Source organism: Micromonospora sp. WMMC250 (genome assembly GCF_027460215.1).
In the GTDB taxonomy this organism is placed as follows: Bacteria; Actinomycetota; Actinomycetes; order Mycobacteriales; family Micromonosporaceae; genus Micromonospora; species Micromonospora taraxaci.
In genome coordinates this window covers 6,123,909-6,236,772 of sequence record NZ_JAPZBJ010000002.1, presented here as the reverse complement: position 1 = coordinate 6,236,772, position 112,864 = coordinate 6,123,909, and the positions used below count along the sequence as shown (strand labels likewise).

Sequence of the window (112,864 nt, the reverse complement as noted above, 5' to 3'; positions counted from 1 at the left end):
GGCGGACGGTCAGTTGTTCGGATCGTCGGCGCTGATGTCCGCGAGCACCGACTGCGGTTCGCGTTCGACCGCGAGGTCACCCATCGAGACCAGACCGACCAGACGCCCGTCGTCGATGACCGGCAGTCGGCGTACGGCGTACGTACGCATCAGGTCCGCGGCGGCCACCGCGTCGTCGTACTGGCTCACCGTGATCACGTCACGGGTGGTGATCTGGTTCAGCCGGGTCGAGCCCGCGTCCATGTTCTCCGCGACACCCCGGACCGTGATGTCCCGGTCCGTGACGATGCCGACCACGCTGTCTCCGTCGGTCACCACCACGTCACCGATCGCGCTGTCGCGCATCTCCTGCGCGGCCGCGGTGAGCGTGTCGTTGCCGTCCATCGTCACCAACCGGGTCGTCATGAACTCTCCGACCGTTGTCATGGTGCTCCCCTCTCGGTGTCGGCACGGCCCGTCTACCCGCCGCCCGGGAGGGGGTAACGCGTACTGCTCGCCGGGCTGTCCGTGCGGGTGTCGCAGCCGTCGCGGCGCCCATCGCGTACCCCGTCCCGGCTGGCCCGCGCGGCGAAGCAGGCACGGGAGGGCGGCATGCCCGTCGGCCACCGCGGCACCCGGCCGAAGCGGACGCGGGTCGGCGTCGGCCGGGTGGGGTGCACCAACCGGGTGGCGGGCGCGTCAGCCCCGGGGCGGCATCCCGTAGACGCGCTCCACGTGCAGACGCAGCACCAGCCGCCCCTCGTCGACCATGGCCTGCCGGTATTCGGCCCAGTCGGGGTGTTCGCCGCGCAGTGCCCGGTAGAGACCCACCAGTTCCTCGACACTGGCATCGCCGGGCTCGGTGGCGGGCGGGGTCAGCTCGGCGCGCCCCTCGACCACCGCGTACGCCCAGCCGTCCTCGCTGCTCACGTGGAAGCTGGCCCGCGGGTCCCGGCGCAGGTTGGCGGTCTTGGCCCGGCCCTCGGTGACGGAAACTCGGATCAGCCCGGCGTCGGAGTCGAACGAGTAGACCACTGTGGACATCTGTGGCCGCCCGTCCCGCTTGATCGTCGCCAGCACGCCCATCGAGCGGCCGGCGATCAGGTCGGTCAACGCCTGCTGGTTGCGGTCGTCCGGCACGGTTTCCTCCAGGTGGACGTCGGCTTGGTCCATCCAAGCATGCCCGGTCGGCCACCGCCCGGAACGCGACCGAGCCCCCGCCGGCGACCGGCGAGGGCTCGGGGTGACGCGACGGTCAGCGGCGCTCGGCGGCGACCAGCTCGGCGAGCTGCACCGCGTTCAGTGCGGCGCCCTTGCGCAGGTTGTCGTTGGAGCAGAACAGGGCGAGCCCGTACTCAACGGTCTCGTCGGCGCGGATCCGCCCGACGTAGGTCGGGTCCTGCCCGGCTGCCTGCAACGGCGTCGGCACGTCGGTCAGTGCCACGCCGGGCGCGTCGGCCAGCAGCTCGTGCGCGCGTTGCGGGGTGAGCGGCCGGGCGAACCGGGCATTGATCTGCAGTGAGTGGCCGGTGAAGACCGGCACCCGGACGCACGTCCCGGACACCTTCAGGTCGGGGATCTCCAAGATCTTGCGGCTCTCGTTGCGGAGCTTCTGCTCCTCGTCGGTCTCGAACGAACCGTCGTCGACTATCGAACCGGCCAGCGGGAGGACGTTGAAGGCGATCGGCTCGGCGAACGACCGCGGCGCGGGGAACTCCACCGCCGACCCGTCGAACGCCAGCCCAGCGGCGTGCTCGGCGACCTTGCGGACCTGCTCGTCCAGCTCGGCGACGCCGGCCAGCCCGGCGCCGGAGACCGCCTGGTAGGTGGAGACGACAAGGCTCACCAGGCCCGCCTCGGCGTGCAGCGGACGCAACACCGGCATCGCGGCCATCGTGGTGCAGTTCGGGTTGGCGATGATGCCCTTCGGGCGGTCGAGGGCGGCGTGCGGGTTGACCTCGGCGACCACGAGCGGCACCTGCGGGTCCATGCGGAACGCCGACGAGTTGTCGATCACCACGGCGCCGGCCTCGGCGACCCGGGGAGCCAACTCCCGTGCCGTGCCCTTACCGGCCGAGAAGAGCACGATGTCCAGTCCGGAGTAGTCCGCTGTCGCGGCGTCCTCCACGGTCACTTCGCCGTCGCGCCACGGCAGCGTACGCCCGGCGGACCGCGCCGAGGCGAACAACCGCACCTGCTCCGCCGGGAACTCCCGCTCCGCCAGCACCTGCCGCATCACGCCACCGACCTGGCCGGTGGACCCCACAATGCCGATCCTCATGCCCGGAGGCTACCCAGCCCACCCCGGAAACCGTGAGCCCTTTCCCACCCCCCGGGTCCCGCATCACACCCACCGGAGCCGCCCTCCCCCGTTGATCATGATGTTGTCGCCGCGACATCTCGTGGCGGGTGACGACAACCTCATGATCGACGGAGGCGAGCACAGCGGGGGGTCAGGCGATCAGGTCGCCCAGGTTCGCTGCCGTCAGTTCGTCGCGGATGACGGCGGCGTCACCTTCGATGACCAGGGTCAACGCTTCCGGGTGCAGGTGGTTGGCCGCCGCTGCGGAGACCTGGTCGACGTCCGCGGCCAGCAGCGACTCCCGCAGCCGGGCGTGATAGTCGTCCGGCAGATCGTGCACGACGAGCGTGGTCAACGCGGAGGCGATCGCCCGGGGGCTCTGCAACTCGACGGAGAGCTGCCCCGCCCGCCAGGACCGGGCCACCTCCAGCTCGTCCTCGGTGACCCCGGTGGCCTGGGTACGGGTGATCTCACCCACCGCCTCCACCAGGGCCGGCGCGGTGACCGCCGTCTGCACGCCGGAGCTGACGGCGAACCGCCCGAACCGCCGGGACGACGCGAACTCACCCCGGATGCCGTACGTGTAGCCGTGCACCTCGCGGAGCAGATGGTTGAGCCGCGACGTGAACGCCCCGCCGAGCACCGTGCCGGCGAGCGACATGGGCACGTGGTCGGGGTGCGCCCGGTACGGCGCCGGGTGGCCGAGTCGCAGCGTGGACTGCACCGAACCGGGACGGTCCACCAGGATGATCCGCCGACCGGTGTGCAGAGGCACCTCGATCGGGCCGCCCCGCTCGGCCGGCCCTCCCCCCGTGCCGGCGAACGCCGCGGCGGCCAACGCGTCCAGGTCGATCCGGTCCAGGTCCCCGGCGACGACCAGGGTGCCGGGGCGCAGGAACCACTCGGAGTGGAAGACCGTGACGTCCTCCACGTCCAACCCGGCAACCGATTCCGGGTCGCCGTGCATGGGACGTCCCCAGCGGTTCTCCGCGCCGAACAGGTCGGCGCGCAGCGCCGCGTCGGCGCGCGGTCCCGGGTTGGCCCAGTCCATCCGCAACGCGGTCGCCTCGTCGTCGCGGACCCGGCGCACGTCGGCGGGGTCCAGTCGGGGCGTCCGGACGGCCTCGGCGAGCAGTTCCACGGCCGCGCTGAGCCGGTCCACCGGGATCACCACGCTGGCCTGGAACGAGTCCCAGTCCAGTCCGGTCGTCAACGCGGTGCCGAGCCCTTCGACAGCGAGCGCGTACGCGGCGGCATCCCGCTGCGCGGTCCCCTCTTCGAGGGCCTTGGCCAGCACACCGGACAGGCCCTCCTTGCCGACCGGCTCCCGGCCCGCACCCACGTCGAGCAGCAGCAGGGCCACGGCGAGGTTCTGCCCCGGCAGGTGCGCGGCGACGACCTGACCACCGGCCACGGAGCGGCGGACCACCGCCGGGAACCGGTACGGGCGGGCGGCGCCCGGGCCGGGACGGTCGGCGATCAACGTCATGAGGTCTCCTCGGGCAGGTAGGTCAGGATGACCCGGTCGGTGGCGAGCACCTCGGCGGCGGCCTCGGCGATCTGCTCGGCGGTCACCGCGAGCAGGCCCGGCAACTGGTCGGCGACGCGGGCCGGGTCACCGAACTGGGTGGCGTACCGGCCGAGCAGGTCCGCCCGGCCGTCCACCGTGGACAGCTGACGCCACCACCCGGTGCTCAGCAGCGCCTTGGCCCGGTCGAGTTCGGCGGCGGTGACCGGCACGGTGGCCAGTTCGTCGACGACCTCGGCCAGCCCTTCGGCGAGCCGCTCGCCACTCACCCCGGGTCGGGCGGTCGCGGTGGCGATCAGCGGTGCCGGGGCGTGCGCGAGGTCCACCCCGTACGCCCCGACCAGGTCCGGCTGGGCGATCCGCTCACCGTCGGCGAGCCGCTGGTAGAGCCGGCTGCCCCGGCCGCTGCCGAGGACGGTGGCGAGCACGGTGATCACGTTGTACTCCGCGCTGCCGAACGGGTAGCTGCGGTGGGCGATGTACACCCGGGGCGCCGGCACGTCCGCGCTCACCGACTCGACCGCCGTCTGCCCGGTGGCCGGGACACTGCGCCCGTCCGGGGCCGGCGGGATGTCGTCGCGCGGGGGCAGCGCCCCGAAGTACTTGTCGGCCAACGCGAACACGTCCGAGGCGGTGGCGTCGCCGACCACTGTGAGCACCGCGTTGTTGGGCGCGTAGTAGGTCTGGTGGAACGCCTGGAAGGTGGCGAGGTCGGCGGCGTTCAGGTCGGCCATCGAGCCGATCGTCGCGTGATGGTAGGGGTGCCCCGGCGGGTAGAGCAGCGGCAGCAACCGCAGCCAGGCGTCCCCGTACGGGACGTTCTCGTAGCGTTGCCGGCGCTCGTTCTTGACCACGTCGCGCTGGTTGTCCAGCGTCTCCTGGGTGAGCGCCGGGACCAGGCCGCCCATCCGGTCGGCCTCCAACCAGAGCGCCAACTCCAGGTGCTCGGCCGGGACCGTCTCGAAGTAGTTCGTCCGGTCCGGGTTGGTGGTGGCGTTGAGCGAGCCGCCGGAGCCCTGGATCAACTTCATGTGCTCGGTCTTCGCCACGTTGACCGAGCCCTCGAACATCAGGTGCTCGAAGAGGTGGGCGAAGCCGGTCTGCCCGGCCGGCTCGTGCCGGGAGCCGACGTCGTACCAGAGGTTGACGGCCACGGCCGGCGCGGTGCGGTCCTCACTCACCACCACGCGCAGGCCGTTGTCCAGTCGGGACGTCTCAATGGGCCAGGGGTAACCGCTGTCGGGCATGCCCCGACGCTATCCGATCTCCCGGGCGGAAAGGTGACGTGCGGCCCGTCGGCGAGCCGACCCGCCGCATCAGGGAGGCCGCCCGGGGTATCGGAGGGCAATGACCGTCACCCCGCCCCCGTCCCGGCTCGCCACCGCCGTCGAACGCGCCAGCGCCGCGCTCGGCCGACGCCGCGGCCGGTTGCTGCATCCGGCCGGTCGCTCCTTCACCGGCGAACTGATGATCTGGGGTACGCCCGGACCACCCACCGGGGCCGGTCTGCTCGACGACCCGGGCCGGTACCGGGCGACCGTCCGGCTCTCCAAGGGCACACCGACGCCCGGCGGTTGGCCGGACGTGCTCGGCCTCGCGGTACGCCTGCACCGCGAGGACGGCCATCCGTTCGACCTGCTGGTCAGTTCCAGTGGCGCGGCCCCGCTGCTGCGTAACCTGCCGCTGCCCCGGCGCGACTTCACCGGGACGTACACCTCGATCATGTGTTTCCGCGTGGGTCCCCGCCGGATCTGGCTGGCCGCGCTGGCCGACCCCGACTCGGTCGGCCTCGGACGCAGCCTGAACGCGGCGGCCGCCGCGACCCGGACGGACAAGCCGCGACTGGTGCTCGCTGTCGCGTCCGCCGTGGGGCCGTGGCGGCCGGTGGGGCAGATCAGCATCGGCGCCCAACTCGACGCCGAGGAGGATGCCGCGCTCGCGTTCGACCCGGTGCGCAACCTGCCACCCGACCTGCGGGTGGCAGGTCCTCTGGCCTGGCTGCGGGAGCAGACCTACCGGGGGTCACGCCGGGCTCGCGGGGCGGACGCTCAGTCGGGGGGTTCGACCGCGACCACCGTCTGATCCGAGGTACGTCGTTCCAGCACCGTGTCCGGTGCCGCGTTCTGGTCCTCCTCGCGGATGTCCGACTCGGCGAGGATGGCCTCCGCCTGTGCCTCCGGGTCGTCGCTGCCCACGGCCTTCTCCTCGGGCAGGAGGTGGTGGGCTCGGGACTCCACCCGGTCGTGATCGCTCTGCTCGTCAGTCATGGCACCCCTGTTACCCCGCCGTGGACCGTGACACGCGATGTTCACTCCGCATCTTGGGACGACCCGGTGGGCTTCCGCATCGGGTCGGGTACGCTGGGCGACGTGACGCGTTCGTATCGATGGTTTAGGCAGCCGGCTCGCACGCCGGTGACTTCACCATGATCTGACGTCACCGCAGACCGAGCCGGCTGGGCAGGAGCTTTCGTTCCTGCCCTTTTGTGTACGAGCAGCCGGCTCGACCCGGGCACCGGCCCCGGGCGCGGTCGGCGGAAGGATTCCCCACCGTGACGACCCCGGAGACCGATCGGGTCAGCGATCAGCGGATCGACCGCGTCGTGCCGCTGACCACGCCCGCCCTGCTGCATCACGAGTTACCCCTGGACGAATCGCTCGCCGCAGCCGTGCTGAACGGCCGGCGCGCCGTGGGTCGAGTGCTCGACCGCGAGGACGACCGCCTGCTGGTGGTGGTCGGCCCCTGCTCGGTACACGACCCGGCCGCCGCCCTCGAGTACGCCGAGCGCCTGCGCGGCACCGCCGATCGGCTGGCCGACGACCTCCTGATCGTCATGCGGGTCTACTTCGAGAAGCCCCGTTCCACTGTCGGCTGGAAGGGCCTGATCAACGACCCGGGCCTGGACGGCAGCGGGGACGTCAACACCGGCCTGCGGCTGGCCCGGGCGCTGCTTCTGGACGTGCTGCGCCTCGGCCTGCCGGTGGGTTGCGAGTTCCTGGACCCGATCACCCCGCAGTACATCGCGGACACGGTGGCCTGGGGCGCGATCGGCGCCCGCACCGTGGAGAGCCAGGTGCACAGGCAGCTCGCGTCCGGCCTGTCCATGCCGATCGGCATGAAGAACCGGCCCGACGGCAGCATCGGCACCGCCGTGGACGCGATCCGCGCGGCCGGCGTACCGCACGTCTTCCCCGGCATCGACTTCTCCGGCACCCCGGCGATCATGCACACCCGGGGCAACACGGACGGGCACCTGGTGCTGCGCGGCGGGGGCGGGCGGCCCAACTACGACGCGGAGTCGGTCGCCGGCGCGATCGACCTGCTCCGTGCGGCGGGGCTGCCGGAGCGCCTGGTGATCGACGCCAGTCACGCCAACAGCGGCAAGGACCACCGCAACCAGCCGCTGGTCGCCGCGGACGTGGCCGCCCAGATGGCCGCCGGGCAGCGTGGGATCACCGGCGTGATGTTGGAGTCGTTCCTGCTGCCCGGCCGGCAGGACCTCGACCCGACCCGGGAGCTGGAGTACGGCCGTTCGGTCACCGATGCCTGCCTCGGTTGGGACGACACGGCCGAGGTGCTCGATCACCTGGCCTCGGCCGTGCGGGCGCGGCGGGCCACCCTTCCGACGACGGTGTGACGGCTGACACCAGAAGGCGCGGAACACGAGTGGGGGTCGGCTCGTTGACCGAGGTGTCGGTGTGCCCAGTGTCCCCGGGCCTCACCTAAATAGCCTTCGCGGAATACCGTCCGGCTGGAGCCGCGTAGCGCCACTCGCCGAGAGGCGACCTGCACACCGACACCAGCGCCGCCCCCGGCCCACAAGGCCGGGGGCGGCGCTGTCTGTGCCCCCGAACCCCACCAGATTGAGCAGCCGAGACTGCCGCGACGGCCCAGGCAGACACGACGCCGCCAGCGACCGCAGCGGGCCGGCCCGCCGCGACGAGCGCGACGAAGTATCCGCCGCCGCCTTTGCTCTGCACCCACCGATGCGACGCACACCGTCCGTAACTGGTGCACGGATGGGTGCAGAGCAAAGGCGGCGCAGGAGGTCATCGGTCGGCGGCGCAGGCGGCCCGCTGGCGTGACGTTTGACCGATTCCGGCCCGGGTAGCTGATCGAGGTGACCGACGACGCATCAGTGTCCGGCGAGCCGGACACCCGGGCCCTCGACGACCTGCTCGACGATGTCTTCCGGGCGCAGGAGCGGGTCGACCAGGGCGAGATCTACCGCCGGGCGGTGGCTGCCGAGCTTCCGGCGGACCTCCTCGCCCGAGTCGACGCACTGCCCGAGGGCGAGTACTCGGTGGACGAGGCCAGCGACCTGCTCGGCGGCTCCGTCGCGTGAGCGACCTCACCGGCTCCGTCGCGTGAGCCACCGTAGAAGGGACACCGACATGAACCACCACGAGGACCACGACGAGAAGGTTCCGGCGCTCGGTCAACCGCCGAAGGGCATGGACACCACCCCCGAGCCGGACTTCGCCAACGAGCACGACAAGACGGCGGTGGACCGGGACATCATCACCGGCGCGGACGAGGACGAGCGGGAGCCGGAGTCGCCGCACGGCTGGTCCGGCATGCAGCGCTGACACTCAAGTACGACAGAAGGGGCCGGCAGCAGCGCCGGCCCCTTCCGTTTGTGCTCGTCAGTCGTCGTCGTGCCCGCCCTCGGCGGCCTGCTGCGCCGTCGCGTACGCCATCTGGAGGAAGTCGGACGCGGCGACCGCGGTCAGCGCGGTGGCCACCAGCCGGGTCAGCCGGGGCGCGAGCACCAGGCCGCCGGTCAGCCCGGTGGCCACCCAGACCGCCAGGCAGAACGGGCAGCTCAGCAACTCGCCGATGGCGTGCCGGGTGGGGCTGCCCGAGTCACGGACCTGCTCCATCACCTCGCCGCTGCCGATCGGGCGGTCATAACGGGTGAACGGCGCCCGCAGAGGGCTCGTCACCGCGTCCTTGGACAGCAGCCGACTCAACTTGTGGGTGGCGATGGAGAGCAGCACCACGTCGGACGGCGCGGGACGCTCCGGCACCGGTCGACCGGTCACCTTGACCAGACCGGCGAGTGCGCCGGTCACCCCGGCGTAGGCGCCCATTGCCACCAGGTAGCCGCCGAGCGGCCGGTGTTCGTGCGGCGCGTACGCCCGCCGCAACCGCGCCGCCTTGTCGCGCAGGCCGGTGTCGCTCACCCGTTCTCCTCCCATGTCGTGGTGGTGCGGGACCGGGCGTCCCGCGTGCCCGCTCAGCCGGCCTGGAGGTTGTCGGCAACCTCGCGTGCCAGGTTGGTGAGTGCCTCGTCGGCCAGCTGGTCCGGGCCGGGGTCGCCCGACCCGTCGGCCAGGTCGAGCTGGATCCGGGCGCCGCCGGCATCGGCCGGCTCCACCCGGATCTCGGCGGACCAGTCGTCGCCGTCGCCCCAGCGTGCGCGCAGTTCCGCGCCGTCGATCTCGGAGGCGGGGCTTCCGTCGCCGCGCAGCGGCTCCGGCAGCCAGGCCGAGGCGCGGTTCGGGTCGGTGGCCGTGTTGAAGACCACCTCGGGTGGCGCGGACATGCCGCGCACGGCGCGCGCCGGCATCAGGCGTCCCGCAGGCGGCTGGGGTCGACCTCCCGGCCCGGGTGGCGGGCCAGGTATTCGGTCTCGAGTTCCGCGGTACGCCGCAGGTGGTTGGCGAGCGCGGAGTCCGCCGCGTGCCGCAGGGTGTCGAGGCGGGTGCGGTGCAGGCTGTGCATCTCGCGGATCAGATCCTCGTCGGTCAACTCCGTCGGGTCGACGCCGGGCAGATCGCCGTCGAGGCCCGCGGTGCCGGCCCGGTCGGCCAGGTCGTCGCCGCCCCACTCGGGCACCCGCTGCTCCGGGCTCATCTCGGTGTTGCCGTTGGACGCGAAGCCGTCCTCACGTACCGATCCGGTCATGATCGCCCCCCTTGATCTCGTTTGGGCTGGCGTCTAGACGATTGCCCAGGCGTCGTGCGGCCAAACCACGGCCGCGACGCGACAACTACGACACGGTGTCGGAGATCGGAGCCGCCCCCGGTACCCTCGATGCCATGAGGCGGCTCTGGACCCCGGCGTGGATCGTGCGCCACGTGGCCATGGTCGTGCTGACCGCGGGCTTCCTGGGGCTGGGCTGGTGGCAGGTCAGCCGGGCCGCGGCCGGCAACAGCCTGAGCTGGGGGTACGCGGTCGAGTGGCCGATCTTCGCCGGCTTCGTGGTCTACGTCTGGTGGCGCGAGGTGAAGCTCGCCCGCCGCCGGGGGGCGGAGGCCGAAGCGCCGTCGCCGGACCCGGCCGTCGAGCCGACGCCGACGGTCGACGCCGGCTCCCGACCGGCGGTCCGCCGACCGGTGCGGGTGTCCCGGGCACCGGCCACCGGCGGCGACGCGGTCGAGGACACCGACCTGGCCGCCTACAACCGCTACCTGTCATGGTTGAACGCCAATCCGGGCGCCCGGCCCGGTGACTATCCCGGCTGAGCCGGGCTCGGAAGGACGGACGAAGGTGGGCGCTGCCCTAACCCGGTACCGCGTGATCGCCTGGATCGTGGGCGTGGTCCTGATCCTGCTGGTCGTGATCGGCATGCCGCTCAAGTACGCGTTCGACAACCCGGTCGTGGTCGAGACGATCGGCCCGGCGCACGGCTTCCTCTACATGATCTACCTGGTGGCCGCGTTCGACCTGAGCCGCCGTGCCGACTGGCCGCTGAAGCGGATGCTGCTGGTGATGCTGGCGGGCACCGTGCCGTTCGTCTCCTTCTACGCCGAGCGCCGGGTCAGCGCCTGGGTGGCCGCGCCGCAGGAGCAGCGGGCACCGGAGCCGGTTTCCAGCTGAGCGGCCGGTGGGCCGACGCCGGGTCGGCGCCGGCCCACCGTCGGGTCAACGGTTCGGCCGCCACGGTTCGGCCGAGGCGAGGGGGTCGACCCACCCGCCGTACCGGTTGACCTCCCGGGCCCGCAGCAGGGCTCGCGTGACCTGGCCGAACTGCCGCTCGTCGTCGGCGCTGAACAGCAGCACCTCGGCTCCCCGGTACCACCCCCACAGCTCGTAGGGCGGTGGACGCCAACGATCTCCGACCATCGCCAGCACGGCCGGTAGCAGGAAGACCGCACCGAGAATGAGGTACGCCCCGGCGGTCAGGCGGTGCAGACCACCGGTGAAGCCGAGGAGCAGCCCGACACCGCCGAGCATGGTGGTGGTGACGACGACGGCCCGGACGGCGATCCGGTCGTGCGGGCCTCGGGTGGTACGCAGGTGGGTCAGGTCGGCCACCTGGTAGCTGGTTCGACCGGCGGTGAACCGGTCGACGGTCACGATGATGCCGGGCCGCGCGTACAGCAGGGTCGACCGGGTGCCCGGCGCCGTTCGCGGCGGCCGCGTTCCTGCGCCTTCACGTTCCACGGTTCCTCCCGCGGGAGACGGTTTGGCCGAGGTGGGCCCGAACAGGCATCGCTACCTGTCGACGGGATTCCCGGCTCCGTTCATTGTGTTGCGGCGCCGCCAGCTGACCTGTGTATTTGTCGACTCTCGACCGTTCCCCCAACCGGTGACATCGCCGAGAAACAGCATCCATTTCAGGTTTTATCGGTTATGGCGACCAGATATCCGGCGGCATACGCCCGGAACGACGAAAGTCGTATATCCGTCAATACCTCGCTCAACGGACCGTTCGCCCCTCTTTTCAGGCGTCATCAGTCACGATGACGCCACCCGACGCAGTGCTACGCCCGGCCACTTCGCCAACATTCGCCCCTGCTTCAACTGCGAGCGACAGCCGTCCCGGGTTAGGTTGGGCGAGCCGGTCCGGCCCAGTGCCGTCCGCCCGGGTGGCCCCGGCCGGTGTCGCCGAGGGCGTCAGCAGCCCCGGCGGCCGTGGGAGAGGGGCCTTCCGCTCTTGTCATCCCTGAAAAACCTGCTGCGCACCATGGCGCTCGCCGGCATGTCGGCCGCGCTGATCGCCCCGACGGCGGTGGCCTACGCCGAGCCGTCCCCCGCCGACCTGACCCGCCGGATCGAGGCGTCCTCGACCGAGTTGGAGCGGGTCGTCGAGTCGTACAACAAATTGCGTGAGGAGATCAAGACAAACGAAGCCGCAGTGGCCCGATTACAGGCCCGCATCGGCCCGCTGGAACAGCAGGCCAAGCAGAGCCAGGCTGATGTGGCCGAGTTGGCCAGCACCGCGTACAAGAGCGGCGGTCTGCGGACCGCCGACGCCCTGCTGGGTTCCGAGGGCGCCACAGCCCTGCTGGACCGCCTCGGCACACTGGACCAGCTGACCCGCCAGCGGCAGGAGCGCATCTCCGGCTACACGGCCGACCAGCGACGGCTGCTGGACGAGAAGGCCCGGCTGGACGCCACACTGACCAAGCAGGCCGCGCAGGCCCGCCAGCTCGCGACGGCCAAGAAGCAGATCGAGCAGGATCTGACCAAGCTGTACGAGATGCGTCGGCAGGCGTACGGGGCGGCCACCGAGCGACCCGAACCCAAGGCCCCGGCAGCCGAGGCCAAGAACGTGCCAGCGGTGGCCGGTGACGCTGGCGCCGCGGTGCGCTACGCGTTCGGCGCGCTGGGCAAGCCGTACGTGTGGGCCGGCGACGGGCCGAACGGCTACGACTGTTCCGGGCTCACCTCGGCGGCCTGGCGGGCGGCCGGTCGGTCGCTGCCGCACAACACGCGGATGCAGTGGAGCGCGGTCGCCCACATCGGTCGAAGTGACCTACGGCCGGGTGACCTGGTGTTCTACAGCGGGCTGGGGCACGTCGCCCTGTACGTGGGCGACGGTCAGGTGATCGACGCGCCGAGCGCCGGCCGCAACGTGCTCAAGCGGGGCATGAACATGATGCCCATCCAGGGCTACGGTCGGGTCCGCTAGACGCCCGAAGACGGTGAACGGCCGGCGTCCCCCTATCGGACGCCGGCCGTTCGCCGTCATTACTACCAGGTCAGGCCGCCTGTAGCCCCTCTGCCCGGGCCAGCTCACGCAGCCGGCCGAGCGCCTGGATCTCCAGCTGTCGGATCCGCTCGCGGGACAACGAGAACCGTGAGGCGACCTCGGTGAGCGAGTGCTCCCGGCCGTCCTCCAGCCCGTAGCGGGCCCGCATGATGCCGGCGGACCGGTCGTCGAGGTGGTTGAGCAGCCCCTCGATGCGCTGCCGCTCCAGACCGCTGAGGACGATGTCCTCCGGCGACGGGGCGTCACTGTCGGCGACCAGGTCACCGAGGTTGGTGTCGCCGTCGTCGCCCACCGGGGTGTCCAGCGAGACGGTGTCCTGCGACCAGCGGCGCAACTCGTTGACCCGCTCGACGGTGACGCCGAGCGCTGCCGCGATCTGCTCCGGCTCCGGGTCGCTGCCCAACTCACGGGTCAGCTGCCGGGCCACGTTGCGCATCCGGTTGACGTCCTCCACCAGGTGCACCGGCAGACGGACGGTGCGCTCCTGCTGGGCGATCGCCCGGCTGATCGCCTGGCGGATCCACCACGTCGCGTAGGTGGAGAACTTGTAGCCGCGCTCGTAGTCGAACTTCTCGACCGCCCGGACCAGGCCGGTGTTGCCCTCCTGGATCAGGTCCAGCATGGGCATGCCCGAACGCACGTAACGGCGGGCGATCGACACGACCAGTCGCAGGTTGGCGCGGATGAAGAGGTCCTTCGCGCGCTCCCCCTCGACGACCAGCCATTCCAGGTCGGCCCGGTCGACACCGGCGGGAACGGCATCCTCACCGAGCAGGTGCTCGGCGTAGAGGCCGGCCTCGATCGCCTTGGAGAGATCGACCTCCTTGGCGGCGTCCAGCAGTGGCGTCCGGGAGATCTCGTGCAGGTAGACGCCGACCAGGTCGCGCTCCTCGGCAACCTCGTCGGTTCGCATGCCGATGTTCTTGTCCACGTTGCCCACGGTCCCCTCGCTCGCGCCGGTTGCCCGGTTCCTTGCCATTCCCCACGTCCGTCAACCCCTGGTAACTTCTGCTGTGCCCAGCGGTGCTGACACCTACACAACAGATGAGACGTGTCGGGGATTCCGTCTCGTGAGTCGAAAGTGTCACGAATGCCTGAGTACTAGCTGAGAGCACGGTCCATATTTGCTGTCAGCACCCCGTCGGGCGGCTCTCCGTTGGGCACCACGCACGGGTCACCGCACCATGGCAACACCGCCAGCCGTGGGGGCACAGCGACCCGGGTCACCACCACGCTGCGATCCTGGTCACTGGCAGATACGCAGCGGCGGACCGGTCGGTTCATCCATCGGGAGTGTTATTACCCCCCGGCCAGATGAACAATCCGAGGGGCCTTTCGCTTCCCGTTCCCGGGAGCGGGCGTCAGCGGGCGAGCAGGGCGAGGGCGCCGCGTACCTGGTGGGCGGAGCGGGCGAGCGCGGCCCGGGCGGCGTCGACCTCGGCTCCGGAGACCAGGGAGACGAGCGCCGTCTTCAGGTCACCGCCGGCCTCGGCGAGGGCTTTCTGGGAGACCTGCTCGGAGCAGCCGGTGGCCTCGACCAGAATCGAGATCAATCGTCCGCGGAGCTTCGCGTTGGTGGCGACCATATCGATCATGAGGTTCGAGTAGACCCGCCCCAGTCGCACCATGACGGCTGTCGAGAACGCGTTGAGCACCAACTTCTGCGCCGTGCCCGCCTTCATCCGGGTCGACCCGGTGACCACCTCGGGTCCGGTGTCCACCCCGATGAACACGTCGACCGACCGGGCGGCCTCCGCCTCCGGATTGGCGCAGAGCAGCATCGTCGAAGCACCCTTGGCGCGGGCCGCGGCGAGCGCCCCGAGGACGTACGGGGTGCGTCCGCTGGCCGCCAGGCCGACAGCGAGGTCACCGGCGCGTACGCAACTGGCGGCCTCGACCGCTCCGCCCCGGTCGTCGTCCTCGGCGTCCTCGACGGCCCGCCACATGGCGTCGGGGCCACCGGCGAGGTGGGCGCAGAACCAGTGCCGGGGCGAGTTGAAGGTGGGGGCCAGTTCGGCGGCGTCGAGCACACCGAGGCGGCCGGAGGTGCCGGCCCCGAAGTAGTGCACCCGGTGACCGCCGCGCAGGGCCTCGACTGCCAGGTCGACGGTGGCGGCGATCTCGTCGAGGACCGCGGCGACCGCCGCCGGCACCCGCCGGTCCGCCTCGTTGATCACGGTGAGGACGTCGCGGGTCGACATCAGGTCGAGGTCGACGCTGAGGGGGTTGCGCCGCTCGGTGGGGGCGCCCACCCGGACGGCGGGGCGGGCGGATGGCGCTGGCATGTCCTTGTCCGGCTCCACCGCGCCGGCCGTCATGCCCGCCTCCGGTTGGCACCCACCCGGTGCGACTGGACCGCCTCGGCGGTGGCCTCGAGTGCCTTACGGGCCCGGGCTCGGTTGCGGGCCGCCACGCCGACGAAGAGGCAGTCGACCACCGTGAGCTGGGCCAGTCGGCTGGCTGTCGCGCCGGAGCGGTAGGTGGTCTCGCGGGCCGCCGTGGTCAACACGAAGTCCGCCACCTCGGTGATCGGTGACCGGGGGAAGTTGGTCAGCGCCACTGTGACGGCTCCCCGCGTACGGGCCTGCTCCAGCACCTCGATCACGTCGGAGGTGGTGCCGGTGTGCGAGATGCCGATCGCCACGTCTCCCCGGCCGAGGAGGGCCGCGGAGGTCAGCGCGGTGTGCACGTCCGGGAAGTAGAAGGCGATCCGGCCGATGCGGTGCAGTTTCTGCTGGAAGTCCGAGGCGACGAACCCACTGGCGCCGGCGCCGTAGATGTCGATCCGGCCGGCGCCACTGATCGCCTCGACCACCTGCTCGCAGACGGCGGGGTCGAGTTGCTCGGCGGTCTCCTCGACCGCTCGGGCGTCGTTGAACGCGATGGTGGCGATGATCTGGGCGAGGTCGGCACCGGGCGGGATGTCACCGCCGACCACCCGGGCGTCCGGCGGCTCGATCCGGCGGGCGGCCTCGGCGGCGAGGCGGATGCGCAGTTGGGGGTAACCATCCATGCCGACGGAACGGCAGAACCGGATGACTGTCGCCTCGGATGTCTCCGCTGCGGTGGCGAGGTCGGTGATGGTCCGCCGCGCGGCGGCAGCCGGGTCGGACACGACCAGCCGGGCAACCCGCTGCTCGGCGGGCGACAGCGACGGCAACAGCCCGCTGATGTGGACGATAAGCCCACCGGGCTCCTGACTCGCAGAAATCTTCGGACTCTTCGCCACGGATGAAACTTACTTTCACCAGGCGTGAGCGTCAACTATGACTGTCCGGGTGGGGGAAAGTGTCGACAGCCGGGATCACCGGTCCCGCACAGCCTGCCACTCCCGCAGCACCACCGCCTCATCCGCCGGGTCGAGACCACTCTGCCGTACGGCGTCCGGCTGTGCTGCCATCCAGGATGCGGTCGCCCGAACGGTGTCGGACAACGGACGGACCGCCAACCCCGCCGCCAGAGCCGGTCGAGCGTCGCGGGCCATCAGGCCACCGGACTCCGGCAGTCGCACCCAGAGCGGCAGAGCCCGCTCCCCCGACCACTCGCGTACGTCGTGGGAGGCCAGGAAGTCCTGATCGACCCAGGTCAGGGCGGGGTCGGCCACGTCCAGCCCGGCGGCCACCCCGGCCAGGAAATCGGCCCGGGTCATCGCCGGCCCGATGCCGTCGTACGTGCCGGCGAGGCGGGTGCTGGCGGCGTGCAGTAGCCAGCTCGCCAGATCGGCGACGTCCACGAACTGCACACTGTCGGTCGGGCGTCCGGGCGCGAGGATCTCGCCACCGGCCGCCAGCCGCCGCACCCAGTACGGGAAGCGGTCGCTCGGGTCCTCGACGCCGACGATCAGCCCCGCCCGGCAGATGAACGACCGGTCGACGCCCACCCGCTGCCCAACCGCCTGCTCGATGCTGACCTTGCACTCGCCGTACCAGCGGTGGTCCGGGCCGACCGGTCCGTCCACCTCCGGCGGGGCCGCCGGAAGCACCGGCGCATCGACAGCGGCCTGGCCCGGGGTGGTGTTGTCGGCGTACACCGAGATCGTCGAGACGAACGACCAGTGGCCGACGTGGTCGGCGAGCGCGGCGAGCGCGTGCCGCGCGTGGCTGACCTGGCGGGCCACGTCGACCACGGCGTCGAAGCCGTCGCCGGCGAGCGGCACCAGCGCGTCCGGGTCGTCCCGGTCGACCGGCACCAACCTGGCCCCGGCCGGAACGGCGCCGGACACACCACGAGCGGCGCACGTGACGTCGTGCCCCTGCGCGACGGCGAGCTGCGCCACCGCCCGACCGAGGAACCGGGTGCCACCGAGAATCAGAATCCGCATCCGCCGATCCTGCGCCCCCAACCGCCCGGCAAGCCAACCAGTCTGCCCACGGCAGACGATCATGACGTTGTCACCACCCAGGTCGGCGGGTCACGGCGACAACGTCATGATCGACGGGGCGGGGTGGGTGGGAGAGGGGCGGGTGGGGGCGCCGGGGTGGGGTGAGGGTTAGCGTGGGCGCATGGTGGGGCGGAGTGTTCTGGTTACCGGCGGGAGCGGCGGGCTCGGCGGGGCGGTCGTCACCGCGTTCGTCGAGGCGGGCTGGCGGGTGGTCGTACCGAAGCGGGATGCCCGGCCCGGGTCGGAGCCGGCGGCCGGTGTGGTCCGGCTGGTCGCGGACCTGAGCGATCCGGTGGATGTGACGCGGGCGGTCCATGTCGCCGCCGGTGAACCCACGGCGCCGCTGCGGGCCGTGGTCAACCTCGTCGGCGGGTACGCCAGCGGTGGCCTGGTGCACGAGACGCCGATCGACGTCTTCGAGCGGATGCTCACCGTCAACCTGCGGCCGACCTACCTGGTCACCCAGGCCGCGCTGCCGCACCTGATGTCGAGCGGTGCGGGCGCGGTGGTCTGCGTCTCGGCCCGCGCGGCGGTCGCGCCGTTCCCCGGCGCGGCCGGCTACGTGACGGCCAAGGCGGCGGTGCTGGCCTTCGCCAACGCGGTGGCGGTGGAGTACCGGCACCGTGGGGTGCGCTGCAACACAGTGCTGCCCAGCGTCATCGACACCCCGGCCAACCGGGCCGCGCAGCCCGACGCCGACCACTCGCGCTGGGTGACGCCGGCGGAGATCGCCCCGGTGATCCGTTTCCTCGCCTCGGCGGAGTCCGCCCCGACCAGCGGCGCCACGGTGCCGGTCTACGGGCGGGCCTGAGTCGCCAGCGGGCCCACGTCGCGCGGCTGGTCGGAGGAGAGCGGCAGCCAGGTCTCCAGGTGCGCCTGGATCTGCTCGCTCACCTCCTCGGCGGGGCGGCCCGCGTCCACGAGCACGAAACTCGGATATTCGGGGAGGGTCCGGTAGGCGGTGTCGGCGGCGGTCAGCCAGCCCATCGTCTCGTGGTCGGTGCCGCGTTCCTCGATCCGCCGGTACGCCTCCGCCGGGTCGACGGCGAGCAGGAAGGTCACCTGCGGCGTCGGGAACAGCCGGTAACCGGCCCGCGCCAGCCGCTCCCAGCGTTGCCCGCCGTGCGCGCGGATGCTCGCGTACTGGCAGGCCGAGTAGCGGTCCATCACCGCTGTCCGGCCGGTGAGCAGGCAGCTGATCAGAGCGACGGCGATCGCGAGCCAGCGCAGCACGGACTCCACCGCCAGTACGCCGTCGCGCCCGACGAGCCGCTGGGCGTCGGGACGTCCGAGGCGGTTGGCGAGCCGGCCGAGCCATCGCCGTCCGCTGGCGTTGCGCCGGTAGGTCGCCGGGCGGCCGGCCGCGGTCAGCGCGTCGGCCAGTCGGTGCGCCTGGGTGGTCTTGCCGGAGCCGTCGATCCCGATCAGGGCGACGGTGCGCAACCGGGCCCTGCGTCGACGCATCCCCGATGATCTGGCCACCTTCCACAGGTTATCCGACCCACGCACCGTCGCCGCGACGTTTGTAACGGTTCATCCCTGTTGACGCCTGACCGCGACGCCAGCAGGTGTGGCCGACCGGAATGCCGGGTACCGGAGTTCGAAATCCAACCGCCGGTCCACCTACACGACGACGGGAGAACCAGATGGCTGAGCGCGGGGACGAGAGTCTGGTGCACACCCTGAAAAAGGTCGCCGCCGTGCTCAAGCAGTCCGAGATTCCGTTCGCCCTGGGCGGCAGCTTCGCCGTCTACGCCCACGGAGGTCACTCAAGCGATCACGACGTCGACTTCCTGATCCGGGAGACCGACGTGGAACAGGCGTTGGACGCCCTGGTGGCCGCCGGGTTCGTGGCCGAGCGCCCGCCGGAGGACTGGTTGGTCAAGGTCTTCGACGACGGCCGCATGGTGGACCTGATCCACCGGCCGATCGAGACGCCGGTGACCGAGGAGACGTTCGCCGACACGGTCATCCGGCCGGTGGACGCGATCCACATGCCGGTCCTGTCCGCCACCCAACTGATGGTGCACAAGCTGCTCAGCTTCTCCCAGCACTACTGCGACTTCGCCCGTGGCCTGCCGCTGGCCCGGTCGCTGCGGGAGCAGATCGACTGGGAACGGGTACGCAAGGAGACGCAGCACTCGCCGTACGCCGAGGCGTTCCTCGTGCTGCTGGACCGGCTGGAGGTGGTGCCGGACACCGGCACCACGACCGGAGAGGGGACATCGTGACCCACCATCGCGACATCGACGCCGGGCCACCGGACGAGTACGTCGAAGCGGAGATCCAACGGCTCCTCGCCGAGGACCCCGCCGTCGCCGAACAAGGGATCACCGTGGTCCGCCGGGAACGCGCCATCGTGCTGAACGGCGAGGTGGAGAGCCCGCACCGGCGGGAGGAGATCCTGCGCCGGGTGTCCGAGCGTTTCCCGGACGTGCCGATCACCAGCGACATCGGGGTGATCCGAACGCACGCGCCCACGGAGATCGAGCAACTGCCCTGAGGGAGGTTCCATGGTGATCCGGATCGCCGCCGTGGGCGACGTACATCTGGACGAGGACGTGGTCGGACGGTTCCGCCCCGCGCTGGAGGAGCTGCCGGACTGCGCCGACGTGCTGCTGCTGGCCGGTGACCTGACCCGGCACGGCACCGAGGCCGAGGCGCGCTGCGTGGCGGAGGAGTTCGGCGGCCTGGCCGTGCCGGTGGTGACAGTGCTCGGCAACCACGACCACCAGTGCGACCAGGTGCCGCAGGTGGTCAAGGTGCTGGAGGACGCGGGCATCACAGTGCTGGAGGGCAACGGCGTCGTGCTGGACTGCGCCGGCGGCCGGCTCGGCATCGCCGGCGTGAAGGGCTTCGGCGGCGGGTTCGCCGGGCGCTGCGCGAGCGACTTCGGTGAGCCGGAGATGAAGGCGTTCGTCCGGACCACCAACGAGAGCGCCGAGAGCCTCGGCACGGCGCTCCGTTCACTGGACTGCGACATGCTCGTCGCGCTCACCCACTACTCACCGGTACCGGACACGTTGGTCGGCGAACCGCTGGAGATCTACCCGTTCCTGGGGTCGTACCAGTTGGGGCAGGCGATCGACTCGGCCCCCACGGCGTTGGCCCTGCACGGGCACGCGCACGCCGGCACCGAGCGCGGCACGACCCCCGGTGGCGTACGCGTCCGCAACGTCGCGCACCCGGTGATCAAGCAGGCGTACAGCGTCTTCCACGTCGGCGATCAACTTGATACCGACCAGGTTTCCCCGATCGGCCAGTCGGGTAGTCAGAGGTCATGGAGCTGATTCTCTGGATTCTCGCAGTCGTACTCGTGGTCGCCGGCATCCTCGCGCTGTTCCGCCGGCAGATCCTGTGGGGCATCGTCCTCATCGTTGTCGGGCTGTTGGTCGGCCCGGGTGGTGTCAGCATCTTCAATTGACGCGCTTACTTCCTAACACCGGGACCCGCCGGGGTCGCCGCGACCGGAGCTCCGTCCTCCCGACAGGAGCACCGGTTGCGGCGATCCCGGCGCTTTCTTGTCCGGGCGGTTTGATCCGGCGCGGTGCGGAAACATCTTGACTATGGAGACATCTCGGGACGCTCCGACGGCCTCGGGCCGGCGACAGTGGTGGGCCCTGGTCGGCTTCGCGGCGGCCGTCTTCGTGGCGGCGGCGATCGGCGGGCTGGGCGTGCAGGGCACCACCGACGAGTACACGAGCCTGCGGCAGCCCGGCTGGGCGCCGCCCTCGTGGCTGTTCGGCCCGGTCTGGTCTCTGCTGTACGCCCTGATCGCGGTTGCCGGTTGGCTGGTGTGGCGGCGGGTGGGCTTCTCCCCCGCCCTCTGGGCGTGGACCGCCCAGCTGGTGCTCAACGCCATCTGGACGCCGCTGTTCTTCGGCGCGGGGCAGTACGGGCTGGCGTTCGCCGAGATCGTGCTGATGTGGTTGGCGATCGGCCTCACCGTGGTGCTGTTCGCCCGGGTGTCCCGGGTCGCCACCGCGCTGCTGCTGCCCTACTGGGCCTGGGTCACCTTCGCCGCCGCGTTGAACCTGTCGATCTGGCGGCTGAACGGCTGACCCGGGGGTCTCCGACGGGCGCCGCGCCCGCCGGAGGCCGTCATCCGGTCATCCTCAGCAGCGTGGGATGCCAGGGATGTAGCCGTCGTACCCGGTGTACACGTACGCGTCGGCGATGAACCGGCCGGAGCCGATCCGGTCCCAGATCGAGCTGGTGCCGTACGTGCCGGTGACAGTGGTGCCGCTGGTCTGGCAGGCGATCGTCACCCGGGTGCCGTCGGCGACGGTGCCCACCGAGGCGTACCCGGTGCCGGGGCCGGAGCGGACGGTCAGCGGGGTGCCGCTGGTGTCGACGGTGGCGTTGCCGCTGCCTGAGGAGCACCCGTTGCCACTGGTGTAGCTCTTGGTGCCCCAGTACAGGGCCAGGGTGCCGTTGAACCGCACCTGGATGTCGGCACCGTTGAGGCGCTGCTCGTAGTGCAGGTGCGGGCCGGTCGAGCCACCGGTGCTGCCGACCCAGCCGATCACCTTGCCGTAGCCGACGGTCTGGCCGACCGAGACGTTGAAGCCGCTGAGGTGCGCGTAGTACGTGCTGTAACCGCCCCCGTGGTTGATTCGGACATATTTGCCATAACTGGTGCCGCCGAGGTCGGTCACCCGGTCGACGGTGCCGGGGGCGCTGGCGACCACCGGGTCGCCCTGGTCGTCGGTGCGGTTGAAGTCGACGGCGTACGCCGGGCTGTGGTCCGACCGGGTCTGCCCGGACCAGGACTGGCCGCACGGGAACGGCACCCGGAAGGTCGGTGCGGCCAGCGCCGGGCTCGCCGGCGTCAGCACGCCTCCGACGAGCAGACCCGTCACCAGCAGGCTCATCCACCGCTTACGCATACAGCTCCTCCTATGTCGAAAACCTTCGATGAGGTGGCCATAGCCTGACAGATATCGTCAATCTTCGAAAGAGCCCGAGATCCATGCCGGGAGCGCGCCCACCAGGCAGCCCGCAGGTTTCCGGATTGTTACTCGCTCGTGTCTGACAGGGGGTGGACCGCGCCGGATGCAAGCGCTTACATGTGTGCACGCCCAATCGGACCGGCGACGGGTCACCAGCACGACCGCGCCGGCTAGGAAGGAGGACGGCATGGCGGTCTTTACCAGACCACGCCAGGCCTTCGTGATCGCCGGCGTACTCGGGCTGGCGCTCAGCGCCACCGCCTGCGGCACCGGCGACGACAAGAAGAGCAGCAACGCGGGCTCCGCGGAGTGCGCGGCATACGAGAAGTACGAGGGCCACGACGGCAAGAAGGTCTCGATCTACGCGTCCATCCGCGACGCCGAGGCCGACCTGCTGGAGCGCTCCTGGTCGCAGTTCACCGACTGCACCGGCATCGAGATCGCGTACGAGGGCAGCGGCGAGTTCGAAGCGCAGCTCCCCGTCCGGGTCGACGGTGGCAACGCCCCCGACATCGCCTTCGTGCCGCAGCCCGGCCTCGTGAAGCGGTTCGCGGACGCCGGCAAGCTGAAGTCCCTGAGCGCCGACACCAAGGCCCTCGCCGAGCAGAACATGCCGGCCGACTGGCTGAAGTACGGCACCGTCAACGGAACGCTCTACGGCGTGCCGCTCGGCGCCAACGTGAAGTCCTTCGTCTGGTACTCGCCGAAGACGTTCAAGGAGAAGGGCTGGGAGGTTCCGACCACCTGGGACCAGCTCATCGCCCTGAGCGACAAGATCGCCGGAAGCGGCATGAAGCCGTGGTGCGTGGGCGTCGAGTCCGGTGACGCCACCGGCTGGCCGGCCACCGACTGGATCGAGGACGTGATCCTGCGGACGCAGGGCCCCGAGGTCTACGACCAGTGGACCACCCACGGCATCCCGTTCAACGACCCGAAGATCGTCGACGCGGTCGACCGCGCCGGCAGCATCCTCAAGAACGAGAAGTACGTCAACGGCGGCTTCGGCGGCGTCAAGAGCATCACCACCACCTCCTTCCAGGAGGCGGGCGTGCCGGTGACCACCGGCAAGTGCGCGATGCACCGCCAGGCGTCGTTCTACGCCAACCAGTTCCCCGAGGGCACCAAGGTGGCCGAGGACGGCGACGCGTTCGCCTTCTACTTCCCGGCCATCGACCCGGCCAAGGGCAAGCCGGTGCTGGGCGCTGGCGAGTTCGTCGTCGCGTACGCCGACCGTCCCGAGGTCCAGGCGGTGCAGACCTACCTCGCCTCCGCCGAGTACGTCAACAGCCGGGCGAAGCTCGGCAACTGGGTCACGGCGAACAACAAGCTGGACATCGCCAACGTGGCCAGCCCGATCGACAAGCTCTCCGTGCAGATCCTGCAGGACAAGACCGGCACCTTCCGCTTCGACGGATCCGACCTGATGCCGGCCGCCGTCGGCGCGGGAACGTTCTGGAAGGGCATGGTCGAGTGGCTGAACGGCAAGCAGACCGCCCCGGTGCTCCAGGGCATCGAAAGCAGCTGGCCTAAGTGATCCCGGCGGTGGCCCGGCCCGCGTTCGCGGGCCGGGCCACCGGCCGAGGTGGACCCGAGAGGGAGGGTTGATGGGGTTCGACTTCGCCGATGAGCAGCCGAAGCTCCTCATGCTGATGTACGGGCTGGTCGCCTTCGTGGTGGTGGTGGGCGGTCTGCTCCTGCTGCTCGACGTCGTGCCGGCCTGGTTCGCCCGGAGACGGGAGGCGCAGCTCGTCGCCGCCTCGGCGAGTGGGGCTCCGCTCCCCCGCCGGACCAAGCCGCGGGAGGGCCTCTTCGCCCTCTTCTTCCTGCTGCCGACGCTGTTGCTGCTCCTCATCGGCCTGGTCGTGCCGGCCATCCGCACCATGCTGCTCTCCCTGATGGACGGGAGCAGCACCAACTGGGTGGGGCTGCGCAACTACGGCTGGATGTTCTCCGACGACTCGATCGTCCGAGTCCTGATCAACACCCTGGTCTGGGTGCTCCTCGTTCCCCTGGTCGCGACCGGCTTCGGCCTGCTCTACGCCGTGATGGTGGACAAGGCCCGGTTCGAGGCGGTGGCCAAGTCACTGATCTTCCTGCCGATGGCCATCTCCTTCGTCGGCGCCAGCATCATCTGGAAGTTCGTCTACGCCTACCGCGGCGAGGGCGACCAGATCGGTCTGCTCAACCAGATCGTGGTCAGCCTCGGTGGTGAGCCGAAGCAGTGGCTCCTCGAATCACCACTGAACACGATCCTGCTCATCGTCATCATGGTCTGGATCCAGGCCGGTTTCGCCATGGTGGTGCTCTCCGCGGCGATCAAGGCGATCCCCGGCGACATCGTGGAGGCCGCCCGCCTCGACGGGGTCAGCCCCTGGCAGATGTTCTGGCAGATCACCATGCCGAGCATCCGGCCGGCGCTGATCGTCGTGGTGGTGACCCTCACGATCGCCACGCTCAAGGTCTTCGACATCGTCCGGACCTCGACCAACGGCAACTACGACACCAGCGTGATCGCCAGCGAGATGTACAACCAGGCCTTCCGGTACGGCCAGAACGGGCAGGGTTCCGCGCTGGCGGTCTTCCTGTTCATCCTGGTCATCCCGGTCGTGATCTACCAGATCCGCAACCTCCGTCAGCAGCGGGAGGGCTGAGATGACCACCGCAACGCCCACCGTCGCCGCCGGCACACAGAAGACCGCCGGCACCCCGTCCACCACGGCCGGCCGGGTCCGCAAGCGGCTCAACAGCCGCACCGCGACGCTCGTCTCGATCGTCATCGCGGTGGTCTGGACCGTCCCCACCTTCGGGCTGTTCATCTCCTCCCTCCGGCCCGAGGACGAGATCAAGACGACCGGCTGGTGGACCGCGTTCACCAACCCGCAGTTCACTCTGGAGAACTACGAGCAGGTCCTGTTCGGACGGTCGTCGTCCTCCGGGCAGCTCGCCAGCTACTTCATCAACTCACTGGCCATCACCATCCCGTCGGTGCTCTTCCCGCTCGCGTTCGCGGCCCTCGCCGCGTACGCGCTGGCATGGATCAACTTCCGCGGCCGGGACTGGCTCTACATCGCGATCTTCGCCTTGCAGATCGTCCCGTTGCAGATGGCCCTGGTGCCGCTGCTGAAGTTCTTCTCCACCGGCGTCAGCCTCGGCGGCGTCACACTGATGCCGGCCTGGGACCTGGTCGACGAACAGAAGTTCGCCCAGGTGTGGTTCGCGCACACCTGCTTCGCGCTCCCGTTCGCCGTCTTCCTGCTGCACAACTTCGTCTCGCAACTGCCCGGGGACCTGATGGAGGCGGCCCGCGTCGACGGCGCCACCCACCCGAAGATCTTCCGGACCATCGTGCTGCCGCTGATCACCCCGGCGCTGGCGGCGTTCGGCATCTTCCAGTTCCTCTGGGTCTGGAACGACCTGCTGGTGGCGCTGATCTTCGCCGGTGGCGGCAACGAGACCGCCCCGCTCACCGTCCGGCTGGCCGAGATGGCCGGAACCCGGGGCAACGAGTGGCAGCGACTCACCGCCGGCGCGTTCGTCTCCATCGTCGTACCGCTCATCGTTTTCCTGTCCCTGCAGCGCTTCTTCGTGCGAGGTCTGCTCGCCGGCAGCGTCAAGGGCTGACCCGCTTGCCCGCCGCCGCCTGGCCCCTCGGGCGGCGGCGGGCGCGCCGGGCACCGAGCGGGGGAAACCGTGACGAAGATTGATGATGTGGCCCGGCTGGCCGGCGTGTCCACGGCCACCGTCTCGCGGGCCCTGCGTGGGCTGCCGACGGTCTCGGCCGCCACCCGACGCCGGGTGCTCGCCGCCGCCGAGCAGCTCGACTACGAGGTGTCACCGAGCGCGTCGCGGCTCGCCGGTGGCCGGACCGGCACCGTCGCCGTGGTGGTACCCCGGATCACCCGCTGGTTCTTCAGCACCATCGTGGAGGCGGTCGAGGAGTACCTCCACCAGTCCGGCTACGACCTGCTGCTCTACAACCTGGGTGGTCGGGAACAGGTCCGCCAGCGGGTCCTGCGGACCGCCAACCTGCACAAGCGGGTGGACGCCATCATGCTGGTCGCCACCCCACTGCGGCCGGCCGACCTGACCGCGCTGGCCGCCCTGGAACTGCCCGGCGTGACCATCAGCTCGGGAAGCAGGGTGCCCAACTGGCCGTGCGTACGCATCGACGACGTGGCCGCCGCGCGGGCTGCCACCCGACACCTGATCGACCTCGGCCACCACCGGATCGCGCACATCTCCGGTGACCCGGACGACGAGTTGGCGTTCACCACCCACCTCGACCGACGCCGGGGCTACCAGGCGGAGTTGCGGGCCGCCGGCCTGCGGCCCGATCCGAGCCTCGACGTCGAGTCCACCTTCACGATCGACGGCGGCACCCGGGCCACCGTCGAGTTGCTGGCCCGCGGTGAGCCGCCGACCGCCATCGTCGCCGCCTGCGACGAGATGGCGATGGGCGCGATGACAGCGCTGCGCGACGCCGGACTGCGGGTGCCACAGGACGTCAGCGTCATCGGCATCGACGACCATGACCTGGCCGGCATGCTCGGGCTCAGCACCATCGCCCAGCCCGCCGCCGAGCAGGGCCGACTGGCCGCCCGGATGCTGCTCGACCCGCTCGAAGCCCGGCCCCCGGGACCCATCCCGGGTCAGCAGAACGCCGACTGCGAGACATCGGTGATCCTGCCCACTCGACTGGTGGTCCGGGAGTCGACGGCACCACCCCGGGCACACTGAAAACCTAACCACAGCGCGACACGGGAGAAGACCCTGAACACCGATCCGACGCAGCAGACCCCCTCCGGTCACCCGGTCACCGGCTGGTGGACCGAGGCGACCATCTACCAGATCTATCCCCGCTCGTTCGCCGACTCCGACGGCGACGGCATCGGTGACCTTCCCGGCATCACGGCCCGCCTCGACCACCTGGTCGAGCTGGGCGTGGACGCGGTGTGGCTCTCCCCGTTCTACCCGTCGCCACAGGCCGACGCCGGCTACGACGTGGCCGACTACCGCGACGTCGACCCGCTGTTCGGGAGCCTCGCCGACGCGGACAAGCTGATCGCCGAGGCCCGGTCCCGCGGCCTGCGGGTGATCGTGGACCTGGTGCCGAACCACACCTCCTCGGCGCACCGCTGGTTCCAGGAGGCCCTGCCCACCCCGCCCGGCAGCCCGGAACGGTCCCGGTACATCTTCCGCGACGGTCTCGGCCCCGACGGTGAGCAGCCGCCGAACGACTGGCAGAGCGTCTTCGGCGGCCCCGCCTGGACCCGCACGGTGGACCCGGACGGGCAGCCCGGCCAGTGGTACCTGCACCTGTTCGACACCGGTCAGCCGGACCTCAACTGGGACAACCCGGAGGTGCACGCGGAGTTCCTGGACGTGCTGCGGTTCTGGTTGGACCGTGGGGTGGACGGCTTCCGGGTCGACGTGGCGCACGGCCTGGTCAAGCAGGCCGACCTGGCCGACTGGCAGGAACCGCAGGAGATCCTCTCCGGCAACGAGATCGACAAGCCGCGTCCGCCGATGTGGGACCAGGAGGGTGTGCACGAGATCTACCGGCAGTGGCGGCAGGTCCTGGACAGCTACCCGGGCGAGCGGGTGCTGGTCGCCGAGGCGTGGGTGGAACCGGCCGAGCGGCTGGCCCGCTACGTGCGGTCGGACGAGATGCACCAGGCGTTCAACTTCGAGTACCTGCTCGCCGCGTGGACCGCACCGGCCCAGTACGCGGTGATCACCCGCTCGTTGGAGGCGACCGACTCGGTCGGCGCGCCGACCACCTGGGTGCTGTCCAACCACGACGTGGTGCGGCACGCGTCCCGTCTCGGCCTGGCGATCGGCGGTGGCCGCCCCAACGGCATCGGCATCGGCGACCCGCAGCCGGACGCCGCGCTCGGCCTGCGCCGGGCCCGGGCGGCCACGCTGCTGATGCTCGCCCTGCCCGGCTCCGCGTACCTCTACCAGGGCGAGGAGCTGGGTCTCCCCGAGCACACCACGCTGCCGGACGAGGCCCGGCAGGACCCGACCTGGGCACGCACCGGGCACACCCAGCGCGGCCGGGACGGCTGCCGGGTGCCGATCCCGTGGGAGGCCGACGCGCCGTCGTACGGCTTCGGGCCCACCGACGCGAGCTGGCTGCCGCAGCCGTCGCTCTGGGCGGAGTACGCGCTGGACCGCCAGCGCGACGTGCCCGGTTCGACGTACGAGCTGTACCGCACGGCGCTGCGGCTGCGCCGCGCCCACGGGCTGGGTCGCGGCACCCTTGAATGGTTGTCCTCCGGCGACGAGGTGCTGACCTTCCGCAACGGCGAGCTGACAGTGCTGACCAACTTCGGCGAGACGCCGGTGCCGGTCCCGACCGGAGCCGAGGTGCTAGCGAGCAGCGCTCCCTTGGAAGACGACGACGCGGTCCCCACCGACGTGACGGTCTGGCTGCGCACCGCCTGACCCAAGCAGGAGGGGCCAACATCAGGGATGTTGGCCCCTCCTGCTCACCCGTGGCAGCGCTTCCCCTTGATGTTGCGCGGATCTTGACGCGCGGGACGCGCGGGCGGGGCGCGTGGGGTCAGAGGCGGTCGGCTCGGGTGTGCAGCAGGTCGTGGACGTTCTCGATGTCCTCCGGCGAGGTTCGCGACGCCAACCAGTACATGACACCCGTGGGAATGAAGAAGAGCTGGAACGCGGCCAGCCCGACGGCGAAGTTCAACGGCGGCGGGAATGCCGCGCGCAGCCCCTGGAACGCCACCCCGACCAGCCCGTTGCCGGCCGCCCGACCGACCCCGTTGACCAGGTTGCCCAGGCTGTAGACAGTGCCCCGGTGCTCCGGCGGGTTCACGTCGGCGATCAGCGCGAACCAGTTCGGCGAGTTGGCCGAGGTCAGCGCCAGCGCCACGATCGCGGTCAGCAGGCTCAACCCCACCGACGGCTCGGTGAAGACGCTGGACAGCACCGCGCCGACCACCGCGCCGCCGCTCGCGCCGTCCGGCACATCGATCGTCACCGGGACGAAGAACAACACCAGGTAGAACGGCAACGCGGCGAGGATGCCGACAGCGGCGACCAGGGCGCGACCTCTCGGCGTACGCCGTTGCAGCGCGTCGCCGACCAGCCCACCGACGATGGACAGCACCCCGCCGAGCTGGAACAGCGTGGCGAAGACGCTGCCCACCACCACCGCCGTGGACGACGAGTAGCCCTGGGCCTCGGCTCGTTCGGCGAAGAGCACCGGCAACCACACCAGGGACCCGAAGGCGGCCTGCGCGGTGAGTCCCTGCAGGATCAGCCACCGGTTGGTGCGTCGGGCCAGGATGCGCGGCAGGTCGGCGCGACTGATCCGGTAGTCGTACTCGGCGCCGGCGTCCAGCCGGTCGGCCAACTCCGGTTCGCTCTGGCCGCGCCGGATGTCGTACGTGAACAGGTAGGCCACCGTGGCGATCAGGCCGACGCCGGTCAGGATCAGAAACGGCCGCCGCCAGTCCGTCGCGCCGAGCAGCCCTCCGACGAGGGTGCCAGCGAGGGTACCGACCCCCTGGGAGAGCCCCCAGAAGCTCATCACCAGCCCGCGTCGGGTCGGTGAGATCAGGTCGGTGACCACCGAGAAGCCGACCGAGCCGACCGCACCGAGGCCGACCGCGGCGACCAGTTGCCCGGTGAAGAACGTCAGGTAGCCGCCGGCGAACGCGCTACCGCCGGTGCCCGCCGCCCACAACAGAGTGCCCACCATGAGCAGCGGCTTACGGTTGGTCCGGTCACCGACGTACGCCCAGCCGACCGCTGCCACCGCGCTGACCAGGAAGCTGACGGCGGTGACCAGACCGAGCAGCCGCCCCGACACGTCGAAGGCGTCGGAGATCGGGCCGTACAGCGGCGGGACCAGCCCGATCGCCACGTTGTCCAGTGAGGCGAGCAGCACGAACACCACGATGCTGTACAGCCGGTGCGCCGGGCCGCCGCCCCGGGCGTGCGGGCGTCGGCCGGGCTGCTGCCCGCCCCGGCCCGGCCCGCCACTGGTCACCGTCATGACCGGCAGCCAACCAGACGCGGCTGAGGAGGTCGTCACGCGGGTGGGTGCCGGTCAGCGTTCCCGGGCACCCACCCGCGTCGATCCCGACGGTCAGCGGCGGTCGAGAACCAGTCCACGAGCCGCCGCGTACTGCTCACGAACGGCGGGGACGGGCTCGCCCGCGTACTCCTCGGTGCCCTCGACCGCCCAGACCGGCGGCCTCGGACCACCCAGGGCGACCCAGGCGGCCTGCCGGGCTGCGCCGTCGGCGACGTACTCCCCCGCCGGCGGGACGACGACCGGGCAGCCGAAGACCTGCGGAGCGATCCGACGCACCGCGGCCGACCGGGCCCCGCCGCCGACCAGGATGACCCGGCGGGCCGTGGCACCCTGCGCGGTCAGCGCGTCCAGACCGTCGGCGAGAGCACAGAGCATGCCCTCCACGGCGGCCCGCGCCAGGTGCGCGGGCGTCGACGTACGCAGGGTCAGGCCGTGCACCGCCCCGGTGGCGAGCGGCCGGTTGGGTGTCCGCTCACCTTCCAGATAGGGCACCATGACCAGCCCGTCCGCCCCGGCCGGCGCGGAGAGCGCCAACTCGGCCAACTCGTCCAGGCTGACACCGAGCATCGCGGCGGCCGCGTCCAGCACCCGGGCCGCGTTGAGCGTGGCGACCAGCGGAAGGAAACGACCGGACGCGTCGGCGAAGCCCGCCACCGCGCCGCTCTCGTCGCCGGCCGGCACGTCGGCGACGCTGAACACGGTGCCGGAGGTGCCGATGGAGACGATCACGTCACCCGGGCCGGCGCCGACGCCGAGCGCTGCGGCGGCGTTGTCGCCGGTGCCCGCACCGAGCAACGCACCCCCACCGAGCTCGTCGGCGAGCTTCCCCGCCGAGTCCGCCGGGCCGAGCACCTCCGGGACGATCAGTCGCCGCCCGAAGCCCTGCTCCAACAGGTCCAGCCGATATTCGCCACTGGCCGGCGACCAGTAGCTGGTGCCGCTCGCATCCCCCCGGTCGGTACGCAGCGCGCCCAACCCCGGCGCGCCGGCCAACCGCCAGGTCAGCCAGTCGTGTGGCAGGCACACGGCGGCCACCCGGGCGGCCTGCTCCGGCTCGTGCCGGGCCAGCCAGCGCAGCTTCGTGAGGGTGAAGCTGGCCACCGGCACGCTGCCGGTGGCCTCGGCCCAGAACCGACGCCCGGCCGCACCGCCGCCGGCCTCTTCGACGAGGTCGGCGGCGGCGTCGGCGGACCGGGTGTCGTTCCACAGCAGCGCCGGGCGGACCACCCGGCCGTCCTCGTCGAGGCACACCATGCCGTGTTGCTGGCCGGCGACGGAGATCGCGGCCACGTCGGCCAACCCGCCGGCCTGGTCGGCAGCGCTACGCAGCGCCTGCCACCAGGCCTCCGGGTCGACCTCGGTGCCATCCGGATGTGCGGCCCGACCCTGCCGGAGCAGGGCACCGGTCTCCGCGTCCCGGATGACCACCTTGCAGGACTGGGTGGACGAGTCGACGCCCGCGACCAACGGCATGGCGGGGCCTCAGCGGGCGCCGAGCAGGTGCTCGACGGCGAGCTGGTTGAGCCGGACGAAGGCGAAGCCCCGGGCGGCCACCGCGTCCACGTCGACGTCCTCGAACGCGGACCGGTCGGCCAGGAACTCCTCGTAACCCTCGCCGTCGTTGAGCGTCGGCGTGTTCAGGTCGCCGACCTTGCTGGCGGCCAGCGCCTCGACCACCTCGGGGTCGGCGCGGAACGCCGCCGCGCGCTCCTTGAGCAGCAGGTAGGTGCTCATGTTGGCCGCCGCGGAGGCCCAGACGCCGTCCATGTCCTCGGTGCGGGAGGGCTTGTAGTCGAAGTGCCGTGGGCCGTCGTAGGCCGGCCCGCCGTTGGGGCCGCCGTTCTCCAGGAGATCCACCAGGGCGAACGCGTTCATCAGGTCGCCGTGGCCGAAGACCAGGTCCTGGTCGTACTTGATGCCGCGCTGGCCGTTGAGGTCGAGGTGGAACAGCTTGCCCTGCCAGAGCGCCTGGGCGATGCCGTGCGCGTAGTTGAGCCCGGCCATCTGCTCGTGCCCGACCTCCGGGTTGAGGCCGACCAGCTCCGGGTGCTCCAGTTGGGAGATGAAGCCGAGCGCGTGCCCGATGGTGGGCAGCAGGATGTCGCCGCGCGGCTCGTTGGGCTTGGGCTCCAGGGCGAACCGCAGGTTGTAGCCCTTGTCGATGGAGTACTGGGTGAGCAGGTTCACCGCCTCGCGGTAGCGGTCCAGGGCGGCGCGGACGTCCTTGGCGAGGTCGTACTCGGAGCCCTCGCGGCCACCCCACATGACGAAGGTGCTGGCGCCGAGCTCGGCGGCCAGGTCGACCTGCCGCAGCACCTTGCGCAGCGCGTAGCGGCGGACGTCGCGGTCGTTGCTGGTGAAGCCGCCGTCCTTGAAGATCGGGTGGGTGAACAGGTTGGTGGTCACCATCGGCACCACCAGGCCCGTCTCGTCGAGGGCCTTGCGGAACCGCGCGATGTGCTGGTCGCGGGTGGCGGCGTCGACGCCGAACGGGATCAGGTCGTCGTCGTGGAAGGTGATGCCGTACGCGCCCAGCTCGGCGAGCCGGTGCACTGCCTCGACCGCGTCGAGCTCGGGACGCGTGGCGTCACCGAACGGGTCGCGGGCCTGCCAACCCACGGTCCAGAGCCCGAAGGAGAACTTGTCGGCGGGAGTGGGACGGGGTGCCATGAGCAACCTCCGGGGTGGTGTTGTCGGCTATTTGTTCAGCCATTGAATTATTTGCCCGCCCTATGGCAGTGTCAAGGGGTGAGCCTCACCCACGCCCCGGCCGGCGCAGTCCGTCAGGGCAGTCTGCGCGAGCTCAACCTCGCCCTGGTGCTCGGCCGCATCGCCGCGGCCGAACGCCCCCCGTCCCGAGCCGACCTGGCGACCGCGACCGGCCTCACCAGAGCAACAGTGTCCGCGGTGGTCGAGGACCTGCTCGCGGGCCGTCTGGTCAGCGAGTCCGACCCGGCTCCCCGCTCCGGCGCCGGCCGTCCGGCGCGCGGGCTGGTCCTGGCCGATCAGGGGCCGGCCGGGCTCGGCCTGGAGGTCAACGTCGACTACCTGGCGGTCTGCGTGGTGGACCTCGCGGGTGAGGTCCGGCACCGCACCGTACACCGGGCCGACCTGCGTCCGGTGGCCCCCGCCGACGCGTTGGCACAGCTGGTCGAGATGGCCGGGGCCGCCCGCGACGACGCCGCCGACCAGGGCCTCACACTGGTCGGGGCCGCGCTCGCGGTGCCCGGCCTGGTGGACGACGCCGGTCTGGTCCGGCTCGCGCCGAACCTCGGCTGGCACGACGTGCCGGTGCCCGCGCTGCTCGCCGAGCACCCGCCGCTGGTCGAGCAGGTCCCCGGCGTGCCCGGCCTGGTGGTCGACAACGAGGCCAACCTCGCCGCGCTCGGCGAGCTGCACTCCCGACCACCCGCCCCGGCCAGCTTCCTGCACATCTCCGGAGAGGTGGGCATCGGCGCGGGCATCGTGCTGGACGGCGCGCTGTTCCGCGGCGTCCGCGGTTGGAGCGGCGAGATCGGGCACCTCCCGGTGCACCCCGAGGGTCGTCCGTGCCGCTGCGGCGGGCAGGGCTGCCTGGAGCAGTACGCCGGCCAGGAGGCGATCGTGACCGCCGCCGGGCTGGCGCGGGCGGAGCTTCCGGCCGACACCGCGACGGCACGGCTCGCCGAGCTGGCCGAGGCCGGCGACGCCGACGCGCTGCGGGCGCTGAACGATGCGGGGACGGCCCTCGGCGTGGCGGTGGCCGGCGTCGTCAACCTGCTCGACCTGGACACCGTGGTGCTCGGCGGCGGTTACGCGGCCCTGGCGCCCTGGCTGTGCCCTCCGGTGCTCGCCGAGATCGCCGACCGGGTGCTGACCGCCGCCTGGTCACCGGTCACGGTCCGGCCGTCCACGCTCGGCGCGGAGGCCGCGGCGGTAGGGGCCGCCGGCTCGGTCGTCCGCCGGATCGTCGCCCAGCCCGCCGGTTGGCTGGCCCGCTAGGAGCCTGTATCAAGGTCCTCGGTCGAGCCGAGGGCTTTGACACGGACCCCAGGGCTGACCGTGACCACGCTGTGGGTGTCTGTCGGAGAGGGTCGCTATCCTTGCCCCACAGCAACGATGCCGGGTGAGGAGTCGAGAAGCAGCATGCGCAGGAGTCGCCAGTCGCGGGCCGGCGTCCGGCGGTGACCACGACCCGGCAACCCAGCGGCACCCCGCTGCCCGCCGACGCGCCGTTGGCCCGCGAGCTGCTCGACGGGCTCGCCGAAGCGATCCTGACCACCGACGAGACCGGCCGGGTCACCCTGCTCAACGCCATGGCGGCGCGACTGCTCCCGGAGATCACCGTCGGCACCGAGTTGTCCCGATGCCCGGTGGCGGCAGTGGCCGACGCGGTCACCACGGATGCCGACCGCTTCGACGCCGACCATCACGGCCGACGGCTGCGCGGTGCCCGGCGGCAACTCGCCGGTCCCCGTTTCGCGTGGTACGTCCGCGACGTCACCGAGGAGCACGACCGCGCCGACGCGCTACGTGCCGAACGATCCCGCACCGCCTTCCTCGCCGAGGCGGGCAACCAACTCGGAATGTCCCTGCACCGAGACCAGGTGCTCCTGTCCACCACCACACTGGCCGTGCCGTACCTGGCCGACGCCGCCGTGGTGCTGCCCCGACCGGCCGCGCCGGCCGAGCCGCACGCCCGTTGGATCCGGTACGCCGACGGCGAACCCGCCCCGACCGACGGGCTGGCCCCGCTGACGCTGACCAGCACCGTGCCCGTGCTGGCCGAGGCGCTGGCCGGCGACCCCGCCGACCCGATCCCCTGCGGGGGCACCGAGTTCACCGACCTGGCCACGATGCTGCCGCCCGGGTTCGGCTCGCCGGGCACCGTGCTGGTCTGCCCGATGCCCGGCGCCGACGGCTCGGCCGGTGCTCTGCTGCTCGTCCGACGCACCGGGCGGCCCGGCTTCGACGAGCGCGAGACCGAGCTCGCCCGGGAGTTCGCCGCCCGGGCGGGCGCCGCGCTGGCTACCGCGGATCTCCACGACGAGCAGGCCCACCTGGCTCGGGTGCTCCAGGCCAGCCTGCTCCCGCCCGAGCTGCCCACGGTCCCCGGCGTGACAGTGGCCGGCGGTTACCGCGCCGCCGGGGACACGCTGCGCATCGGCGGCGACTTCTACGAGGTGTTCCCGCACCCACGCGGGGCCCTGTTCGCACTCGGTGACGTGTGCGGCCGGGGCGTGAGCGCGGCGGTGCTGACCGGCCGGGTCCGCCAGTGCCTGCAGACGCTACGGCTCGTCGAGCAACGCCCACTGGAGCTGATCCACCTGCTCAACCGGGCGTTGTTCGACGCCCCGGGCGCGGCGCGGCGCAGCCAGTTCACCACGCTGCTGCTCGGCTCTCTGGACCGCGGCCCCGCCGGTGTGGACGTCACGATCGCCGGTGGAGGTCACCCGTCGCCCCTGCTGGTCACCGCCGACGGCACGGTCACCCCCGTCCCGGTGGGCGGCACGGCGGTCGGGGCGCTGACCACCGCACGGTTCGCCCAGACCCGGGTTCACCTCGACCCCGGCGACGTGCTGCTCGCGTACACCGATGGGGTCACCGAGGCGCACGGGCCGCGCGACGCGGAGATATTCGGCGAGGCCCGACTGCACGCCGCGCTGGCGTCGGCGGCCGGGCAGCCGCCCGCGGCGCTGATCGACCGGGTGCTCCGGGCCGTCGACGACTGGCTGGACGGGCAGGCCCACGACGACGTCGCGATGCTGGCCATCCGCGCCTCGGTGCCGACGTGATCGGCGGCCAGGGCGCAGCGGCGGCACCGCGGACGGTGACGACGAGCCGGCACCGCTCGATCAGGCGGTCCGCGCCACCGGCCCGCCGGTCGGCCACTCCCGGGTGGCGCCGACCGACCGCTCCGGGGCGCCCGACGAATCAGTCCACCGCGTGCGGGTCGGCCCGCTCCGGTCCGGCGGCCCGCCTGGCCCACCCGGCCCGTCCGGGTCGCCCGGCCACTCCTCTTCCTCCACCGACTCGCCCGCCAGTGTGGTGTCCTGCTGCCGGCGAGCGACCTCGTCGAACTCCCGCATTCCGCTCAGCAGCGCGTCGCGACCCGCCGGGGTCATCCCGGCCAGCACGGCGGCGAGCTGTGCCTGACGGTCGGCCCGCAGCTCGGCGAGGAGCCGGCGGGCCTCCGGGGTGAGGTGCAGCGAGATCTCCCGCCGGTCGAAGCGGCCCGGCTCACGCTCCAGCATGCCGGCGGCGACCAGCCGGTCGCAGAGGCGGCTGGCGGAGCTGAGCAGCATGTCGAGCTGGGTGGCGAGCCGGCGCAGGTTGATGCCGTCGGCCTGCTCCACCACCATCACCGCCCGTAGCTGCGCGCCGGAGACACGGTTGGCGGTCCCCTCCCGGGCGGATTCCCAGATGCCCAGCAGGGAAGCAGCCGCCGCGTCCAGCGCGGCAGCCATACTCGTCTCGGGGTCCGTCGGACCGTTCAGTTCGGCCATGGTGGCCCGAGACTACTCCGAACCCACAGGTGGTCGAGCTTCAGCGAGGGAGCCAGCATGAACGAACCGGTCAATGAGGCACGACACGCACTGATTGCGACACCGGCCGACCGGGTCGTGGGTGGTGTCGGGGACGTGCTGGCCCGGTCGTACGGGATCACCGACGTCGAGCTGTACCAGGTCGACTACCGCCTCGCCGAGCTTCTCCCGCTCACCGACGGCGACCCGATCACCAGCCCGGGGCACCCGGCCTGGCGCGCCTTCGACCACCAGTCACCGATCCTCTCCGACGGCAGCGCCTGGATTCCGGTCTCGATGCGCGGGGAGCGCCGGGGCGTCCTGCTCCTGTCGCCCGTTCCGGACGACCCGGACGTCGTCGCCGCGCTGACCGACATCGCCACAGCGCTCGCGCACGAGTTGGCGGCGGTCTCCGCCGGCACCGACGTCTACCGGGCGGCGCGGCGTGCCCAGCGCCTCACCCTGGCCGCCGAGATGCAGTGGGACCTCCTCCCCGGGCGCAGCCGGATCCGACCGTCGTTCAGCCTGGCCGGGCAGTTGGAACCGGCGTACGCGGTACGCGGGGACAGCTTCGACTGGTCCGACGACGGGCAGCAGCTCTGGTTGTCCACCGTCAACGGCAGCGGCGAGGGCGTCGCCGCGTCCCTGCTCACCTCGTTGGCCACCCACGCGCTGCGCAACGCGCGCCGTGCCGGGCTGAGCCTGGCCGACCAGGCCGCCCTCGCCGACCAGGCCCTCTACGACCTGTACCGGGGCGAGCAGCACCTCTCCGCACTGCTGATGCAGCTGGATCTGCGTTCCGGGATGATGACGGTGGTCGACGCGGGTTCACCCCGGCTGGTCATCCTGCGCGACGGGAAGGTCATCGAGCAGCCTCTGGAGGCGCAGTTCCCGCTCGGCATGTTCGAGGCGACCGACTACCACGAGCAGAGGTTCCCCCTGGAGGTCGGCGACCGGATCTTCGTCATCGGCGACGGGGTGCTGGAGGCCGCCGGGCAGCACGCACGCTACGGCGAAACGGCGCTGGACCGCTTCCTGCGCCGGACGGGGTCGATGGAGCCACTGGACGCCGTCCGGTCGCTGATCGGTGACCTGCGCGCGTTCGTGGCCGGTGACCTGGTCGACGACGCTGTGGTCGTCTGCCTGGACTGGACGGGCCCGCAACCGTGACCGGCGGGGTCAGTACGCGCCGCGGCCGTTCAGGACCGCGCCGACGGTCTTCCAGAGGATGGTGAGGTCGGCCGCGAGCGACCAGTTCTCCACGTAGTAGAGATCGAGTCGGATGCCGTCCTCCCAGCTCAGGTCGGAACGCCCACTGACCTGCCAGAGGCCGGTCATGCCTGGTTTGACCAACAGCCGCCGGGCCACGTCGCCGTCGTAGCGGGCCACCTCCGAGGGCAGCGGTGGGCGGGGCCCGACCAGGCTCATCTGACCCAACAGGACGTTGACCAGTTGCGGCAGCTCGTCCAGCGACCACTTGCGCAGCAACCGACCGACGCGGGTGACCCGAGGGTCCCGGCGCATCTTGAACATCAGACCGTCGGTCTCGTTGCTGGCGGTCAACTCGGCGAGCATGGCGTCGGCGTTGACCACCATGGTGCGGAACTTGAACACGTCGAACTCCTGCCCGCCCCGGCCGACGCGGACCTGTCGGAACAGCACCGGCCCCCGACTGTCCAGTTTGATGGCCAGGGCGACGAACGCGATCAGCGGCAGCAGCAGCGCCAACGCCAACGACGAGGCGGACCGGTCGACGAGGCCCTTCACCAGCTTTCGAGCGCCGCGGAACTCGGGGGCCTCGACGTGGATCAGCGGCAGCCCGGCAACCGGGCGGGTGTGGATCCGCGGGCCGGCGACGTCGGTCAGCGCGGGCGCCACGACCAGGTCGACACCGGTGCCCTCCAGTTGCCAGCCGAGGCGACGCAGCCGGGTCGCGGTCAGCTCACCGGACGCGGTCACCGCGACGGTGTCCGCGCCGATCGCGGTGGCGGCCTCCGGAATGCCCCGGAAGGACCCCACCACCGGCACGTCACCCAGCCGCTGCGCCACCGGCGCGAGCAGGGCGTCCGGAATGCACGCGCCCACCACCTGGTACCCGGCGTACGGCTCGCGGCGCAGCGTGTGCACCAACTCCAGCACGTGCGCGGTGTCGCCGACCACCAGCACCTTTCGCGACCAGCCGGCGCCCAGCGAACGAGCCCGGTGCAGGCGCTTACGGGCGGCGAACCGCGCCACCTCCAACCCGACGGTGCCCACCGCGAAGGTGATGCCGAGGAAACCCCGGGAGACACCGACATCGGCGACGTAGCCGACGATCGCGATCGCACCAGCCAGCCGCAGACTGGCGGAACTGACCCGCCGGTACTCGTCCGCCCCGTAGCCGATCACCCGGTCGTCGTAGCAGCCGAGTGCCTTGAGGGAGATCAGCCAGGCCAGCACCAACCCGGGGGCGACCAACACGTACGGGACCTCCGAGCCGGTCGGCTCGTCGTCACCGAAGCGGGTGACGTACCCGATGAGCAGCGCGATGATGATGATGGTGGTGTCCAGGACAACCAGAACCCGGACGTAGGACCGTTCGTCGGCCCGGGCCACCAGCCCGGCAGGACGGCCGTCCGACTCCGCCGACGTGGCGGGGGTCAACAGTGTCGCCGCGCTCACCGGCCCTCCCACTCTGTTCAGGATGGCCCCGGCTGACGGGTCGGACCGGAGGCGGACCGACCATGCCGGAACAGTCGACATCCTGCCTTGACAACTATGACTGCCGATTGCTTCCGACGTATTGCCGTCACTTTTCTTCAACCCGGCGGCCAAAAAGGGCCTGCCACACCGATTGCCGGTACGGCAGGCCCCCTGGCGTCTGAGCGTCGGATCAGCGCGGTGCCGGTGGACGCCGTGCGATGGCGCTGAGGAAGATGCTGCCGATCTCGCTCGGGTCCTTGGTGACGAAGACGTCGCCACCGGTCACCTTCGTGATCGACTCCAGCTCGGCCTTGCTGACGCCCTCGCCGATACCGATCATGATGACCTGGACCGGTCGCTCCGGGTCGGCGAGCTGCTTGAGCTTGGCGAGCAACTGCTGCTGGCTGACGCCCTCGTCGTCCTCGTTCTTGCCGTCGGTGAACAGCACGATCGAGTTGACCCGGCCGGGCTGCCAGTCCTCCTGCACGGCCTGGTACGCGGCGAGCATGGTGTCGTAGAGGCCGGTGTCGCCGCTGGACGGCTTGACGGTGGCGAGCGCGCCCTCCAACTGGGCCCGCTGGGCGGAGAGCGGCCCGATGGGCACCAGCTGCCGGTAGTCCCGACTGCCGACCAGCTTCGTGGAGAAGGTCCACAGGCCGATCGACCAGGAGTCGTCGAAGAGGCCGAGGCCACGGCGTGCCGCGTCCACGGTGACCTCCTCCCGGCTGCGGTTGTTGGCGCTCGGCACCGGGTCCTTCATCGAGCCGGACACGTCGATGACGGCCAGCATCCGACCGGACTGGGTGGCGATCGACCAGCTGGAGACGACCCGCTGGATGGCTGCCGGGTCCAGGCCGCCGGCCGCGCTACCGCCGTTCGCCGGTGCGGTGGGCGCACCGCCGGACGGGCTGGGGGCACCCTGCGGCGCCTTGAAGCCGTCGCCCCAGTTGCCGTCCGGCCCGCGCAGCGACTGCGCCGCGAGCCGGTCGCGGAACGAGGGGCTGGTGAGCAGCTCGAACAGCACCCGGGCGGCCGACGCCTTGCTCGGTTCGATGCCGGGCAGCACCGCGTACGGGTAGTCCAGCGGCATCGGCGCCGGCTCCATGTAGAGCGCGGCGAGCGACACCGGCGGCTTCTTGCTGTTGTACGCGATCACGTCTTCTTCGGACAGGGCCGCCGCGCCGAGGCCGCTGGCGATGGACGTTGCGTCGTTGGCGGTCGGGAACCGGGCCAGCAGATCGTTACGCAGCGACGAGCGGCCGGTGGCCAGCGCCCGGAGCGCGCCGACGGTGTTGCGCTGGGCATCCCCGCCGGCGCCGTTGGCGGCCGCGGTCAGCGAGAGCAGCCCGGACAGCCCCGCCGCGTCGCGGGTCGGCTCGACGATCCCGGTCCGCAGGGGCGCGCTGGAGTTGTTGACCTGCTTGAGCAGGTCGGTCCAGTTGAACTTCTTGTCCGGCCAGCCCAGGCGCATGGCGATCGGCTCGGGCATCGCGACGACGATGGGGCTGCGCGCGATGGACGCGCCGTTGGTCGGGGCGAACGCCGTGGCGTCCTTCTTCAACCGCAGCAACCAGGTCGAGGAGTCGGGGACCCACACGTCGGGGCTGACGGCGGTGCCGCTGGCCTGTCCCACGCCAGCCAGGACCGCTCCGTGCTTCGCCGCCACCACGGCAGCCACGTCGACCGGGTCGGACGCCGAGACGTCGACCCGGATGCAGGTCGGGCCCACCGCCGCGCCGTCCTTGACCCACTGGGAGGCGGCGGCGTCCACCGCTGGCGCGAGCTCGGAGGCGACCGCCACAGCCAGGCGAATCTCCCCTGAGCAGCTCGGTTTGATCAACTCCTGGTAGCCGAACCACGCGCCCGTCGTTACGACGAGCACACCCGCCGTCGCGGCGGCGGCTGCTAGGTGGAGTTTCGAACGCATGCGATGGCGGCCTGCTGACACGGTGACCATCTTGCGTACAAGGTGCCGTCTCTGCCACATCCGTTCGGACTAAAGTTACGCAGGAGAAACAGTTGACCACTTTTTAGCAACACAGAGTGACGCAGCAGTCCCGTGGCGTTGCCTAAGTTGTGCCGTCCTCACATCTCGGCTCTGTCGCTCACGGCAGCACACAGGTCGGGCTCGGCACCGGCACCGGTTCGCCGACCGCCTCCGGAACACCGGTGTCGGCGTCGCGCCGGAAGACCCGGACCATGTCCGCCCGCTCGTCGGCAACATAGAGGTGCGCCCCGATCAGCGCGAAGTGCCGGGGCCACTCACCACCGGTGTCCACCTCGGCCACCAACTCGGGCAGGTCCCCGGCCAGGGCGAAAACCGCAACCGTCCCCACCCCGCGATTGCCGACATAGAGGAAGCGCCCGTCCGGGGAGACCGCTACCTCCGACGGCTGGACATGACCGGACCGCCCGCTCGCCTCGACCCGACCGTGCTGGTGCAACGCACCGTCGTCGGTGAGCTCGTACGCGGTGACGGAGGCGTCCAGCTCACCGACGAGGAAGCAACGCCGTCCGTCCGGGTGGCGGGCGAGGTGCCGCGGCCCGGTGCCGGCCGTCGTGCGGATCCTCGGCGCGCGGGGCACCAGCCGTCCGGTCGCGGCGTCCAGGTCGTAGCGGTAGACCGAGTCGGTGCCGAGGTCGACCGCGAAGATCGGCCCACGGCCGGAACCCGGGGAGACCATGTGGGCGTGGGCGTGGTCCTGACGATCCGGGTCGGGGCCGTGCCCCTCGTGCACCACCAGGTCGGTGCGCTCGCCGGGCACGCCCTGCGCGTCCAGCGGGAAGACCGCGACGCTGCCGCTGCCGTAGTTGGCCGCCAGCAGGTGGCCGCCGTCAGGCAGCACCGCCAGGTGGCACGGCTCGGCGCCGCCGGTGGACTGGCTGCCGAGCGGAGCCAGTGCACCCTCCGGCCCGACCCGCCAGGCGCTGATCTCGCCGTCCGTCAACTCGTTGACCGCGTAGAGCACCGGTTGGGAGGGGTGCCTCGCCAGGAAGGAGGGCGACGCGGTGACCGCCACCGTGCCGAGCGGGGTCAGCGCCCCGGTTGTCGGGTCGCGGCGCGCCGCGACGATGCCGCTGCCCCGACCACCGCTCTGGGCGGTGTATCCGCCGATGTGGACAACCTCATCCTGACCACTCACGTCCGACTCCTCCGCTGGCGTCCTCCGCTGATCCAACCAGAGGCTGCCCGCGACGCCCTGCCGTTAACCGGCTTTCCGGCCCGGATCTCAGGCCGTCGGCACCGGCTCCCCGCGTTGCCGGGCCACATGCTCCACCAGTGAGATCAACACCATCTTCCCGGACTGCCGGTCCCGAGCGTCGCAGAGCACCATCGGCACGTCCGGGTCCAGGTCGAGGGCTCGGCGTACGGTCTCCAGGTTGAAGCGGCGGGAGTCGTCGAAGCAGTTGACGCCCACGACGAACGGGATGCCCCGCTGCTCGAAGTAGTCGATGGAGGGGAAGCAGTCGGCCAGTCGACGGGTGTCGGCGAGCACCACAGCGCCGAGGGCCCCGAAGGCCAACTCGTCCCAGAGGAACCAGAACCGGTCCTGACCCGGGGTGCCGAACAGGTAGACCTGAAGGTCGTCGTTGATGGTGATCCGGCCGAAGTCCATCGCCACCGTGGTGGTCGACTTGCCCTCCACTCCGGAGATGTCATCGGTGCCGATCCCGGCGCCGGTCAACACCTCCTCGGTCTGCAACGGACGAACCTCGCTCAGGGCGCTCACCAACGTCGTCTTGCCAGCCCCGAAGCCCCCCGCGATGAGGATCTTCAGTGCCAGCGGGATGGTGGTGCTGGTGCCCACATGGTCATAGCGCACGGAGTCCACTGACCACCGCCTTGAGAATGTCGTCGTTGGGAAGGATGCCGGCGGCCGGCGGCTCGTGCACCGCTACCAGGCCCTCGGCCAGGAGATCACCGAGCAGGACCCGGACCACACCGACAGCGAGGTCCAGCTCTGCTGCCAACTCGGCCACCGACACCGGCCGGCCGGACAACGCGACCAGCCGTCGATGCTCCGGAAGCAGGTGCGGGTGACTCGCCGCGTCGACGTCCGATCCGGCCAGCACGAACGCGACCAGGTTGAAACCGTCGACGGCGGAGCGTACCCGTCCCCCGGTGAGGGTGTACGGGCGCACTACCGGCCCGGCATCGCCGTCCAGCCACTCGTGCTGCGGCCCGGGCGGCTCAGTCCGCATCACCGGCTCCCGCCGACGATCGGGCCGGCGCGGAGAGGCTCTCCCCCACCCGGATGACAAGCATCGCCATCTCGTACGCGACCAGCCCGATGTCCGCGTCGGCGTCGCTGACCACCGCCAGGCAGGCGCCCTGACCGGCGGCGGTCACGAAGAGGTACGCGGACTCCATCTCCACCACGGTCTGTCGGACCGGACCGCCGTCCACGTGCCGGCTGGCACCCCGGGCCAGGCTGGAAAAACCAGCGGCGAGTGCACACAGGTGCTCGGCGTCGGAACGCTCCAACTCGGCCGAACAGCCGAGGAGCAGGCCGTCGGCGGAGAGCACCACCGCCTCCCGGGCGGCCGGAACCCGCTGCACCAGCTCGTCGAGCAGCCAGTCGAGGCCGGCGCTCTGCTTCGTCGAATGCTGCACTAGGCGTCCCTCTCAGTCGCGGTCGGGTGTTCGGGGGTGGGCTGGGGATCAGCGGGCGCAGCCGGGCTCGCGGGACCTGTCGGCGCCGCTGGCGCCTTCGCCGTCGGGGTGACCGGCGCCGTCGGGGTGATCACGGTGGCGCGGCCACGCGCGGTGCCGGCCTGGAGGGCGGCCATCACTCGGCGGACCTCCTCCGGCGACCGGGGTGACGGCGTGTCCGTGACGGTCGACCGGGGTTGCGCGGTGGGAGTGCGGCGTCGCACCCGGCGCGGGAGGCCGTCCAGCTCGTCGTCGACCGTTTCGCCGGGCGTCGTCGACCCGGCTTCACCGCCCCCGTTCGCGGGCGACGTGTCCGAGGTCGACACTCCCGCCCCGGACGCGGGCCGCGCGGCGACAGCGGCCGACGGAGCCGCGACAGCGGCCGAAGCCGACGGAGCCGCGACAGCGGACAGGGCCGCTGTCGGGCGGGTGCGGGCGCGGGGCACGGTGTCCCGGCGTGCCGGGCGGGTCAGCCGTCGGCCGGCGTCGGCCGAGGCGGCATCCAGCGTGGCACGGTCGGGGCCGGCGGGGGGTTCGGTGGTGACGAGGTCGCCGGGGATCAGCACCACGGCGGTCACCCCGCCGTCGCCGGAGGGCCGCAACCGCACCCGTACGTTGTGCCGGGCCGCGAGCCGGGCCACCACGAACAGCCCGAGGCGGGCGCTCTGCGCCGGGTCGAACTCCGGTGAGCTGGCCAGCCGGGTGTTGGCGGTCTCCAGCGCCACGCCGGACATCCCCAGCCCCTGATCGGTGATCTCCAGGGCGTACCCGTTGGCCACCTGTTCCCCGACGACCGTGACGCGGGTGTCCGGCGGGGAGAAGGCGGTGGCGTTCTCGACCAGCTCGGCGAGCAGGTGGATGATGTCGCCGACCGCTCGGCCCAGCACTCCGGCCGGCTGCACGGCGGCGATGTCCACCCGGTCGTACGCCTCGACCTCGGAGATCGCGCCGCGGATCAGGTCGACCATCGCGACGGGGTTCCGCCAACCGCGGCCGGGCGCGGAGCCGGCGAGGATGACCAGGTCCTCGGCGTGCCGACGGAGCCGGGTGGCCAGGTGGTCGACCTGGAACAGCTGGGCCAACTCGTCCGGGTCCTCCGCGCGGCGCTCCATCCGGTCCAGCAGGTGCAGCTGGCGATGGACCAGGCTCTGGCTGCGTCGGGCGATGTTGAGGAAGACCTCGTTGAGCCCGCGACGCAGGGTGACCTCGTCCACCGCGGCCTGGACGGCGGTGCGCTGCACCTCGGTGAAGGCGCGCCCGACCTCGCCGATCTCGTCGTGGCCGTACTCCAGGGGCGGCGCCTCCCGGGCGACGTCCACCTGCTCACCCCGGCGCAGCCGGGCCACCACGTCCGGCAGACGGTGCTCGGCCAGGTCGAGCGCGGCGGTGCGGACGCTGCTGAGCCGCCGGACCAGGGTGCGACCGACCCGCAACGCCACCAGCACCGAGACCACCACGGCGACGAGCCCGAGCACCCCGGCGGCGGCCAACCGGGCCAGGATTCCGACCGCCATCGGCACCGAGCGGTCGGCGAGGTTGTCGGCCTCGTCCAGCTCGAAGTCGCGCAGCTGCTGTTGGACGGCGTCGTGGCCGGCCTGCCAGCTCGCCGCGTCCACCGGCGGTCGGCCCGACCTGTTGGCCCCGATCAACGCGTCCTGCATGGCGCGCACGCTGGTGAAGTCCGGGCTCTCGCTCAGCCGCTGGTACGCCGCGCGCCCCGCCTCGGGCAGGTCGGCCACCGCGCTCTCGGTGAGCCACCGCTGGTTGCCGATCATCTGTACGAGTTGGGCATGCTCACCCGCGGCGAACCGGCCGGTGGTCAGCACCCCGGCCAGCATGGCGTCGGTCTGGCCGAGCAGCTCTCGGGATCGGCCCAGCGCGGTGAGCGCCAGAGCCTGCCTGTTGATGGCGGGATCGGTCAGGTTCGCCATCGCGGAGAACGCCTGGAAGGCCGCGGAGACCATCCCGCTGTAGAGGCCGACCACGCCGGTGCGGTCCATCAGGCGGCCGTCGATGAAGCCGCGACCGGTCGGCAGCGCCGACAGGGCGGTGACCAGCCGGTCGACCCGGTCCTCCAACAGGTCGTCGGCGGCGTCGCGCAACGCCTCCCCGTCGACCCGGCGGCGAAGCTCGGCGATCGCCCGGTCGGTGCGCTGACGCTGCTCGGTCAGCGCCGGCAGTTCGGTGGTCCCGGCGAGCTGCACCACCGACAGCCGGCGTTCGCGTTGCAGTTCGGTGACCACCGCCTCGCCGGGACGACCCAGGTCGTACAGCAGCGTGCGCGCGGAGAGCAGGTTCAGCGCGGGACCGAAGGTCAGCGTCGTAGCGAAGATCCACAGGGCCAGCAGCGCGGTCACCGGCGCGACGACCAGTGCGGTCAGCTTGGAGCGGATCGGCCAGTCGCGGGTTCTCATCAGACCTCGCCCGTGCAGGGGTGGCAGGAGGGGCGCCGGCACCGCCGGGCAACGCGCCGGCCGGGTGCGTTGCCCGGCGTCGAAGCCGGGCACCGGCGCGGGCGCCTTGGGCAGGATACGTAATCGAGGGCCTTTGCACTACCGCCCGTCGTGCCGACATCGACGCTCCGAAATGCGGCCGACCGGGTAACGGCGAACGCCCCGCTGCGGGCGGCGGGGCGTCGTCGCGCGGCGGATCGGATCAGGCGTCGTCGGCGATGCCGAGCCCTTCGGCGACCCGCCGACCGTAGGCGTCGTCGCACTGGCTGAGGTGCCAGACCATCTTCTCCTGGACCTGTTTGTCGCACTGAGCCAACAGGTTGGTCAGGTTCGTCACCAGGTCGTCGCGTTCCCACTGCGGCATGGTCCGGAAGCGCTCACCCGCCTGGCCGTAGTTGTTCTGCCGCTCGATCGGCGCCCGCATGACCCGGCCCGAGACGAACGGTCGGTACTCCCGGTACGACTCGTCAGCCTGTTGGAGACCGGCCACCGAGGACGGCTCGAAGTTGATGTGCGGGTTGCCGCCGCGACCGTCCACCGCGTACGCCATCGGGCCACCGTCCTGGTTGGTGTTGACCTGGACGTCCTGGCGGGGCGCATTGATCGGCAACTGGAGGTAGTTCGGGCCGACCCGGTAGCGCTGCGTGTCCGAGTAGGAGAATGTCCGCCCGACCAGCATCTTGTCGTCGGAGAAGTCCAACCCGTCGACCAGAACGCCGGTGCCGAACGCGATCTGCTCGTTCTCGTTGTGGAAGTTGCTGATGTTGCGGTGCAGCGTCATCATGCCGACCGGGCGCAGGGGAAAGGCGTCCTCCGGCCAGGTCTTGGTGTCGTCCAGGGGGTCGAAGTCGAGCTCCGGGTGCTCCTCGTCGCTCATGATCTGGACGTTCAGCTCCCACTGCGGGTGCTCGCCGCGCTCGATCGCCTCGTAGAGGTCCTTGGAGGCGTGCCCCAGCTCGTACGCCTGGATGGCGGCGGCCTGCTCCTCGGTCAGCGACTCGATGCCCTGCTGCGACTTCCAGTGGTACTTGACCAGCACACCCTCGCCCGCGGCGTTGACCATCCGGTACGTGTTGACACCGAAGCCGTCCTGCGTCCGGTAGTTGGCGGGGATGCCACGCGGGCTGAACAGCCAGGTCAGCATGTGCATCGACTCGGGGGTGTTGGACATGAAGTCGAAGACGCGGTTCGGTTCCTGGCGGAAGGTCACCGGGTCCGGCTTCAGCGCGTGGATGACGTCGGGGAACTTGACAGCGTCCCGGATGAAGAAGACCGGCAGGTTGTTGCCGACCAGGTCCCAGTTGCCGTCCTCGGTGCGGAACTTGACGGCGAAACCGCGCGGGTCGCGGGTGGCCTCGGAGGAGTCCCGTCCGCCGATGACCGTGGAGAAGCGGAGGGTCACCGGGGTCTTCCCGCCCCTGGTCTGGAACAGCTTGGCCCGGGTGTAGGTCGCTGCCGGCTCGTCGCCGATGGTCCCGTACGCCTCGAACTCGCCGTGCGCGACGAAACCACGCGCGTGCACGACCCGCTCGGGGATCCGCTCCCGGTCGAAGTGGCTGATCTTCTCCAGGAAGTGGTAGTTCTCCAGCGTCGCGGGCCCTCGCGAGCCGACCGTCCGCTGCTGCTGGTTGTTGTGCACTGGGTGGCCCTGCCGGGTGGTCAGGGTCGGCTTGCTGGCCGGTGGGTGCATCACCCCACCAAAGCGCCTTTTCTGGAACCAGTCAAGTTTCAGCGGCGCGGCGGTTGCTGCGCCCTCCTCGGCGGGGGCGAGCTGCGTCCCTCGTCAGGAAAGTGTCCCGGATCGGGATTGGCGATCAGTGTGCGGAGGGAATACCAGATGACGAAGGAGGAGCCCATGTCGCCCACTCAGGTAATCGTCATCGTGCTCGTCGTGCTGGTGGTCGTCGCGGCGCTGGCCGTGGCCGTCCGGTCGCTGGGCCGCCGTCGCGCGTTGCGCGACCGTTTCGGGCCGGAGTACGACCGGGTGGTGGCCGAGCAGGACAGCCGGTCCGCCGCGGAGCGCGAGCTGCGCGATCGGGAACGCCGGCACGCCGAACTCTCGCTCACCCCGCTCAGCCCGGAGTCCCGGGCTCGCTACAGCGCCGCCTGGGAGGAGCTCCAGGTCCGCTTCATCGACTCGCCCGGCGAGACGGTGGGCGACGCCGACGAACTGGTCACCCGGCTCATCGAGGAGCGGGGCTACCCGACCGGGGACTTCTCCGACCAGATCGCGCACCTCTCCGTCGAGCACGCGCGCACGCTGACCAACTACCGGGACGCGCACGACATCCACCTGCGCAACACCCGGGGCGAGGCGAGCACCGAGGAGCTTCGGCAGGCGGTCGTGCACTACCGGGCGCTCTTCGCCGACCTGCTCGGCGAGGAACCGCTCGGCCACCGTACGCCCGAACAGCGCCACCACCCGGACCACGACGCCACGAGCCGCTGAGGAGGCCACCGATGCGCCAGGAAGAGCAGCAGGTGAGCAACGACCACCCGGAGGCGGTTCGCTCCGCGCCCGTGCCGGTACCCCCGGCCGGCGATCGGGTCGGCCGCTCCGACGTCCCGGAGGACGCCCTCGACGAGCGGGGCACCTTCGACGACCAGGGCACCGACCACGACCGGACCACCGACCACGACGGGACCACCGACGCGGAGCGGACGAACGGCACCGAACGGGACACCGCTGACGATCTGGCCGGCGAGGAGCGGAATCCGCGCCACCGGCGCGACGACCGGTCCACCGACGCGGAAGAGTTCCACGAGCCGGGGCCGCTGCCGACGACGTTCGGCGCGACCACTGTGGCCGACGCGGTGGCCGCGTCCGCGCTGGCCAGCCCGCGTCCACAGGACCAGCCGGATCCCCGCGCGGAGCGGACGGCCCAGCCCGGCGACGGCGCCGAGGACGGCGAGCGGGAGGGCCTGCGCGCCGACCCGACCGCCGAGCTGCACCGCCGCGACACCGGCGTCGACGACGCACGGCCCGACGCGGACGCGGCCGGCTACGGCAGTGCGACACCGGAGATGGTCGACCCGGACGCGGACGGCGAAACGGTCCACACCGAGGACAACGGCACCTCGCTGGAATCCGCCGGGACGTCGCGCCCCGCCGGGTCGACAGTCGCCACCGCGGCGGCCACGCTGTTGGACACGGACACCGCCCAGGGCTTCCGGGACCGCTGGCGCGACGTGCAGTTGCGTTTCGTCGACGATCCGCACGCGGCGGCCGGCGAGGCGCAGTCGCTGGTGGAGGAGGCCATCCAGGCCCTCTCCTCGGCGCTGGCCGCGCAGAAGACCACGCTGGGCGGGTGGCAGGACGCCGGCTCGACCGACACCGAACAACTGCGGGTGGCGGTGCGCAACTACCGGGACTTCCTGGACCGCGTACTGGGCCGCTGATCCACACGACCAACGGGGGCGCCTCGGCCGAATTCGGCCGAGGCGCCCCCGTGTTGTCGGAGCGCCCGATCGGCCCGTAACTCACCGGATTCGTCCACCGGGTGTGAAACCGCGCGGACGGGGTAATAGGCGGCGCGGTAAATCGGCGTGGAGGTCCGGACGAGGAGTGACGGCATGGACGGCGACGGTCTTCGGCTGAACATGAACGGGCTGGACTACCTGATTCTCGCCCTGTATTTCGTGACCGTCCTCGGCGTCGGCTTCGCCGCCCGCCGGGCGATCCGGACCAGCGTCGACTTCTTCCTCTCCGGTCGGTCCCTGCCGGCCTGGGTGACCGGTCTCGCCTTCGTCTCGGCGAACCTGGGCGCGCTGGAGATCATCGGTATGGCGGCCAACGGCGCCCAGTACGGCGTGATGACGGTCCACTACTACTGGATCGGCGCGGTGCCGGCGATGGTCTTCCTGGGCATCGTGATGATGCCCTTCTACTACGGCTCGAAGGTGCGCAGCGTCCCGGAGTACCTGCGGTTGCGGTTCAACCGCCCCACCCACCTGCTGAACGCGCTCAGCTTCGCCGTCGCCCAGGTGTTGATCGCCGGGGTGAACCTCTACGCGCTGGCCCTGGTCATGCAGGCGCTGCTCGGCTGGCCACTCTGGACGGCGATCGTGGTCGGCGCGGCGATCGTGCTGGCGTACATCACCATCGGCGGGCTCTCCGGGGCGATCTACAACGAGGTGCTTCAGTTCTTCGTCATCCTCGCCGGCCTCATCCCGGTCACCGTGATCGGCCTGGTCAAGGTCGGCGGCTGGAACGGCCTGATGGACGCGGTCGCCGACTCCAAGCTCGGTGAGGCCGGCCTGCACGCGTGGCAGGACACCGGCAGCACGGCCAACCCCCTGGGCGCACACTGGATCGGCATCGTCTTCGGCCTCGGCTTCGTGCTCTCGTTCGGCTACTGGACGACGAACTTCGCCGAGGTGCAACGGGCCCTCTCGGCGAAGAACATGAGCGCCGCCCGGCGTACGCCGATCATCGCCGCGTACCCGAAGCTGTTCATTCCCCTGGTCACGGTGATCCCCGGCCTGGTGGCCCTGGTCACGGTGAAGGGGCTCGGCGCGGAGAGCGGCGACCTGCAGTACAACAACGCCATACCACTGCTGATGCGCGACCTGCTCCCCAACGGCGTGCTCGGGGTCGCGGTCACCGGCCTGCTCGCCTCGTTCATGGCCGGCATGGCGGCCAACGTGAGCGGCTTCAACACCGTCTTCACCTACGACATCTGGCAGGCGTACGTCCGTCGCGACCGCTCGGACGAGTACTACCTGCGCGTCGGCCGGTGGGCGACGGTCGCCGCCGTGGTGATCGGCATCGGCACCGCGTTCATCGCGGCCGGGTTCAGCAACATCATGAACTACATCCAGGCGCTCTTCTCCGTCTTCAACGCGCCGCTGTTCGCCACCTTCATCATCGGCATGTTCTGGAAGCGGATGACCGCGCTGGCCGGCTTCTGGTCGCTGCTGCTGGGCACCCTGGTGTCGCTCAGCCTCTACCTGCTCTACAAGGGTGGAGTGATCCACTTCAACTCGGACCTGGAGGAGAGCTTCTGGGGCGCCGGTCTCGCGTTCGTCACGGCGGTGGTGGTCGCGGCGATCATCACCCCGCTCACCGCCCCGAAGCGCGACGAGGAACTGCGGGGGCTGGTGTACGGCATCGGCGGCGTCGACCTCAAGGGTGACGTGCTCGCCGGAGACGCTGTCTGGTACCGCTCCCCGGTGCTGCTCGGCGTGATCGCGGTCGCGCTGGCCGCTCTCTTCTACATCCCGGTCTTCTAGGAAAGGGGTTGGGCTGATGAGCAACGACGGCCAGCCGGCGAAGGACCCGCTGATCGACGAGACGCAGGCGGAGCAGCGGCGTTCCGCAGCCGCCCGACTGTTCGACATCCGCCGGGTGATCGGTGGCCTCTTCGTCGCCTACGGGGTGATCGTGACGCTGATCGGCGTCTTCGACAGTCGGGCCGAGATCGACAAGGCCGAAGGTGTCCGGATCAACCTGTGGGCTGGGCTGGCGATGCTCGCCTTCGGCCTGCTCATGCTGCTCTGGCAGTGGTTGCGCCCGGCGGAGCCGCCGGCCCCCAACGAGCAGCAGCCCGGCAGCTGACCGCCGGCCGGGGCGGCATGAGGGCGGCACGAGGGGGTACGCGAGGGAATCAGGCACCGTGTCGGACACAGGAGGCAGCACCATGACCGATCGCGATCGCCAACCGCCGTTGGAGGAGAGCCCGGAGGTGGCCTCGGCGGTGGACGACGACATCACCGTCACGCAGCTGCGGACCGGAGGCGGCCCGGACCAGGACAACCCGTCCTTCGCCGAACCTCACAGCCGGCCGGACGACCTCGCGCCGGACACCGACGACCTGATCGGCGACCCGTACGCCGCCGGCACCGGGGCGACCGGGACGGGCACCGGCGCCGGCGGGGACAACATCCGCACCGGGGCGGAGCAGCAGTGGGAGCCGGAGGACCTGGTGCTGGCCCGTGGACAGGACCTCACCCCGGCGAACCTGGACAAGGCGCGCCGCGACCTGGCCGAGCAGGGCCAGGCGGCGATCGAGCGCACCGTGCCCTGACCTGAGCACGAAGGGGGGTCCCCGACCCGACCAGAGCGGTCGGGCCGGGGACCCGGGGGGAACCAGCCGCCGGCAGTGCCTCACCTACTGCCGGTGGCGGGTTGGTGTGGAAGCGTTCCGGTCAGAGAGCCGGGTACGCGTTGCGCATGAGCTCCTGGAACTGGGCGGAGAACCACGCACCGGAGATCGGCGCGTCGGCCAGGGCACCCGACGGGTTGTTGCCGTTGCGGGCGTTGCCGCCGTAGGTCGGGTCGCACATCCGGTCGAAGCCCTTGCCCTCGTTGTTCGGGATCTCCTTGCTGGAGCCGTCCGACTCGCCCGGAGGCTTCACCCAGACGTAGGCGTCGATGCCCGTGGCCGGGGCCACCCGAGGCCGCTCACCGAGACCGGCGCCGGCCTGGTTGCACCAGTTGCCGAGGTGCGCCCGACGGTCGATGCGGCCACCGTTGACGTACGTGTCGACGCTCGTCGTCGCACCCGGGCCGGTGGGCCGGGCGGAGCCGCCCCAACCGTTGCGGGAGGTGTCGATGAGCATGCCGATGTTGGAGTTGAAGCCCAACGAGACCAGCTTGGTCCGGAACGCCTGGGCGAACGACAGCTCGTCGACGTAGTAGTTCCAGTCGACCCACTTGGACTGCCGCACCGTCTGGCCGTTCACGTTGTCGGTGACCTTGAAGTACGGCTCCTGCAGCGCCGAGTAGTTGGCGGTGTTGGTGATGAAGCCGTGCACGTTGTTGACGGTGCTGCCGGAGGCCACAGCGGCGGTCTTCAGGATCTCGGCGGACGGGTTGAAGTTGCTGTCCCAACCGAGCCAACCGTGGTGCCCGGAGTCGATGTAGTTGTAGACGTTGCCGATCGCGCCCAGCTTGGCGAGGGCGTAGCCGACGCCGTTGACGTAGGCGCCGTTGGCCTTGACCGTGTCGCACATGACCGTGCCGCCGGGCTGACCGGAGGTGTTGGTCACGAGGTTCGGCAGCGAGTCGATCTCGATGATGTTGATGATCCGCAGGCTGCTGTACTTCGACTGACCCTGGATCGCGGCGATCGGGTCGATGTACTCGGCCTTGTACCTCGGCAGTTCGTCCGGCCCCAGCTCACCGTTGGAGGCGAGCGCCGAGCAGTCCCGGCCGGGCAGGTTGTAGATGACGAACTGGATGTAGCCGGCACCCTGGCGAAGCGCCTCGTCCAGGTGCTCCTTCACCCCGAAGGCACCGTTTGAGCTGCTGTCCGGCGTGCCGTTGATCGCGGCGATCCGGTCCAGCCAGACGGCGGTGGGGTTGTTGGAGACCCGGCTTCCGCCGGGCTCGGCGTCCGCCTTGGCCTTCCACTCCGGGTTCACGTAGCCGCGCACCCCGGCGTACGGGTTGTCGACCTTGGTGCCGGGCGGCGGGGTGGTCGTGGGCGGCGGGTCGGTCGGCGGCGGGTCGGTGGGCGGCGGGTCGGTCGGCGGGGGCGTCGTGGTCGGCGGGGTGGTGGTGCCACCGTTGCAGACCACGCCGTTCAGGGTGAACGAGGTCGGCTTCGGGTTGCTGCCGCTCCACGCGCCGTTGAAGCCCAGGGTCGTCGACGCCCCGGTGCCGAGGTTGCCGTTGTAGGACATGCTCCGGGCGGTCACCTGGCTGCCGGACTGGGTGTACGTGGCCGACCAGCCCTGCTGTACCCGCTGGCTGGAGTTGGGGAAGGTCCAGCCCAGGGTCCAGCCGTTGACCGGGTCACCGAGGTTCTTGATGGTGATGTTCGCGGTGAAGCCGCCCTGCCAGTCGTTGGTCGTGTACGCGATGTCGCACTGCGTCGCGGCCTGCGCCGCGGTAACCGGAATCGTCACCAGCCCACCGGCGACCAGGGCGCCCGCGCCCGCGAGCGCAAGGGCCCGGCGTGGGCCGGTCAGCCTTCTCCACACATTCATGCCACTGATCTCCTTGGGCGAGACCGGGCTCTGGTACGGCCCGGCGAGACGGCCCGGTGAGCGTCCTGTGACGGACGGCCGCCGGCGCCAACGGGATTTCGGGGGTGCCCGGCCCGGACGGGCGAGGGTGGTGGTGGTGCGTGACCGACCGGTGCAGCGGCCGATCCTTCGGCGGGACGTCGCCCGGCGAACCGGTGCCCTCGACTCCCTGCCTGCGCGGTGTGGCTCTCCGAACCGCGTTCGCCGATTCTTACATGGGAGCGCTTCCATGGCAATGGCTCGATGCGTCGGGGCGGAGATCAGCGCTGTTGCCGTTTCGGACGATACCCCCGGACCCTCTCGCTCGGCACCTGACGGGACGGTGCCTGGCGGTACCGGACGACGAGCGATGGCGGACCACGCCGAGCCCCAGACACCGCGCTGCGCCCGGGACGGACCTCCGGGGCCTGAGGCGGCACTCAGAGCGGCGAAGGCCGCTTACCCCCTGTTCAGCGCCTACCTGGAGCAAAAGCCAAAACGCGAATCTTTCACTTCATAAGTCATGAAACGGTCTAACGTCGGTCTTAGCTCGGTTGTCGCCGGGCTCAGGACAACAGGGATGGAGTGACGCAGGTCATGGCTAAGAAGATGCTCGGGAAGGTCGTAGCGGGCGCCGCGCTCGGCGGCGCGTCGCTCCTGGTGTTCGCGCCGGGGATCGCGTTCGCCGACGGTCACCACGACGGCGGCAAGGACCGCGACGGCAAGGTCTACGCCAAGCCGCACGTGGTCAAGGCCGGCGAAGAGGTCAAGCTCCTCGAGATCTGCCCGGATCGGCAGGAGCACGCGTACGTGTGGTCCAAGGTCACCGGCAAGGTCAATCTCAAGCCGGTGCGTGACGACCGGGGCGAGGACCGCGAGTGGGGCGAGGAGGAGGACTCCCGCGACCACGACAAGGGCAAGGACGAGCACGGCAAGGACGACAAGGGCAAGGACCACGAGGGCAAGGACGAAAACGGCAAGGACGAGCACGGTAAGGACGACAAGGGCAAGGACGAGCACGGCAAGGACGACAAGGGCAAGGACCACGAGGGCAAGGACGAGAACGGCAAGGACAAGCCGCAGCCCGGCGGCCAGGGTGGCGGCGCTGCCGCCGACGCTCTCGGCGACGAGGGTGGCAAGGACTGGAAGGGTGAGGAGCACGGCCAGGACGCGGACGACAGCCGCGACAAGAAGGACTGGGAGTCCAAGGACGAAGGCAAGAAGGACTGGGAGTCCAACGGCCACGGCTCCGACGAGTACGGCTCGGACAAGGGCTGGGAGAACAAGGGCCACGGCTCCGACGAATACGGCTCGGACAAGGGCGGCAGCTACGGCTCCGACGAGCGCGGCTCCGACGAGTACGGCTCCGACGAGTACGGCTCCGACAAGGGCTGGGAGAACAAGGGCCACGGCTCCGACGAATACGGCTCGGACAAGGGCGGCAGCTACGGCTCCGACGAGCGCGGCTCCGACGAGTACGGCTCCGACAAGGGCTGGGACTCCGAGGACCGTGGCTCGGACGAGCGCAGCTGGGACAAGGAGCGCGAGTTCGTCTACTACGGCGAGGCCAAGGTCGACAAGGACGCCAAGCCGGGTCGCTACGAGCTCAAGGGCTCGTGCGGCGAGGGCGAGCTCGTCGTGCTGCCGCACGGCGGTGTCGACGGTGGTGACGGTGGCGCCAGCACCGGCACCGACCGTGGCCTGGCCACCGGCGGGGCGGGCCTGCTCGGCGCTGCCGCGCTGGGCGGGATCGTGCTAATGCGTCGTCGGCGGACCGATGGTTCGCTCGTCTGACGTGACGACGACACGGGCCGGCGGCCGTCACGGGAAACCGTGGCGTGCCGCCGGCGCGGCCGTCGTCGTCACCATGGCCATGATCGGCGCCGGCATGATCGGCGCTTCCCTGAAGACCACGCCCGCTCCCCGACCGCCGCAGCCGTTGGCCCAGGCCGGCCCCGACGCCTCCCGACCGGCGACCACCCCGGACGCCCCGACCGACGGGCAGCCGGTCGGGGACGCCCCGGCCGGGCTGGCACGTTCCGCGCCGACCACCATCGAGATTCCCCGGATCGGCGTCAACGCGACGATCATGTCGTTGGGCACCAACCCGGACGGCACCGTCCAGGTCCCCCCGCTGGACCAGGCCGACAAAGCCGGTTGGTACGAGCCGGGCGCCAGCCCGGGCGAGACAGGTAACGCGGTGATCGTCGGGCACGTGGACTCGGCGGTGCTCGGCCCGGCCGTCTTCTTCGACCTCGGCGCCCTCGTCCAGGGCGACACCATCACGGTGCGACGGACCGACGGCGTGCCCGCCACCTTCACCGTGGACTCGGTGACGTCGTACCCGAAGACGGCCTTCCCCACCGAGTTGGTGTACGGACCCAGCGACCGGCCCAGCCTGCGGGTGGTCACCTGCGGCGGTCAGTTCGACGAGGTCGCCAAGAGCTACCCGGACAACATCGTCGTCTTCGCCACCCTGGCGGCGTGACCAGCGACGAACGAGAGCGGTCCGGCCGATCGGGGCGACCCGATCGGCCGGACCGCGTCCGGCGTACCTGACTCAGGCGGCTGCGGAGGTCCGCACCAGGGTGCGGATCTGGCGCAGCAGCACCGAGAGGGCGGCGAGATCCGCCCGCGACTCGTCGAACTCCCCCATCGCGCGACGGGCGCGGTGGATCGAGGTCGCGTTCGACTGCTCCCACTGCTGCACCCGCTCGTGCGGCGGCAGGTCGTCCGGGGTGGAGTCGAGCACCTCGGCGGTGAGAGCGGCCAGCGCGGCGTACAGGTCGTAGCGCAGCGCCATCCGGGCGAGCGTCTGCCAGCGGTCCTCCCGAGGCAGCAGGGAGATCTTCGACAGCAGGGAGTCCACCCGGAAGAGGTCGGACAGCACGAAGTAGACCGAGGCCACCTCGCTGACATCCCGACCGCTGGAGTTGGCGGTCTCCACCACGTCCATCAGACCGAAGCTGTACATCAGCCGGGTCGCCCGCTCGGCCAGCTCGCGGGGCAGCCCACGCTCGGTCATCGAGTCCATGTGCGCGGCGATGCCCTGCCGCTCGTTGCCGTAGAACAGCTCCTCGAGCCCCGGCAACAGCCGCGTGACACCGTCGCGCAGCCGGGAGATCTCGGCCGGCACGTCGATCGGCGAGCGCCGGTTGGAGACCAGCCACCGCACCGCACGGTCGAGCAGCCGACGGGTGTCCAGGTAGACACTCGTCTGCAACTCGGGCGCCACCTTGTTGTCCAGCGCCTCGACCGCGTCCCACAGGTCGCGCAGGCCGAACACCTCGCTGACCACCACGTACGCCCGGATCACGTCGGCGGCGCTGGCCGCGGTCTCCTCGACCACCCGGAAGATGAACGAGATGCCGCCCCGGTTGATCGCCTCGTTGACGAGCACAGTGGTGACGATGTCCCGGCGCAGCCGGTGCCGGCCCATCCGCTCGGCGAACCGCTCACGCATCGGCGTCGGGAAGTAGTTGACCAAGACCTCGGTCGTCCACTCCTCGTCCGCCAACCCCTCGGTGAGGATCTCCCGCTCCAGGACGATCTTCACGTACGCGAGCAGCACCGCGAACTCCGGCGCGGTCAGCCCGGACTCGCTGCGCACCGCCAACTCCTCGTCCGGCGGCAGTGCCTCCAGCGCCCGGTCCAACCCACCCGAACGCTCCAACTCGTTGATCATCCGGCGGTGCACCGGGAGCAGCGAGGCGGCCTGGGCCTGGGCGTTGTTGATCGCCCGAGCCTGGTCGTAGTTGTCCCGCAGCACCAGCTCCGCGACCTCGTCGGTCATCCCGGCGAGCAGCTCGTCCCGGTCGGCCATGGTCAACTCGCCGTCGGCAACGGCGGTGTTCAGCAGGATCTTGATGTTCACCTCGTGGTCGGAGGTGTCCACCCCGGCGGCGTTGTCGATGAAGTCCGTGTAGATCCGGCCACCGGTCAACGCGTACTCGATCCGGCCGAGCTGGGTCCAGCCCAGGTTTCCGCCCTCGCCCGCCACCCGGCAGCGCAGGTCGCGCCCGTCCACCCGGATCGCGTCGTTGGACTTGTCGCCCACCTCGGCGTTGGTCTGGCTCGACGCCTTGACGTAGGTGCCGATGCCGCCGTTCCAGAAGAGATCCACCGGAGCGGTGACGATCGCCTTCATCAGGTCCTGTGGCGACATCTGCGTGACGTCGTCGCCCAGGCCGATCGCCGCCCGGACCTGCGGCGTGATCGGGATCGACTTCGCGGTACGCGGGAAGATGCCGCCACCGGCCGAGATCAGCTCCGGGTTGTAGTCCTCCCAGGAGGAACGGGGCAGCTCGAACAGCCGCCGCCGTTCCGCGTACGAGGTGGCCGCGTCCGGCTCCGGGTCGAGGAAGATGTGCCGGTGGTCGAAGGCGGCCACCAGCCGGATGTGCTCGGACAGCAGCATCCCGTTGCCGAACACGTCGCCGGACATGTCGCCGACGCCGACCACTGTGAAGTCCTGGGTCTGGGTGTCCAGGCCCAGCTCCCGGAAGTGCCGCTTGACCGACTCCCAGGCGCCGCGGGCGGTGATGCCCATCTTCTTGTGGTCGTAGCCGGCCGAACCGCCGGAGGCGAACGCGTCGCCCATCCAGAAGTTGTGGGCCTTGGAGATCTCGTTGGCGATGTCGGAGAACGTCGCCGTGCCCTTGTCGGCCGCCACCACCAGGTACGGATCGTCGCCGTCGTGCCGGACGACGTCCTCGGGCGGCACGATCTGCCCGCTGGCGATGTTGTCGGTGACGTCCAGCATCGCGCCGACGAACTCCTGGTAGCAGGCGACGGCCTCGTCCCGGTCACCCGGCTTCTGCTTCAACACGAAGCCGCCCTTGGCGCCCACCGGCACGATCACGGTGTTCTTCACCATCTGCGCCTTGACCAGGCCGAGCACCTCGGTCCGGAAGTCCTCCCGACGGTCCGACCAGCGCAACCCGCCCCGGGCCACCGGCCCGAACCGCAGGTGCACACCCTCGAAGCGCGGCGAGTAGACGAAGATCTCGAACTTCGGTCGCGGCGCCGGCAGGTCCGGAATGGCCTGCGGGTCCAGCTTGAACGCCACGTACGCCTTGGGACGCCCGTCGGCGCGCTTCTGGTAGAAGCTGGTCCGCAGGGTCGCCTCGATCACCGTCAGGTACGAGCGCAGGATCCGGTCCTGGTCGAGGCTGGCCACGTCGTCCAGCGCGCCCCGGATCGTCTCCACCAGCTCACCGCTGCGCTGCTGCCGCTGCTCGTTGGTCTGCTCGCCCGGCGCGAACCGGGTCTCGAACAGCTCCACCAGCAACGCGGCGAGCTTCGGGTACGCGATGAAGGTCTGCTCCATGTAGTCCTGCGAGAAGACCGTGCCGGCCTGCCGCAGGTACTTCGCGTACGCCCGCAGCACCACCACCTGCCGCCAGGTCAGACCGCCGCGCAGCACCAGCTCGTTGAACCGGTCCACCTCGGCCTCGCCGCGCCAGGCCGCCGCGAACGCGTTCTCCACGTGCGGGCGCACCTCGGCCAGCTCGTGGTGCCCCTCGGGCAGCATGAGGCCGAAGTCGTACAGGTAGACCCGACCGTCGATCCGGTCCACCTCGTACGGGTGCTCGTCGACCACGCGTACGCCGAGCGAGTGCAGCACGGGCAGCACGGCGGAGAGCATCATCGGTTCGCCGTACCGGTAGACCTTGAACCGGACGTCCATGGCCTCGGCGAGGTCCGCACCGGGCACCCGCGTGCCCGGCCGGGGCGCGAGCTGCTTGCGGAACAGGTGCATCTCCAGCTGGCCGGGCTCCTCCAGCAGCTCCAGCTTCGCCAGGTCCTTCATCGCCTCGTACGGCGTGTGCCCGTCCTTGTAACCCTCCGGGAACGCGTCGGCGTACCGGGTGAACAGGTGCTTGGCCTGCTCGTCGCCGAGCTTGCGCTCCAGCACCAACCGGTAGTCGTCGTCCCAGAGCCGCGTCGCGTCGGCCAACTCCTCGGCCAGCAGATCGGCGTCGATGTCGCCCGGCGGTCGGGTCGGGTCGGTGCGGACGATGAAGTGCACCCGAGCGAGCATCGACTCGGTGACCCGGGTGGTGTAGTCCACGCCGACGCCGTTCAGCTCGCGCAACAGGATGTCCTGCATGCGCAGCCGGTTCTGGGTGGTGAACCGGTCCCGGGGCAGGTAGATCAGGCAGGAGATGAACCGCCCGTACGCGTCCCGACGCAGGAACACCCGCAACTGCCGACGCCCGGCCATGCGCAGCACGCCGATCACCGCGTGGTACAGGTCGTCGGTCTTGATCTGGAACAGCTCGTCGCGCGGGTACGTCTCCAGGATCTGGATCAGATCCTTGCCGGAGTGGCTGCGCTGGCTGAGGCCGGAGCGGTCCAGCACCTCGGCCACCTTGCGGCGTACCACCGGCAGTTCCCGGACGCTGGTCCGGTACGCGGCCGTGGAGAACAGGCCCAGGAAACGCCGCTCGCCGATCACCTCGCCGGCCGCGTTGAAGATCTTGAAGCCGATGTAGTCGAGGTAGGCCGAGCGGTGCACCGTCGCCCGCGAGTTGGCCTTGGTGATGATGAGCAGGCGCTTCTCCAGCACCTTCTCGTGCGCCTCGGGCGTCATCGACGACAGTGACCGCGCGTCCGGCGAATCGGAGCGCAGGATGCCCAGGCCGGTGCCGAGCACCGCCTCCAGCGCCTTGCCGTCGACCGGGTCGGTTGTGTCACCCCCGGGGGCGTCCACCAACCGGTACTCGCGGTAGCCGAGGAAGGTGAAGTGGTCGTGGGCGAGCCACCGCAGCAACTCCACCGAGTCGGTGATGTCCTTCTCCGGCACCGGCGGACGGTTGTCGGAGGTGCGGGTCGACGCCAGCTCGTCGGCGAGCGCGAGGGCACGCTGACGCATCTTCGGCCAGTCCTCGACGGCCTCCCGCACGTCGGTGAGCACCCGCTGCAGCTCACGGCGCAGCCGCTCCCGCTCGGACACGTCCCGGACCGGGTCGATCTCGATCCGCATCCAGCTCTCGATGATGTCGCCGGCGATCGCGTCGTCCGGCTCCACGTCCGCGGAGACCTCGGTGAGTCGGCCCAGCGGCTCACGCCGGACCACCACGAGCGGGTGCACCAGCAGGTGCACATCGAGGTGGTAGGAGTTGAGCAGCGCGGTCACCGAGTCGACCAGGAACGGCATGTCGTCGGTGACGATCTCGACGACCGTGTGGTGCTGGTCGGCATGCGGTTCGTGGATCCGCAGCTTCAACTCGCCCGGAACCCGCTGCTGGGCGAGGTCCCGGTGCGCCCGGGCCGCGTCGAGCATCTCCTCGGCCGTGAACCCGACCAACTCCTCATCCGGCGCGAAGCGCCAGAAACGGCCGACAAGTGTCGCCGCGTCGTGATCGTCCCCCGCGAGCGCGACAGCCTGGGCCACCAGACGCTCCGCGTTGGGAACGGGCTCGTCGAGCTCGGCGTCCTCCACGTCGTCGGCCAACACCTCAGTCGGTAGGCCCAGATCGTAGATGGTGTCGATGCTCGACCCGGTCAGCCCCGTCACTCCCACGTCGAGCCGGCCGTAGCCGTCCCCGTCGGTCGCCGAATCGAAGCTGTCGTCGTCCCGGCCAGAGTCATCCTGCCGGAGGTCGGGTTCCGGTTTGATCGCCGGACGCCGGTCCATCGGTGCCACTCCCCTCGACCCACCGCGTTGTGGGTCACTCTGCCGCCCAGCCTAGGCCCTGCCGTTCTGCGCCTTCGTCGGCGGACCACTAGCCAGACGTCCGGATCGGGACTTTGTCCTTTCACCCGTTGCGGGTCCGAGGTTGGCCGGCTGCGGGATACCCCGCCACGCGATGTTCATCACACGGGCTCGGCCCGTCTTTGGCCGCGCCCGCGCTCCTGCGGGACGTTGGGGACGGCGCTCGCGTATTACCGTGCGGGGGCACTCTGAGATCGGAAGGACCAGCTCCATGCCGTTGTCGTACCCCCGGCCCCACCGGCCGAACCACGCCCGCCGTCTGATTGCCGCCCTCACCACCGCGGCGCTCACGGCGGGTGTCCTGGCCGGCTGCTCGGGTGACGACGGGCCGGAGCGCACCGTCGACGCGTTCCTCTCCGGCTGGCGCAGCGGTGACCTCCAGGCGGTCGGCCTGATCGACCCGACCGGCAGCAAGCTGCCGTCGGCCGAGGTGACACGCGAGATCAAGGAGCTCTCCGGTGAGTTGGCGGCCACCCCGCCGAAACTGACGCGCCGCGGCGAGCCGAAGGTCACGGCAGACATCGCGACCGCTACCGTCCAGGTGGAGTGGACCCTGCCGGGTGACACCCGCTGGACGTACGACCGGGAGGTACGCCTCGCCCAGGGCGACGGCGACCAGTGGCAGGTGATCTGGGAGCCACGGGTGATGCACGAGCAGCTCACCAAGGGTGACCGGATGGCTTTGCGCCGCGACGCCAGTGCCCGGGCCGGTGTGCTGGACAGCGCCGGGAACCCGATCGTGACTCCCCGCCCGGTGGTGCGGGTCGGTGTGCAGCCCAACGGGGTCGCCGACATCAAGGCCCTCGTCAAGGAGCTCGACGCCGCGTTCAAGGCGATCCGTCCGGCGTTGGTTCCCGCAGTCGACCTGAGCGACCTGCCCAAGCGGGTGGCCGAGGCCGAGCCGGGCGCCTTCGTCGAGGTGGTGTCGCTGCGCGAGGAGGCGTACCGGCAGATCAAGCCCCGGATCTACGACCTGCCCGGCACCAAGTTCATCTCCGGCAAGGTCGACCTGGCACCGACCCGGGAGTTCGCCCGGGCGGTGCTCGGCACTGTCGACCCGGCGCAGGCGGACGACCTCGCCGCACACCCGGACCGGTACGTCGCCGGTGACCTGGTCGGGCACGGCGGGTTGCAGGGGCGCTACGACGAACGGCTACGGGGCGGCCCGGGGCTGACCGTGGTGGTCGAGCGTCCCATCGAGGGCGGCAAGCTGGAGCCGACCGGCGCGGAGCTGTTCCGTCGGGAGCCGCAGCCCGGCCAGCCGCTGAAGACCACGCTGGACACCGCGGTCCAGAACGCGGCCGACGGTTCCCTGCGTGCCGAGTCCCGCCGATCCGCTCTGGTGGCCGTCCGGATCAGCGACGGCGCGGTGCTCGCCGCGGCGAACGGTCCCGGGCCGGCCGGTGAGAACCTCGCCTTCAACGCCCAGGTGCCGCCGGGCTCCACGTTCAAGATGGTCAGCACACTGGGCCTGCTGGATCGGGGCGCGGTCACTCTGGACGGGCCGGTGGCCTGCCCGAAGACCTTCACCGTGGACGGTCGGTCCTTCAAGAACTCCGACAACTTCGAGCTCGGCTCGGTGCCGTTCCGCACCGACTTCGCCAAGTCCTGCAACACCGCGTTCGCCTCGCTCGCCCCGAAGCTCGGCGGCGACGGGCTGGCCGCCGCCGGCCGCTCGCTGGGCCTGGAGGGTCAGTGGGACATCGGCGCGGACGCCTTCACCGGCAAGGTGTCGACGGGCGGCAGCCTCGCCGAGCAGGCCGCCGCCTCGTTCGGGCAGGGCACCACGCTGGTCAGCCCGTTGGCCATGGCCGGTGCCACAGCTGCCGTCGCCCGAGGCCGCTTCGAACAGCCGAAGCTGGTGCTCGATCCGGCGCCGGCCAAGCCCGCCCCGGCGGGCGAGCAGCTCAAGCCGGAATCGGTCACCGCGCTGAAGTCGATGATGCGCGAGGTGGTCACCTCCGGCACGGGCAGCGCCCTCAAGGATGTGCCGGGTGAGGTCTACGGCAAGACCGGCACCGCCGAGTACGACGACAACCCGGCCCACACCCACGCGTGGTTCGTGGGGTGGCGGGGCGATGTCGCCTTCGCCGTGTTCGTGGAGAAGGGCGGCGCCAGCACGGCGTCGGCCGTGCCGATCGCCGAGCGCTTCCTCCGCGCTCTCCCGGCGGCCTGACCTCGACCGCGCCCCGGCGCGCCGAGCGGTGGCCCTCGGCGCAGTGATCAACACGAGATCGGCGATGTGGCGGTTTCCAACGACGGGGACACCCCCACATCGCCGATGTCGTGTCGATCAACCCGGCCGCGAGTCGATCAGCGCCGTGCGGACCGCGAGCGAGTCAGGCTGTGTCGGCTTTGTGCAAATCTGCACCGTTTTCGCTGGCAGAGTTCGGGCCCGAAGAGTCCTGAGCGGGGGTCGAGGTTCGCCGGAGCAGCCCCGGGCCGGCCGAAGCGGGCGGGCCGACCGGTTCGCGCTCGACCGTAGCCGGGAGCACGGCGGCCACCCCGGACGGCTCGGCGTAGGCAGGTCCAGGAATGCCCGACCGCTCCACCTCGACCGTGCCGTCCCTGCCGGCATCAGCCATCCCGTTACCGGAGCCGTCCACGGCGGCAAGACCCACAGCGCCGAGCCCGTCCAGCCGCTCCACACCGCCGGCCCGCTCCACACCGCCGGCCCGCTCCACACGGTCGGTGGAAGCGGCCCGCCGTGGGCTGGGCGTCGGTCGGGCCGACAGCAGTCGGGGAGGCACCGCCTCCGGGGCGGTGACCGGGGCCAGGCCGGCGACCACCGTGTTGACGATCTCGGCGGCGTACGAGCCGTCCGGGTCGTAGTCGGGGTCGAAGACGGTCAGCTCGACGCCGAGGCAGTGCGGGGTGTCGACCAGGCCGGCGAGGAGGATCTCCAGCTCGGCGAAGGCGATACCGCCCGGGTCGGGGGCGTCCACGGCGGGCATCACCGCGGGGTCGAGCACGTCCACGTCGATGTGCACCCAGTAGCCCGCGCAGTCGGCGAGCTGCTCGTGCGCCCACTGGGCCGTGCGGGCGGCGCCTTCGGCCCGTAGCGCGGGCACCGGGCGGGTGGTGATCCCGGCGGCCTGGAGGTCGAGCCGGTACTCGTCCTGAGCGCGGATGCCGAGCACCACCACGTCGATGTCGCGGAAGTAGGGGCGGCGTCCCTCCAGCGCGGCCAGGTCGGCCTGCCCCCGCCCGGTGACGAGGGCGAGGTCCTCGCCGGCGGCGGCACCGACGTAGGAGGCGTTGCCGGGATGCCGGAAGTCGGAGTGCCCGTCGACGAAGACCAGCCCGATCCGCCCGCCGACGGCCTCGCCGAGGCGGTGCATGGCCAGCGCCGAGCCGAGCAGCACCGAGCAGTCGCCACCCAGCACCACGGGGAACTCTCCCCGGTCGATGATCGAGCCGATCCGTTCGGCGAGCGCCAGCGAGTAGTCGGCGATCTCCCGGGCGTGGCAGACCCCGTCGCCGGGCCGCCAGTCGCCCGGGTCGTAGCGGGGTGGGGTGACGCAGCCGGCGTCGCGGGCCCGCAGCCGGGGTAGCAGGTCGTGGTCGCGCAGAGCGCCGGGCGCCTTGGCGCAGCCGGGGACGGACGTGGACGTCGGCGGCCGCAGGCCAAGGTTTGTCGGCGCGTCGAGGACGGCGATCCGGCGCATCATGAGCTCCCGTCCTCGGTGGTCGGGCGGGCCGGCCGGAGCGCCGGCCCGCGCTGGCGTGCTACGAACTCAGAACAGGGCGCTGGCCAGGGCCCGACGCGCCGAGGCGACCGCCGGATCGTCCGGGCCGGCGATGGAGAAGAGTGAGACCAGGTGCTGGCGCACCGTCTCGCGGTCCTCGCCGGCGGTGCGCCGGACCAGACCGACGAGCCGGGAGTATGCCTGCTCGGCGAGGCCGCTGAGCACCTCGATGTCGGCGGCCAGCAGCTGGGCGGCCACGTCGTCGGGGGCGCTCTCGGCGGCGGCCAGGGCGGCGGCGGGGTCCGCTCCGGCCACCCGGCGGGCCACCCCGACCTGGGCCAGACCGGCCGTCGCCGCCGCGTCCGCCGGCGCGTCCGCGAGGATCTTGCGGTACGCCTGCTCGGCGGCGTCGAGGTCACCGCTCATCAGCGCGTCGTCCGCCTCGTCGAGGCGGGGGTCCTCCGGCTCGGCGACCGTCACGCCGCCGGCCTTGAGCACGGCCTGGAGCCACTGCCGCAGCTGCGCCTCGGGCACGACCCCGGAGAAGGCGTCGACCGGCTGGCCGCCGACGACCGCGTAGACCATGGGGATGCCCTGGACCCGGAACATCTGGGCGATGCGCGGATTTTCCTGCACGTCGACCCGTGCCAGCACCCAGCTGCCGCCGCCCTCGGCGTTCAGTCGCTCCAACACCGGGGCGAACTCGTCGCTCTCCGGGAAGCCGGCGGCGCCGAAGAACACGACGACGGGCATGGCCATCGACCGTTCGAGCACGTCGGACTGGATGGTCGCCTCGGTGACGTCGACGATGGCGGTGGTACCGCCGGCGGCGGGCGCGCCGTTGGACGGGCCGCCCTGTGGGGGCGTGCCGGGGCGGGAGCTGGCTGGTGCGGGGCCGCGCAGTGTGCTGAGGTCGACCGCGCCGCGGGTGAAGATCGACGAGGTGATCCGTGGGTCGCTCATGGTTACCTAGTCTCGCACGTGAGCCCGAATTCTCAGCTCACCCGCAACCCCGACGTTGCAACTCTCACGCCCCGCCGCACACCCCCGCGATCGTGCGCTTGAGGAGGGGGAATACGCGCCGTTCGCCGTATTCATCCCACCGGAAACGCACGATCGACGGAGGGGTGCCGGTCAGAAGCGGGCCGGCTCGCGGTAGGTGCCCCACTCGGCGCGGAGCGCGTCGCAGATCTCGCCCAGGGTCGCCTCGGCGCGAACCGCGTCCAGCATCGCGGGGATCATGTTCCCGTCGGTGCGGCTGACCTCGACCATCCGGCTCACCGCCGCGCGGACCGCCGCCTCGTCCCGGGCGCTCTTGCGCTCGGCGAGCACACGGCGCTGCTCCAGCTCCACCTCGTGCGAGATGCGCAGGATCTCCAGCTCCTTGGCGACAGTGCCGGTGTGGCAGTTGACCCCGACGATCTTCTTGTCGCCCTTCTCCAGGGCCTGCTGGTAGACGAAGGCCGACTCGGCGATGTGACCGGTGAACCAGCCGTCCTCGATGCCGCGCAGGATGCCCGAGGTCATCGGGCCGATCTGGTGCGGCCCCTCCCCGCCGAGCTGCCGGATCCGGGCGAAGATCTCCTCCGCCTCGGCCTCGATCTTGTCGGTCAGCGCCTCGACGTACCAGGAGCCGCCCAGCGGGTCGGCGACGTTGACCACGCCGGTCTCCTCCATCAGCACCTGCTGCGTACGCAGGGCGATCTCGGCGGACTCGTCGGTGGGCAGCGCCAGCGTCTCGTCCAGCGCGTTGGTGTGCAGCGAGTTGGTGCCGCCGAGCACCGCCGCGAGAGCCTCGACGGCGGTCCGTACGACGTTGTTGACCGGCTGCTGCGCGGTCAGCGACACACCGGCGGTCTGCGTGTGGAACCGCAGCCAGAGCGCCTTCTCGCTGGTCGCGCCGTAGACGTCGCGCAGCCACCGGGCCCAGATCCGGCGGGCGGCGCGGAACTTGGCGATCTCCTCGAAGAAGTCGACGTGCGAGTCGAAGAAGAAGCTCAGCCCCGGCGCGAACACGTTGACGTCCAGCCCGCGCGAGAGACCCAGTTCCACGTAGCCGAAACCGTCGGCCAGGGTGTACGCCAACTCCTGTGCGGCGGTCGAGCCGGCCTCGCGGATGTGGTAACCGGAGACCGACAGCGGCTTGTAGCGCGGGATCTCGGCGGCGCAGTATTCCATCAGGTCGCCGATCAGGCGCAGGTGCGGCTCGGGGTCGAAGAGCCACTCCTTCTGCGCGATGTACTCCTTGAAGATGTCGGTCTGGAGCGTGCCGTCCAGCGCGGACAGGTCGGCGCCCTGCCGCTCGGCGGCGACCAGGTACATGCAGAACACCGGCACGGCCGGGCCGGAGATCGTCATCGAGGTGGTGACACCGGCCAGGTCGATGCCGTCGAAGAGCGCCTCCATGTCGGTGGCGGTGTCGATGGCGACGCCGCAGTGCCCGACCTCGCCGAGCGCCTGCGGGTCGTCCGAGTCGCGGCCCATCAGCGTGGGCATGTCGAACGCGACCGAGAGGCCGCCACCACCCGCGCCGAGGATCATCTTGTAGCGCTCGTTGGTCTGCTGGGCGTTGCCGAAGCCGGCGAACTGCCGGATCGTCCAGGTCCGTCCGCGATAGCCGGTCGGATACAGACCCCGGGTGTACGGGTACTCGCCCGGCCAGCCGATCCGCTCGAAGCCCGGGTAGGTGGCGCCTTCCGGCGGCCCGTAGACCGGGTCCACCGGCATCCCGGAGAGCGTGGTGAAGTCGGCGTCCCGCTTGCGCGCGGCGTCGTAACGGGCCTGCCAGCGCGCCCGTCCGGCGTCGATCTCGTCGGCGTCCATGAGCAGGGCTCCTCCTCGGGTCCTCGACTGCACGTCGAGTGTAGAGCCCTCACCTGAACGATCGCTAAGTCACCGCCTACCGGCGGGTAAGTCGGCTGCCGCCTACGCGGTGGAATCGCCCATCGCCACGTCGTCGACTCGGATGTTGACCTCGTCGACCCGCAACCCGTACGCCTCGACCGCCGCCGTCACCTGGGCGCGCACCTCGCCGGTGATCTCCGGCACCGGGCGACCGCCCTCGATCACTAGCACCAGGTTGATCACGGCGGCGTCTCCGGTCACATAGGCGGAGCAGCCCCGCCGGGCGTCGCCCAACTGGTCCAGCCCGACCCGGTCGAACACCGCGTTGAAGAACCGGGCGACGTCCCCGCCCAGCTCGACCACGCCGGGCACCGCCCTGGCCGCCGCGACGGCGATCTTCTCGACCACCTCGTCCGCGACCTTCGTCGTTCCGCCGACCGTCATCGACGCCACGGTCAGCTCCTGCGTCACCTCGTGGTCCACCACCGCTCCCCTTCCTCGCGTCACCGCGCCGAGACACCGCCCGGCCTCCACCTCGGTGGGGCGGTGCGAGCCTACAAGCCCGACGTGCCGCCGGAGTGTCTTCGGTGGACCGGTTACGGGCGGCTCGGGATGCGCCGCCCAACCGCTACGCCTCAGGCTCCGGCCGCCCCTGGCTGGTTCAGCTCGATGTCGTCGACAGTGATGTTGACCTGGGTGACCGTCAGGCCGTACTTCTCCACCGCCTCGATCACGGCGACCCGCACGGCCTCGGTCACATCCGCGACGACGTGCCCGGCGTCGATCACCAGGACCATGTTGATGACGGCCGACGCACCCTTCACCTCGGCCGAAACACCCCGGCTGGCGTCGCCCACCTCGTCCAGGCCGACCTTGTCCAGCACACTGTTGAAGAACCGGGCCACGTCACCACCGAGATCGGCGACACCGGGCACCGCACGGGCGGCGGTTCCGGCGATCTTCTCCACGACCTCGTCGGAAACCGACGTGACGCCCCGCGCCGCACCCGTCGCGGCCGGCACCGTACCGCCGGCGTTCTCCACCGCGTCCGTCATGATCACATCTCCCCTGGTGCGACGCATTGTGGACCGACCGTCCTGTCAGCCCGCCGCGGGCCAGCCTCGCTCCCGGCCACGCGCCGCGAGCCTACTAAAACCGGAGCGACCTTCGCTTCCGGGCGCGCGCGCCGCCGAGGGACCACGCAGGCTGATCTTGCCGACTAGGGTGCGAATCAGCACGTCCACGTTGGACGCCCGTAGGCACCATGATTGAGGTCTGTTTAATGCGCAGGAAGTTGTTGAGTTTCGCCACGGCGGTCACCCTGTCGGTCGGCGCGCTGCTCGGCGCGGCCAGCCCGGCCCAGGCGGCCGAGTCGCCCAGCGCCCTCTGCGGCTCCGGGTACTACGTCATCGACAGTCACGGGCTGCCCGGCGCGACGGTGTACCTGCTCTACAAGTCCAACGGCTACAACTGCGTGGTCACCATCAAGACCGCAGACCGGGGCAAGGCCACCATGGTCGGCGCATACCTGATCCTGTCGAACGACCTTGGCGCCTTCGACGAGGACCCCTACAAGTACTACGCGGGGCCGGTGCGGGCCGCGGCCGCCGGAAAGTGCATCCAGTTCGGCGGACTCAGCCGGGGCACCGTGTGGACCAGCCCCTGGGGCCACTGCGGCTAGACCGAGCTGACGCGGGGCCGTCGCCGGTGATCGGCGTCGGCCCCGTCGCGCTACCGGCTCAGCGGGCGAGCTGGGCGAGCAGGTCGTCCGCCGCCGTGTACGGGTCGGTCGCGCCCTCGGCGACCTTGGTCGCGAGCGTGGCCAACTCCGTACCGTCGCGCAGTGAGCCGATCCGGGCGCGGAGGATGCCGAGCGCGATGGCCTCGATCTCGGCGGCGGCCCGCGCCTCCTGACGGCGGCGCAGCTCGCCGTGCTCGACCAGCCAGCCGCGGTGCTTGTCGATCGCGGCGGCGATGTCGTCGATGCCCTCGCCGCGGGCGGCGATCGAGCGGACCACCTGCGGTCGCCACTGCCCGGGACCGCGCTCACCGAGGGCGATCATGCCCTGGATGTCGCGGACGGTGGCGTCGACGCCGTCCCGGTCGGCCTTGTTGACCACGAAGACGTCGGCGATCTCCAGGATGCCGGCCTTGACCGCCTGGATCGCGTCGCCCATCCCCGGCGCGAGCAGCACCAGCGTGGTGTCGGCCAGCGAGGCGACCTCGACCTCGGCCTGCCCGACGCCGACGGTCTCCACCAGCACCACGTCACAGCCGGCGCCCTCCAGCACCCGGACCGCCTGCGGCGTCGCCGCGGCCAGCCCACCGAGGTGACCCCGGCTGGACATGGACCGGATGTAGACGCCCGGATCGGTGGCGTGGTCCTGCATGCGCACCCGGTCGCCGAGGATCGCGCCGCCGGTGAACGGGCTGGACGGGTCGACAGCCAGCACGCCGACCCGATGCCCGCGCGCCCGCAGCGCCCGGACCAGCTCGTTCGTGGTGGTCGACTTGCCCACCCCAGGCGAGCCGGTCAACCCGACCACCTGGGCCTGCCCGGCGTACGGTGCCAGCGCCGCGGCGATCTCCGGCAGCAGCGTGTCGCCGTTCTCCACCAATGTGATCAGCCGGGCCACCGCGCGGGGGTCACCCGCGCGGGCCCGTTCCACCAGCAGCGGTACGTCCCGACTGCGGCGCACCGACGTGGTGCCCGCCGCCGGCGCGTGCTCGGCCGCTCCGCTCACTGGCCCGGCACGTGGATGATCAGCGCGTCGCCCTGGCCACCGCCGCCGCAGAGGGCCGCCGCGCCGGTGCCACCGCCGCGCCGCTTGAGCTCCAGGGCGAGCGTGAGGACGAGACGCGCGCCGGACATGCCGATCGGGTGCCCGAGCGCGATCGCGCCGCCGTTGACGTTGACCTTGTCCGGGCTGATGCCCAGGTCACGGGTGGACTGGATGCCGACCTGGGCGAACGCCTCGTTGATCTCGATGAGGTCCAGGTCCGCGACGCTCAGGCCACCCTTCTTCAGGGCGTGGTTGATCGCGTTCGACGGCTGCGAGTGCAGGGAGTTGTCGGGGCCCGCCACGTTGCCGTGCGCCCCGATCTCGGCCAGCCAGGTCAGCCCCAGCTCGGTGGCCTTGGCCTTGCTCATCACGAGCACTGCGGCAGCGCCGTCGGAGATCGGCGACGAACTGCCGGCGGTGATGGTGCCGTCCTTGGCGAAGGCCGGACGCAGCTTGGCCAGCGACTCGACGGTGGTGTCCGGGCGGATGCCCTCGTCCTCGCTGATCACCAGCGGGTCACCCTTGCGCTGCGGGATCACCACCGGGGTGATCTCGTCGGCGAAGTGGCCGTTCTTCTGCGCGGCGGCGGCCCGCTGGTGGCTGGCCGCCGCGAAGGCGTCCTGCTCGGTACGGGAGATGCCGTGCTTGCCGCCGAGCCGCTCGGTGGACTCGCCCATCGAGCAGCAGTCCCAGGCGTCGCTGAGCCCGTCGTGCGCCATGTGGTCCTTGACCACCACGTCGCCGTACTTGTAGCCGGTGCGCTGGCCCATCAGCAGGTGCGGGGCGTTGGTCATCGACTCCATGCCGCCGGCCACCACGATGTCGAACTCGCCGGCGCGGATCAGCTGGTCGGCCAGGGCGATGGCGTCCAGGCCGGAGAGGCAGACCTTGTTGATGGTCAGCGCCGGCACCGACATCGGCACACCGGCCTCCACCGCCGCCTGCCGCGCCGGGATCTGACCGGCGCCGGCCTGCAACACCTGCCCCATGATCACGTACTGGACCTGGTCCGGGCTGACGCCGGCACGCTCCAACGCCGCCTTGATGGCGATACCGCCGAGCTTCGTGGCCGGGAGGTCCTTGAGGTTGCCCAGCAGGCGCCCCATCGGGGTCCGCGCGCCGCTGACGATCACCGAAGCCATGCCTGCCTCCGAAGGGGGTGCCGAACTGTTCAAGGGGGGTGCCTAGCTGTACGCCTTAACGATTATTCGGTCAGACTAACGCCATGGCTGAGAACTCCCCCGCCGAGCCCGGTGCGGACTACGTCACAGACATCGGGCTTCGCAAGATTGACCACGTCGGGATCGCCGTGGCCGACCTGGACGCCGCTATCGACTTCTACCAGCGGACGTTCGGGATGCGCTGCGTGCACGTCGAGACGAACGAGGAGCAGGGCGTTCGCGAGGCGATGCTGTCGGTCGGCCCGACCACCGACGGCGGCTGCGTGCAACTGCTCGCACCGCTGACCCCGGAGTCGACGATCGCCAAGTTCCTGGACCGGAGCGGGCCGGGCGTGCAGCAGGTCGCGTACACCGTGGTAGACGTCGACGCGGCCTGCGCGGCACTGCGCGAGCGGGGAATGCGACTTCTCTTCGAGACCCCGCGACGCGGCACCGCGGACAGCCGGATCAACTTCGTCCACCCGAAGGACGCCGGCGGCGTCCTCGTCGAACTGGTGGAGCCCGCCCCCACCCCCCACTGACCCACCCTGCCCTGCCCTTGCCCCACCCTGCCCTGCCCCACCCCGCGTCGCGTCGCGTCGCGTCATGATCCACACAACGTCGGGGATGGTGCTGCCTCCTTCGCGCCTGAGGCAGCACCATCCCCGACGTTGCTGTCACCACGGGCGAGTCGAGGGGGTGGATTCCGTTCACGCGCACGTCAGTGCGCGGTTGGCGGGCTGGTCGGACACCTTCACGCATCGGCGGATGCAGTTTTTCACAGATGACTTCCGGGCCTAGCTACCGTTCAGTAACGTCCGGCCCCACCGGAGCGCGACTGGTGCTGGATGTGTCGAATGCCGACATGGCGGTCGTGTCCACCGGCGCCGACGATGGCAGCACCCGGGCCCGTGCGGGTGCGGATGAACCGGAGGTCACCGTGCAGGACATCCTCGAAGCGATCATGGCGGCGGAGGAATCGAACGATCCGGACCGCGAGCTCGCCGGCGTCGCCGGGCTGCCCGTACCGGAGAGCTACCGGGGCGTGGTGGTCCGCGCCGAAGAGTCCCGGATGTTCGACGGCATGGCCACCCGCGACAAGGACCCGCGCAAGGCGCTGCACGTGCAGGAGGTGCCGACGCCGGAGCTGGCGCCTGGCGAGGCACTGGTCGCGGTGATGGCCAGCGCGATCAACTACAACACCGTGTGGACCAGCATCTTCGAGCCGCTGCCCACCTTCAAGTTCCTCCAGCGCTACGGCCGGGTCTCCGAGCTGACCCGTCGGCACGACCTGCCGTACCACGTGGTCGGCTCGGACGCCGCCGGCGTGGTGCTGCGCGTCGGCCCCGGGGTGACCCGCTGGGCGCCCGGCGACGAGGTGGTCGCGCACTGCCTCTCCGTCGAGCTGGAGGACGCAGCCGGGCACGACGACACCATGCTCGACCCGCAGCAGCGGATCTGGGGTTTCGAGACCAACTTCGGTGGGCTGGCCGAGATGGCGGTGGTCAAGGCCAACCAGCTGATGCCGAAGCCCCGGCACCTGAGCTGGGAGGAGGCGGCCAGCCCCGGGCTGGTCAACTCCACCGCGTACCGGCAGCTCGTCTCGCACCACGGGGCCAACATGAAGCAGGGTGACGTGGTGCTGATCTGGGGCGCCTCCGGCGGCCTCGGCGGCTACGCCACCCAGATGGCGCTCAACGGCGGCGCGATCCCGGTCTGCGTCGTCTCCTCGCCGGAGAAGGCCGAGCTGTGCCGCCGGATGGGCGCGGAGCTGGTCATCGACCGGGCCGCCGAGGGTTTCCGCTTCTGGAAGGACGAGGAGACCCAGGACCCGGACGAGTGGCGGCGCTTCGGCGAGCGGATCCGCGAGCTGACCGGCGGCGAGGACCCGGACATCGTCTTCGAGCACCCGGGTCGGGAGACGTTCGGCGCCAGCGTCTTCGTGGCCCGACGCGGCGGCACCATCGTCACCTGCGCGTCCACAAGCGGCTTCCAACACCAGTACGACAACCGCTACCTGTGGATGCACCTCAAGCGGATCGTCGGCAGCCACTTCGCCAACTACCACGAGGCGTGGCAGGCCAACCGTCTGGTCGCGCTCGGCAAGGTGCACCCGACGGTCTCCCGCACCTATCCGCTGGAGCGGACCGGCCAGGCCGCGTACGAGGTGCACCGCAACGCCCACCAGGGCAAGGTCGGGGTGCGGTGCCTCGCGCCCACCGACGGGCTGGGCGTACGCGACGGGGAGCTGCGCGCGCAGCACGAGGACGCGATCAACCGGTTCCGGGGGCACTGAGCCGACGCCGTCGGCTGCACGGCGTTGAGCCGGGCATGCCGGCTGGACGGCACTGACCTGGTCACCGGCCGGACGGATGAGCACCGGGTGGCCATTGTGGTGCTCGGCATTGTTCTTCCATCCCATTAGCGCAAGGCCAGCCTGGGAACCAAGAAAGGGCCTCGGGGTTACCTCGGGGCCCTTTTCCGGATCACACCGCATGGCGTCCGTCCCGCCCGGGACCTGCCAAGATCGCCGGTTGGTCCGGCCCTGCCGAACGCGGAAGTTGACCATGCAAAGAGGGCATGAAAGCTCCGCACCGCTCTTGCGAACCACCCTGGGGCGTCTGCCAGTATGTCCCAATGCCCCAGCAGCAGTCCTCCCCTCTCGCGTTCTTCGATAACGCGAACTCGCAGCCAGATTTCACCGTGGGCCTGCGCGGATACAACACTCACCAGGTCGACGACTTCCTCGGCCGGATGACCGCCGCGCTCACCCAGTCCGAGCAGGCCCGTGCCGAGGCCGAGCAGCGGATGAACGACGCCCAGCGTCGGCTCCGCCAGGCAGAACAGCGCATGAGCGCGCTGGAGCAGAAGCTCACCGACACGAACAAGCAGCTCGAAGAGAACAACCGGCCCACCCTCTCCGGGCTCGGCACCCGCGTCGAGCAGATCCTCCGGCTCGCCGAGGAGCAGGCCAACGACCACCGCAACGAGGCCAAGCGCGAGTCCGAGGGCATCCTCTCCGCCGCCCGCCTCGAGGCTCGCGAGATCACCGACAAGGCACGCGCCGAGGCCGCCGCCATGAAGGCGAGCGCCGAGCGTGAGGCGGGCAACCTGCGCACGGCCGCCGAGCGCGAGGCCGCCGAGGTTCGGGTGCAGGCCCGCCGTGAGGCCGACACGCTGCGCGCGGACGCCGACCGCGAGACCAAGCAGCTGCGCACCGTCACCGCGCACGAGGTGGCCGAGCTGAAGTCGACCGTCGAGCGGGAGGTGGCCACCCTCCGGGCCACCGCCGAGCGCGAGATCACCCAGCAGCGGGCGAAGGCCGCCCGCGAGGCCGAGGAGAAGCGCGCCGAGGCGACCAAGCTGCTGACCGACGCACGGGACAAGCGCGACAAGGACCTCCAGGCTCTGGAGCTTCAGCTCGCCGAGCGGCGCGAGAAGGCCGAGCGCGAGGAGTCCGAGCGCCACGCCGCCCAGGTCGCGCAGACCCAGAAGCTGGTCAGCGAGGCCGAGCAGCGTGCCCGGGCCGCGCAGGAGCGCGCCAAGGAGATCGAGCAGCGCGCCGAGGCTCGCCGGATCGAGTCGGAGCGCAACGCCGCCGAGACGGTGGACAAGGCCAAGGCGCACTCGGAGAAGACGCTCAACGAGGCCAAGGCCGAGTCGCAGCGCCTGCTCACCGAGGCTCGCACGGAGGCGGAGCTGACCACGCAGGCCGCCCGCCGCGAGGTCGAGGACCTCACCCGGCAGAAGGACGCGGTCACCTCGCAGCTGGGCCAGATGCTCTCCGGGCTCGCCGGCATCGTTCCGGGAGTGCCGGCTGCGGCGGCTCCGGCGGCCAAGCCGGAGGCCAAGAAGACCGACGGCGGTCAGGACCGGGTTCCCGCGGAGACCGCTGGCTGACGCGTGGCGTAGGTCGGGGCATCGACGGCGCGAGGTGACACCGGGTGACCGGTCGCACCTCGCGCCGTATGCGTTTCCCAGTTCGTGGAATCCGCCGCCCCAAACGGAGTGAAGTAGCTCGCACAAGGCCCGTCCGTATCGCCCCAGCAGGGTCCGATGCGTGTGAGGATGGGGGCATGTCGCACGGCGAGGAACTGTTCGCTCTCGGCGGGGACGTGACGACGGAGCCCAGCTTCGAGTCCGCCCTGCGGGGGTATGAACGGAAACAGGTCGACCGGTATGTCGCACGTGCCGAGCACGAGATCGCGACCCTCGCCGCCGAACGAGAACAGGCGTACACACAGATCCACAAGCTCGCCGGCCAGGTCGAGGTGCTCCAACGTGACCTGACCCAGATCCGCAAGCAGATGAACGTGGTGGACAAGGCCTCGTTCAAGCACCTGGGGCCGCTCGTCGACTCGATCCTCAGCCAGGCCGAGGAGCTGGCCGAGCAGATCGTCGCCGACGCCAACGTGGAGATCGAGGCCCGTCGCGCCGCCGCCGAGCACATCATCGAGGAGGCCCGCGAGCAGGCCGACCGGGCACTGAAAGACTTCGAGATCGCCCTCGCCGCGCGGCGCGCGGAGGAGGAGCGGCACAGCGCCGCCCAGCGGGCCGAGGCGGAGAAGACCCTGCGGTCGGCCCGGGACGAGTCGGCGCAGCTGCGCAAGGCGGCGCAGGACGCGCTGGCCAAGGCTCAGCAGGAGGCCACCCAGCTCCGGGACACCGCCAAGGAGATCCACACCCGGGCCCAGCAGGAGTCGACCAAGCTGCGCGAGACGGCTCGCGAGACGTTGGCCAACGCCCGGCAGGAGGCCAACGACCTGCGCGAGGCGGCCAAGGAGGTGCACGCCAAGGCCCTACAGGAGGCCAAGCGGCTCACCGACACCGCCACCGAGGCGGGCCGGGCCACGCACGCCAAGGCGCAGCAGGAGGCCAAGCAGATCATCGACGACGCGTCGATGGCGGGCCGGGCCACCCGCGCCAAGGCGCAGCAGGAGGCGGAGCGGCTGATCACGCAGGCGTCCGAGTCGGCCAAGCGCAACCGCGCCGAGACCGAGGCGTACGTGCAGCGGATGCGCACCGAGACCGAGGCGTACGTCAAGCACACCCGGGAGCAGACCCAGCAGGAACTGGGCGCGTGGCGGGCCGGGGTGGAGCAGGAGGTCAACTCCCGGCGGGAGGCTGCCGACCGGGAGCTGGAGCAGCGACGGGCCGCGGCCGAGCAGGAGTACGCCAAGCACCGCGACGAGCTGGACAAGCAGCACACGTCCCGCCAGCAGGAGCTGGAGACCGGGTTCACCAGCCGTCAGCAGGAACTGGAGGCGGGCTTCACCGGCCGCCGCGACGAGCTGGAGACCGAGTACACCAGCCGTAAGAACGAGCTGGAGACCACGTACACCACTCGTCGGGACGAGCTGGAGACCGAATACACGGCCCGCAAGAACGAGATCGAGCAGGGCGCGGCGGGGGTCCTCCAGGCGGCCGAGCAGGACGCGGCGGCTCTGCGTGAGCGGGCGGAGGCGGAGGCCACCGAGCTGCTGAGCCGGGCCACGACCGAGGCCGACGACAAGCGCCGCGAGGCCGACGAGCATGTCGCGTCCTCGCGTCGGCAGTTCGAGGAGTACGCGGCCACCACCCAGCAGCACCTGGCCACCACGCAGCAGCACCTGGCAGCCACCCAGCAGGAGGCGGCGGCAGGTCGGCAGCAGCTCGCCCAGGTGATGTTGGATATCGCCCAGGCCCAGCAGCAACTGGCGGACCTGCGGCAGGAGACCTGGAAGGCCCGGCAGGAGTCCGACGACCTCCAGCGGCAGATGGCCGAGCTGCGGTTGCAGAACGTCGCCGGCCCGATCGACGGTCCGACCGCGCCGACGCCCGACGACGCCGCGAGCAGCAGCGCAGCCGGCGGTGGCGACGACGGCGTGGCCGTCTCCGGCTCGACACCCGTCGACCCCGGCACGCCGGCCGGGTCGGGTGCGGCCACCAGTCTCAAGGCCGAGCCCGCCGACACCAGGCAGCCGGTGAACGCCACTGCGGAGGACGCCGGCCAACCGGCGACTCGTCCGGTGGCCGAACCGGTGACCACCGTCGACGGTGGCACGGCCAGCGCCGGGGTGGACGGTGAGCCGACCGTCGCCGCCGTCCCGGGCGTGGGCGGCCGGGACGCCAAACCGACCAAGATCACCAGCACCGGTGAGAACGGTAAGCGGCCCACCAAGCCGACCACCGACGAGCGCAGCGCCAAGCCCAGCAAGGTCACCATCGAAAAGGACTGAGCCTGGGCGCGAGCTTCGAGATCCACACGAGTTCGGCGAAGTCGGGGTGTCCTGCTGCCAGGACACCCCGATTTCCTGAATGGCGAGTGGATCACTCCTGCTCGGATTCGTGGTCAGGAGGTGGGTCGATGATCGGGCGGCGGAACGGCCCCCACGCCACGAAGCGTTCGAACAGCTCCCGAGGTGCCGGCCCGTCGTAGGGATTGAGCTGGTACAGGTCGTGCGCCGCCTCGTGGTAGAGCCCGGCGAGGTAGATGGTCAGCGCGGCCGGATCGCTGTCGAACTCCGCCTTGAGCAGCAGCCGGGCGTCCGCGCAGGGCCACGGCAGGCCGTCGGCTCGGCAGCACCACATGGGTCGCAGCGGGGTGTGCGGCGTCCGAGCGCCGCAGGGTCGCGGGAACGCGGGGTACGGCCCAAGCCGCGGCTGGGGCAGCCCCGACACCGGGGTACGTGCCCTGCCCCGAGAGCGGGAACCCGGCGGCGTGCGGCCGGTGGACAGCCGGGACGCCGAGGTGATGGCGACGGGCAGCGACCGACCGGCGGGGCGCGATATGGAGATGGGCATAGCGATGCCTCCTCAACTAGGGCACGGTCGCGCCGAGGTGCAGACGGCAGGCCCGCGCGGTGGGATCGGGGTGGTCCGGGAGCGACCAGGTACGTGACAGTGTGCTGAGGACACCACTACGGTCGGAAGGCATCGCTGGCCCCCACGTCAGCCTGCACGTCATTCCGGCAGAGACGGGGCTGCACGTCGGCCTGTCGGGACCGTTCAACCTGGCCCGAGGCGCGGACGGCGGTTGGGTGGGGCACATGGAGCACCAGATTGACGGTCTCGTGGTCGATGGCGACCATGAGGTAGCTACGCTGCTGGCGCGCTGGGAAATGATCAGAAACCGCGCTCTCCCCCGTCGGCAGTCGATCGACCTGATGAAGGAAGTTGTGACGGAATGGACCTGACCGGCGCGCACTGGCGCACGTCGAGCCGAAGCGGCAACGGCGAGTGCGTCGAGGTGGCGGACAATCTGCCCGGGGTGGTGGGCGTTCGGGACAGCAAGGACCCGAGCGGTCCCGTCCTGGTCTTCGCGCCGGCCTCCTGGCGGGCGTTCGTCGCCCTAGCCGGCCGACCCACCGCCTGACCCGGGAGGTCCTGGTGCCGCAGCGAGGCCCTTCAGCCGGTGACCCGGACAAGCCAGCCGGTCGCCCGTCAGCCGGTGACCCGGACAAGCCGACCGATCCCCCGGACAAGCCAGCCGAGGTGCCGCCTCCGGTGCCGGTCCCCGCGCCGGGAATCGACCCGGACGAGCCGCCGGCTGTCCCGTCCGGGAAGTTCGGCACCCCGGGGCGCCCGTTGCGCCGCAGCAGCTTCCTGATCGGCTTCACGGGTGCGTTGGGCGTGCTGCTGGCGTACACCCTCTATCTGGGGATTCGCAACGCTGGCGGCATTCTGGTGCTGGTGGTGATCGCGCTCTTCCTCGCGGTCGGTCTCAACCCGGCGGTGGTCCGACTACGTCGCTGGGGTGTGCCGCACGGCCTGGCGGTGGCGCTCGTGGCGTTGACTGTGGTGCTGCTGCTCTGCGGCGGAGTTGTCGCGCTGGTCCCGCCGATCGTCACCCAGTCGGGGCAGTTCATCGACCAGATCCCGAGCCTGCTCGACGAGTTGCGCCGCAATCCGACGGTCAACGACCTGGTGGAGCGGTACGACGTGGTGGAGCGCGTCCAGGGCGCTGCGAACGCGGAGACTGTCGGCCGGGCGTTGGGCGGGGTGCTCGGTGGGGCTCAACTGATCTTCGGCACGGTGTTCCGGACGCTTACCGTGCTGGTGCTGACGATCTACTTCCTGGCCTACTTCAACAAGCTGCGTGCCCTGGGCTACTCGCTGGTGCCCCGCTCGCGACGGGAGCGGGTGCAGCTGATCGGCGACGAGATCCTCGCCAAGGTGGGCGCCTACATGGTCGGCGCGTTGAGCATCGCGGTGTTGGCCGGGGCGACCACCTTCGTGTTCGCGCTGATCGTCGGGCTGCCGTACCCGTTCGCGTTGGCGGTGGTGGTCGCGGTGACCGACCTGATCCCGCAGATCGGCGCGACACTGGGCGCGGTGATCGTGAGCCTGGTCGGCTTCGCCGCCGACCTGCCCACCGGCATCGCCTGCGCGGTGTTCTTCCTGATCTACCAGCAGGTGGAGAACTACCTGATCTACCCGAAGGTGATGCGGCGCTCGGTCGAGGTCAACGAGGTGGCGGCCCTGCTCGCCGCGCTGCTCGGAGTGGCGCTGCTGGGTGTGGTGGGCGCGCTGATCGCCATCCCCACGGTGGCCGCGCTGCAACTGATCCTGCGCGAGGTGGTGCTGCCCCGCCAGGAGAGAGGGTGACCGTCAGTCGCCCGGCTGCGGCACGGGCGTGTCCGCGAACGACGCCACCGTCCGGTCGGCGTACGCGCTGACGTCGCCGGCCTCCATCGGGCCGTCCCAGGTCGTCGGCAGTGGCACCTCGACGGCGGGGTTGACCCGCCGGACGATCTCGTCGAGCACCGTCTCCGCGTCACCCACCCAGAGGTGCTTGGCACCGGGCACCCCGACCACCTCGGCCTGCGGCACCGCACCGAACCGCTCCCGCGCCTCGGTCGGCCGCAGGTAGTCGTCGAACTCGGGCACGAGCGCGGTCAACGGCCGACCCGAGGCGGCCCAGGTGGCCAGGTCGTCCGGGGCCGAGAAGCGCAGCGGCGGGGAGAGCAGGATCGCCCCGGCGATCGCCGGGTCACAGCCGTACTTGAGGGCCAGGTCGGTGCCGAACGACCAGCCGACGAGCCAGATGTTGGGCAGCTCGGCGAACTCGGCGTACTCGATGGCGGCGGCCACGTCGTACCGCTCGCCCACAGCACCGTCGAACTCGCCCTCGCTGGTGCCGCGCAGGCTGCTGGTGCCCCGGGTGTTGAACCGCAGCACCGCCAGGTCGGCCAGCGCGGGCAACCGCCAGGCCGCCTTGCGGAAGACGTGGCTGTCCATCATCCCGCCGTGGGTGGGCAGCGGGTGCAGGCAGACCAGGGTGGCCACCGGCGGGCGGTCGGCCGGCAGCGCCAACTCGCCGACCAGTCGCAGACCGTCGGCGGTGTGCAGCTCGATGTTCTCCCGGCGGCCGGGCAGGATCGACGACGCGCGGATCGCTGTGCTCACCGCCCAAGTCTGTCGCGAAACCGCCGCCGCCGCCCACCCAGGCACGAACAGGGTGATCCAGGTCGCTCAGTAGCGCGGTGTGCCCCGGCCGCGCTGCACCGCCGGGCCGCGTCGGTCCCGGGCGCGCCAGCAGCCGCTGTGCCAGTGCCGCCGATCGGTCAGGTCGCCCAGGCCGTCCGCCGGCCAGGCCACCAGGTGCGCCACCCCGGGTCGGATCTCCTGGTCACAGCCGGGGCAACGGTACGTCTTGACCGACGCGCCCGCGCCGATCCCGCGTACCTGCCAGGCGCCGTCGGTCCACTGCTGCACCGAGGCGACGCCCTGCCGGACCCGATCGGCGTCCAGGTTGGCGTTCTCGTCCCGGCGAGGGCGATTGCGACGGGGGCTCACAGTCACCAAGCGTACGGTCCGTTCCGCGCGACGGCCCGGGGCGGTCACCAGGTCGCGGGCTGGTCCAGGTGTTCGGCGACCCGCGCACCGAGGAGCACCGTCGTCGCCTCCGCCTCGCTGAAGCTCTGCTCGTAGTTGAACGCGACGGACAACTGGGCCCGAGGGATGTCCAGGAGTTCCAGCCGTTCGCCGGCCGGGTCGAGATACGCGGGTCTGCCACCGATCGTCCGGTTCGCGGGTGGGTCGGCAATCATCGTGGTGTTTGCGTACTGAAGCTCGACACTCGCTCCTACGCTCCGGTGGTCGTCGTTCACGTGCAGTATCACCGCGTACGCGGCCGGGAAGGCGCTCACTACCATCCAACAGCGGCTGAACTCGGCACCCGCCGGCAACTCGGTCAACCGCAGCGGACCGGCGCAGGCGTAGGCCCGATCGAGCCGTAACGCCGCGTCCACGTCGTGCAGCGGTTCCTTGTCCGGACCGGACACGCTGGCTCCGGCGTACACGCCGGGGGCCGGCTGCCAGTAGCGCCGCCATGTCGGCACGCCGTCGAGGCCGTCCTCGCGGACCACGGCACCGTCGTAGCTGTTGCCAAGCGGACCTTCCAGCGGCGGCATGTTCACCGGGCTCACGGATCGCAGGACATCTGCCGAGGTCAGATCGAAGGTGACTGTCCGGCCACCCACCTCGAGCTTCGCGGACTCGATGCCGCCCGCCACGTTCCACTCCAGGAACCGGGGGCCGCCCGGGGCGAGGCCGATGTGCAGCAGGGCGGGGTCCCTACCGATCTGGTCGGGGCGGGCCGCCGCGCCCGGAGCGCCGTCGACCGACGGCGGCAGGAAGGCGACGGTGGTCTCGGCCAGGCCGGGTGTGACAGCGTGATCGAGGCCGGGCAGGCGACCCATCGGCCCGACGGCCACGCCGGCGCCGATCAGCGCGACCACGCTCAGGGTGGCACCAGCGGCGACCCGCCGCCGACGCACCCGGGTACGCCCCCGACGCACCGCACAGACCAGCAGCCGGTCGCCGTCCACCGGCCCCTCGGCGTGTTCCCGCAGCGTCAGGACGATGCGCTCGTCGAGGTCTGTCATGGTCGGCTCCCGTTCGTGGCCGGGGCACCGCAGCGCTCCCGCAGGTTGGCGAGCGCCCGCATCGCGTGGGTGCGGACGGTGACCGGCGAGCAGTCCAGGATCTGGGCGATCGTCGTGTCGTCGAGGTCCTCGTAGTAGCGCAGCACCAGCACCGCGCGCTGGCGGTCGGGCAGGTCGACGATCAGCCGCCACATCTCGTCCCGGTCCGCCGCCTCGCGGCCGAGGTCGCCGCGGTGCGGCCGGTCGGCGAAGGTGTCGACGACCAGCTCGCGGTTCGACCGCCGACGCCACCAGGAGATGTTGGCGTTGACCAGCATGCGGCGCACGTAAACGTCGGGTCGGTCGGCGCGGGCGATCCGACGCCACTGCACGTACGCCTGGGACAGCACCTCCTGGGTGAGGTCCTCGGCCCGGTGTGCGTCACCGGTCAGCAACCGGGCGAGCCGGACCAGCGCCGGACCCCGGCTGCTGACGTACTCCTCGAAGGTCACACCTTGCAGACGCCGTCGGCACCCTCCGGCGTTGACCGGTCAGCGGTGCGAGTGGTCGCGGAAACCCCGGCGGGTCTTGCGGCCCAGGTAGCCGGCGGTGACCAGGTGTTCCAGCAGCGGCGCGGGCGCGAAGCCGGGTTCGCGCAGCTCCAGGTACAGCTCGCGCTGGATGGCCAGCGAGACGTCCAACCCGACCACGTCGAGCAGCTCGAACGGGCCCATCGGGTAGCCGCAGCCCAACTTCATCGCGTGGTCGATATCGTCGGCCGTCGAGTAGCTGGCCTCCAACATCTTCACCGCGTCGTTGAGGTACGGGAAGAGCAGCGCGTTGACGATGAACCCGGACCGGTCGCCGCAGACCACGCCGGTCTTGCCGAGCGCGGCGGAGACCGCGCGGGCGGTGGCGGTGGTCTCCGGTGAGGTGCGGATGGTGCGGACCACCTCGACCAGCGGCATGACCGGCGCCGGGTTGAAGAAGTGCAGCCCCACCACGTCGGCCGGCCGCTGCGTGGCCATCGCCACGTCGATCACCGGCAGCGAGGAGGTGGTGGTCGCCAGCACGACGCCCGGCTTGCAGATCTCGTCGAGGCTCGCGAAGAGGGCTTTCTTGACGCTCAGCTCCTCGATCACCGCCTCGACCACGAGGTCGACGTCGGCGAGGTGGTCCAGCGTGGCGGACCAGGTGATCCGGCCGAGCGCCGCGTCCCGGTCGTCCTCGGCGAGTTTGCCCCGTACCACGCCCTTGTTCAGCGAGGTCTTCACGGCCTCGCACACCGTCGCGGACTTTTCGACGCCACGGGTCACCGACACGACCTCGTAGCCGGCCTTCGCGAAGACCTCGATGATCCCGATGGCCATCGTCCCGGAACCCACAATGCCGATCTTGGTCACGGCGCGCGCGCCGTCGGCGAGCGCCGCGTCCGTGGCCAGCGGCGTCGTCTCATCGGGTACGACCTTCGGCGAACCGGGCCGCTCGTAGGTGTAGAAGCCCCGACCCGACTTCCGGCCGAGGAGCCCCGCCGTCACCATCTGCTTGAGCAGTGGCACCGGGGCGTGTCGGCGGTCCCGGCCGCCGCGCCGGTACATCGTGTCCAGGATCTCGTACGCGGTGTCCAGACCGATCAGGTCCATCAGCGCCAGCGGGCCCATCGGCAGGCCGCAGCCGAGCTTCATGGCGGCGTCGATGTCCTCCCGCGTCGCGTAGTGCGACTCGAACATGCCGACGGCGTGGTTGAGGTAGCCGAAGAGCAGCGCGTTCGCGATGAAGCCGGCCCGGTCGTTGATGGTGACGTCGACCTTGCCGAGCCGGGCGCAGAGCGCCTCGACGTCGGCGACCACCTCGGGCGAGGTGACGACGGTGCGGACCACCTCGACCAGCTTCATCACCGGTGCCGGGTTGAAGAAGTGGATGCCGATGACCTGGTTGGGCCGACTGGTGGCCACGGAGATCTCGGTGACGCTCAACGAGGAGGTGTTGGTGGCGAGGATGGTCTCCGGCCGGCAGACCCGGTCCAGCTCCGCGAAGATCCGCTGCTTGAGGTCCAGGTGCTCGGGCACCGCCTCGATGACCAGGTCGACGGAGTGCAGGGCGTCCAGCCCGACCGCGAAGTGCACCCGCTCGTGCAGGGCGTCGCGGTCCGCCGCGGCGAGCTTGCCCTTGGCCACCGCGCGGTCGGTGGAGCCGGTGAGGGTGGCCCGGCCGCGCTCCAGCGCCGGCTCGGAGATCTCGACGGCCACGACGTCGATGCCGTTGCGGGCGAAGACCTCGACGATGCCGGCACCCATGGTGCCCAGCCCCACCACGCCCACGGTGCTGAAATCGCGCGCCACGACCGGCCTCCCCAGAGACTCCGCACGGCCACTGAACGGCCGCTAAGGTTATGCGCGCGAGTCTGCCACGTGACGGTGTGTTGTCGAGACGCCGTGGCATATTTCACCCACGACGTCGTGCCCGTCAGGTGGCGGGCACCGTGGCCAGGGCGAGCAGCTCCGCGACGAACTCCGCCGGACGTTCCAGGTGCGGGCTGTGACCACAGCCGGGCAGCACCACCTCGTGGTACGCCCCGCCTTCCGCCGCGTACCGCTCCAGCACCGCGCGGGTCTGTCCGACCATCGGCTGCGGTGGACAGACCTCCTCGCCCGGCCAGCCGGGCACCACACCCAGCGAACCCAGGTACGCCAGGTCGAACAGCGAGGTGTCCGAGACGATGACGTCGGCGTCTCCGCGTACCCAGGCGATCGGGGGCTTCTCGGCGACGGCCACCAGGTCGTCGGCGACCCGGAACCAGGTCGGCGCGAGCGCGTTGAGCACACCACGCTCCCCGGGCGCGGTGCCGGGCCAGTTGTCCGAGGGCACCGCCGTGCCCGGGTAGTTGTCGTCCCCGGTGGCGGTGGAGAGCACGGTGTCCAGCAGCAGGTCCTCGTCGGTGCCGAGCGAGGCGGGATCGGCCACATAGGTGGCTCGCAGCACGGCACGGGGGCTGGCCGGCGCGTCCACGCCCCGGTCACCGGCCGCGAGCCGGGCGACGAAGTCCGGGTTCGCGGTGCCGGCGCCGGTGCCGGCGAAGTCCGGGGTGGTCGGCGTGCCGATCAGGTCACGGGTGCCGCCGAAACCGTACGGGGAGACCGGCGCCGCGAGCAGCAGTGCGCTGACCCGGTGCGGATGGTCGACCAGCAGACGCATCGCCACTCCGCCACCGAGGGAGTGCCCGACCACCACCGGGCGGGCGTCGGCGCCGAAGAGCGTCGGGTCGTCCAGCAGGGCGGCCACGTCGTCGGCGAAGTCACCGAGCCCACGGGTGGCGTCCACCGGGGCCGTCTCGGAGTCGCCGTACCCGCGCAGGTCGGGGGCGACCACCCGCAACGTCGGTGGCAGGCGGCGGACCAGCGGCTCCCAGAACAGCGCCGATGAGCAGTTGCCGTGGATCAGCAGCACCGGCGTGCCGTCGGTGGGGCCGGCCACGCGTACCGCCTGGGTGATGCCGTTCGCGGTCACGGTCCGCTGCTCGGTCTCCATCCGCGGCATGCTGCCACGCTCGACCCCGACAATCCAGGGGTCCGGGAACCATCCGGGGACCGCCCCGGGTGTGGGCCGCGCTTACCGTCGGCCCGGTGGTGTCGCCAGCGGCAGCGGCAGTGTCGGTCGGACGTCGCGCCGGGACGGGCCGAAGCTGAGACCCACCGGATCGGTGAGCGCCACCCCGGGGTCGAAGAGGCGCAGTTCGGTACGGCCGAGCCGGATCACGTCGCCGTCGGAGAGCAACTCCACCTGGGTGATCCGACGGTCGTTGAGCCAGGTGCCGTTGGTGGAGCCCAGATCCCGCAGGGACAGGCCCTCCGGGGCCAGCCACACCTCGGCGTGGCGACGACTCAGGTGCGGGTCGTTGATGACCACGTGACCGGTCGGCGCTCGGCCGATCACCTGCGGTTCGGTGCGCACTCGGAAGCTCGCCCCGCGCATCGGCCCACCCGCGACCGTCAACAGCGGCATCAGTTCCGGATGTTCCTCCATGGACAGTCAGCCCTCCACCCCACACCGTTACTCCGCGCGTCAGCCTGCCATCAGACGGTAATCGTCAATACCGACCGGCCGGTCAGCCTCTCGTCACCTCCCGGCCACCTGCCGTTCGACGATTCGGGCGAGAGGTTTTCGACACCAACGCCCTGACCTGCACTGATCAACGATCGGTCGGGGCTGCGCGACTCCCGTCGGGACTCCTCGAATCGTGAGCTACCAGCGAGTAATTTTCGGGTCTAGACTTCCGCCATGACGGCTGTGCATGTCCCGGGCATCCCGATCATCGAGGCGGGCCAACTGGTGTCGACCAGTCCGGCCACCGGCGTCGAGGCCGGTCGCTTCCCCGTCGCCACCGACGCCGACGTGCGCCAGGCCGTCGAACACGCCCGCGTCGCCGGCGAGTGGTGGGCCGGGCTCGGCTTCACCGGCCGCCGCGACCGGCTGCTGCGGTGGCGCGCCCTGCTCGCCAAGCGGATCGAGCAGTTGGCCGAGGTGGTGCACGTCGAGGGCGGAAAGCCGGTCGCCGACGCGATCGTCGAGATCGTCACCGCGATCGAGCACATCGACTGGGCCGCCCGCAACGCCGCCCGCGTGCTCGGCCCGCGCCGGGTGCGCTCCCGGCTCATCCTCGCCGAGTTCTCCGGGCACCTCGAATACCAGCCGCACGGCGTGGTCGGCGTGATCGGGCCGTGGAACTATCCCGTCTTCACGCCGATCGGCTCCGCCGCGTACGCCCTCGCGGCCGGCAACGCCGTGGTGCTCAAGCCGAGCGAGTACACGCCCGCCGTCGGCCAGTGGCTGGTGGACAGCTTCGCCGAGGTGGTGCCCGAGCAGCAGGTGTTCACCGCCGTGCACGGCCTGGGCGACGTCGGTGCCGCCCTGTGCCGCTCCGGGGTCGACAAGCTGGCCTTCACCGGGTCCACCGCTACCGCCCGGAAGGTCATGGCCGCCTGCGCCGAGACGCTGACCCCGGTGCTCATCGAGGGTGGCGGCAAGGACGCCATGATCGTCGACAGCGACGCCGACCTGGACGCCGCCGCCGAGGCGTGCGTCTGGGGCGGCATGACCAACGCGGGGCAGACCTGCATCGGCATCGAGCGGGTGTACGCGGTCGACTCCGTCTTCGACACCTTCGTCGACAAGGTGGTGACCCGCGCCGGTCGACTGACCGTCGGATCCGAGGGCGCCGACATCGGCCCGATCACCATGCCGAAACAGATCGACGTGATCCGCCGGCACATCGACTCCGCGATCGCCTCCGGCGGACGTGCCGCACTCGGCGGCTCGAATGCGGTGCAGCCGCCGTACGTCCACCCGACGGTGCTCGTGGACGTCCCGGAGGATTCCGCCGCCGTCCGGGAGGAGACCTTCGGCCCCACGTTGACCATCAACCGGGTCCGCGACGCCGACGAGGCCGTCACACGCGCCAACGCCCTGCCGTACGGCCTGGGCGGTTCGGTCTTCGGCCGACGACGCGCGGTGGCCATCGCGCGGCGGCTGCGCTCCGGAATGGCCTCGGTCAACTCCACCCTGACCTTCGCGGGCATGTCCACACTGCCGTTCGGCGGGGTGGGTGACTCCGGCTTCGGGCGGATCCACGGCGAGGACGGGCTGCGCGAGTTCGGCCGGGCCAAGGCGATCACCCGACGTCGCGCCCGGTCGCTGCTGCCCTCGATGACCTTCGAACGGACGCCGACCGACATGGCCCGACTCGTCAAGGCGATCAAGGTGATGTACGGCAGGTGAGTGTCGGATAACCGATCTTCAGCAAAGATCGGCGTATCCACATGTTTATGACGCGTGGCTACGGCGGTACATTGCGTTAAATGGCCCCCAATCGATTGCGCTACCGCCTTGTCGACAGTGACCAGTCGTGGAGCGCCCGTCGGCGTCGGCACCGCTCCGACTGGCTGGCCCGCACCTTCCCCGACCTCGGGGACATGCACGTGGTCGATCTCGGCGGCCGGCTCGGCACCTGGCACCGCGCCACCGTCCGGCCGGCACGCGTGACGGTCGTCAACCTGGAACAGCCCCCGTCCATCGTTCCGGAATGGGCCCACGTCGAACAGGCCGACGCCTGCGACCTGCCGGAGCACGTCATGAGGGGCAGCTACGACATGGTCTTCTCGAACTCGGTGCTGGAGCACGTGGGCGGGCACGAACGGCGGTTGCGCTTCGCGGCTTCCGTCCGCTCGCTGGCCGACCGGCACTGGGTGCAGACGCCGTACCGCTACTTCCCCATCGAGCCGCACTGGATCGCGCCGGGAATGCAGTTCCTACCGGTACGACTGCGCACCGCGCTCGCCCAACGCTGGCCGCTGGGGCACAAGCCGACCCGCAGCCACGACGCCGCCATCCACCAGGTGCTCTGGACCGAGTTGCTGGACCGCTCGCAGATGCGCCACTACTTCCCCGACTCGACGATGCTCGTCGAGCGGGTCTTCGGCCTGCCCAAGTCGTTGATCGCGGTGCGTACCGGGAGCTGAGCGGCCGATCAGAACAGCGTCAGCTCGTCCTTCTCGATGCCCCGCAGCTTGTCGTAGTTCACGACCACGCACCGGATGCCCCGGTCGGTGGCGAGCACCCGGGCCTGCGGCTTGATCTCCTGAGCGGCGAAGACCCCGGCAACCGGGCTGAGCAGCGGGTCACGGTTCATCAACTCGAGATAGCGGGTCAACTGCTCCACGCCGTCGATGTCGCCGCGCCGCTTGACCTCGACGGCGACGGCGCCGGAGTTGGCGTCCCGGCACAGCAGGTCGACCGGGCCGATCGCCGTCATGTACTCGCGGCGGACCAGCGTGAAGCCCTCCCCCAGCGTCTCGGGGTTGGCGGCCAGCAACTCCTGCAGGTGCGCCTCCACGCCGTCCTTGCGCAGGCCTGGGTCCACGCCCAGCTCGTACGACGTGTCCTGGAAGATCTCCTCCAGGGTGATCCGCAACTCCTCGCCGGCCTTGTTGACGACCCGCCACACACCGGGGGCCTCCTCCAACCGACACGGCGGGCTCATCCAGTTCAACGGCTTGTACGCCCGGTCGTCGGCATGGATCGACACCGACCCGTCCGCCTTCACCATCAGCAACCGAGTGGCCGGCGGCAGGTGAGCCGAGAGCCGTCCGACGTAGTCCACCGAGCACTTCGCAATGACCAACCGCACCCGACGAGGGTAGCCGAGCACCCGCCGGTCGCCAGCGAGCGGCACTGGCGCGTCGATGCGATGCTGAGACCGTGTTCGAAGTTCTCACCGGCACCGGTCTCGCCGCCTCGGCAGGACTGAACGCCTACATACCCCTGCTCATCCTCGGTCTCCTCGGCCGCTACACCGACCTGATCGACCTGCCCAGCGGCTGGACCTGGCTCGGCAACGGCTGGGTCATCCTCATCATGGCCGTGCTGCTGGCCGTGGAGATGGTGGCGGACAAGGTGCCCGTCGTCGACCACATCAACGACGTGGTGCAGACGGTGGTCCGGCCGACAGCCGGCGGCCTGGCCTTCGGCGCCGGCTCCTCGTCCGAGACGGTGACGGTCAGCGACCCGGGCAGCTTCTTCTCGACCCACCAGTGGGTGCCGGTCGTCACCGGCGTACTGCTGGCGCTGGGCGTGCACCTGCTCAAGTCCGCGGCTCGCCCGGTGATCAACGCGACCACCGCCGGCTTCGGCGCCCCGGTCGCGAGCACCGCCGAGGACGCGACGAGCGTCGTGGTCTCCCTGGTGGCGGTCCTCCTGCCGGTGTTGGTGCTCGTCTTCCTGGTCGGCCTGGCGTTCTTCGTCTACTGGTTCTTCCGGCGACGTTCGGAACGCCGCCGGGAACGTGACGCGGCCCGCGCCGCCGGCTTCCGGGTCTGACGTCCAGGGCGAGCCTGGTCAGGGCAGGTCGTTGGCACGACGGATGACCGTCACCAGGTCGTCGATGATGTCGGTGAGGGCGAAGTCCTTCGGGGTGAACACCCGGGCCACCCCGGCGGCCCGAAGGGTGTCCGCGTCGCCGGCCGGGATGATGCCGCCCACCACCACCGGCAGGTCCGCCCGGCCGGCGGCGCGCAGCCCGTCGAGCACCGCGGGCACGGCGGCCAGGTGCGACCCGGAGAGCACCGACAGCCCGACCAGGTCGACGTCCTCCTCGACGGCGGCGGCCACGATCTGCGCGGCGGTCAGCCGGATGCCCTGGTAGACGACCTCGAAACCGGCGTCGCGGGCGCGTACCGCGATCTGCTCCGCGCCGTTGGAGTGCCCGTCCAGGCCGGGTTTGCCGACCAGCAGCCGCAGCCGGCCGCTGCCCAGCTCACGGGCGGTGGCGGTGACCCGTGCCCGGACGGCCGCGAGCCCCGGGTCGCCGCCGCTGCCGGTGGCGCCGGCCAGGCCGGTCGGTGCGCGGTACTCGCCGAAGACCTGACGCAGCGCGCCGGCCCACTCGCCGGTGGTGACCCCGGCCCGCACACAGTCCAGGGTCGCCGGCATCAGGTTGGCGGTGCTCGCGGCGTCCGCGCGGAGCCGGGCGAGAGCCGCGTCCACGGCCGCGCCGTCCCGATCGGCACGCCATCGGCGTACGCGGTCGACGGCGGCTGCCTCGACGGCCGGGTCGACCTGCTCGACGGCGTCCGCCCCGGCGGCGGTGAGCGGGGACGGTTCGGTCTCGGCGTACCTGTTGACCCCGACCACCACGTCGGCGCCGGACTCCATCCGGCGGCGGCGCTCGGCCAGCGAGGCGACCAGCGCGCTCTTGAGGTACCCGGTCTCCACGGCGGCGACCACGCCGCCCAGTTCGAGGACCTTGTCCAGCTCGACCCGCGCCCCGGTGACGATCTCGTCGACGAGCGCGGTCATCACGTGCGAGCCGGCGAAGAGGTCGGGATATTCGAGCAGGTCAGACTCGTACGCCAGGACCTGCTGCATCCGCAGCGACCACTGCTGGTCCCACGGGCGGGGCAGGCCGAGCGCCTCGTTCCAGGCGGGCAGTTGCACGGCGCGGGCCCGCGCGTCGCGGGACATCGTGACGCCGAGCATCTCCAGCACGATGCGCTGAATGTTGTTCTCCGGCTGCGCCTCGGTGAGGCCGAGCGAGTTGACCTGCACTCCGTACCGGAACCGCCGTTGCCTGGCCTCCGTGACCCCGTACCGCTCCCGGGTGATCTCGTCCCAGAGCTCGCCGAAGGCGCGCATCTTGGCGATCTCCTCGACGAAACGCACCCCGGCGTTGACGAAGAACGACACCCGCTGCACGACGTCGCCCATCCGTTCGGCGGGCACCTGACCGGAGTCGCGGACCGCGTCGAGCACGGCGACCGCGGTGGCCAGCGCGAAGCCGACCTCCTGCACGGGCGTGGCACCGGCCTCCTGGAGGTGGTACGAGCAGATGTTGACCGGGTTCCAGCGCGGCATCTCCCGCAGCGTGTACGCCACCACGTCGGCGGTGAGCCGCAGCGACGCGGCCGGCGGGAAGATGTACGTACCCCGGGACAGGTACTCCTTGATGATGTCGTTCTGCGTGGTGCCCGCGCAGCGGGTCAACTCGGCGTCCTGCTCCGACGCCACACCGGCGTAGAGGGCGAGCAACCACATCGCCGGCGCGTTGATGGTCATCGAGGTGTTCATCTCGGCGAGCGGGATGCCGTCGAACAGCGCCCGCATGTCGTCGAGGTGGGCCACCGGCACGCCGACCCGGCCGACCTCACCGGAGGCCAGCTCGTGGTCCGGGTCGTACCCGGTCTGGGTGGGCAGGTCGAAGGCGACCGACAGGCCGGTCTGCCCCTTCGCCAGGTTGCGGCGGAAGAGGGCGTTGGTCGCGGCCGCCGACGAGTGGCCGGCGTAGGTGCGCATCACCCACGGGCGGTCCCGCTCGGGCAGCCGCCCCGGAAATGCCGTCTCGTCCATGGCCGGAGTTTAAGTTACCGCCCAGTAAAAAGGGCTGTGGAAAACCACACAGGTCCATGTCGAGGACGACCGGGCGTTAAGCACCCGCAGTGGCGCGCATCGCCACACCCCGGGCACCCGCCCGTTGCTGCCAGGACGCACACTGGACGGCATGGATGACGAGCTGGCCATCTCCGTCCGGGGGCTGCGTAAGGCGTACGGCGACAACGTGGCGGTGGCGGGCGTGGACCTCGACGTGCACCGCGGCGAGGTGTTCGCGTTGCTCGGCCCGAACGGCGCCGGCAAGACCACCACGGTGGAGATCCTCGAGGGTTACCGGCGGCGGGATGCCGGCGAGGTCTCCGTGCTCGGCGCGGACCCGGCGAACCCCGACGCCGGTTGGCGGTCCCGCGTCGGCATCGTGCTCCAGGGCACCGGCGAGTTCGACGAGCTGACGGTGGCCGAGGTGGTCCGGCACTTCTCGGGCTTCTACCTCGACGCCGACGACCCGGCGAAGGTGATCGAGCGGGTCGGGCTGGCCGGCAAGGCCAAGGCCCGCACACACACCCTCTCCGGCGGGCAGAAGCGCCGCCTGGACGTGGCACTGGGCATTGTTGGTCGGCCGGAGCTGCTCTTCCTCGACGAGCCGACCACCGGCTTCGACCCGGAGGCGCGTCGCGAGTTCTGGGAGCTGATCCGCGACCTGGCCGCCGCCGGCACCACCATCGTGCTCACCACCCACTACCTGGACGAGGCGGAGGCGCTCGCCGACCGGGTCGGCGTGATCGCCGGCGGCCGGCTGGTGGAGGTGGCCGCCCCGAACCGGCTGGGCAACCGGCAGGAGGCCCTCGCGACGGTCTCCTGGCGTACCCCGGACGGGGCACTGGAGAGCGTGCAGAGCGCGACGCCGACGGCCCTGGTCGCCGACCTGGCCGCGCGTCACGGCGGCGAGGTCCCCGGGCTCACCGTGACCCGGCCGACCCTGGAGGACGTCTACCTCACCATGATCGGACACGCGCGATGACGACCACGACGAAGCCGGCGACGCCGGTCACCGCGACTCGCGGGCGGAGGCCGGGGGCCGGCGCGCTCGCGCTGCGCCAGGGCCGGCTGGAGATCACCCAGTTCCTGCGCAGCCGGGAGTCAGTGGTCTTCACGATGGGCTTCCCCATCATCATGATCCTGATCTTCGCGTCGATCTTCGACGGGACGATCGGCGGCGGGGTCAAGTTCACCCAGTACTTCATCACCGGCATGATCGCGACCGGCCTGATGACGGTGAGCTTCCAGAACCTCGGCATCTGGATCCCGGTCGAGCGGGACCGTGGGGTGCTCAAGCGGTACCGGGGCACGCCGATGCCGAAGTGGGTCTGGTTCGCCGGCAAGGTGATCATGGTGGTGGCGATCGGCATCGCGGAGACCGTGCTGCTGCTGGCCGTCGCGGTGGCGCTGTTCGACCTCGACCTGCCGGGCACCGCCGGCAAGTGGTTCACCTTCGGCTGGGTCTCCGTGCTCGGCGTGACCGCGTGCACCCTGTGCGGCATCGCCATCTCGTCGCTGGCCCGCACCGCGCGCAGCGGCTCCGCCGTGGTCACCCCGGTCGCCCTGGTGCTCCAGTTCATCTCCGGGGTGTTCTTCGTCTTCACCGAGCTGCCCACCTGGATGCAGCAGGTCGCGGCGCTGTTCCCGCTCAAGTGGATGTGCCAGGGGCTACGCGCGGTCTTCCTGCCGGAGAGCTTCGGCGCGCAGGAGCCCGGCGGCTCGTTCGAGCTGGGACGGGTCGCGCTGGTGCTGGTCCTGTGGTGCGTGATCGGCGTGGTGCTCTGCCTGACGAGCTTCCGCTGGACCACCAAGCGCGACGGCTGAGCGGCCGACCGGGGCGGACGTCCCGCCCCGGTCGCCACACTCAGTACGTGTAGAAACCCTTGCCGGTCTTGCGGCCGAGGTCGCCGGCGGTGACCATCCGCTGGAGCAGCTCCGGCGGGAAGAACTTCTCGTCGGCGGTGTCGGTGTAGATGTTCTTCGAGGCGTGCAGCAGCACGTCCACGCCGGTCAGGTCGGTGGTGGCGAGCGGGCCCATCGCGTGCCCGAAGCCCAGCCGGCAGGCGGTGTCCAGGTCCTCCGCGGACACCACGCCGGACTCCACCAGCTTGACGGCCTCCATCACCAGGGCGGAGATCAGCCGGGTGGTGACGAAGCCGGCGATGTCCCGGTTGACCACCACGACCGTCTTGCCGATCTCCTCGGCGAAGACCCGCGCGGTGTCCAGCGTGGCGTCGCTGGTCTTGTAGCCACGGACCAGCTCGCAGAGCTGCATCATCGGCACCGGGGAGAAGAAGTGCGTGCCGACGACCGCCTCGGGCCGCTCGGTCACCGCGGCGATCTGGGTGACCGGGATAGCCGACGTGTTGGTGGCGAGCACCGCGTCCGACTTGCAGATCTTGTCCAGGGCGCGGAACACCTCGTGCTTGATCTCCAGGCGCTCGAATACCGCCTCGACCACGATGTCCGCGTCCGCCGCCGCCTCCAGGTCGGTGGTCGGGGTGATCCGAGCCAGCGTCACCTCGACCTCGGACGCCTCGATCTTGCCCTTCTCGGCGAACTTCTCCAGTGACTTCCGAATACCGCCCAGACCCCGGGTGGTGGCCGCGTCGTCCAGGTCGCGCAGCGTCACCTGCCAGCCCGCCTGCGCCGCCACCTGGGCGATGCCGGAACCCATCAACCCGGCCCCGACGACCGCGAGTCGACCCGCCATCTGCTTCTCCCTCGCTGCGATTGAGTGCCTGACTGCACCCTAGTCGGCGAGACTGAACGATGACTAAGTGGCGTCGCGGGGCGGCCTCAGATCTCCAGCGACGGCTCCTCCGGCGTGGTGCCCCGCTCGACCGCCACTCCGAGCGCGCGCAGGTCGGCCACGAAGTCCGGGTAGCCCCGGTCGACGTGGTGCACGTGGGAGACCTCGGTGACCCCCTCCGCGCAGAGCCCGGCGATGATCAGCCCGGCACCGGCGCGGATGTCGGTGGCCCGTACCGGTGCGCCGGAGAGACGGTCCCGTCCACGGACCACCGCGTGATGCCCGTCGGTCTTGATGTCCGCGCCGAGCCGCATCATCTCGTTGGCGAACATGAACCGGCCGTCGAAGATGTTCTCGGTGATCAGGGAGGCGCCGTCGCTGACCGCCGCCAGCCCGATCGCCATCGGCAGGAGGTCGGTGGCGAAGCCGGGGTACGGCAGCGTCACCACGTCCACCGCCCGGGGCCGGTCGTCCATCCGTACCCGGAAGCCGTCCCCCCGGGTCTCCACCAGGCCGCCGGCCGCTACCACCTTGTCCAGCGCGACCTCCAGGTACGCCGGGTCCAGCCCGGTCACCGTCACGTCTCCCCGGGTCATCGCCGCCCCGAACGCCCAGGTGCCCGCGACGATCCGATCCCCCACCGTGGCGTGTCGGACCGGACGCAGACCGGGTACCCCGGTGATCCGCAACGTGGACGTGCCCGCACCGGCGATCCGCGCGCCCATCTGGTTGAGCATCGTGCAGATGTCGACGATCTCCGGCTCCCGGGCCGCGTTGTCGATCATCGTGGTGCCCTGGGCCAGCACGGCCGCCATCACCAGGTTCTCGGTCGCGCCGACGCTGGGGAAGTCCAACACGATGTCAGCACCGCGCAACCCGTGCGGGGCCGACGCGATGACGAACCCGTGTTCACCGGAGATCTCCGCGCCCATCCGGGTCAGACCGGAGATGTGCATGTCCAGCCCACGGGAGCCGATGGCGTCCCCGCCGGGGTGCGCCACCCGCACGTACCCCCGACGGGCCAGCAGTGGGCCGAGCACGCAGATCGACGCGCGCAACCGACGGACCAGGTCGTAGTCGGCGTCGGCGCCCGGCTGCTCGGGCACGTCGATGGTCACCGAACGGGACCGGGCGATCCCGCCCTGCGCGACCATCGGATCCACCGGATCGTCCGCGTCGAACTGGACGTCACAGCCCAGCCGACGCAGCACCTCCCCCATGATCGCGATGTCGGTGATCCGCGGGACGTTCGTGATCACACTGCGGCCGGGCGCGAGCAGCGCGGCGGCCATCAGCTTCAACGCCGAGTTCTTGGCACCCACCACGTGCACGGTGCCGGCCAGCCGGGCGTCACCGTGCACCCGGATGACGTCGACGTCGTTGACCGCCGGGTCGCCCGCGTCGCCGGGGCCCACCACCACCGGCCAACTGGGAGTGCTGTCCGGCCGCGCCGGGATCGTCAGGTCGGGAATCCGTAGGCTGTGCGTCATGGCCGTCCACCTCACGCGCATCTACACCAAGGCCGGCGACGCCGGCATGACCAGGCTGAGCAACAACGAGCAGGTGCCGAAGACCGATCCGCGCATCGCCGCGTACGCGGATGTCGACGAGTGCAACGCGGCGATCGGCGTCGCGATCGCCCTGGGCCACCTCGACGAGGAACTGCGGGGCGTGCTGGCGTCGGTGCAGAACGATTTGTTCGACGTCGGCGCCGACCTGTCCACCCCCGTCGAGCCGGAGCCGAAGTACCCACCGCTGCGGGTGACCGAGGAGTACGTCGAGCGCCTGGAGGGCTGGTGCGACGAGTACAACGCACGCCTGAGCAAGCTCGACTCCTTCATCCTGCCGGGCGGCACCGCCGGCGCGGCACTGCTGCACGTGGCACGGACCATCGCCCGGCGGGCCGAACGGGCGGCCTGGGCGCTGGTCAGCCACGATCCGGAACGAACCAGCACGCTCCCGGCAAAGTATCTCAACCGGCTCTCCGATCTGCTCTTTATCCTGTCAAGAACGGCAAATCCGGCTGGAGACGTGCTATGGGTGCCGGGCGGCAAGCGCTGAACGTCGGCGCCGGGCACCACGCCGAGGTGTGGGTTCCCACTCTGGCCGCTGCCACGCGTCGTCGACGCGTGACTCCTGGACCTGCCAGGCCAACCAGCGCTTTGATCAGTCGACCGGCACCGACCGGCCGACCAACGCCATGATCAACTCCGGTTTCTTGATGTCGGGGTGTCCCCTGGCCGGGACACCCCGACATCAAGAAAGCCGAGCCAATCAACCCATCCTGGGACGGCAAAACGAGGAAAGCCGACCAAACCGGTAACGGCAGGTGACAAGAGACCACGCCGGAACGACGCACGGCGCGGCGGACGGGTTTCCAGGGCAGCCTGCCCGGCGCAGAGATCAAGCCTGACCGCCCGGAGCCGGGCGGGCTGCCCCGGAAACCCCAAGCGCAACCACAGAAGACCCGGCGGCAACCCCCGGAACCCCAAGCGCAACAGCTTTAGGCAGCCGGCCAGTCCTGGGAGGCCATACGCGGCGAGACCGCCCCCGGAGGGGCGGCCTCGAGCCAGGAGAGAAAGCCGGTGACTGTCGATCGCGCCATGGCGATCTCCACCGGTGCGTGGTGACTGGTACAGCGGAGGATCACCCAGTCGGCCGGCATGGAGAGCCGTTCCTGACCTTCGGGCAACCGTCGGCGCTCGACCGCCAGCCCTTTGCGCGACAGCACCCGCTTGGGTCGGATCGCGAAGCTGAACATCCGGTACCACCGCAGCTCGTCGCCGACGAAGCGGCCGAAACCGGGCGACCAGCCGCGGCCGTCCAGTACGGTGGTGACCCGGACGCTGAGCCGGATGATGCCACCGCTACGGGTGACCAGAGCTCGCCGGACGAAGAGGATCAGAAGCGCGACGAGGATGACGACAACGCCGATCCCGAATCCCTCGACGATCTCCATCCCCGGTCTGACTCAGCGGCTCTGCGCGGAAACCGGGGTTGCGCTCTCGGCCAGCACGGTGACACCGTCGGCGCTCACCGAGAGGAAACCGCCGGCGACCTCGTAGGAGACCTGCTCGCCACCAGCGAGCTTGATGCGCACCTGGCCGGGCTCGGCGAGCTGGCCGAGCAGCGGCGCGTGGCCCGGCAGGACACCGAGCTCGCCCTCGGTCGTCCGGGCGACGACCATCTCGGCCTCACCCGACCAGACCTTCTCCTCGACGGCGACGAGCTCGACGTGAAGCTGCTGTGCCACGCTGTCTCCTTGCTGCGGCTACGGATTGCCGAAAGTCTAGCCTGACGCCGGGGCGCGCCCCACGCGGGTGGGGGACATCGGCGTCACGACTACTTCGTCTTGTTCACGAATTCGGGGTGCTCCAACAGGAACGGATCGAGCTGCTCGTTGTGCAGTGCGGTGAAGAAGTCCGGGACCCCCTCCTGGAACTGCTCACCCAGGTACCTCTTGCCGTCGTACACCCCGCCACCCGGAAGCTTGATCATCTCGATGGTGTTCGGACGGATGTCCTTCAGGGCGAGCCCGAAGTCGACCACGCTGTTGCCCCGACCGTTGAAGATCAGCGACTGACCGGCGGCGCGGAGCACCTTGTCCAGCTTGACCGGGTTGGAAACCACGTCGGCGCTGAACGCCTGGCCGACCATCGCCTTGACGAACTGCTGCTGGTGACGCTGCCGGCCGTAGTCCGAATCCGGAACGCCGTTCTTCGGGTAACGCTGCCGCACGTAGTCCAGCGCCTGCCACCCACTGAGGTGCTGGTTGCCCTTCTTGTACAACGCCTGCGGGCCGACGTAGCCCTCACCGCGGGTGTTGCCCGGGCGCGCCTTACCGTCCGGCTGCTTGTGCTCGGACCGCACGTCCCGCTCGATGTACATGTTGACGCCGCCCATGGCGTCGACGATCTTCTGGAAACCGCTGAAGTTGATGATCGCGCCGGCGTCGAAGCGTTTGATGCCCGTCACGTTCTGCACCGTCGTCGCCAGCAACTCGAAGCCCCGGGCCGCGTCGGGGTTCGCCCCCGGGACCTTGCTGCCGTGCGACATGGCAGCGTTGATCTTCGTGGTCTCGCCCAGGAACTCGGCCTTCTTGAACGGCGGGATACGCACGTAGAGGTCCCGAGGCATCGAGAACAGGTAGGCGCGATCCATCGACGCCGGCACGTGCAGCACCATGATCGAGTCGGCCAGTGGCGCCGCCGTCGGCGTACGCGGGTCGATGCCGACCAGCAGGATGTTGAGCGGCCCCTTGATGTCGCTCTTCTTCGCCTGAGCGCCCGCCGCCTGGTCACCGAACAGGTCCGCCTTGCCGACGGCACCCTCGTAGCGCGCCATCAGCACCTCGGAGCCGACCAGCACCGCCCCACTGAGCACTGTCAGCACGGTGCCGAACACCGTGCAGATCTTGGCCCACCGTGGCACACCCCGCCAGACGGACGACCTGCGGCCACTCTTGCCGGCCTTACCCACGAGCATCTCCGTTCGTTACGCCCACGGGTTAAAGACGGGCGCACGTCGCCGAAAGGTTGCAAGGATCAACGCTCGTTCGGGTGAGCGCGGAACGACCGTATCTCGGGTGCCGTGGAACCGACGACCACCGCTAACGGACCGCGACGATGATAGGACGCGAACATGAACAAAAGACTGCCCCGGCGTTGCCGGGGCAGTCTTTTTGTTGCGGATCTGATCGGGCTGGTCAGCCCTTCATCAGCTCCTCAGCCTTCTTCTCCAGGTCGTCGAGACCGCCGCACATGAAGAACGCCTGCTCGGGGAAGTGATCGTACTCACCCTCGCTGATCTTACGGAACGCCTCGATGGTCTCCTTGATCGGAACCGTCGAGCCCGGCACACCGGTGAACTGCTCCGCGGCGTACGTGTTCTGCGACAGGAAGCGCTCGATCCGCCGGGCCCGGGCCACGGTGATCTTGTCTTCCTCGGAGAGCTCCTCGATACCGAGGATGGCGATGATGTCCTGCAGGTCCTTGTAGCGCTGCAGGATCCGCTTCACCTCGGTGGCGACCTGGAAGTGATCCTGGCCGACGAACTCCGGGGCGAGGATCCGGGACGAGGACGCCAGCGGGTCCACGGCCGGGTAGATGCCCTTGTCGGAGATCGACCGCTCCAGGTTGGTGGTCGCGTCCAGGTGGGCGAACGTGGTGGCCGGGGCGGGGTCGGTGTAGTCGTCCGCCGGCACGTAGATCGCCTGCATCGAGGTGATGGCCTGGCCCCGGACGGAGGTGATCCGCTCCTGGAGTTCGCCCATCTCGTCGGCCAGGGTCGGCTGGTAACCCACGGCGCTCGGCATACGGCCGAGCAGGGTGGAGACCTCCGAACCGGCCTGGGTGAAGCGGAAGATGTTGTCGATGAAGAGCAGCACCTCCTGCTTCTTCACGTCCCGGAAGTACTCCGCCATGGTCAGCGCGGAGAGCGCCACCCGCAGACGGGTGCCCGGCGGCTCGTCCATCTGGCCGTAGACCAGCGCGGTCTTGTCGATGACGCCGGACTCGGTCATCTCGGCGATGAGGTCGTTGCCCTCACGGGTGCGCTCACCCACGCCGGCGAAGACCGAGGTACCACCGAAGTTACGGGCAACACGGGTGATCATCTCCTGGATGAGCACCGTCTTGCCCACGCCCGCGCCACCGAACAGGCCGATCTTGCCGCCCTTGACGTACGGGGCGAGCAGGTCGATGACCTTGATGCCGGTCTCCAGCATCTCGGTCTTCGGCTCCAGGTCCGCGAAGGCCGGGGCCTTGCGGTGGATACCCCAGTGGTCGTCCGGGGTGAGGGTCTCGCCCTCCTTGAGGTTGAGCACCTCGCCGATCGCGTTGAACACGTGGCCCTTGACCGCGTCGCCCACCGGAACGGTGATCGGCGAACCGGAGTCACGAACCTCCGCACCGCGAACCAGACCGTCCGTCGGCTGCATCGAGATCGCGCGGACCAGGTTGTCACCCAGGTGCTGGGCGACCTCCAGGGTCAGCGTCTTCTCACCGCCGGACAGGCTCACGGTGACGTTCAGGGCGTTGAACAGGGCCGGCATGGCGTCGCGCGGGAACTCGGCGTCGACGACCGGGCCGATGACCCGGACCACGCGACCCGTGGCCGTCTTGGTCTCTACTGGGGCAGTCATCACACTTCACTTCCCGACGCGGCCAGCGCGTTGGCGCCGCCGACGATCTCGCTGATCTCCTGGGTGATCCCGGCCTGACGGGCCGAGTTCATCTCACGCGTGTACTTCTCGATCATCTCTTCGGCGTTGTCGGTGGCGCTCTTCATCGCCCGCCGCCGTGCCGCCGACTCACTCGCCGCCGACTCGAGCAACGCCGCGTAGATCCGCGTGTTGATGTACCTCGGCAGGAGCGCGTCGAGCAGCGCCTCCGCCTCCGGCTCGAACTCGTACGCCGGCAGCAGCCCCTCGGAGCGCGGCCGGTCCTCCACCTGCATCGGACCGATGATCTTGGTAACCGGGTTCTGGGTCATCAGCGAGTGGAACTCGGTGTAGACGATGTGCAACTCGTCGACGCCGAGCACCCCGTCCGCGCCAGCGCCGCCGTCGACGTCGTCCGCACCGGCCGTGAACGCCTTGATCAGCGTCTCACCCACGGCACGGGCGTCCTCGAACGACGGCTGCTCGCTGAACCCGGTCCAGTTCGCCTCGATCGGCCGGTCACGGAAGCGGTAGAACCCGACACCCTTACGTCCGATGACGTAGAGCACCGGCTCCTTGCCGTCCGCCTTGAGGCGCGCGATCAGCGACTCGGCCATCCTGATCGCGTTGGAGCTGTAGCCGCCGGCCAGGCCACGGTCGCTGGTGACCAACAGGACGCCCGCCCGCCGCACCCGCTCGCGCGGGGTGAGCAACGGGTGGTCGATCCGCGCGTTGGACGCCAGCGCCGTGAGCACGCCGGTGATGGCCTGGGCGTACGGCAGGGACGCCTGCACCCGGGCCTGAGCCTTGGCGATCCGGCTCGTCGCCACGAGCTCCATCGCCTTGGTGATCTTCTTCATCGACTTCGCCGAGCGGATTCGTTGACGAAGAACGCGTACCTGGGCCGCCATGGGATCAGCTCTCGGCCGGGCGGTCGGTCGCGCCGTCGCGGAAGCGGGTCACCGTCTCGCGGTTCTCGTCGCCCTCGAGCGGAGCGGCCGGCGCGTCGTTGACCTTGCGCTCGTCCTCCTTGTTGAGGAAGACCTGCTTGAACTCGGTGATGGCCGTGTCCAGCGAGTTGACGATGTCGTCGCCCCACTGGTTGTCGGCGATCCCGGCCAGCACACCCTCGTGCTTGTGCCGCAGGTACTGGAGGAACTCGGCCTCGAAGCGCCGGATGTCACCCACCGGGATGTCGTCCAGCTTGCCCTCGGTGCCGGCCCAGACCGAGACGACCTCTTCCTGCACCGGGTACGGCGAGTAGTTCGGCTGCTTGAGCAGCTCGACCAGCCGGACACCACGGTCCAGCTGGGCCCGCGACGCCTTGTCCAGGTCGGAGGCGAAGGCGGCGAACGCCTCCAGCTCGCGGTACTGGGCCAGGTTGAGCCGCAGCGAACCGGCGACCTTACGCATCGGCTTCACCTGGGCGGCGCCGCCGACCCGGGAGACCGAGGTGCCGACGTTGATCGCCGGACGAACGCCCTGGTTGAACAGGTCGGTCTCCAGGAAGATCTGGCCGTCGGTGATCGAGATGACGTTGGTCGGGATGAAGGCCGAGATGTCGTTGGCCTTCGTCTCGATGATCGGCAGACCGGTCATCGAGCCGCCACCCAGCTCGTCGGAGAGCTTCGCGCAGCGCTCCAGCAGACGCGAGTGCAGGTAGAAGACGTCACCCGGGTACGCCTCACGGCCCGGCGGGCGACGCAGCAGCAGCGACACGGCCCGGTACGCCTCGGCCTGCTTGCTCAGGTCGTCGAAGACGATCAGGACGTGCTTGCCGCCGTACATCCAGTGCTGCCCGATGGACGAGCCGGTGTACGGAGCCAGGTACTTGAAGCCGGCCGGGTCGGACGCCGGCGAGGCGACGATGGTCGTGTACTCCAGCGCGCCCGCCTCCTCCAGCTGCCCCTTGATCGAGGCGATGGTGGAGGCCTTCTGGCCGATGGCGACGTAGATGCAGCGGACCTGCTTCTTCGGGTCGCCGGTGCGCCAGTTGTCCCGCTGGTTGAGGATGGCGTCCAGCGCGACGGTGGTCTTGCCGGTCTTCCGGTCACCGATGATCAGCTGCCGCTGGCCCCGACCGATCGGGGTCATGGCGTCGATGGCCTTGATGCCGGTCTGCAGCGGCTCGAACACCGACTGCCGGGCCATCACGTTCGGAGCCTGCAGCTCCAGCTCGCGGTAGCCCTCTTCGGCGATGTCGCCGAGGCCGTCGATCGGCTGGCCGAGCGCGTTGACCACGCGGCCGAGGAAGGCGTCACCAACCGGAACCGAGAGCACGCGGTCGGTGCGCTTGACCCGCTGCCCCTCCTCCAGCTTGGCGGAGTCACCGAGGACGACGACGCCGATCTCCCGCACGTCGAGGTTCAACGCCACGCCGAGCGTGCCGTCCTCGAACTCCAGGAGCTCGTTGGTCTTGGTCGAGGGCAGGCCCTCGACGTGGGCGATACCGTCACCGGTGTCGGCGACGGTGCCGACCTCCTCGCGGGAGACGTCGGACGAGTAGGAGGAGACGTAGCGCTCCAGGGCGCCGCGAATCTCCTCCGTCGAGATGGTCAGCTCGGCCATCCTCTGCTTCCTTAAAATTCAGGGGCCCGGGATACCTAGTACCAACCGGTCCGAATGGCGTCTGTCAATCCGGGCGCTGGGCGGCGGAGCCGCCCAGATGCTGGGCGACACAACCGCCCCGACACTGGGAGGCGAAGCCGCTCAGTGTGTGAGCGGCCGAGCCGCTCAGCGCTTCGCGAGCGCGTTGCGGGTCTCGTTGAGGCGGCGCAGGATGGTGCCGTCGTACAGGTCGGAACCGACCCGGACGCTCACGCCACCGAGAACGGCGGGGTCGACCGTCTGCTTGACGGACACCTCTCGACCGTATATCGCGGTGAGGCTCGCACCCAGTCGACGCTCGTCCTCGTCACTCAACGGGGCCGCGACGGTCACGTACGCCACCTGCCGGTCACGCCGGTCGGCGGCCAACTCGACCAGCCGGGTGAGCGCCCCACTGAAGGAGCGTCCCCCGAACCCGCCGATCGCTGCCTCGACGAGGCGGACGGTGACCGGGCGGGCCTTGTCGGCGAGCAGCTCGCGGGCCAGGGTGGCCCGCTGCTCGACCGGGGCGACCGGATCGGCGAGCGCGTTGCTCAGCGCCGTCTGGCCGGTCACCACCTGACCGAAGCGGAACAGCTCGTCCTCGACCTCGCCCAGCTCGCCGGCCTTGTCGGCGCTGGCGAGCAGCGCCTCCACGCCGAGGCGCTCGGCGCCGTCGAGCAACTCCGACGGTGCCGACCACCGGCCGGCGACCAGCGAGACGAGCAGGTCGAGCGCGTCGGCGCCGATCCGCCCACCCAGCATGTCGCCGAGCAGCGCCCCGCGGTCCTCACCGGAACGAGCCGGCTCGGACAACGCCCGGCGCAGCCGCGGCTCACGCCGCAGCAGGGTCGCCACGGAGAGGATGGCGTCGGCGGTGGAGGCCACCGCCGACGGCTCCGCGCCGCGGACGTACGCGTCGAGGCGCTCGGCCGCGACCTTGTACGACTCCCGGCTGGCGGCCTGCATCAGCGGGCCCCCGTGCTCTCGAGACCGCTCAGGAACCGGTCGACGGTGCCCTTACGCCGTGCCTCGTCGGCCAGCGACTCGCCGACGATCTTGCTGGCCAGGTCCACCGCGATCGTGCCGACCTCCGCGCGCAGCTCGCGCACGATGGTGGCCCGCTCGGCGGCGAGCGCGTCCTTGCCCGCCTGGATGACCCGGTCGGACTCCTCCCGCGCCTTGGCGAGGATGTCCTGCCGGATGCCCTCGGCGTCGGCCCGCGCGTCGTCACGGATCTTGGCGGCGTCGGTCCGGGCCTCGGCGAGCTGGGCACGGTACTGCTCGAGCAGCTGGTTCGCCTCGGCCTGGGCGGCCTCGGCGCGCTTGATGCCGCCCTCGATCGCGTCGACCCGAGCCTGGAACGTCTGTTCCATGCGCGGGAAGACGAACTTCATCAGCACGAAGCAGAGCACGATGAAGGCCACCGAACCGACCACGACCTCCTGCCAGAGCGGGATGATCGGGTTGTGGGTGGACTCACCACCCTCAGCGGCGAGGAAGTACATGAGTGACCTCCCGGTCGACGAGCGGGATTAGAGCTGGCCCTGCCAGATGAAGCCGAAGGCGATGCCGAGCAGCGCCAGCGCCTCGATGACGGCGAAGCCGATCCAGACGTAGGGCAGGGTCATCCGGGACGACTCCGGCTGGCGGGCGGTCGACTGGATGTAGGCGGCGAAGACCAGGCCGACGCCGATACCCGGACCGATGGCCGCGAGGCCGTAGCCGATGGCGGCGGTGCTGCCAACGACACCTTCTGCGGCGGCGACGTAATCCATTAGTGGTTCCTCCTGGTTATCACGCGTGTCTCTCACGCGGGACGACAACGGTTGGTGCGGTGGATCAGTGCTCGTCGGCGAGCGCGCCCTGCACGTAGCTGGCGGTCAGGACGGTGAAGACGTAGGCCTGCAGGCAGATCACCAGGAACTCGAGGAAGGTGAGCGCGATGGTCATCACCCAGGAGAGCACCGAAACCGGGGCCAGCCAGGCGTTGGCGCTCAGCATGGCGAAGCCGCCGAGCGTGAAGACCAGCAGGAGCATGTGCCCCGCGAACATGTTCGCGAAGAGACGAACGGCCAGCGAGAACGGCCGGACGATGAAGGTCGAGAACAACTCGATCGGGATCAGCAGCGGCAGGATGAACCAGGGCGCCGGCGGAACGAGCGAGTTCTTGAAGTACTTGACGAAGCCGTGCTTCTTGATGCCGACGTAGTTGAACAGCACATAGCTGATGATCGCCAGGAACGCCGGGAAGGCGATGTGCGAGTTCGGCGAGATCTGGAAGAACGGCACGATCGCGAAGAAGTTCGTCAGCAGGACGAAGCAGAAGAGCGTCGTGAAGTAGGGCGCGAACCGCACACCCTGGTGCCCGATCATGTCGACCGAGATGTTGTTGCGCACGAAGCCGTAGATCGACTCGGCGAGCCACTGCTTCTTGGTCGGCACCAGCTGCGGGTTCCGATAGGTCGCCAGGAAGAAGATGATCAGGACGCCGACCGCGATCCAGACCATTGCCGTGATCTTGGTGAACCAGTAGGAGTCGTGCGCACCCCAGGGCACGATCGCGGGCAGGTAGAAGTCTTCCACGCTGGGTGGGAATGCCGCCTGGCCCGCTGCCAGAACGTTCGCCTGTCCGAACACCGCGTCCCTTCCTAAGTAGGCGTGCCGAGCCGGCGAACGACCAGGATGATCCCCCCGGCCATACCGAGCACGACTCCGATGCCGGTGGCGATGCCACCGGTGTCGAGCCATTGGTCAACCAGCCAGCCGATGAAGCCCCACACGAGCATCCCTCCGATGAGGTAGCTGAGCGCGGTCCAACCCTGACCGGCGCCGGACGGATAATCGTCCGGTTCACCGGCGGGACGGGGGGTTTGGTCACCAGCCATGACGGGGCGAACGATATCAGCCGGGAAGACGAGGCTGTGCCTCACCCCCCGCACAACCGTCGTTGTGTGGGCTTCTCGTGGGCGCCGTCGTCTGTGGGCACGCTACTCCCCTTCCGCCCGTCGGAAAATGACCGGAGGCCGACACATTGCGGCGCGTCCAAAAAGTGGGACGACCCGACGGGTCAGCGGTGCGCCCGGCGAGCGTGCACGGTCGTCAGCCACCAGATGTGCACCGCCGTCCACACTGCCACCCCGGCGACGATGCCGAGGCAGAGCGGGATCAACCCCGCCCAACCGGTGGACGCCACCGCCACCAGCACCCCACCCAGCAGGCTGAACTTCAGCACGTACAGGCCCACGCCGAGCGGGAGCAGCAGCTGAGGGTTGACCTGGTCGGCCCGGGCCAGCACCACCGTGGTCAGCGTGTAGCTGAGCACCGTGACGCCCACCCCGGCCGCCGCGCCGACCGCCGCCGTCGCACCGCCGGTCACCGCCCCGACGACCGCGGCGACCACGGCGAGCGCCACCGACGCGGCCAACAACACCGGCAGGTGCCGCAGCCGCCACCGCCGGTCGCTGTCGGGCTCGACCACCCCGGGCTCAGCCACGGGGGTACGCCGGAAACGCCGCGACCAGCTCGGCGACCTCGGCACCCAGCCGGGTCAGCTCGTCGGCGCCTCCCGGCGCCCCGGGATCGGTGCGTACCGCCCGCGCAATCAACGTGGCCACCTGTCGCAGCTCCCCCTCGCGCATCCCCTGAGTGGTGACGCTCGGCGTGCCCACCCGGATGCCGGAGGCCACCATCGGCGGCTGCGGATCGTACGGGATGGCGTTCTTGTTCAGGGTGATCGACGCGGCGTCGCAGCGGCGCTCGGCGTCCGCGCCGGTCACGCCCAGCTCCCGCAGGTCGATCAGCGCGAGATGGGTGTCGGTGCCACCGGACACCGGGCGCATCCCCTCGTCGGCCAGCCCGGCGGCGAGCGCCTGGGCGTTGCGGACGACCTGGCTGGCGTACGTCTGGAACTCCGGTTGCGCGGCCTCGCGCAGCGCGACCGCCTTCGCCGCGACGGCGTGCATCAGCGGGCCGCCCTGGGTGAACGGGAAGACCGCCTTGTCGATCCGCTGGGCCAGCGCCTCGCGGCACAGGATCATGCCGCCGCGCGGGCCGCGCAGCACCTTGTGGGTGGTGGCGCAGACGACGTCGGCGTACGGCACCGGGGATGGGATCGCGCGGCCGGCGACCAGGCCGATGAAGTGCGCGGCGTCCACCATCAGGTACGCGCCGACCTCGTCGGCGATCTCCCGGAACCGCGCGAAGTCGATCAGGCGCGGGTATGCGGTGGCACCACAGATGATCAGCTTGGGCCGGTGCGCCCGCGCGAGGTCCCGGACCTCGTCGTAGTCGATCAGCTCAGTGTCCGGCCGGACCGGGTAGCCCACCGGGTGGAACCACTTGCCCGAGAAGTTCACCCGACTGCCGTGGGTGAGGTGCCCGCCGTGCGGCAGGTCCATCGCCAGCACCGTGTCACCCGGCTGCACCAGCGCGGCGTACGCGGCCAGGTTGGCGCTCGCCCCGGAGTGCGGCTGGAGGTTGGCGTGCTCCGCGCCGAAGAGTTCCTTGGCGCGGGCGATGCCGATCTCCTCCGCCCGGTCCACCTCGGCGCAGCCGCCGTAGTAGCGCCGGCCCGGGTAGCCCTCAGCGTACTTGTTGGTGAGCGTCGAACCGAGCGCGGCCAGCACCGCCGGCGAGGTCAGGTTCTCGCTCGCGATCAGCTGCAGGCCGCCCCGCAACCGCTCCAGCTCGCCGAGGACCACCCCGGCGATCTCCGGATCGGTGGCCCTGAGCTGCGCGAAATCCGGCCCCCAGAAGGTGCTCGTCTCGGTCTCCACAGCGAAGGAGTCTAGGGCCTGCTGCACAAGGGCGGCCGAGCCGCAGGCCGGCCAGTTCTTGTGCAGCGGGCCCTGGGGGGCCGCAGACTGGGACCCGTGAGATGCCTCGTCACCGGAGCCACCGGATACATCGGCGGGCGGCTGACGCCCCTGCTGCTCGCCAACGGGCACACCGTCCGCTGCCTCGCCCGCAAGGCGGTGCGGCTGCGGGACGTGCCCTGGTCCGGCGCGGCCGAGATCGTCGAGGGCGACCTCAGCAGACCGGAGACGCTTCCGGCCGCGTTCGCCGACGTGGACGTCGCCTACTTCCTGGTCCATTCGCTGGGTCGGCCCGACTTCGAGCAGGTCGACCGGACGGCGGCCACCAACTTCGCGACGGCGGCCCGCGCTGCCGGCGTACGCCGGATCGTGTACCTGGGCGGGCCGGAGCCGGCCGCCGACGAGGAGGTCCCCTCCCCGCACCTGCGCTCCCGCGCCGAAGTGGGCCGGATCCTGCTGTCCAGCGGGGTGCCCACGGCGGTGCTGCGCGCCGCGGTGATCATCGGGTCCGGTTCGGCGTCGTTCGAGATGCTGCGCTACCTGACCGAGCGGCTGCCCGCGATGATCACCCCGCGCTGGGTCCGCAACCGGATCCAACCGATCGCGGTGCGCGACGTGCTGCACTACCTGGCCGGCTGCGTCGAGCTGCCGTCGGAGGTCAACCGGGGCTTCGACGTCGGCGGGCCGGACGTGCTGACCTTCCTCGACATGATGCAGCGCTACGCCCGGGTGGCCGGGCTGCGCCGACGGATCATCCTGCCGGTCCGCCCGCTCACCCCGTCGCTCTCCTCGCACTGGGTCGGCCTGATCACCCCGGTGCCGAACGCGATCGCCCGTCCCCTGGTGGAGAGCCTGATCCACGAGGCGGTCGCCCACGAACACGACATCGCCAGGTACGTTCCCGACCCACCCGGCGGGCTGACCGGCTTCGACGAGGCGGTGGCGCTGGCCCTGGCCAAGGTGCGCGACGCCCAGGTGGAGACCCGCTGGTCGACGGCGAGCGGCCCGGACGCCCCCGCGGAGCCGCTGCCCAGCGACCCGGAATGGTCCGGTGGCACCTCGTACACCGACGTCCGGGAGCGGGCGGTGGACGCGTCGCCGGCGGCGCTCTGGCGGGTCGTCGAAGGTGTCGGCGGCGAACACGGCTGGTACTCGTTTCCGCTCGCCTGGTCCATCCGGGGCTGGCTGGACCGCCTGGTCGGCGGGGTCGGGCTGCGTCGGGGCCGACGCGACCCGCACCGCCTACAGGTCGGCGAGGCGTTGGACTTCTGGCGGGTCGAGGAGATCGTCCCAGGCGAGCTGCTGCGACTGCGCGCCGAGATGCGGCTGCCCGGCCGGGCCTGGCTGGAGATGCGGGTGCTGCCGGCCGACGACGGCCGCAGCCGGTACCAGCAACGTGCCGTCTTCCTGCCCCGGGGCCTGGCCGGACACGCCTACTGGGGGTCGGTGGCCCCGTTCCACGCTGTGGTCTTCGGCGGAATGGCCCGCAACATAGCCCGCAACGCCGAACAATCCCCCTGACCCGACCCCGGCTCAGTTGCCGGTGCGGGGGCCGGTGAGTTGGAGGGCGGTTCGTTCGCTGGGCGGGACGAAGTCGCGTACCGGCTGGTCGCGCAGGCCGACGACGAGCACCTTGCCGACCGCGTCCACCATCCGGGCCTGCACCGCCTGACCGACCGCGTCCCGGGGGTCGTCCGGGTTCGCCGCCATCGACGCGACCGCCAACTGCGGCGTGAACGCCACCACCGTCTCCGTCTCGTACCGCTCCGAGCTTCCGGTCTTACCCGCCACCGGACGGCCGACCTGCGCGCGCAGTCCGGGCGCTGTCGCGCCGTCGCATCGCCCGTACATCGACTGGTCCCCGACCGGGCAGCGCGAGGCGTCGGTGGCCGCCCTGGCCACGTCGGCGTCGAGCACCTGCCGGCAGTCCGGCTTGGCGGCGTCGACCGGGCGACCGCCCGAGTCGCTGATCGAGACCACCGGCAGCGGGGCGCACCAGGTCCCCTCGGCCGCCACCGTGGCGTACGCGGTGGCCAGGTCCAGCGGGGTGGTGGCGGCCACGCCCAGGGTGAACGGACCCCAGTTCTTCGCGCCGTGCCGGGCCAGGTTGGCATCGGAGTCGGCCCGCAGCACGATGCCGAGCCGCTCGGCCATCTCCACCACCCGGTCGGCGCCGACCTTCTCGGTGAGCCAGGCGAAGTACGTGTTCACCGAGCGGCCGAACGCGCTCCACATGGTGCGGGGGCCGTCCATCGACGACGGACTCGCGTTCGACGGACACCAGCGGCCGTCGCAGCTCGCCTGCCCGGTGACCGGGAACCGGGTCAGCAGTTGGGTGGGCGCCACGAACTCGGTCGACAGCGGCAGGCCGGACTCCAACGCGGCCAGCATGGTGAAGAGCTTGAACGTCGAGCCGCCCTGGTATCCCTCGATCGCCCCACCACCGGCGACCAGTTGGTTGACGGTGTTCGGGCGGTTCTTCTGCCCGACCGGGTTGTCCTGCACGCTGTAGGCGCGGTTCACCGACATGGCCAGCACCCGTCCGGTGCCCGGCTGCACCACGGCGGTCGGCACGGCCTCCGCATCCGTCGGTCGGTAGATCTTCAGCACCTGCTCGGTGGTGGTCTGCTGCACCACCGGGTCCAGCGACGACACGATGGAGAACCCGCCCCGGCGCAGCGTGCGCTGGCGCTCGTCGGCACTCGCCCCGAATGCGGCCTGGCTGCTCCACCAGCGGGTGAACCAGTCGCAGAAGAAGCCCCAGTCGTTGTGCGTCTCGGGCACCCCCGTGCAGTCGTTCGGGGTCTCGCTGGGTTGCAGCTGCAACGGCTCGGCCCGCGCCGCCGCCGCCACGTCCACCGGCACCTGTCCCGACTCCACCAGCCGCTCCAACACGTACGCCCGCCGCTCCAACGCGCTGTCGGCGTCGCCGTTGATCGGATCGTCGCTGTCCGGCGACCGGACCAGGCCGGCCAGCAGCGCCGCCTGGGCCAGGGTCAGGTCCGCCGGAGACCGGGAGAAGTAGCGCTTGCTGGCCGCCGCGATGCCGTACGCCCCGGCGCCGAAGTACGCGATGTTGAGGTAGCGGGTGAGGATCTCCTCCTTGTCGAGTTCCCGTTCCAGCGCGAGCGCGTACCGCATCTCCTGGAGTTTGCGCACGGTGGTGACCTCGGTGGCGGCCACCCGCTGCGCCTCGGT

At 70.8% G+C, this 112,864-nt stretch carries 106 protein-coding genes and 1 pseudogene (1 of these 107 running past the window's edge); 44 read left to right on the top strand and 63 right to left on the bottom strand.

What is annotated here, in order from left to right:
• Nucleotides 1-9: 9 nt before the first annotated feature.
• The 5 genes from O3438_RS28320 to O3438_RS28300 form a co-directional block, all read right to left on the bottom strand.
• Nucleotides 10-426 (bottom strand): CBS domain-containing protein, encoded by a 417-nt coding sequence (locus O3438_RS28320; protein WP_088987962.1) that lies wholly within the window; start codon nt 424-426, stop codon nt 10-12.
• A gap of 252 nt (nt 427-678) precedes the next feature.
• A complete protein-coding gene (locus O3438_RS28315; protein WP_269682655.1) occupies nt 679-1,152 on the bottom strand; it encodes a PPOX class F420-dependent oxidoreductase in 474 nt (157 codons plus the stop codon).
• 82 nt (nt 1,153-1,234) lie between these two features.
• Nucleotides 1,235-2,260: an aspartate-semialdehyde dehydrogenase gene (locus O3438_RS28310; RefSeq protein WP_269682654.1), complete on the bottom strand. Its 1,026-nt coding sequence runs from the start codon at nt 2,258-2,260 to the stop codon at nt 1,235-1,237.
• A 172-nt stretch (nt 2,261-2,432) separates the two neighbouring features.
• Nucleotides 2,433-3,770 carry a M16 family metallopeptidase gene (locus O3438_RS28305; protein ID WP_269682653.1) on the bottom strand — a complete coding sequence of 446 codons (1,338 nt, stop codon included), beginning with the start codon at nt 3,768-3,770 and terminating at the stop codon, nt 2,433-2,435.
• Nucleotides 3,767-5,056 (bottom strand): M16 family metallopeptidase, encoded by a 1,290-nt coding sequence (locus O3438_RS28300; protein WP_269682652.1) that lies wholly within the window; start codon nt 5,054-5,056, stop codon nt 3,767-3,769. Before O3438_RS28300 ends, O3438_RS28305 begins: the two co-directional genes overlap by 4 nt.
• A gap of 100 nt (nt 5,057-5,156) precedes the next feature.
• Here O3438_RS28300 and O3438_RS28295 point away from each other — a divergent pair, with 100 nt between their 5' ends.
• Nucleotides 5,157-5,891, top strand: a complete 735-nt coding sequence (locus O3438_RS28295; protein ID WP_269682651.1) for a phosphodiesterase — start codon at nt 5,157-5,159, stop codon at nt 5,889-5,891.
• Here the strand turns inward: O3438_RS28295 and O3438_RS28290 are convergent.
• Nucleotides 5,858-6,076, bottom strand: coding sequence for a hypothetical protein (locus O3438_RS28290; RefSeq protein WP_269682650.1), 219 nt, complete (start codon nt 6,074-6,076; stop codon nt 5,858-5,860). The genes O3438_RS28295 and O3438_RS28290 overlap by 34 nt on opposite strands.
• A gap of 284 nt (nt 6,077-6,360) precedes the next feature.
• Here O3438_RS28290 and O3438_RS28285 point away from each other — a divergent pair, with 284 nt between their 5' ends.
• From O3438_RS28285 to O3438_RS28275, 3 genes are all read left to right on the top strand, one after another.
• Nucleotides 6,361-7,446, top strand: a complete 1,086-nt coding sequence (locus O3438_RS28285; RefSeq protein ID WP_269682649.1) for a 3-deoxy-7-phosphoheptulonate synthase — start codon at nt 6,361-6,363, stop codon at nt 7,444-7,446.
• Nucleotides 7,447-7,920: 474 nt separating this feature from the next.
• Nucleotides 7,921-8,154, top strand: a complete 234-nt coding sequence (locus O3438_RS28280) for a hypothetical protein (RefSeq protein ID WP_408630566.1) — start codon at nt 7,921-7,923, stop codon at nt 8,152-8,154.
• A gap of 49 nt (nt 8,155-8,203) precedes the next feature.
• Entirely contained in the window at nt 8,204-8,398 is a 195-nt protein-coding gene (locus O3438_RS28275) for a hypothetical protein (protein WP_269682648.1), read from the top strand.
• A gap of 57 nt (nt 8,399-8,455) precedes the next feature.
• Here O3438_RS28275 and O3438_RS28270 read toward each other — a convergent pair whose 3' ends face one another.
• From O3438_RS28270 to O3438_RS28260, 3 genes are read right to left on the bottom strand one after another with little or no spacing between them, the layout of a single operon-like run.
• Complete coding sequence (locus O3438_RS28270) at nt 8,456-9,010, bottom strand: DUF1360 domain-containing protein (protein WP_088987952.1); 555 nt, start codon at nt 9,008-9,010, stop codon at nt 8,456-8,458.
• Between the two features lie 38 nt (nt 9,011-9,048).
• Nucleotides 9,049-9,381 carry a hypothetical protein gene (locus O3438_RS28265; protein ID WP_269682647.1) on the bottom strand — a complete coding sequence of 111 codons (333 nt, stop codon included), beginning with the start codon at nt 9,379-9,381 and terminating at the stop codon, nt 9,049-9,051.
• The gene (locus tag O3438_RS28260; protein WP_442929744.1) at nt 9,381-9,722 is read right to left on the bottom strand and encodes a DUF6158 family protein; all 342 of its coding nucleotides are present in this window, start codon (nt 9,720-9,722) and stop codon (nt 9,381-9,383) included. Before O3438_RS28260 ends, O3438_RS28265 begins: the two co-directional genes overlap by 1 nt.
• A gap of 131 nt (nt 9,723-9,853) precedes the next feature.
• Here O3438_RS28260 and O3438_RS28255 point away from each other — a divergent pair, with 131 nt between their 5' ends.
• Together O3438_RS28255 and O3438_RS28250 are read left to right on the top strand one after the other, a co-directional pair.
• A complete protein-coding gene (locus O3438_RS28255; RefSeq protein WP_269682645.1) occupies nt 9,854-10,279 on the top strand; it encodes a hypothetical protein in 426 nt (141 codons plus the stop codon).
• Between the two features lie 25 nt (nt 10,280-10,304).
• Nucleotides 10,305-10,634: a DUF3817 domain-containing protein gene (locus O3438_RS28250; protein WP_269682644.1), complete on the top strand. Its 330-nt coding sequence runs from the start codon at nt 10,305-10,307 to the stop codon at nt 10,632-10,634.
• A gap of 45 nt (nt 10,635-10,679) precedes the next feature.
• Here the strand turns inward: O3438_RS28250 and O3438_RS28245 are convergent, their stop codons facing one another.
• Entirely contained in the window at nt 10,680-11,201 is a 522-nt protein-coding gene (locus tag O3438_RS28245; RefSeq protein WP_269682643.1) for a DUF6232 family protein, read from the bottom strand.
• 493 nt (nt 11,202-11,694) lie between these two features.
• Here O3438_RS28245 and O3438_RS28240 point away from each other — a divergent pair, with 493 nt between their 5' ends.
• Entirely contained in the window at nt 11,695-12,672 is a 978-nt protein-coding gene (locus tag O3438_RS28240) for a C40 family peptidase (RefSeq protein ID WP_269682642.1), read from the top strand.
• Between the two features lie 70 nt (nt 12,673-12,742).
• Here the strand turns inward: O3438_RS28240 and O3438_RS28235 are convergent, their stop codons facing one another.
• The 4 genes from O3438_RS28235 to O3438_RS28220 all read right to left on the bottom strand — a co-directional run bounded on the left by O3438_RS28235 (nt 12,743) and on the right by O3438_RS28220 (nt 17,074).
• On the bottom strand, nt 12,743-13,732 hold the full coding sequence (locus tag O3438_RS28235; RefSeq protein ID WP_088987946.1) for a sigma-70 family RNA polymerase sigma factor: 990 nt from the start codon (nt 13,730-13,732) through the stop codon (nt 12,743-12,745).
• Nucleotides 13,733-14,114: 382 nt separating this feature from the next.
• The gene (locus O3438_RS28230) at nt 14,115-15,071 is read right to left on the bottom strand and encodes an N-acetylmuramic acid 6-phosphate etherase (protein ID WP_269682641.1); all 957 of its coding nucleotides are present in this window, start codon (nt 15,069-15,071) and stop codon (nt 14,115-14,117) included.
• Complete coding sequence (locus O3438_RS28225) at nt 15,068-15,982, bottom strand: MurR/RpiR family transcriptional regulator (protein ID WP_269682640.1); 915 nt, start codon at nt 15,980-15,982, stop codon at nt 15,068-15,070. Before O3438_RS28225 ends, O3438_RS28230 begins: the two co-directional genes overlap by 4 nt.
• 75 nt (nt 15,983-16,057) lie before the next feature.
• Nucleotides 16,058-17,074: an NAD-dependent epimerase/dehydratase family protein gene (locus O3438_RS28220; RefSeq protein WP_269682639.1), complete on the bottom strand. Its 1,017-nt coding sequence runs from the start codon at nt 17,072-17,074 to the stop codon at nt 16,058-16,060.
• A gap of 181 nt (nt 17,075-17,255) precedes the next feature.
• Between O3438_RS28220 and O3438_RS28215 the strand changes: the two genes are divergently transcribed.
• Nucleotides 17,256-17,945 carry an SDR family NAD(P)-dependent oxidoreductase gene (locus tag O3438_RS28215; RefSeq protein WP_269682638.1) on the top strand — a complete coding sequence of 230 codons (690 nt, stop codon included), beginning with the start codon at nt 17,256-17,258 and terminating at the stop codon, nt 17,943-17,945.
• Here O3438_RS28215 and O3438_RS28210 read toward each other — a convergent pair.
• The gene (locus O3438_RS28210; protein WP_442929743.1) at nt 17,930-18,598 is read right to left on the bottom strand and encodes a dTMP kinase; all 669 of its coding nucleotides are present in this window, start codon (nt 18,596-18,598) and stop codon (nt 17,930-17,932) included. The genes O3438_RS28215 and O3438_RS28210 overlap by 16 nt on opposite strands.
• 182 nt (nt 18,599-18,780) lie before the next feature.
• Here O3438_RS28210 and O3438_RS28205 point away from each other — a divergent pair, with 182 nt between their 5' ends.
• The 5 genes from O3438_RS28205 to O3438_RS28185 all read left to right on the top strand — a co-directional run bounded on the left by O3438_RS28205 (nt 18,781) and on the right by O3438_RS28185 (nt 21,195).
• Nucleotides 18,781-19,365 carry a nucleotidyltransferase gene (locus O3438_RS28205; RefSeq protein WP_269682636.1) on the top strand — a complete coding sequence of 195 codons (585 nt, stop codon included), beginning with the start codon at nt 18,781-18,783 and terminating at the stop codon, nt 19,363-19,365.
• On the top strand, nt 19,362-19,637 hold the full coding sequence (locus tag O3438_RS28200; protein WP_145779269.1) for a hypothetical protein: 276 nt from the start codon (nt 19,362-19,364) through the stop codon (nt 19,635-19,637). Before O3438_RS28205 ends, O3438_RS28200 begins: the two co-directional genes overlap by 4 nt.
• Before the next feature lie 10 nt (nt 19,638-19,647).
• The gene (locus O3438_RS28195) at nt 19,648-20,424 is read left to right on the top strand and encodes a metallophosphoesterase family protein (RefSeq protein ID WP_269682635.1); all 777 of its coding nucleotides are present in this window, start codon (nt 19,648-19,650) and stop codon (nt 20,422-20,424) included.
• Nucleotides 20,415-20,558 (top strand): GPGG-motif small membrane protein, encoded by a 144-nt coding sequence (locus O3438_RS28190; RefSeq protein ID WP_007464364.1) that lies wholly within the window; start codon nt 20,415-20,417, stop codon nt 20,556-20,558. Before O3438_RS28195 ends, O3438_RS28190 begins: the two co-directional genes overlap by 10 nt.
• A 142-nt stretch (nt 20,559-20,700) precedes the next feature.
• Nucleotides 20,701-21,195: a TspO/MBR family protein gene (locus O3438_RS28185; RefSeq protein ID WP_269682634.1), complete on the top strand. Its 495-nt coding sequence runs from the start codon at nt 20,701-20,703 to the stop codon at nt 21,193-21,195.
• Between the two features lie 54 nt (nt 21,196-21,249).
• Here the strand turns inward: O3438_RS28185 and O3438_RS28180 are convergent, their stop codons facing one another.
• Complete coding sequence (locus O3438_RS28180) at nt 21,250-22,023, bottom strand: M23 family metallopeptidase (protein ID WP_269682633.1); 774 nt, start codon at nt 22,021-22,023, stop codon at nt 21,250-21,252.
• Between the two features lie 250 nt (nt 22,024-22,273).
• On the opposite strand from O3438_RS28180, the gene O3438_RS28175 reads away from it, so the two are divergent.
• The 5 genes from O3438_RS28175 to O3438_RS28155 all read left to right on the top strand — a co-directional run bounded on the left by O3438_RS28175 (nt 22,274) and on the right by O3438_RS28155 (nt 28,533).
• Nucleotides 22,274-23,620, top strand: a complete 1,347-nt coding sequence (locus O3438_RS28175; RefSeq protein WP_269682632.1) for an ABC transporter substrate-binding protein — start codon at nt 22,274-22,276, stop codon at nt 23,618-23,620.
• 70 nt (nt 23,621-23,690) lie between these two features.
• The gene (locus tag O3438_RS28170; RefSeq protein ID WP_269682631.1) at nt 23,691-24,737 is read left to right on the top strand and encodes a carbohydrate ABC transporter permease; all 1,047 of its coding nucleotides are present in this window, start codon (nt 23,691-23,693) and stop codon (nt 24,735-24,737) included.
• A gap of 1 nt (nt 24,738) precedes the next feature.
• Nucleotides 24,739-25,707 carry a carbohydrate ABC transporter permease gene (locus tag O3438_RS28165; RefSeq protein WP_269682630.1) on the top strand — a complete coding sequence of 323 codons (969 nt, stop codon included), beginning with the start codon at nt 24,739-24,741 and terminating at the stop codon, nt 25,705-25,707.
• A 69-nt stretch (nt 25,708-25,776) separates the two neighbouring features.
• Nucleotides 25,777-26,823 carry a LacI family DNA-binding transcriptional regulator gene (locus O3438_RS28160; RefSeq protein ID WP_269682629.1) on the top strand — a complete coding sequence of 349 codons (1,047 nt, stop codon included), beginning with the start codon at nt 25,777-25,779 and terminating at the stop codon, nt 26,821-26,823.
• 33 nt (nt 26,824-26,856) lie between these two features.
• Nucleotides 26,857-28,533 carry a glycoside hydrolase family 13 protein gene (locus O3438_RS28155; protein WP_269683778.1) on the top strand — a complete coding sequence of 559 codons (1,677 nt, stop codon included), beginning with the start codon at nt 26,857-26,859 and terminating at the stop codon, nt 28,531-28,533.
• A gap of 118 nt (nt 28,534-28,651) precedes the next feature.
• Here the strand turns inward: O3438_RS28155 and O3438_RS28150 are convergent, their stop codons facing one another.
• The 3 genes from O3438_RS28150 to xylA form a co-directional block, all read right to left on the bottom strand.
• A complete protein-coding gene (locus O3438_RS28150) occupies nt 28,652-30,106 on the bottom strand; it encodes an MFS transporter (RefSeq protein WP_442929668.1) in 1,455 nt (484 codons plus the stop codon).
• Nucleotides 30,107-30,199: 93 nt separating this feature from the next.
• Nucleotides 30,200-31,621, bottom strand: a complete 1,422-nt coding sequence (gene xylB, locus O3438_RS28145) for a xylulokinase (protein WP_269682628.1) — start codon at nt 31,619-31,621, stop codon at nt 30,200-30,202.
• Nucleotides 31,622-31,630: 9 nt separating this feature from the next.
• Entirely contained in the window at nt 31,631-32,818 is a 1,188-nt protein-coding gene (gene xylA / locus O3438_RS28140) for a xylose isomerase (protein WP_269682627.1), read from the bottom strand.
• Between the two features lie 78 nt (nt 32,819-32,896).
• Between xylA and O3438_RS28135 the strand changes: the two genes are divergently transcribed.
• Nucleotides 32,897-34,129 (top strand): ROK family transcriptional regulator, encoded by a 1,233-nt coding sequence (locus tag O3438_RS28135; protein WP_269682626.1) that lies wholly within the window; start codon nt 32,897-32,899, stop codon nt 34,127-34,129.
• 182 nt (nt 34,130-34,311) lie between these two features.
• The gene (locus O3438_RS28130) at nt 34,312-35,922 is read left to right on the top strand and encodes a PP2C family protein-serine/threonine phosphatase (protein ID WP_269682625.1); all 1,611 of its coding nucleotides are present in this window, start codon (nt 34,312-34,314) and stop codon (nt 35,920-35,922) included.
• Nucleotides 35,923-35,982: 60 nt separating this feature from the next.
• On the opposite strand, the gene O3438_RS28125 is transcribed toward O3438_RS28130, so the two are convergent.
• Nucleotides 35,983-36,633, bottom strand: a complete 651-nt coding sequence (locus O3438_RS28125; protein WP_269682624.1) for a MarR family winged helix-turn-helix transcriptional regulator — start codon at nt 36,631-36,633, stop codon at nt 35,983-35,985.
• 57 nt (nt 36,634-36,690) lie between these two features.
• Here O3438_RS28125 and O3438_RS28120 point away from each other — a divergent pair, with 57 nt between their 5' ends.
• A complete protein-coding gene (locus O3438_RS28120) occupies nt 36,691-37,821 on the top strand; it encodes a PP2C family protein-serine/threonine phosphatase (RefSeq protein ID WP_269682623.1) in 1,131 nt (376 codons plus the stop codon).
• A gap of 9 nt (nt 37,822-37,830) precedes the next feature.
• Here O3438_RS28120 and O3438_RS28115 read toward each other — a convergent pair whose 3' ends face one another.
• The 8 genes from O3438_RS28115 to O3438_RS28080 all read right to left on the bottom strand — a co-directional run bounded on the left by O3438_RS28115 (nt 37,831) and on the right by O3438_RS28080 (nt 48,130).
• Nucleotides 37,831-39,312: a sugar transferase gene (locus O3438_RS28115; RefSeq protein ID WP_269682622.1), complete on the bottom strand. Its 1,482-nt coding sequence runs from the start codon at nt 39,310-39,312 to the stop codon at nt 37,831-37,833.
• A gap of 211 nt (nt 39,313-39,523) precedes the next feature.
• Nucleotides 39,524-41,281 (bottom strand): substrate-binding domain-containing protein, encoded by a 1,758-nt coding sequence (locus O3438_RS28110; protein WP_269682621.1) that lies wholly within the window; start codon nt 41,279-41,281, stop codon nt 39,524-39,526.
• Nucleotides 41,282-41,438: 157 nt separating this feature from the next.
• Nucleotides 41,439-42,476 carry a lactonase family protein gene (locus O3438_RS28105; protein WP_269682620.1) on the bottom strand — a complete coding sequence of 346 codons (1,038 nt, stop codon included), beginning with the start codon at nt 42,474-42,476 and terminating at the stop codon, nt 41,439-41,441.
• 87 nt (nt 42,477-42,563) lie between these two features.
• On the bottom strand, nt 42,564-43,166 hold the full coding sequence (locus O3438_RS28100; RefSeq protein WP_269682619.1) for a GTP-binding protein: 603 nt from the start codon (nt 43,164-43,166) through the stop codon (nt 42,564-42,566).
• Nucleotides 43,147-43,536, bottom strand: coding sequence for a DUF742 domain-containing protein (locus O3438_RS28095; RefSeq protein WP_269682618.1), 390 nt, complete (start codon nt 43,534-43,536; stop codon nt 43,147-43,149). The genes O3438_RS28100 and O3438_RS28095 overlap by 20 nt, the downstream gene beginning before the upstream one ends.
• On the bottom strand, nt 43,526-43,948 hold the full coding sequence (locus O3438_RS28090) for a roadblock/LC7 domain-containing protein (protein WP_088987924.1): 423 nt from the start codon (nt 43,946-43,948) through the stop codon (nt 43,526-43,528). Before O3438_RS28090 ends, O3438_RS28095 begins: the two co-directional genes overlap by 11 nt.
• Nucleotides 43,948-46,401, bottom strand: a complete 2,454-nt coding sequence (locus tag O3438_RS28085; protein ID WP_269682617.1) for a sensor histidine kinase — start codon at nt 46,399-46,401, stop codon at nt 43,948-43,950. Before O3438_RS28085 ends, O3438_RS28090 begins: the two co-directional genes overlap by 1 nt.
• Nucleotides 46,402-46,642: 241 nt before the next feature.
• Nucleotides 46,643-48,130 carry a catalase gene (locus O3438_RS28080; protein ID WP_269682616.1) on the bottom strand — a complete coding sequence of 496 codons (1,488 nt, stop codon included), beginning with the start codon at nt 48,128-48,130 and terminating at the stop codon, nt 46,643-46,645.
• A 165-nt stretch (nt 48,131-48,295) separates the two neighbouring features.
• Between O3438_RS28080 and O3438_RS28075 the strand changes: the two genes are divergently transcribed.
• The 5 genes from O3438_RS28075 to O3438_RS28055 all read left to right on the top strand — a co-directional run bounded on the left by O3438_RS28075 (nt 48,296) and on the right by O3438_RS28055 (nt 52,466).
• The gene (locus O3438_RS28075) at nt 48,296-48,889 is read left to right on the top strand and encodes a hypothetical protein (RefSeq protein ID WP_088987922.1); all 594 of its coding nucleotides are present in this window, start codon (nt 48,296-48,298) and stop codon (nt 48,887-48,889) included.
• Between the two features lie 11 nt (nt 48,890-48,900).
• Nucleotides 48,901-49,839 (top strand): hypothetical protein, encoded by a 939-nt coding sequence (locus O3438_RS28070; RefSeq protein ID WP_269682615.1) that lies wholly within the window; start codon nt 48,901-48,903, stop codon nt 49,837-49,839.
• Nucleotides 49,840-50,013: 174 nt separating this feature from the next.
• Complete coding sequence (locus O3438_RS28065; RefSeq protein ID WP_269682614.1) at nt 50,014-51,672, top strand: sodium:solute symporter family protein; 1,659 nt, start codon at nt 50,014-50,016, stop codon at nt 51,670-51,672.
• 16 nt (nt 51,673-51,688) lie between these two features.
• Nucleotides 51,689-51,997 carry a hypothetical protein gene (locus O3438_RS28060; RefSeq protein ID WP_269682613.1) on the top strand — a complete coding sequence of 103 codons (309 nt, stop codon included), beginning with the start codon at nt 51,689-51,691 and terminating at the stop codon, nt 51,995-51,997.
• Between the two features lie 82 nt (nt 51,998-52,079).
• Nucleotides 52,080-52,466, top strand: a complete 387-nt coding sequence (locus O3438_RS28055; protein WP_269682612.1) for a hypothetical protein — start codon at nt 52,080-52,082, stop codon at nt 52,464-52,466.
• A 121-nt stretch (nt 52,467-52,587) separates the two neighbouring features.
• Here O3438_RS28055 and O3438_RS28050 read toward each other — a convergent pair whose 3' ends face one another.
• Entirely contained in the window at nt 52,588-54,372 is a 1,785-nt protein-coding gene (locus tag O3438_RS28050; RefSeq protein WP_269682611.1) for a glycoside hydrolase family 6 protein, read from the bottom strand.
• A gap of 615 nt (nt 54,373-54,987) precedes the next feature.
• Here O3438_RS28050 and O3438_RS28045 point away from each other — a divergent pair.
• Nucleotides 54,988-56,184 (top strand): hypothetical protein, encoded by a 1,197-nt coding sequence (locus O3438_RS28045; RefSeq protein WP_269682610.1) that lies wholly within the window; start codon nt 54,988-54,990, stop codon nt 56,182-56,184.
• 1 nt (nt 56,185) lies between these two features.
• A complete protein-coding gene (locus O3438_RS28040; protein WP_269682609.1) occupies nt 56,186-56,878 on the top strand; it encodes a class F sortase in 693 nt (230 codons plus the stop codon).
• 72 nt (nt 56,879-56,950) lie between these two features.
• On the opposite strand, the gene O3438_RS28035 is transcribed toward O3438_RS28040, so the two are convergent.
• Nucleotides 56,951-62,032, bottom strand: coding sequence for an NAD-glutamate dehydrogenase (locus tag O3438_RS28035; RefSeq protein WP_269682608.1), 5,082 nt, complete (start codon nt 62,030-62,032; stop codon nt 56,951-56,953).
• A 289-nt stretch (nt 62,033-62,321) separates the two neighbouring features.
• Between O3438_RS28035 and O3438_RS28030 the strand changes: the two genes are divergently transcribed.
• Nucleotides 62,322-64,286, top strand: coding sequence for a penicillin-binding transpeptidase domain-containing protein (locus tag O3438_RS28030; RefSeq protein WP_269682607.1), 1,965 nt, complete (start codon nt 62,322-62,324; stop codon nt 64,284-64,286).
• A gap of 502 nt (nt 64,287-64,788) precedes the next feature.
• Here O3438_RS28030 and O3438_RS28025 read toward each other — a convergent pair.
• The 5 genes and pseudogenes from O3438_RS28025 to O3438_RS28005 form a co-directional block, all read right to left on the bottom strand.
• A pseudogene (locus O3438_RS28025) lies at nt 64,789-65,781 on the bottom strand (arginase family protein); the annotation flags it as partial.
• Nucleotides 65,782-65,847: 66 nt separating this feature from the next.
• The gene (locus O3438_RS28020) at nt 65,848-66,762 is read right to left on the bottom strand and encodes a tetratricopeptide repeat protein (protein ID WP_269682606.1); all 915 of its coding nucleotides are present in this window, start codon (nt 66,760-66,762) and stop codon (nt 65,848-65,850) included.
• A 171-nt stretch (nt 66,763-66,933) separates the two neighbouring features.
• On the bottom strand, nt 66,934-68,622 hold the full coding sequence (locus tag O3438_RS28015; protein ID WP_269682605.1) for an acyl-CoA mutase large subunit family protein: 1,689 nt from the start codon (nt 68,620-68,622) through the stop codon (nt 66,934-66,936).
• Between the two features lie 102 nt (nt 68,623-68,724).
• Nucleotides 68,725-69,126, bottom strand: coding sequence for an Asp23/Gls24 family envelope stress response protein (locus O3438_RS28010; RefSeq protein ID WP_269682604.1), 402 nt, complete (start codon nt 69,124-69,126; stop codon nt 68,725-68,727).
• Between the two features lie 152 nt (nt 69,127-69,278).
• Complete coding sequence (locus O3438_RS28005; protein WP_269682603.1) at nt 69,279-69,698, bottom strand: Asp23/Gls24 family envelope stress response protein; 420 nt, start codon at nt 69,696-69,698, stop codon at nt 69,279-69,281.
• A gap of 227 nt (nt 69,699-69,925) precedes the next feature.
• On the opposite strand from O3438_RS28005, the gene O3438_RS28000 reads away from it, so the two are divergent.
• Nucleotides 69,926-70,324: a hypothetical protein gene (locus tag O3438_RS28000; RefSeq protein ID WP_269682602.1), complete on the top strand. Its 399-nt coding sequence runs from the start codon at nt 69,926-69,928 to the stop codon at nt 70,322-70,324.
• Between the two features lie 58 nt (nt 70,325-70,382).
• Here the strand turns inward: O3438_RS28000 and meaB are convergent, their stop codons facing one another.
• Nucleotides 70,383-71,387: a methylmalonyl Co-A mutase-associated GTPase MeaB gene (meaB, locus tag O3438_RS27995; protein WP_269682601.1), complete on the bottom strand. Its 1,005-nt coding sequence runs from the start codon at nt 71,385-71,387 to the stop codon at nt 70,383-70,385.
• The gene (locus O3438_RS27990; protein WP_269682600.1) at nt 71,384-72,568 is read right to left on the bottom strand and encodes an acetyl-CoA C-acetyltransferase; all 1,185 of its coding nucleotides are present in this window, start codon (nt 72,566-72,568) and stop codon (nt 71,384-71,386) included. Before O3438_RS27990 ends, meaB begins: the two co-directional genes overlap by 4 nt.
• An 83-nt stretch (nt 72,569-72,651) precedes the next feature.
• On the opposite strand from O3438_RS27990, the gene mce reads away from it, so the two are divergent.
• The 4 genes from mce (at nt 72,652) to O3438_RS27970 (ending at nt 78,804) form a co-directional block, all read left to right on the top strand.
• Entirely contained in the window at nt 72,652-73,128 is a 477-nt protein-coding gene (gene mce, locus O3438_RS27985) for a methylmalonyl-CoA epimerase (protein WP_088987908.1), read from the top strand.
• A 398-nt stretch (nt 73,129-73,526) separates the two neighbouring features.
• Nucleotides 73,527-74,882 carry a crotonyl-CoA carboxylase/reductase gene (gene ccrA / locus O3438_RS27980; RefSeq protein WP_269683776.1) on the top strand — a complete coding sequence of 452 codons (1,356 nt, stop codon included), beginning with the start codon at nt 73,527-73,529 and terminating at the stop codon, nt 74,880-74,882.
• A 341-nt stretch (nt 74,883-75,223) separates the two neighbouring features.
• Nucleotides 75,224-76,486: a DivIVA domain-containing protein gene (locus tag O3438_RS27975; protein WP_145779232.1), complete on the top strand. Its 1,263-nt coding sequence runs from the start codon at nt 75,224-75,226 to the stop codon at nt 76,484-76,486.
• A 176-nt stretch (nt 76,487-76,662) separates the two neighbouring features.
• Nucleotides 76,663-78,804, top strand: coding sequence for a hypothetical protein (locus O3438_RS27970; protein ID WP_269682599.1), 2,142 nt, complete (start codon nt 76,663-76,665; stop codon nt 78,802-78,804).
• A 91-nt stretch (nt 78,805-78,895) separates the two neighbouring features.
• Here O3438_RS27970 and O3438_RS27965 read toward each other — a convergent pair whose 3' ends face one another.
• A complete protein-coding gene (locus O3438_RS27965) occupies nt 78,896-79,246 on the bottom strand; it encodes a hypothetical protein (protein ID WP_269683775.1) in 351 nt (116 codons plus the stop codon).
• Between the two features lie 224 nt (nt 79,247-79,470).
• Between O3438_RS27965 and O3438_RS27960 the strand changes: the two genes are divergently transcribed.
• The 3 genes from O3438_RS27960 (at nt 79,471) to O3438_RS27950 (ending at nt 81,172) form a co-directional block, all read left to right on the top strand.
• Nucleotides 79,471-79,761 (top strand): Scr1 family TA system antitoxin-like transcriptional regulator, encoded by a 291-nt coding sequence (locus tag O3438_RS27960; RefSeq protein ID WP_332367472.1) that lies wholly within the window; start codon nt 79,471-79,473, stop codon nt 79,759-79,761.
• On the top strand, nt 79,752-79,940 hold the full coding sequence (locus O3438_RS27955; protein ID WP_269682598.1) for a DUF397 domain-containing protein: 189 nt from the start codon (nt 79,752-79,754) through the stop codon (nt 79,938-79,940). Before O3438_RS27960 ends, O3438_RS27955 begins: the two co-directional genes overlap by 10 nt.
• A gap of 152 nt (nt 79,941-80,092) precedes the next feature.
• Nucleotides 80,093-81,172, top strand: a complete 1,080-nt coding sequence (locus O3438_RS27950) for an AI-2E family transporter (protein ID WP_269683774.1) — start codon at nt 80,093-80,095, stop codon at nt 81,170-81,172.
• Between the two features lie 3 nt (nt 81,173-81,175).
• Here the strand turns inward: O3438_RS27950 and O3438_RS27945 are convergent, their stop codons facing one another.
• The 7 genes from O3438_RS27945 to O3438_RS27915 all read right to left on the bottom strand — a co-directional run bounded on the left by O3438_RS27945 (nt 81,176) and on the right by O3438_RS27915 (nt 87,456).
• Entirely contained in the window at nt 81,176-81,973 is a 798-nt protein-coding gene (locus O3438_RS27945; protein ID WP_269682597.1) for an alpha/beta hydrolase, read from the bottom strand.
• A gap of 66 nt (nt 81,974-82,039) precedes the next feature.
• On the bottom strand, nt 82,040-82,369 hold the full coding sequence (locus O3438_RS27940; RefSeq protein WP_036411703.1) for a hypothetical protein: 330 nt from the start codon (nt 82,367-82,369) through the stop codon (nt 82,040-82,042).
• Between the two features lie 38 nt (nt 82,370-82,407).
• Complete coding sequence (locus tag O3438_RS27935) at nt 82,408-83,454, bottom strand: hypothetical protein (protein WP_269682596.1); 1,047 nt, start codon at nt 83,452-83,454, stop codon at nt 82,408-82,410.
• Nucleotides 83,451-83,945, bottom strand: a complete 495-nt coding sequence (locus tag O3438_RS27930) for a SigE family RNA polymerase sigma factor (RefSeq protein ID WP_269682595.1) — start codon at nt 83,943-83,945, stop codon at nt 83,451-83,453. The genes O3438_RS27935 and O3438_RS27930 overlap by 4 nt, the downstream gene beginning before the upstream one ends.
• A gap of 39 nt (nt 83,946-83,984) precedes the next feature.
• Nucleotides 83,985-85,775 carry a 3-hydroxyacyl-CoA dehydrogenase family protein gene (locus O3438_RS27925; RefSeq protein WP_269682594.1) on the bottom strand — a complete coding sequence of 597 codons (1,791 nt, stop codon included), beginning with the start codon at nt 85,773-85,775 and terminating at the stop codon, nt 83,985-83,987.
• Nucleotides 85,776-85,899: 124 nt separating this feature from the next.
• Nucleotides 85,900-86,970 (bottom strand): alpha/beta fold hydrolase, encoded by a 1,071-nt coding sequence (locus O3438_RS27920; RefSeq protein WP_442929666.1) that lies wholly within the window; start codon nt 86,968-86,970, stop codon nt 85,900-85,902.
• 72 nt (nt 86,971-87,042) lie between these two features.
• Nucleotides 87,043-87,456: an FHA domain-containing protein gene (locus O3438_RS27915; protein ID WP_269682592.1), complete on the bottom strand. Its 414-nt coding sequence runs from the start codon at nt 87,454-87,456 to the stop codon at nt 87,043-87,045.
• 255 nt (nt 87,457-87,711) lie between these two features.
• Here O3438_RS27915 and O3438_RS27910 point away from each other — a divergent pair, with 255 nt between their 5' ends.
• Together O3438_RS27910 and O3438_RS27905 are read left to right on the top strand one after the other, a co-directional pair.
• Nucleotides 87,712-89,208 (top strand): aldehyde dehydrogenase family protein, encoded by a 1,497-nt coding sequence (locus tag O3438_RS27910; protein WP_269682591.1) that lies wholly within the window; start codon nt 87,712-87,714, stop codon nt 89,206-89,208.
• An 80-nt stretch (nt 89,209-89,288) separates the two neighbouring features.
• Nucleotides 89,289-89,948, top strand: a complete 660-nt coding sequence (locus tag O3438_RS27905) for a class I SAM-dependent methyltransferase (protein WP_269682590.1) — start codon at nt 89,289-89,291, stop codon at nt 89,946-89,948.
• 8 nt (nt 89,949-89,956) lie between these two features.
• Here the strand turns inward: O3438_RS27905 and nucS are convergent, their stop codons facing one another.
• Entirely contained in the window at nt 89,957-90,616 is a 660-nt protein-coding gene (gene nucS / locus O3438_RS27900) for an endonuclease NucS (RefSeq protein WP_269682589.1), read from the bottom strand.
• A 71-nt stretch (nt 90,617-90,687) separates the two neighbouring features.
• Between nucS and O3438_RS27895 the strand changes: the two genes are divergently transcribed.
• Nucleotides 90,688-91,305, top strand: coding sequence for a DUF4126 domain-containing protein (locus O3438_RS27895; protein ID WP_269682588.1), 618 nt, complete (start codon nt 90,688-90,690; stop codon nt 91,303-91,305).
• An 18-nt stretch (nt 91,306-91,323) separates the two neighbouring features.
• On the opposite strand, the gene O3438_RS27890 is transcribed toward O3438_RS27895, so the two are convergent.
• Complete coding sequence (locus tag O3438_RS27890) at nt 91,324-93,330, bottom strand: protein meaA (RefSeq protein WP_269682587.1); 2,007 nt, start codon at nt 93,328-93,330, stop codon at nt 91,324-91,326.
• Between the two features lie 151 nt (nt 93,331-93,481).
• Here O3438_RS27890 and O3438_RS27885 point away from each other — a divergent pair, with 151 nt between their 5' ends.
• Together O3438_RS27885 and O3438_RS27880 are read left to right on the top strand one after the other, a co-directional pair.
• On the top strand, nt 93,482-94,333 hold the full coding sequence (locus O3438_RS27885) for an ABC transporter ATP-binding protein (RefSeq protein ID WP_269682586.1): 852 nt from the start codon (nt 93,482-93,484) through the stop codon (nt 94,331-94,333).
• Nucleotides 94,330-95,175 (top strand): ABC transporter permease, encoded by an 846-nt coding sequence (locus O3438_RS27880; RefSeq protein ID WP_269682585.1) that lies wholly within the window; start codon nt 94,330-94,332, stop codon nt 95,173-95,175. The genes O3438_RS27885 and O3438_RS27880 overlap by 4 nt, the downstream gene beginning before the upstream one ends.
• Before the next feature lie 40 nt (nt 95,176-95,215).
• Here the strand turns inward: O3438_RS27880 and O3438_RS27875 are convergent, their stop codons facing one another.
• A complete protein-coding gene (locus O3438_RS27875) occupies nt 95,216-96,064 on the bottom strand; it encodes a 3-hydroxyacyl-CoA dehydrogenase family protein (protein WP_269682584.1) in 849 nt (282 codons plus the stop codon).
• An 86-nt stretch (nt 96,065-96,150) separates the two neighbouring features.
• Complete coding sequence (gene murA, locus O3438_RS27870) at nt 96,151-97,593, bottom strand: UDP-N-acetylglucosamine 1-carboxyvinyltransferase (RefSeq protein ID WP_145779216.1); 1,443 nt, start codon at nt 97,591-97,593, stop codon at nt 96,151-96,153.
• Here murA and O3438_RS27865 point away from each other — a divergent pair.
• The gene (locus O3438_RS27865; RefSeq protein WP_145779215.1) at nt 97,592-98,164 is read left to right on the top strand and encodes a cob(I)yrinic acid a,c-diamide adenosyltransferase; all 573 of its coding nucleotides are present in this window, start codon (nt 97,592-97,594) and stop codon (nt 98,162-98,164) included. The genes murA and O3438_RS27865 overlap by 2 nt on opposite strands.
• A 442-nt stretch (nt 98,165-98,606) precedes the next feature.
• Here the strand turns inward: O3438_RS27865 and O3438_RS27860 are convergent, their stop codons facing one another.
• The 13 genes from O3438_RS27860 to glyA form a co-directional block, all read right to left on the bottom strand.
• Nucleotides 98,607-99,062, bottom strand: coding sequence for a DUF2550 domain-containing protein (locus O3438_RS27860; protein ID WP_088987888.1), 456 nt, complete (start codon nt 99,060-99,062; stop codon nt 98,607-98,609).
• A gap of 12 nt (nt 99,063-99,074) precedes the next feature.
• On the bottom strand, nt 99,075-99,356 hold the full coding sequence (locus tag O3438_RS27855) for a F0F1 ATP synthase subunit epsilon (protein ID WP_088987887.1): 282 nt from the start codon (nt 99,354-99,356) through the stop codon (nt 99,075-99,077).
• An 89-nt stretch (nt 99,357-99,445) separates the two neighbouring features.
• A complete protein-coding gene (locus O3438_RS27850; RefSeq protein WP_269682583.1) occupies nt 99,446-100,588 on the bottom strand; it encodes an LCP family protein in 1,143 nt (380 codons plus the stop codon).
• Nucleotides 100,589-100,808: 220 nt separating this feature from the next.
• Nucleotides 100,809-102,245, bottom strand: a complete 1,437-nt coding sequence (atpD, locus tag O3438_RS27845) for a F0F1 ATP synthase subunit beta (RefSeq protein WP_269682582.1) — start codon at nt 102,243-102,245, stop codon at nt 100,809-100,811.
• Nucleotides 102,245-103,174 (bottom strand): F0F1 ATP synthase subunit gamma, encoded by a 930-nt coding sequence (locus tag O3438_RS27840; RefSeq protein WP_269682581.1) that lies wholly within the window; start codon nt 103,172-103,174, stop codon nt 102,245-102,247. Before O3438_RS27840 ends, atpD begins: the two co-directional genes overlap by 1 nt.
• 4 nt (nt 103,175-103,178) lie before the next feature.
• Nucleotides 103,179-104,831 carry a F0F1 ATP synthase subunit alpha gene (gene atpA / locus O3438_RS27835; protein WP_269682580.1) on the bottom strand — a complete coding sequence of 551 codons (1,653 nt, stop codon included), beginning with the start codon at nt 104,829-104,831 and terminating at the stop codon, nt 103,179-103,181.
• A 165-nt stretch (nt 104,832-104,996) separates the two neighbouring features.
• Complete coding sequence (locus O3438_RS27830; protein WP_269682579.1) at nt 104,997-105,818, bottom strand: F0F1 ATP synthase subunit delta; 822 nt, start codon at nt 105,816-105,818, stop codon at nt 104,997-104,999.
• Complete coding sequence (locus O3438_RS27825) at nt 105,818-106,357, bottom strand: F0F1 ATP synthase subunit B (RefSeq protein WP_269682578.1); 540 nt, start codon at nt 106,355-106,357, stop codon at nt 105,818-105,820. The genes O3438_RS27830 and O3438_RS27825 overlap by 1 nt, the downstream gene beginning before the upstream one ends.
• A gap of 27 nt (nt 106,358-106,384) precedes the next feature.
• Nucleotides 106,385-106,627 (bottom strand): hypothetical protein, encoded by a 243-nt coding sequence (locus O3438_RS27820; RefSeq protein ID WP_088949916.1) that lies wholly within the window; start codon nt 106,625-106,627, stop codon nt 106,385-106,387.
• Nucleotides 106,628-106,691: 64 nt separating this feature from the next.
• A complete protein-coding gene (gene atpB / locus O3438_RS27815; RefSeq protein ID WP_269682577.1) occupies nt 106,692-107,489 on the bottom strand; it encodes a F0F1 ATP synthase subunit A in 798 nt (265 codons plus the stop codon).
• 11 nt (nt 107,490-107,500) lie between these two features.
• Entirely contained in the window at nt 107,501-107,737 is a 237-nt protein-coding gene (locus O3438_RS27810; RefSeq protein ID WP_269682576.1) for an AtpZ/AtpI family protein, read from the bottom strand.
• 182 nt (nt 107,738-107,919) lie between these two features.
• On the bottom strand, nt 107,920-108,345 hold the full coding sequence (locus O3438_RS27805; RefSeq protein WP_269682575.1) for a hypothetical protein: 426 nt from the start codon (nt 108,343-108,345) through the stop codon (nt 107,920-107,922).
• The gene (glyA, locus tag O3438_RS27800; RefSeq protein WP_269682574.1) at nt 108,338-109,627 is read right to left on the bottom strand and encodes a serine hydroxymethyltransferase; all 1,290 of its coding nucleotides are present in this window, start codon (nt 109,625-109,627) and stop codon (nt 108,338-108,340) included. The genes O3438_RS27805 and glyA overlap by 8 nt, the downstream gene beginning before the upstream one ends.
• 96 nt (nt 109,628-109,723) lie before the next feature.
• Between glyA and O3438_RS27795 the strand changes: the two genes are divergently transcribed.
• Nucleotides 109,724-111,187 carry an SDR family oxidoreductase gene (locus O3438_RS27795; RefSeq protein WP_269682573.1) on the top strand — a complete coding sequence of 488 codons (1,464 nt, stop codon included), beginning with the start codon at nt 109,724-109,726 and terminating at the stop codon, nt 111,185-111,187.
• 12 nt (nt 111,188-111,199) lie between these two features.
• Here O3438_RS27795 and O3438_RS27790 read toward each other — a convergent pair whose 3' ends face one another.
• Nucleotides 111,200-112,864: the 3' portion of a transglycosylase domain-containing protein gene (locus tag O3438_RS27790; protein ID WP_269682572.1), read on the bottom strand. The gene runs 450 nt beyond the window's last position; the window shows 1,665 of its 2,115 coding nt (coding positions 451-2,115); the start codon falls outside the window, past its right edge; its stop codon occupies nt 111,200-111,202.

Excerpts from the sequence above, each read along its gene's own strand:
- O3438_RS28320 (WP_088987962.1), bottom strand. The coding sequence starts at position 426 with ATGACAACGGTCGGAGAGTTCATGACGACCCGGTTGGTGACGATGGAC.
- O3438_RS28315 (WP_269682655.1), bottom strand. The coding sequence starts at position 1,152 with ATGGACCAAGCCGACGTCCACCTGGAGGAAACCGTGCCGGACGACCGC.
- O3438_RS28310 (WP_269682654.1), bottom strand. The coding sequence starts at position 2,260 with ATGAGGATCGGCATTGTGGGGTCCACCGGCCAGGTCGGTGGCGTGATG.
- O3438_RS28305 (WP_269682653.1), bottom strand. The coding sequence starts at position 3,770 with ATGACGTTGATCGCCGACCGTCCCGGCCCGGGCGCCGCCCGCCCGTAC.
- O3438_RS28300 (WP_269682652.1), bottom strand. The coding sequence starts at position 5,056 with ATGCCCGACAGCGGTTACCCCTGGCCCATTGAGACGTCCCGACTGGAC.
- O3438_RS28295 (WP_269682651.1), top strand. The coding sequence starts at position 5,157 with ATGACCGTCACCCCGCCCCCGTCCCGGCTCGCCACCGCCGTCGAACGC.
- O3438_RS28290 (WP_269682650.1), bottom strand. The coding sequence starts at position 6,076 with ATGACTGACGAGCAGAGCGATCACGACCGGGTGGAGTCCCGAGCCCAC.
- O3438_RS28275 (WP_269682648.1), top strand. The coding sequence starts at position 8,204 with ATGAACCACCACGAGGACCACGACGAGAAGGTTCCGGCGCTCGGTCAA.
- O3438_RS28270 (WP_088987952.1), bottom strand. The coding sequence starts at position 9,010 with ATGGGAGGAGAACGGGTGAGCGACACCGGCCTGCGCGACAAGGCGGCG.
- O3438_RS28265 (WP_269682647.1), bottom strand. The coding sequence starts at position 9,381 with ATGCCGGCGCGCGCCGTGCGCGGCATGTCCGCGCCACCCGAGGTGGTC.
- O3438_RS28255 (WP_269682645.1), top strand. The coding sequence starts at position 9,854 with ATGAGGCGGCTCTGGACCCCGGCGTGGATCGTGCGCCACGTGGCCATG.
- O3438_RS28235 (WP_088987946.1), bottom strand. The coding sequence starts at position 13,732 with ATGGCAAGGAACCGGGCAACCGGCGCGAGCGAGGGGACCGTGGGCAAC.
- O3438_RS28230 (WP_269682641.1), bottom strand. The coding sequence starts at position 15,071 with ATGACGGCCGGCGCGGTGGAGCCGGACAAGGACATGCCAGCGCCATCC.
- O3438_RS28220 (WP_269682639.1), bottom strand. The coding sequence starts at position 17,074 with ATGCGGATTCTGATTCTCGGTGGCACCCGGTTCCTCGGTCGGGCGGTG.
- O3438_RS28215 (WP_269682638.1), top strand. The coding sequence starts at position 17,256 with ATGGTGGGGCGGAGTGTTCTGGTTACCGGCGGGAGCGGCGGGCTCGGC.
- O3438_RS28210 (WP_442929743.1), bottom strand. The coding sequence starts at position 18,598 with ATGCGTCGACGCAGGGCCCGGTTGCGCACCGTCGCCCTGATCGGGATC.
- O3438_RS28205 (WP_269682636.1), top strand. The coding sequence starts at position 18,781 with ATGGCTGAGCGCGGGGACGAGAGTCTGGTGCACACCCTGAAAAAGGTC.
- O3438_RS28195 (WP_269682635.1), top strand. The coding sequence starts at position 19,648 with ATGGTGATCCGGATCGCCGCCGTGGGCGACGTACATCTGGACGAGGAC.
- O3438_RS28190 (WP_007464364.1), top strand. The coding sequence starts at position 20,415 with ATGGAGCTGATTCTCTGGATTCTCGCAGTCGTACTCGTGGTCGCCGGC.
- O3438_RS28185 (WP_269682634.1), top strand. The coding sequence starts at position 20,701 with ATGGAGACATCTCGGGACGCTCCGACGGCCTCGGGCCGGCGACAGTGG.
- O3438_RS28180 (WP_269682633.1), bottom strand. The coding sequence starts at position 22,023 with ATGCGTAAGCGGTGGATGAGCCTGCTGGTGACGGGTCTGCTCGTCGGA.
- O3438_RS28175 (WP_269682632.1), top strand. The coding sequence starts at position 22,274 with ATGGCGGTCTTTACCAGACCACGCCAGGCCTTCGTGATCGCCGGCGTA.
- O3438_RS28170 (WP_269682631.1), top strand. The coding sequence starts at position 23,691 with ATGGGGTTCGACTTCGCCGATGAGCAGCCGAAGCTCCTCATGCTGATG.
- O3438_RS28165 (WP_269682630.1), top strand. The coding sequence starts at position 24,739 with ATGACCACCGCAACGCCCACCGTCGCCGCCGGCACACAGAAGACCGCC.
- O3438_RS28150 (WP_442929668.1), bottom strand. The coding sequence starts at position 30,106 with ATGACGGTGACCAGTGGCGGGCCGGGCCGGGGCGGGCAGCAGCCCGGC.
- xylB (WP_269682628.1), bottom strand. The coding sequence starts at position 31,621 with ATGCCGTTGGTCGCGGGCGTCGACTCGTCCACCCAGTCCTGCAAGGTG.
- xylA (WP_269682627.1), bottom strand. The coding sequence starts at position 32,818 with ATGGCACCCCGTCCCACTCCCGCCGACAAGTTCTCCTTCGGGCTCTGG.
- O3438_RS28125 (WP_269682624.1), bottom strand. The coding sequence starts at position 36,633 with ATGGCCGAACTGAACGGTCCGACGGACCCCGAGACGAGTATGGCTGCC.
- O3438_RS28120 (WP_269682623.1), top strand. The coding sequence starts at position 36,691 with ATGAACGAACCGGTCAATGAGGCACGACACGCACTGATTGCGACACCG.
- O3438_RS28095 (WP_269682618.1), bottom strand. The coding sequence starts at position 43,536 with ATGCGGACTGAGCCGCCCGGGCCGCAGCACGAGTGGCTGGACGGCGAT.
- O3438_RS28085 (WP_269682617.1), bottom strand. The coding sequence starts at position 46,401 with ATGAGAACCCGCGACTGGCCGATCCGCTCCAAGCTGACCGCACTGGTC.
- O3438_RS28080 (WP_269682616.1), bottom strand. The coding sequence starts at position 48,130 with ATGCACCCACCGGCCAGCAAGCCGACCCTGACCACCCGGCAGGGCCAC.
- O3438_RS28075 (WP_088987922.1), top strand. The coding sequence starts at position 48,296 with ATGTCGCCCACTCAGGTAATCGTCATCGTGCTCGTCGTGCTGGTGGTC.
- O3438_RS28070 (WP_269682615.1), top strand. The coding sequence starts at position 48,901 with ATGCGCCAGGAAGAGCAGCAGGTGAGCAACGACCACCCGGAGGCGGTT.
- O3438_RS28065 (WP_269682614.1), top strand. The coding sequence starts at position 50,014 with ATGGACGGCGACGGTCTTCGGCTGAACATGAACGGGCTGGACTACCTG.
- O3438_RS28060 (WP_269682613.1), top strand. The coding sequence starts at position 51,689 with ATGAGCAACGACGGCCAGCCGGCGAAGGACCCGCTGATCGACGAGACG.
- O3438_RS28055 (WP_269682612.1), top strand. The coding sequence starts at position 52,080 with ATGACCGATCGCGATCGCCAACCGCCGTTGGAGGAGAGCCCGGAGGTG.
- O3438_RS28050 (WP_269682611.1), bottom strand. The coding sequence starts at position 54,372 with ATGAATGTGTGGAGAAGGCTGACCGGCCCACGCCGGGCCCTTGCGCTC.
- O3438_RS28045 (WP_269682610.1), top strand. The coding sequence starts at position 54,988 with ATGGCTAAGAAGATGCTCGGGAAGGTCGTAGCGGGCGCCGCGCTCGGC.
- O3438_RS28035 (WP_269682608.1), bottom strand. The coding sequence starts at position 62,032 with ATGGACCGGCGTCCGGCGATCAAACCGGAACCCGACCTCCGGCAGGAT.
- O3438_RS28030 (WP_269682607.1), top strand. The coding sequence starts at position 62,322 with ATGCCGTTGTCGTACCCCCGGCCCCACCGGCCGAACCACGCCCGCCGT.
- O3438_RS28020 (WP_269682606.1), bottom strand. The coding sequence starts at position 66,762 with ATGAGCGACCCACGGATCACCTCGTCGATCTTCACCCGCGGCGCGGTC.
- O3438_RS28015 (WP_269682605.1), bottom strand. The coding sequence starts at position 68,622 with ATGGACGCCGACGAGATCGACGCCGGACGGGCGCGCTGGCAGGCCCGT.
- O3438_RS28005 (WP_269682603.1), bottom strand. The coding sequence starts at position 69,698 with ATGACGGACGCGGTGGAGAACGCCGGCGGTACGGTGCCGGCCGCGACG.
- O3438_RS28000 (WP_269682602.1), top strand. The coding sequence starts at position 69,926 with ATGCGCAGGAAGTTGTTGAGTTTCGCCACGGCGGTCACCCTGTCGGTC.
- O3438_RS27990 (WP_269682600.1), bottom strand. The coding sequence starts at position 72,568 with ATGGCTTCGGTGATCGTCAGCGGCGCGCGGACCCCGATGGGGCGCCTG.
- mce (WP_088987908.1), top strand. The coding sequence starts at position 72,652 with ATGGCTGAGAACTCCCCCGCCGAGCCCGGTGCGGACTACGTCACAGAC.
- O3438_RS27975 (WP_145779232.1), top strand. The coding sequence starts at position 75,224 with ATGCCCCAGCAGCAGTCCTCCCCTCTCGCGTTCTTCGATAACGCGAAC.
- O3438_RS27970 (WP_269682599.1), top strand. The coding sequence starts at position 76,663 with ATGTCGCACGGCGAGGAACTGTTCGCTCTCGGCGGGGACGTGACGACG.
- O3438_RS27955 (WP_269682598.1), top strand. The coding sequence starts at position 79,752 with ATGGACCTGACCGGCGCGCACTGGCGCACGTCGAGCCGAAGCGGCAAC.
- O3438_RS27935 (WP_269682596.1), bottom strand. The coding sequence starts at position 83,454 with ATGACAGACCTCGACGAGCGCATCGTCCTGACGCTGCGGGAACACGCC.
- O3438_RS27920 (WP_442929666.1), bottom strand. The coding sequence starts at position 86,970 with ATGCCGCGGATGGAGACCGAGCAGCGGACCGTGACCGCGAACGGCATC.
- O3438_RS27915 (WP_269682592.1), bottom strand. The coding sequence starts at position 87,456 with ATGGAGGAACATCCGGAACTGATGCCGCTGTTGACGGTCGCGGGTGGG.
- O3438_RS27910 (WP_269682591.1), top strand. The coding sequence starts at position 87,712 with ATGACGGCTGTGCATGTCCCGGGCATCCCGATCATCGAGGCGGGCCAA.
- O3438_RS27905 (WP_269682590.1), top strand. The coding sequence starts at position 89,289 with ATGGCCCCCAATCGATTGCGCTACCGCCTTGTCGACAGTGACCAGTCG.
- O3438_RS27890 (WP_269682587.1), bottom strand. The coding sequence starts at position 93,330 with ATGGACGAGACGGCATTTCCGGGGCGGCTGCCCGAGCGGGACCGCCCG.
- O3438_RS27885 (WP_269682586.1), top strand. The coding sequence starts at position 93,482 with ATGGATGACGAGCTGGCCATCTCCGTCCGGGGGCTGCGTAAGGCGTAC.
- O3438_RS27880 (WP_269682585.1), top strand. The coding sequence starts at position 94,330 with ATGACGACCACGACGAAGCCGGCGACGCCGGTCACCGCGACTCGCGGG.
- O3438_RS27875 (WP_269682584.1), bottom strand. The coding sequence starts at position 96,064 with ATGGCGGGTCGACTCGCGGTCGTCGGGGCCGGGTTGATGGGTTCCGGC.
- O3438_RS27865 (WP_145779215.1), top strand. The coding sequence starts at position 97,592 with ATGGCCGTCCACCTCACGCGCATCTACACCAAGGCCGGCGACGCCGGC.
- murA (WP_145779216.1), bottom strand. The coding sequence starts at position 97,593 with ATGACGCACAGCCTACGGATTCCCGACCTGACGATCCCGGCGCGGCCG.
- O3438_RS27860 (WP_088987888.1), bottom strand. The coding sequence starts at position 99,062 with ATGGAGATCGTCGAGGGATTCGGGATCGGCGTTGTCGTCATCCTCGTC.
- O3438_RS27850 (WP_269682583.1), bottom strand. The coding sequence starts at position 100,588 with ATGCTCGTGGGTAAGGCCGGCAAGAGTGGCCGCAGGTCGTCCGTCTGG.
- atpD (WP_269682582.1), bottom strand. The coding sequence starts at position 102,245 with ATGACTGCCCCAGTAGAGACCAAGACGGCCACGGGTCGCGTGGTCCGG.
- O3438_RS27840 (WP_269682581.1), bottom strand. The coding sequence starts at position 103,174 with ATGGCGGCCCAGGTACGCGTTCTTCGTCAACGAATCCGCTCGGCGAAG.
- atpA (WP_269682580.1), bottom strand. The coding sequence starts at position 104,831 with ATGGCCGAGCTGACCATCTCGACGGAGGAGATTCGCGGCGCCCTGGAG.
- O3438_RS27830 (WP_269682579.1), bottom strand. The coding sequence starts at position 105,818 with ATGCAGGCCGCCAGCCGGGAGTCGTACAAGGTCGCGGCCGAGCGCCTC.
- O3438_RS27825 (WP_269682578.1), bottom strand. The coding sequence starts at position 106,357 with ATGTACTTCCTCGCCGCTGAGGGTGGTGAGTCCACCCACAACCCGATC.
- O3438_RS27820 (WP_088949916.1), bottom strand. The coding sequence starts at position 106,627 with ATGGATTACGTCGCCGCCGCAGAAGGTGTCGTTGGCAGCACCGCCGCC.
- O3438_RS27810 (WP_269682576.1), bottom strand. The coding sequence starts at position 107,737 with ATGGCTGGTGACCAAACCCCCCGTCCCGCCGGTGAACCGGACGATTAT.